At 58.1% G+C, this 114122-nt stretch carries 110 protein-coding genes and 2 tRNA genes (1 of these 112 running past the window's edge); 60 read left to right on the top strand and 52 right to left on the bottom strand.

The genetic code is table 11. The features are described from left to right. Positions 1-449, top strand: partial view of a phosphogluconate dehydratase gene (edd, locus tag K0B93_RS04430; protein WP_219866063.1) — the 3' portion only. Its footprint begins 1372 nt before the window's first position; only the last 449 of its 1821 coding nucleotides appear in the window; its start codon lies beyond the left edge, outside the window; the stop codon is at positions 447-449. After that, a complete protein-coding gene (locus tag K0B93_RS04425; protein ID WP_219866062.1) occupies positions 446-1420 on the top strand; it encodes a glucokinase in 975 nt (324 codons plus the stop codon). Before edd ends, K0B93_RS04425 begins: the two co-directional genes overlap by 4 nt. A 17-nt stretch (positions 1421-1437) precedes the next feature. Here the strand turns inward: K0B93_RS04425 and K0B93_RS04420 are convergent, their stop codons facing one another. Further along, positions 1438-2172 (bottom strand): nitroreductase family protein, encoded by a 735-nt coding sequence (locus tag K0B93_RS04420; protein ID WP_219866061.1) that lies wholly within the window; start codon positions 2170-2172, stop codon positions 1438-1440. A gap of 80 nt (positions 2173-2252) precedes the next feature. Here K0B93_RS04420 and K0B93_RS04415 point away from each other — a divergent pair, with 80 nt between their 5' ends. Next, complete coding sequence (locus K0B93_RS04415) at positions 2253-2855, top strand: uracil-DNA glycosylase family protein (protein ID WP_219866060.1); 603 nt, start codon at positions 2253-2255, stop codon at positions 2853-2855. A gap of 3 nt (positions 2856-2858) precedes the next feature. On the opposite strand, the gene glpD is transcribed toward K0B93_RS04415, so the two are convergent. Further along, positions 2859-4388 (bottom strand): glycerol-3-phosphate dehydrogenase, encoded by a 1530-nt coding sequence (gene glpD, locus K0B93_RS04410; protein ID WP_219866059.1) that lies wholly within the window; start codon positions 4386-4388, stop codon positions 2859-2861. A 153-nt stretch (positions 4389-4541) separates the two neighbouring features. After that, on the bottom strand, positions 4542-5300 hold the full coding sequence (locus K0B93_RS04405) for a DeoR/GlpR family transcriptional regulator (protein ID WP_219866058.1): 759 nt from the start codon (positions 5298-5300) through the stop codon (positions 4542-4544). A gap of 206 nt (positions 5301-5506) precedes the next feature. On the opposite strand from K0B93_RS04405, the gene glpK reads away from it, so the two are divergent. Further along, positions 5507-6979 carry a glycerol kinase GlpK gene (glpK, locus tag K0B93_RS04400; RefSeq protein WP_219866057.1) on the top strand — a complete coding sequence of 491 codons (1473 nt, stop codon included), beginning with the start codon at positions 5507-5509 and terminating at the stop codon, positions 6977-6979. 267 nt (positions 6980-7246) lie between these two features. On the opposite strand, the gene K0B93_RS04395 is transcribed toward glpK, so the two are convergent. Continuing rightward, complete coding sequence (locus K0B93_RS04395) at positions 7247-8497, bottom strand: ABC transporter substrate-binding protein (RefSeq protein WP_219866056.1); 1251 nt, start codon at positions 8495-8497, stop codon at positions 7247-7249. 173 nt (positions 8498-8670) lie between these two features. After that, a complete protein-coding gene (locus K0B93_RS04390; protein ID WP_219866055.1) occupies positions 8671-9702 on the bottom strand; it encodes a hypothetical protein in 1032 nt (343 codons plus the stop codon). Positions 9703-10044: 342 nt separating this feature from the next. On the opposite strand from K0B93_RS04390, the gene K0B93_RS04385 reads away from it, so the two are divergent. After that, positions 10045-11169: an esterase/lipase family protein gene (locus tag K0B93_RS04385; RefSeq protein WP_219866054.1), complete on the top strand. Its 1125-nt coding sequence runs from the start codon at positions 10045-10047 to the stop codon at positions 11167-11169. Between the two features lie 98 nt (positions 11170-11267). Here K0B93_RS04385 and K0B93_RS04380 read toward each other — a convergent pair whose 3' ends face one another. The 3 genes from K0B93_RS04380 to K0B93_RS04370 all read right to left on the bottom strand — a co-directional run bounded on the left by K0B93_RS04380 (position 11268) and on the right by K0B93_RS04370 (position 14967). Next, positions 11268-12641 carry a sodium:solute symporter family transporter gene (locus K0B93_RS04380; RefSeq protein WP_219866053.1) on the bottom strand — a complete coding sequence of 458 codons (1374 nt, stop codon included), beginning with the start codon at positions 12639-12641 and terminating at the stop codon, positions 11268-11270. 88 nt (positions 12642-12729) lie between these two features. Beyond that, the gene (locus K0B93_RS04375; RefSeq protein ID WP_219866052.1) at positions 12730-14532 is read right to left on the bottom strand and encodes a PHA/PHB synthase family protein; all 1803 of its coding nucleotides are present in this window, start codon (positions 14530-14532) and stop codon (positions 12730-12732) included. Between the two features lie 75 nt (positions 14533-14607). Beyond that, positions 14608-14967 (bottom strand): phasin family protein, encoded by a 360-nt coding sequence (locus tag K0B93_RS04370; RefSeq protein ID WP_219866051.1) that lies wholly within the window; start codon positions 14965-14967, stop codon positions 14608-14610. 157 nt (positions 14968-15124) lie between these two features. Here K0B93_RS04370 and K0B93_RS04365 point away from each other — a divergent pair, with 157 nt between their 5' ends. The 11 genes from K0B93_RS04365 to K0B93_RS04315 all read left to right on the top strand — a co-directional run bounded on the left by K0B93_RS04365 (position 15125) and on the right by K0B93_RS04315 (position 28667). Further along, positions 15125-15445, top strand: a complete 321-nt coding sequence (locus K0B93_RS04365; protein WP_219866050.1) for a TraR/DksA family transcriptional regulator — start codon at positions 15125-15127, stop codon at positions 15443-15445. A gap of 27 nt (positions 15446-15472) precedes the next feature. Next, positions 15473-16183, top strand: coding sequence for an ABC transporter ATP-binding protein (locus K0B93_RS04360; RefSeq protein ID WP_219866049.1), 711 nt, complete (start codon positions 15473-15475; stop codon positions 16181-16183). 4 nt (positions 16184-16187) lie between these two features. After that, the gene (locus K0B93_RS04355; RefSeq protein WP_219866048.1) at positions 16188-18554 is read left to right on the top strand and encodes an ABC transporter permease; all 2367 of its coding nucleotides are present in this window, start codon (positions 16188-16190) and stop codon (positions 18552-18554) included. Between the two features lie 51 nt (positions 18555-18605). Continuing rightward, positions 18606-19811 (top strand): efflux RND transporter periplasmic adaptor subunit, encoded by a 1206-nt coding sequence (locus K0B93_RS04350; protein ID WP_219866047.1) that lies wholly within the window; start codon positions 18606-18608, stop codon positions 19809-19811. 87 nt (positions 19812-19898) lie between these two features. Continuing rightward, a complete protein-coding gene (locus K0B93_RS04345; protein ID WP_219866046.1) occupies positions 19899-21644 on the top strand; it encodes an N-acyl-D-amino-acid deacylase family protein in 1746 nt (581 codons plus the stop codon). A 64-nt stretch (positions 21645-21708) separates the two neighbouring features. Continuing rightward, positions 21709-22326, top strand: a complete 618-nt coding sequence (locus K0B93_RS04340; RefSeq protein WP_219866045.1) for a DUF2238 domain-containing protein — start codon at positions 21709-21711, stop codon at positions 22324-22326. A 32-nt stretch (positions 22327-22358) separates the two neighbouring features. Continuing rightward, the gene (locus K0B93_RS04335) at positions 22359-23822 is read left to right on the top strand and encodes an SLC13 family permease (RefSeq protein WP_219866044.1); all 1464 of its coding nucleotides are present in this window, start codon (positions 22359-22361) and stop codon (positions 23820-23822) included. A gap of 218 nt (positions 23823-24040) precedes the next feature. Then, on the top strand, positions 24041-24841 hold the full coding sequence (locus tag K0B93_RS04330) for a C39 family peptidase (RefSeq protein WP_219866043.1): 801 nt from the start codon (positions 24041-24043) through the stop codon (positions 24839-24841). A gap of 53 nt (positions 24842-24894) precedes the next feature. Continuing rightward, on the top strand, positions 24895-25905 hold the full coding sequence (locus K0B93_RS04325; protein WP_219866042.1) for a transporter: 1011 nt from the start codon (positions 24895-24897) through the stop codon (positions 25903-25905). A 38-nt stretch (positions 25906-25943) separates the two neighbouring features. After that, positions 25944-27569 carry an OmpP1/FadL family transporter gene (locus tag K0B93_RS04320; protein ID WP_219866041.1) on the top strand — a complete coding sequence of 542 codons (1626 nt, stop codon included), beginning with the start codon at positions 25944-25946 and terminating at the stop codon, positions 27567-27569. 36 nt (positions 27570-27605) lie between these two features. Then, positions 27606-28667 carry a MalM family protein gene (locus tag K0B93_RS04315; protein WP_219866040.1) on the top strand — a complete coding sequence of 354 codons (1062 nt, stop codon included), beginning with the start codon at positions 27606-27608 and terminating at the stop codon, positions 28665-28667. A gap of 10 nt (positions 28668-28677) precedes the next feature. Here K0B93_RS04315 and K0B93_RS04310 read toward each other — a convergent pair whose 3' ends face one another. Genes K0B93_RS04310 through K0B93_RS04300 form a run of 3 tightly spaced genes read right to left on the bottom strand, consistent with a single transcriptional unit; the run spans position 28678 to position 31090 of the window. Then, on the bottom strand, positions 28678-29709 hold the full coding sequence (locus K0B93_RS04310; protein ID WP_219866039.1) for a polysaccharide deacetylase family protein: 1032 nt from the start codon (positions 29707-29709) through the stop codon (positions 28678-28680). Positions 29710-29752: 43 nt separating this feature from the next. Continuing rightward, the gene (locus K0B93_RS04305) at positions 29753-30418 is read right to left on the bottom strand and encodes a DNA-J related domain-containing protein (RefSeq protein ID WP_219866038.1); all 666 of its coding nucleotides are present in this window, start codon (positions 30416-30418) and stop codon (positions 29753-29755) included. Positions 30419-30445: 27 nt separating this feature from the next. After that, positions 30446-31090 (bottom strand): TetR/AcrR family transcriptional regulator, encoded by a 645-nt coding sequence (locus tag K0B93_RS04300; RefSeq protein ID WP_219866037.1) that lies wholly within the window; start codon positions 31088-31090, stop codon positions 30446-30448. 72 nt (positions 31091-31162) lie between these two features. On the opposite strand from K0B93_RS04300, the gene ttcA reads away from it, so the two are divergent. Further along, positions 31163-32077 (top strand): tRNA 2-thiocytidine(32) synthetase TtcA, encoded by a 915-nt coding sequence (ttcA, locus tag K0B93_RS04295; protein ID WP_228743302.1) that lies wholly within the window; start codon positions 31163-31165, stop codon positions 32075-32077. A gap of 40 nt (positions 32078-32117) precedes the next feature. Here the strand turns inward: ttcA and K0B93_RS04290 are convergent, their stop codons facing one another. The 9 genes from K0B93_RS04290 to ccoN form a co-directional block, all read right to left on the bottom strand. Next, complete coding sequence (locus tag K0B93_RS04290; protein WP_219866036.1) at positions 32118-32807, bottom strand: sulfite exporter TauE/SafE family protein; 690 nt, start codon at positions 32805-32807, stop codon at positions 32118-32120. Then, positions 32807-33055 (bottom strand): cbb3-type cytochrome oxidase assembly protein CcoS, encoded by a 249-nt coding sequence (ccoS, locus tag K0B93_RS04285; protein WP_416383192.1) that lies wholly within the window; start codon positions 33053-33055, stop codon positions 32807-32809. The genes K0B93_RS04290 and ccoS overlap by 1 nt, the downstream gene beginning before the upstream one ends. Before the next feature lie 36 nt (positions 33056-33091). Then, the gene (locus K0B93_RS04280) at positions 33092-35542 is read right to left on the bottom strand and encodes a heavy metal translocating P-type ATPase (RefSeq protein WP_219866035.1); all 2451 of its coding nucleotides are present in this window, start codon (positions 35540-35542) and stop codon (positions 33092-33094) included. Then, entirely contained in the window at positions 35539-36054 is a 516-nt protein-coding gene (locus tag K0B93_RS04275) for a FixH family protein (protein WP_219866034.1), read from the bottom strand. The genes K0B93_RS04280 and K0B93_RS04275 overlap by 4 nt, the downstream gene beginning before the upstream one ends. 47 nt (positions 36055-36101) lie before the next feature. Further along, positions 36102-37532, bottom strand: coding sequence for a cytochrome c oxidase accessory protein CcoG (ccoG, locus tag K0B93_RS04270; RefSeq protein WP_219866033.1), 1431 nt, complete (start codon positions 37530-37532; stop codon positions 36102-36104). Positions 37533-37665: 133 nt separating this feature from the next. Continuing rightward, positions 37666-38556 (bottom strand): cytochrome-c oxidase, cbb3-type subunit III, encoded by an 891-nt coding sequence (ccoP, locus tag K0B93_RS04265; protein WP_219866032.1) that lies wholly within the window; start codon positions 38554-38556, stop codon positions 37666-37668. Beyond that, the gene (locus K0B93_RS04260) at positions 38553-38738 is read right to left on the bottom strand and encodes a cbb3-type cytochrome oxidase subunit 3 (protein WP_218634708.1); all 186 of its coding nucleotides are present in this window, start codon (positions 38736-38738) and stop codon (positions 38553-38555) included. Before K0B93_RS04260 ends, ccoP begins: the two co-directional genes overlap by 4 nt. Positions 38739-38742: 4 nt before the next feature. Next, on the bottom strand, positions 38743-39351 hold the full coding sequence (gene ccoO, locus K0B93_RS04255; RefSeq protein WP_219866031.1) for a cytochrome-c oxidase, cbb3-type subunit II: 609 nt from the start codon (positions 39349-39351) through the stop codon (positions 38743-38745). Between the two features lie 15 nt (positions 39352-39366). Next, positions 39367-40797 carry a cytochrome-c oxidase, cbb3-type subunit I gene (gene ccoN / locus K0B93_RS04250; protein ID WP_219866030.1) on the bottom strand — a complete coding sequence of 477 codons (1431 nt, stop codon included), beginning with the start codon at positions 40795-40797 and terminating at the stop codon, positions 39367-39369. A gap of 188 nt (positions 40798-40985) precedes the next feature. Between ccoN and K0B93_RS04245 the strand changes: the two genes are divergently transcribed. Next, the gene (locus K0B93_RS04245; protein WP_219866029.1) at positions 40986-41687 is read left to right on the top strand and encodes an alpha/beta family hydrolase; all 702 of its coding nucleotides are present in this window, start codon (positions 40986-40988) and stop codon (positions 41685-41687) included. On the opposite strand, the gene K0B93_RS04240 is transcribed toward K0B93_RS04245, so the two are convergent. Next, positions 41663-43510, bottom strand: coding sequence for a sensor domain-containing diguanylate cyclase (locus K0B93_RS04240; RefSeq protein WP_219866028.1), 1848 nt, complete (start codon positions 43508-43510; stop codon positions 41663-41665). The two genes, K0B93_RS04245 and K0B93_RS04240, sit on opposite strands and share 25 nt — an antisense overlap. A 114-nt stretch (positions 43511-43624) precedes the next feature. Here K0B93_RS04240 and rlmM point away from each other — a divergent pair, with 114 nt between their 5' ends. After that, the gene (gene rlmM / locus K0B93_RS04235) at positions 43625-44701 is read left to right on the top strand and encodes a 23S rRNA (cytidine(2498)-2'-O)-methyltransferase RlmM (protein WP_219866027.1); all 1077 of its coding nucleotides are present in this window, start codon (positions 43625-43627) and stop codon (positions 44699-44701) included. Here rlmM and K0B93_RS04230 read toward each other — a convergent pair. Beyond that, entirely contained in the window at positions 44698-44988 is a 291-nt protein-coding gene (locus K0B93_RS04230) for an antibiotic biosynthesis monooxygenase family protein (protein ID WP_218634703.1), read from the bottom strand. The genes rlmM and K0B93_RS04230 overlap by 4 nt on opposite strands. An 83-nt stretch (positions 44989-45071) precedes the next feature. Between K0B93_RS04230 and tusA the strand changes: the two genes are divergently transcribed. After that, positions 45072-45314, top strand: coding sequence for a sulfurtransferase TusA (gene tusA, locus K0B93_RS04225; RefSeq protein WP_219866026.1), 243 nt, complete (start codon positions 45072-45074; stop codon positions 45312-45314). 5 nt (positions 45315-45319) lie between these two features. Here tusA and dsbD read toward each other — a convergent pair whose 3' ends face one another. Then, positions 45320-47227 (bottom strand): protein-disulfide reductase DsbD, encoded by a 1908-nt coding sequence (gene dsbD, locus K0B93_RS04220; RefSeq protein WP_219866025.1) that lies wholly within the window; start codon positions 47225-47227, stop codon positions 45320-45322. A gap of 158 nt (positions 47228-47385) precedes the next feature. On the opposite strand from dsbD, the gene K0B93_RS04215 reads away from it, so the two are divergent. Genes K0B93_RS04215 through pdxB form a run of 3 tightly spaced genes read left to right on the top strand, consistent with a single transcriptional unit; the run spans position 47386 to position 50425 of the window. After that, complete coding sequence (locus K0B93_RS04215) at positions 47386-47976, top strand: elongation factor P hydroxylase (RefSeq protein ID WP_219866024.1); 591 nt, start codon at positions 47386-47388, stop codon at positions 47974-47976. Continuing rightward, positions 47973-49253, top strand: a complete 1281-nt coding sequence (locus K0B93_RS04210; protein ID WP_219866023.1) for a DEAD/DEAH box helicase — start codon at positions 47973-47975, stop codon at positions 49251-49253. Before K0B93_RS04215 ends, K0B93_RS04210 begins: the two co-directional genes overlap by 4 nt. A gap of 17 nt (positions 49254-49270) precedes the next feature. Then, on the top strand, positions 49271-50425 hold the full coding sequence (gene pdxB, locus K0B93_RS04205) for a 4-phosphoerythronate dehydrogenase PdxB (protein ID WP_219866022.1): 1155 nt from the start codon (positions 49271-49273) through the stop codon (positions 50423-50425). Between the two features lie 48 nt (positions 50426-50473). Here pdxB and htpX read toward each other — a convergent pair whose 3' ends face one another. From htpX to K0B93_RS04190, 3 genes are all read right to left on the bottom strand, one after another. After that, on the bottom strand, positions 50474-51355 hold the full coding sequence (htpX, locus tag K0B93_RS04200) for a protease HtpX (protein WP_219866021.1): 882 nt from the start codon (positions 51353-51355) through the stop codon (positions 50474-50476). A 95-nt stretch (positions 51356-51450) separates the two neighbouring features. Beyond that, complete coding sequence (locus K0B93_RS04195; protein WP_219866020.1) at positions 51451-51918, bottom strand: hypothetical protein; 468 nt, start codon at positions 51916-51918, stop codon at positions 51451-51453. Between the two features lie 10 nt (positions 51919-51928). Beyond that, positions 51929-53143 carry a pyridoxal phosphate-dependent aminotransferase gene (locus tag K0B93_RS04190; RefSeq protein WP_219866019.1) on the bottom strand — a complete coding sequence of 405 codons (1215 nt, stop codon included), beginning with the start codon at positions 53141-53143 and terminating at the stop codon, positions 51929-51931. 251 nt (positions 53144-53394) lie between these two features. On the opposite strand from K0B93_RS04190, the gene K0B93_RS04185 reads away from it, so the two are divergent. Then, positions 53395-53880 carry a glutathione peroxidase gene (locus tag K0B93_RS04185; protein ID WP_219866018.1) on the top strand — a complete coding sequence of 162 codons (486 nt, stop codon included), beginning with the start codon at positions 53395-53397 and terminating at the stop codon, positions 53878-53880. 2 nt (positions 53881-53882) lie between these two features. Beyond that, positions 53883-54350 carry a MarR family winged helix-turn-helix transcriptional regulator gene (locus tag K0B93_RS04180; protein ID WP_219866017.1) on the top strand — a complete coding sequence of 156 codons (468 nt, stop codon included), beginning with the start codon at positions 53883-53885 and terminating at the stop codon, positions 54348-54350. On the opposite strand, the gene K0B93_RS04175 is transcribed toward K0B93_RS04180, so the two are convergent. Next, positions 54313-56574 (bottom strand): ATP-binding protein, encoded by a 2262-nt coding sequence (locus K0B93_RS04175; protein ID WP_228743391.1) that lies wholly within the window; start codon positions 56572-56574, stop codon positions 54313-54315. The genes K0B93_RS04180 and K0B93_RS04175 overlap by 38 nt on opposite strands. 117 nt (positions 56575-56691) lie before the next feature. Further along, complete coding sequence (locus tag K0B93_RS04170; protein ID WP_219866015.1) at positions 56692-57465, bottom strand: hypothetical protein; 774 nt, start codon at positions 57463-57465, stop codon at positions 56692-56694. 252 nt (positions 57466-57717) lie between these two features. Between K0B93_RS04170 and K0B93_RS04165 the strand changes: the two genes are divergently transcribed. Continuing rightward, positions 57718-58728 carry a LysR family transcriptional regulator gene (locus tag K0B93_RS04165; RefSeq protein WP_219866014.1) on the top strand — a complete coding sequence of 337 codons (1011 nt, stop codon included), beginning with the start codon at positions 57718-57720 and terminating at the stop codon, positions 58726-58728. Here K0B93_RS04165 and K0B93_RS04160 read toward each other — a convergent pair. The 8 genes from K0B93_RS04160 to K0B93_RS19380 all read right to left on the bottom strand — a co-directional run bounded on the left by K0B93_RS04160 (position 58717) and on the right by K0B93_RS19380 (position 65802). Next, positions 58717-59682 (bottom strand): GNAT family N-acetyltransferase, encoded by a 966-nt coding sequence (locus K0B93_RS04160; protein ID WP_219866013.1) that lies wholly within the window; start codon positions 59680-59682, stop codon positions 58717-58719. The two genes, K0B93_RS04165 and K0B93_RS04160, sit on opposite strands and share 12 nt — an antisense overlap. Positions 59683-59692: 10 nt before the next feature. Further along, complete coding sequence (locus tag K0B93_RS04155) at positions 59693-60844, bottom strand: cupin domain-containing protein (protein ID WP_219866012.1); 1152 nt, start codon at positions 60842-60844, stop codon at positions 59693-59695. A 16-nt stretch (positions 60845-60860) separates the two neighbouring features. After that, positions 60861-62228, bottom strand: a complete 1368-nt coding sequence (gene purB / locus K0B93_RS04150; RefSeq protein WP_219866011.1) for an adenylosuccinate lyase — start codon at positions 62226-62228, stop codon at positions 60861-60863. 94 nt (positions 62229-62322) lie between these two features. After that, on the bottom strand, positions 62323-62961 hold the full coding sequence (hflD, locus tag K0B93_RS04145) for a high frequency lysogenization protein HflD (RefSeq protein WP_219866010.1): 639 nt from the start codon (positions 62959-62961) through the stop codon (positions 62323-62325). Then, positions 62958-64136 carry a tRNA 2-thiouridine(34) synthase MnmA gene (gene mnmA, locus K0B93_RS04140; protein WP_219866009.1) on the bottom strand — a complete coding sequence of 393 codons (1179 nt, stop codon included), beginning with the start codon at positions 64134-64136 and terminating at the stop codon, positions 62958-62960. The genes hflD and mnmA overlap by 4 nt, the downstream gene beginning before the upstream one ends. Positions 64137-64186: 50 nt before the next feature. After that, positions 64187-64636: an NUDIX hydrolase gene (locus tag K0B93_RS04135; RefSeq protein ID WP_219866008.1), complete on the bottom strand. Its 450-nt coding sequence runs from the start codon at positions 64634-64636 to the stop codon at positions 64187-64189. Next, entirely contained in the window at positions 64633-65274 is a 642-nt protein-coding gene (locus tag K0B93_RS04130; RefSeq protein WP_219866007.1) for a pseudouridine synthase, read from the bottom strand. The genes K0B93_RS04135 and K0B93_RS04130 overlap by 4 nt, the downstream gene beginning before the upstream one ends. Before the next feature lie 216 nt (positions 65275-65490). After that, complete coding sequence (locus K0B93_RS19380; protein ID WP_219866006.1) at positions 65491-65802, bottom strand: cold shock domain-containing protein; 312 nt, start codon at positions 65800-65802, stop codon at positions 65491-65493. A gap of 317 nt (positions 65803-66119) precedes the next feature. Between K0B93_RS19380 and clpS the strand changes: the two genes are divergently transcribed. Then, positions 66120-66479 carry an ATP-dependent Clp protease adapter ClpS gene (gene clpS / locus K0B93_RS04120; RefSeq protein ID WP_219868024.1) on the top strand — a complete coding sequence of 120 codons (360 nt, stop codon included), beginning with the start codon at positions 66120-66122 and terminating at the stop codon, positions 66477-66479. A gap of 18 nt (positions 66480-66497) precedes the next feature. After that, positions 66498-68768, top strand: coding sequence for an ATP-dependent Clp protease ATP-binding subunit ClpA (gene clpA / locus K0B93_RS04115; RefSeq protein WP_219866005.1), 2271 nt, complete (start codon positions 66498-66500; stop codon positions 68766-68768). Between the two features lie 132 nt (positions 68769-68900). Here the strand turns inward: clpA and infA are convergent, their stop codons facing one another. From infA to K0B93_RS04070, 9 genes are all read right to left on the bottom strand, one after another. After that, entirely contained in the window at positions 68901-69119 is a 219-nt protein-coding gene (infA, locus tag K0B93_RS04110; protein WP_014421226.1) for a translation initiation factor IF-1, read from the bottom strand. An 82-nt stretch (positions 69120-69201) separates the two neighbouring features. Continuing rightward, entirely contained in the window at positions 69202-69915 is a 714-nt protein-coding gene (locus tag K0B93_RS04105) for an arginyltransferase (protein ID WP_219866004.1), read from the bottom strand. Continuing rightward, positions 69916-70629: a leucyl/phenylalanyl-tRNA--protein transferase gene (gene aat / locus K0B93_RS04100; RefSeq protein ID WP_219866003.1), complete on the bottom strand. Its 714-nt coding sequence runs from the start codon at positions 70627-70629 to the stop codon at positions 69916-69918. Between the two features lie 111 nt (positions 70630-70740). Next, positions 70741-71694 carry a thioredoxin-disulfide reductase gene (gene trxB, locus K0B93_RS04095; protein WP_219866002.1) on the bottom strand — a complete coding sequence of 318 codons (954 nt, stop codon included), beginning with the start codon at positions 71692-71694 and terminating at the stop codon, positions 70741-70743. 139 nt (positions 71695-71833) lie between these two features. Continuing rightward, entirely contained in the window at positions 71834-72745 is a 912-nt protein-coding gene (locus tag K0B93_RS04090; protein ID WP_219866001.1) for an AAA family ATPase, read from the bottom strand. A gap of 7 nt (positions 72746-72752) precedes the next feature. Continuing rightward, the gene (locus K0B93_RS04085) at positions 72753-73676 is read right to left on the bottom strand and encodes a carbon-nitrogen hydrolase (protein WP_219866000.1); all 924 of its coding nucleotides are present in this window, start codon (positions 73674-73676) and stop codon (positions 72753-72755) included. Further along, positions 73673-74725, bottom strand: coding sequence for an agmatine deiminase family protein (locus K0B93_RS04080; RefSeq protein WP_324123946.1), 1053 nt, complete (start codon positions 74723-74725; stop codon positions 73673-73675). The genes K0B93_RS04085 and K0B93_RS04080 overlap by 4 nt, the downstream gene beginning before the upstream one ends. A gap of 111 nt (positions 74726-74836) precedes the next feature. After that, positions 74837-75139: an outer membrane protein assembly factor BamE gene (locus K0B93_RS04075; RefSeq protein WP_219865998.1), complete on the bottom strand. Its 303-nt coding sequence runs from the start codon at positions 75137-75139 to the stop codon at positions 74837-74839. A 108-nt stretch (positions 75140-75247) separates the two neighbouring features. After that, positions 75248-75835, bottom strand: a complete 588-nt coding sequence (locus tag K0B93_RS04070) for a PilZ domain-containing protein (protein ID WP_219865997.1) — start codon at positions 75833-75835, stop codon at positions 75248-75250. Positions 75836-75956: 121 nt separating this feature from the next. Between K0B93_RS04070 and K0B93_RS04065 the strand changes: the two genes are divergently transcribed. Further along, positions 75957-77198 carry a lipoprotein-releasing ABC transporter permease subunit gene (locus K0B93_RS04065; RefSeq protein ID WP_219865996.1) on the top strand — a complete coding sequence of 414 codons (1242 nt, stop codon included), beginning with the start codon at positions 75957-75959 and terminating at the stop codon, positions 77196-77198. Further along, a complete protein-coding gene (lolD, locus tag K0B93_RS04060; protein WP_219865995.1) occupies positions 77191-77901 on the top strand; it encodes a lipoprotein-releasing ABC transporter ATP-binding protein LolD in 711 nt (236 codons plus the stop codon). Before K0B93_RS04065 ends, lolD begins: the two co-directional genes overlap by 8 nt. Here lolD and K0B93_RS04055 read toward each other — a convergent pair. Continuing rightward, a complete protein-coding gene (locus K0B93_RS04055; RefSeq protein WP_219865994.1) occupies positions 77889-78434 on the bottom strand; it encodes a DUF2062 domain-containing protein in 546 nt (181 codons plus the stop codon). The genes lolD and K0B93_RS04055 overlap by 13 nt on opposite strands. Positions 78435-78623: 189 nt before the next feature. Between K0B93_RS04055 and K0B93_RS04050 the strand changes: the two genes are divergently transcribed. The 9 genes from K0B93_RS04050 (at position 78624) to murB (ending at position 87410) form a co-directional block, all read left to right on the top strand. Beyond that, the gene (locus K0B93_RS04050; protein WP_219865993.1) at positions 78624-80960 is read left to right on the top strand and encodes a DNA internalization-related competence protein ComEC/Rec2; all 2337 of its coding nucleotides are present in this window, start codon (positions 78624-78626) and stop codon (positions 80958-80960) included. A 72-nt stretch (positions 80961-81032) separates the two neighbouring features. Then, the gene (locus tag K0B93_RS04045; protein ID WP_219865992.1) at positions 81033-81659 is read left to right on the top strand and encodes a MotA/TolQ/ExbB proton channel family protein; all 627 of its coding nucleotides are present in this window, start codon (positions 81033-81035) and stop codon (positions 81657-81659) included. Positions 81660-81664: 5 nt separating this feature from the next. Then, positions 81665-82090, top strand: a complete 426-nt coding sequence (locus tag K0B93_RS04040) for an ExbD/TolR family protein (RefSeq protein ID WP_219865991.1) — start codon at positions 81665-81667, stop codon at positions 82088-82090. Further along, positions 82087-83865 carry a lipid A export permease/ATP-binding protein MsbA gene (gene msbA / locus K0B93_RS04035; RefSeq protein WP_285367831.1) on the top strand — a complete coding sequence of 593 codons (1779 nt, stop codon included), beginning with the start codon at positions 82087-82089 and terminating at the stop codon, positions 83863-83865. Before K0B93_RS04040 ends, msbA begins: the two co-directional genes overlap by 4 nt. Then, positions 83862-84890 carry a tetraacyldisaccharide 4'-kinase gene (gene lpxK, locus K0B93_RS04030; RefSeq protein WP_219865990.1) on the top strand — a complete coding sequence of 343 codons (1029 nt, stop codon included), beginning with the start codon at positions 83862-83864 and terminating at the stop codon, positions 84888-84890. The genes msbA and lpxK overlap by 4 nt, the downstream gene beginning before the upstream one ends. 19 nt (positions 84891-84909) lie before the next feature. Further along, the gene (locus K0B93_RS04025) at positions 84910-85098 is read left to right on the top strand and encodes a Trm112 family protein (RefSeq protein ID WP_219865989.1); all 189 of its coding nucleotides are present in this window, start codon (positions 84910-84912) and stop codon (positions 85096-85098) included. Positions 85099-85123: 25 nt separating this feature from the next. Continuing rightward, on the top strand, positions 85124-85909 hold the full coding sequence (gene kdsB, locus K0B93_RS04020) for a 3-deoxy-manno-octulosonate cytidylyltransferase (protein WP_219865988.1): 786 nt from the start codon (positions 85124-85126) through the stop codon (positions 85907-85909). Continuing rightward, on the top strand, positions 85909-86388 hold the full coding sequence (locus K0B93_RS04015; protein ID WP_219865987.1) for a low molecular weight protein-tyrosine-phosphatase: 480 nt from the start codon (positions 85909-85911) through the stop codon (positions 86386-86388). The genes kdsB and K0B93_RS04015 overlap by 1 nt, the downstream gene beginning before the upstream one ends. Next, on the top strand, positions 86385-87410 hold the full coding sequence (murB, locus tag K0B93_RS04010; protein WP_219865986.1) for a UDP-N-acetylmuramate dehydrogenase: 1026 nt from the start codon (positions 86385-86387) through the stop codon (positions 87408-87410). The genes K0B93_RS04015 and murB overlap by 4 nt, the downstream gene beginning before the upstream one ends. Before the next feature lie 56 nt (positions 87411-87466). On the opposite strand, the gene K0B93_RS04005 is transcribed toward murB, so the two are convergent. After that, positions 87467-89200 carry a proline--tRNA ligase gene (locus K0B93_RS04005; protein ID WP_219865985.1) on the bottom strand — a complete coding sequence of 578 codons (1734 nt, stop codon included), beginning with the start codon at positions 89198-89200 and terminating at the stop codon, positions 87467-87469. Between the two features lie 209 nt (positions 89201-89409). Further along, positions 89410-89907, bottom strand: a complete 498-nt coding sequence (locus K0B93_RS04000) for an Lrp/AsnC family transcriptional regulator (protein ID WP_219865984.1) — start codon at positions 89905-89907, stop codon at positions 89410-89412. Between the two features lie 148 nt (positions 89908-90055). Here K0B93_RS04000 and leuA point away from each other — a divergent pair, with 148 nt between their 5' ends. Then, positions 90056-91750 carry a 2-isopropylmalate synthase gene (leuA, locus tag K0B93_RS03995; protein WP_219865983.1) on the top strand — a complete coding sequence of 565 codons (1695 nt, stop codon included), beginning with the start codon at positions 90056-90058 and terminating at the stop codon, positions 91748-91750. Between the two features lie 93 nt (positions 91751-91843). Here leuA and K0B93_RS03990 read toward each other — a convergent pair whose 3' ends face one another. The 3 genes from K0B93_RS03990 to xseA all read right to left on the bottom strand — a co-directional run bounded on the left by K0B93_RS03990 (position 91844) and on the right by xseA (position 95735). After that, entirely contained in the window at positions 91844-92053 is a 210-nt protein-coding gene (locus tag K0B93_RS03990; RefSeq protein ID WP_008169155.1) for a cold-shock protein, read from the bottom strand. 315 nt (positions 92054-92368) lie between these two features. Beyond that, positions 92369-94243 (bottom strand): propionyl-CoA synthetase, encoded by a 1875-nt coding sequence (locus K0B93_RS03985; protein ID WP_219865982.1) that lies wholly within the window; start codon positions 94241-94243, stop codon positions 92369-92371. Between the two features lie 112 nt (positions 94244-94355). Next, entirely contained in the window at positions 94356-95735 is a 1380-nt protein-coding gene (gene xseA, locus K0B93_RS03980; protein ID WP_219865981.1) for an exodeoxyribonuclease VII large subunit, read from the bottom strand. A gap of 192 nt (positions 95736-95927) precedes the next feature. On the opposite strand from xseA, the gene guaB reads away from it, so the two are divergent. From guaB to K0B93_RS03950, 6 genes are all read left to right on the top strand, one after another. Continuing rightward, entirely contained in the window at positions 95928-97391 is a 1464-nt protein-coding gene (guaB, locus tag K0B93_RS03975) for an IMP dehydrogenase (protein WP_219865980.1), read from the top strand. 64 nt (positions 97392-97455) lie between these two features. Beyond that, positions 97456-99033, top strand: coding sequence for a glutamine-hydrolyzing GMP synthase (gene guaA / locus K0B93_RS03970; RefSeq protein WP_219865979.1), 1578 nt, complete (start codon positions 97456-97458; stop codon positions 99031-99033). 9 nt (positions 99034-99042) lie between these two features. Next, positions 99043-99555 carry a tRNA adenosine(34) deaminase TadA gene (gene tadA / locus K0B93_RS03965; protein WP_219865978.1) on the top strand — a complete coding sequence of 171 codons (513 nt, stop codon included), beginning with the start codon at positions 99043-99045 and terminating at the stop codon, positions 99553-99555. A gap of 9 nt (positions 99556-99564) precedes the next feature. Further along, positions 99565-100557, top strand: coding sequence for a UDP-glucose 4-epimerase GalE (gene galE, locus K0B93_RS03960; RefSeq protein ID WP_219865977.1), 993 nt, complete (start codon positions 99565-99567; stop codon positions 100555-100557). 40 nt (positions 100558-100597) lie between these two features. Further along, the gene (locus K0B93_RS03955) at positions 100598-101941 is read left to right on the top strand and encodes a UDP-glucose dehydrogenase family protein (protein ID WP_219865976.1); all 1344 of its coding nucleotides are present in this window, start codon (positions 100598-100600) and stop codon (positions 101939-101941) included. Between the two features lie 2 nt (positions 101942-101943). Then, positions 101944-102369 (top strand): HIT domain-containing protein, encoded by a 426-nt coding sequence (locus K0B93_RS03950; RefSeq protein ID WP_219865975.1) that lies wholly within the window; start codon positions 101944-101946, stop codon positions 102367-102369. A gap of 126 nt (positions 102370-102495) precedes the next feature. Here K0B93_RS03950 and fabR read toward each other — a convergent pair whose 3' ends face one another. Then, positions 102496-103125 carry an HTH-type transcriptional repressor FabR gene (gene fabR / locus K0B93_RS03945; protein WP_219865974.1) on the bottom strand — a complete coding sequence of 210 codons (630 nt, stop codon included), beginning with the start codon at positions 103123-103125 and terminating at the stop codon, positions 102496-102498. Positions 103126-103362: 237 nt separating this feature from the next. Here fabR and aspS point away from each other — a divergent pair, with 237 nt between their 5' ends. The 14 genes from aspS (at position 103363) to K0B93_RS03875 (ending at position 114121) form a co-directional block, all read left to right on the top strand. After that, positions 103363-105174, top strand: coding sequence for an aspartate--tRNA ligase (gene aspS, locus K0B93_RS03940; protein ID WP_219865973.1), 1812 nt, complete (start codon positions 103363-103365; stop codon positions 105172-105174). A gap of 58 nt (positions 105175-105232) precedes the next feature. Further along, a complete protein-coding gene (locus K0B93_RS03935; protein WP_219865972.1) occupies positions 105233-105976 on the top strand; it encodes a YebC/PmpR family DNA-binding transcriptional regulator in 744 nt (247 codons plus the stop codon). Positions 105977-105994: 18 nt separating this feature from the next. Continuing rightward, positions 105995-106522 (top strand): crossover junction endodeoxyribonuclease RuvC, encoded by a 528-nt coding sequence (gene ruvC, locus K0B93_RS03930; RefSeq protein WP_219865971.1) that lies wholly within the window; start codon positions 105995-105997, stop codon positions 106520-106522. Positions 106523-106552: 30 nt separating this feature from the next. Then, complete coding sequence (gene ruvA / locus K0B93_RS03925) at positions 106553-107182, top strand: Holliday junction branch migration protein RuvA (RefSeq protein WP_219865970.1); 630 nt, start codon at positions 106553-106555, stop codon at positions 107180-107182. A gap of 152 nt (positions 107183-107334) precedes the next feature. Continuing rightward, positions 107335-108366 (top strand): Holliday junction branch migration DNA helicase RuvB, encoded by a 1032-nt coding sequence (ruvB, locus tag K0B93_RS03920; RefSeq protein ID WP_219865969.1) that lies wholly within the window; start codon positions 107335-107337, stop codon positions 108364-108366. Then, entirely contained in the window at positions 108359-108796 is a 438-nt protein-coding gene (ybgC, locus tag K0B93_RS03915; RefSeq protein WP_228743298.1) for a tol-pal system-associated acyl-CoA thioesterase, read from the top strand. The genes ruvB and ybgC overlap by 8 nt, the downstream gene beginning before the upstream one ends. Positions 108797-108810: 14 nt before the next feature. Then, positions 108811-109500: a protein TolQ gene (tolQ, locus tag K0B93_RS03910; protein WP_219865967.1), complete on the top strand. Its 690-nt coding sequence runs from the start codon at positions 108811-108813 to the stop codon at positions 109498-109500. 35 nt (positions 109501-109535) lie between these two features. After that, complete coding sequence (gene tolR / locus K0B93_RS03905) at positions 109536-109982, top strand: protein TolR (protein ID WP_219865966.1); 447 nt, start codon at positions 109536-109538, stop codon at positions 109980-109982. Between the two features lie 79 nt (positions 109983-110061). Next, positions 110062-111051: a cell envelope integrity protein TolA gene (gene tolA, locus K0B93_RS03900; protein ID WP_219868022.1), complete on the top strand. Its 990-nt coding sequence runs from the start codon at positions 110062-110064 to the stop codon at positions 111049-111051. Positions 111052-111087: 36 nt separating this feature from the next. Then, positions 111088-112380 (top strand): Tol-Pal system beta propeller repeat protein TolB, encoded by a 1293-nt coding sequence (gene tolB, locus K0B93_RS03895; protein WP_228743384.1) that lies wholly within the window; start codon positions 111088-111090, stop codon positions 112378-112380. A 65-nt stretch (positions 112381-112445) separates the two neighbouring features. After that, positions 112446-113015: a peptidoglycan-associated lipoprotein Pal gene (gene pal / locus K0B93_RS03890; protein ID WP_219865964.1), complete on the top strand. Its 570-nt coding sequence runs from the start codon at positions 112446-112448 to the stop codon at positions 113013-113015. 24 nt (positions 113016-113039) lie between these two features. After that, positions 113040-113807, top strand: coding sequence for a tol-pal system protein YbgF (gene ybgF, locus K0B93_RS03885; RefSeq protein ID WP_219865963.1), 768 nt, complete (start codon positions 113040-113042; stop codon positions 113805-113807). Positions 113808-113900: 93 nt separating this feature from the next. Then, positions 113901-113976: transfer RNA gene (locus tag K0B93_RS03880), tRNA-Lys, on the top strand. Positions 113977-114045: 69 nt separating this feature from the next. Then, positions 114046-114121: transfer RNA gene (locus tag K0B93_RS03875), tRNA-Lys, on the top strand. The last annotated feature ends 1 nt before the right edge of the window (position 114122 follow it).

Below are 114122 nucleotides of genomic sequence, written 5' to 3'. Positions count from 1 at the left end.
AAGCAGCGTTCGATGCCGGCGATCTGGATAAGGACTGCATCGTGGTTGTGCGCTTCCAGGGGCCAAAGGCCAACGGCATGCCGGAGTTACATAAACTGACGCCGTATCTGGGTGTGCTTCAGGATCGGGGCTACAAGGTCGGGTTGGTGACCGACGGCAGGATGTCCGGCGCTTCAGGCAAGGTGCCCGCAGCGATTCATGTATACCCGGAGGCGCTTGACGGCGGTCCGTTGGCACGGGTCAGGGACGGGGATCTGATCTGCCTCGATGCGCTGGCTGGGCGTCTCAGCATTGAGGTCGACCATCACGAATTTTCCGAACGTGGCTCGGAACAAGTCAACTTGAAGGGCTATCATACTGGCTACGGTCGGGAGTTGTTTGGCTGGATGCGCCGATCTGCGAGCACGCCCGAGGAAGGTGCCAGCTTTTTCTGGAATCACAACGCATGACAGCAAGTCAGTACGCCCTGGTCGGCGATATTGGTGGAACCAACGCCCGATTTGCTCTGGTCGAGCCCGGTCGAGTCCGGCCCGAGGCAATTGAGATCCTGCCGTGCGGCGACTACGGCAATCTCGATGACGCCGTGGTGAGCTACCTCGAACGCACCGGTGTGGCTGCGGTTTCCGAAGCCTGCCTGGCCGTTGCTTCGCCGGTGAGTGGTACGCGGGTGCGGATGACCAATAATCACTGGTGCTTCGATACCGACGAGATCCGTTCCCGATTTGGCTGGCAGTCGTTCAAGGTCATCAATGACTATACGGCGATGGCGCTGGGGGTGCTCCACGTTGGCTCCGAGCAGTTGGTCCATGTTTGTGGCGGCCCGGGCGATAAGCGACGGCCGCGTCTGGTGATGGGGCCAGGTACCGGCCTTGGTGTGTCGGGACTTGTGCCGCTAACCCAAGGGTGGGTTCCATTGATCACCGAGGGTGGGCACGTGGATTTTGCGCCCACGGATGATATCGAAATGGATATCCTGCGCATCCTGCAAGCCCGCTTTGGTCGAGTGTCTGTGGAGCGGATTCTGTGCGGTCAGGGGTTGTTGAATCTTTACCAGGCGCACGGGCAAATTCAGGGGGTTGCCACACCGCTGGATGCGCCGGAAAAAGTTACTGCAGCGGCACTGGCGCAAGCGGACGCCCTGGCGCGCCACGCACTGCGTCACTTCTGCGAAATCCTCGGCCGCGTTGCCGGTAATGCCGTGCTGACCTTGGGCAGCACCGGCGGCGTATACCTTTGCGGGGGTATCCTGCCGCGTATTCTGGATTTCTTTCTGGAGAGCCCGTTCAGGACCGGGTTTGAGGACAAGGGGCGCATGCGCCCACTGGTCGAGCGCACCCCGGTTTATGTGGTGACCGAGCCCTACACAGGTCTTCTGGGCGCGGCCGAGGCCCTGCGTAATCCGGAGGTCCAGGCCCTTTGACCGGACCACGGTTCTGATTACAGGTAATGAATCAGTTGCTCCCGGTCGAACCGGTACTGCTGGTTGTAAACGCCATTTTCCGCCCGTTTGCCGGCGGCCAGTACCATGGTGACCAGGCCTTTTCTCGGAATCTTCAGTAGTTTTTTCACCCGGCATTCATCGAAGCCTTCCATCGGGCAGGAGTCGTAGCCGTGTGCCCGGAGGGCCAGCATCAGGTTCTCTGCGGCCAACGCCGTCGATTTGGTGGCCCAGACTTTCATTTCATTCGCTGAATAGGGGCCACGCGGAACAGGGCGGGACAGCCCAACCACGTACCCGGCCGCTTTCTTGGCAACGCCCAGTAAACCGAGTGGTCCCTGGTTGTAATGGATTGGGGCAATCCGGCGGTAGTATTTTTCGACAATTGGCGGGAGTTTTTCTTCGGGCCATTCCTCGACCGCACGGCGGGCGTGGTTTCGCCAGGTGTCGGTGCGGGCAACGATGGCGATCAGGACCGGAGCCGTTTTCGCCGCGTTCTGGCCCAGGCAGGCCTCGGCCAGACGGGTTTTCAGTTCCGGTGTGCGCACCACATAAAACTCCCAGGGCTGCAGGTTACTCGAGTTGGGAGCGAGTGTGGCGAGCTCGAGGCAGTCAGCCAGGACGTCGTCCGGCACCGGTTCGTTCTTGAACCGACGTATCGAGCGTCGGGTGCGTACCACCTTGCGAAACTCTTCCACATCGATATCCGGGAGAGCGCCTGCCTTAGCGTTCATAATGGTTCCTTTTGTGTTTATGTCGCACTATGGTTACGGGAAACCGAGAGCTATGCAATTGCCGGGATGATGTTTGACCGATGACTGACAATCTTGCCGACTTACCGTTCCAGGAGCTGGTCCGACGGGTGCGGGCCTGCACCCTCTGCAGCGACGTTCTGCCCTGCGGCCCCCGGCCGGTTGTGCAGCTCTCGGAATCGTCGCGCATTCTGGTGGTCGGGCAGGCGCCCGGTCGCCGCGTTCACGACACGGGACTGCCGTTCAATGATCCCAGTGGAGACCGGTTGCGCGACTGGATGGGGGTGACGCGGGACACCTTTTACGATGAGCAGAAACTGGCTATCTTGCCCATGGGGTTCTGTTACCCGGGAACCGGAAAGTCCGGTGATCTGCCCCCGCGCCCGGAATGCGCACCGGCCTGGCGACAGGTGCTGCTCGATCGTTTACCGGACATTGCATTGACGCTGGTGATTGGTCGTTACGCCCATGCCTGGCACCTTCCGGACGGAGAGTCCTCGGTGACCGGCAATGTGAAGAACTGGAAACGCTACTGGCCGGAGGTTGTGCCAATGCCGCACCCCAGTCCCCGCAACAATTTGTGGTTACGTCGGAATCCCTGGTTTGAAGCGGTCACTGTCCCTGCACTGAGGGAGCGGGTTGCCGCGATCCTTGTAGAAGCCTGATCGTCAGGCGCTGTGATAAACGAACGTCTCGTTCGGACTCGCTGACTGTTGCCCTTGAAGGACGCTGTTCAGGGTATCCACATCCCGCTCCGTCGCATAGAGCCCCTGCTTGGTCCGGCGCCACAGAATGTCATCGGCATCCATGGCCCATTCGGCTTCCATGAGATAGCGAACCTCGGCGGCATAGAGCGTGCCTGCGAAGTGCTGGCCGAGATCTTCCACTGAGGAGCAGTCGCGTAGGAAGGTGTAGGCGCAGGTCCCGTAGGTTCGAACATACCGGCTGATCAGGTTTTCCGGTAACCAGGGAAAGTCGTGATGTAACTGCGCCGACAGGTTTTCCTGGTTGTCGAAATCTCCTCCCGGCAAAACGGCGTTTTTGGTCCAGCGGCCGCCCGCGTTGGGAAAGAACTGGCACAGCTTGTCAGTGGCAGCTTCCGCCAGTTTCCGGTAGGTCGTAATCTTGCCTCCGAACACCGAAATCAACGGTGCCTTACCCGGTTCACTGTCGATTTCAAAGGAATAGTCCCGAGACGCTTTCTGCGCGTTCTCCTCCTCGCCGTCCGTGAGCGGGCGCACCCCGGAATAGGACCAGACAACGTCATCGGCGTTGAGTTGCCGCTTGAAATGGGCGTTTACGATGTCCAGCAGGTATTCGGTTTCCTCCGGGGAAATTCGCGCCTGCTTTGGATCGCCCTCGTAATCGACGTCCGTGGTGCCCACCAGTGAAAACTGGTCTTCGTAGGGAATCACAAACACGATGCGTTCATCTTCGTTTTGCAGGATGTAGGCTTCAGTGCCCTTGTTCAGTCGCGGTAAAACGATGTGGCTGCCCTTGACCATCCGTATCATCTTTGGCGCCGGCATGGAGAGGGTTTCTCCGAAAAGCTGGCTCACCCAGGGGCCAGTTGCGTTGACGATGGTTCGGGTAGTGACGGTGGTTTCGGAGCCGTCGCGCATGTCCTTGAGCGTTACGGTCCAGTCGTTGGCGCCCCTGTCGGCCTTTACGCATTTGGTCCGGGTCATGATCCTGGCGCCGGATTGCTGTGCTTTTTTTGCCGTCAGTACGACCAGCCGGGCGTCGTCCACCCAGCCATCGGAATATTCGAATCCCTTGGTGAGCTCCGGTTTCAACGGATCGGAGCTGTCGAATCTGATCGAGCGGGAGCCCGGCAGCAGTTCACGTTTTGCCAGATGGTCGTAGAGAAAAAGCCCGGTCCGTATCATCCAGGCCGGTCGCAGGTGAGGGCGGTGAGGCAGCCGGAAGCGCATGGGCCACATGATATGCGGGGAATTCCGGAGCAGCGATTCGCGCTCGGCAAGCGCCTCGCGAACGAGCCGGAACTCGTAATGCTCCAGGTAGCGCAACCCACCATGGATCAGTTTGCTGCTGCTGGACGACGTGGCCGAGGCCAAGTCGTTCATCTCACACAGAAGGACCCTGAGACCGCGCCCTGCCGCGTCCATGGCGATACCCGTACCGTTGACGCCGCCACCGACGACAACAACGTCAAAAGTGTCCTGTTCCTTGGTCATGGCTGGTCTGTCTCTCCCTCTGTGGAAAAAGTGCGGCCCTGAGTTGCACACTTTTCATTCGACTTCGGGCATTATGCGAAAGTCTAAAATATTCGTAAAGGAAAAATAAGAAAAAAAACGAAAATTCCAGGGCGGTGCGAAGCCGATGGCCGATCAGACGATGTGGAGTTTCACGTTGTGTTCGGTCAACAGTTGCCGGATGTCCAGTGGGGGCTGGGCGTCGGTGAAAACGTGGTTGGCCTGGGTGATGTTGCCCAGTCGGACCATGGCGTTCCGGCCAAATTTGGTGTGGTCTGCGGCGAGAAGCACCTGGTCGGAATTGGCAATAATTACCTGGGCCACGCGGACTTCACGGTAGTCAAAGTCAAGCAGGGAACCGTCGTCGTGGATGCCGCTGATGCCGATGATGCCGAAATCCATTTTGAACTGGTTGATGAAATCGCGGGTCGCCTCACCGACAATGCCGCCGTCGCGATTGCGAACCTCGCCACCGGCAATGATGACGTGGAAATCTTCCTTCGCGGAGAGGATGGAGGCGACGTGCAGATTGTTGGTCACGATCTGGAGGTTGTTCCTGACCAGCAGGGCCTTGGCGATGGTTTCGGTGGTGGTGCCGATATTGATAAACATGGAGGCGTTGTCGGGGATCATTTCCACGAGAGCCTCGGCAATCCGTTCCTTCGCTTCCAGATCCATGATCTTGCGGGCCTGGTAAGCGGTATTGACCGTGCTCGAGTCGATGCCGGCACCGCCGTGGTGGCGGCGAAGTTTCTGTTCCTTGGCCAGTTCGTTGAGGTCCCTGCGAATGGTTTGAGGCGTTACCTTGAACTGATCGACCAGCTGCTCCGTGGTTACAAAGCCCTTCTGTTGAATCAGCTCCATAATCAGGTCCTGTCGGCGACGCTGTGCCATTCACATTACCTCAGCATTGTTAATTGTTCTGATACGAAAATCGTGCCGCTTTTGAACATGCCCCGAGTTTAGTGTTTTTCAGGAGGTTATGCAGCTTTTGTGGCGGTCTGACCAGGCCCGGTTTGCGGATTCTTGCGATCCCGGTTGGCATTTATGTTCAAAAAGGTAAAAATACGAACAAATAAGAAAGCAAGGACGACCAGAACATGCGCCAGTACATACTTTCGATTGATCAGGGCACCACCAGTTCCAGGGCCATTCTGTTTGATCTGCAAGGCAACCCCCGTCATTCGCAGCAGGAAGAGTTCCCCCAGCATTTTCCAGCCAGCGGCTGGGTTGAGCACGACCCCGAGGATATCTGGAGTTCTGTTCAACGAACGATTGCCCGTGTTCTGGCAGACGGTTGTGAGCCCAGCGATCAGGTACTCGCCGCAGGCATTACCAATCAGCGGGAAACCACCCTGTTGTGGGACCGGCAGACCGGGGAGCCGGTGTATCGGGCCATAGTCTGGCAGGATCGGCGAACAGCCGCGTACTGTGAAATCCTCAAGAAACAGGGTGCAGAGCCTTGGGTGAATGACAAAACCGGTCTGCTGATCGACCCCTATTTCTCGGCCACGAAGATTCGCTGGATTCTGGACAATGTGCCGGGGACCCGCGAACGGGCGGAGCGCGGGGAGCTTGCGTTCGGCACCATCGACAGCTTTCTGCTCTGGCGCCTGACCGGCGGCCGGGAACACCGAACCGATGCCACTAATGCCAGCCGCACCCTGTTGTTCAATATCCATTCCCAGACCTGGGATCCCGAGTTACTGGAACTGTTCGGAATACCGGCGTCTCTGTTGCCAGAGGTTATGGACTCGGCCGATGAGTTTGGACAGGTGACCGAGGGGGGAGCTCTGAACGGTGTTTCGGTGCTGGGGATCGCCGGGGACCAGCAGGCGGCGCTGTTCGGACAGACCTGTTTTAACAAGGGGATGGCCAAGAGCACCTATGGCACCGGGTGCTTCCTCATGCTGAATACCGGCGACAAAGCATTGAGGTCGGAACACCGGTTGCTGACGACGGTGGCGTATCGGGTAAAGGGTAAACCGACCTATGCGCTCGAAGGCAGCATCTTTGTTGCGGGGGCCGCTATCCAGTGGTTGCGCGACGGGCTCCGGCTAATTGGCGATGCCTGTGAGACCGAGCCGCTGGCGGAGGGCACTCCGGTGGACCACGGCGTGTACCTTGTACCGGCGTTCACCGGGCTCGGGGCGCCGTATTGGGATCCCAACGCACGCGGTGCGATTTTTGGACTGACCCGAGATACTGGCATCCGGGAGATCGTAACGGCCGGGCTGCAATCGGTCTGCTATCAGACCAAGGATCTCCAGAAGGCAATGGAACGGGACGGTATACGTCCGGTGACGCTCCGAGTGGATGGCGGCATGGTGGCCAATAGCTGGGTGCTGCAGTTTCTCGCGGACGTTCTGGGTGCGCGGGTAGATCGGCCATCGTTGGTCGAGACCACGGCCTTGGGCGCCGCTTACCTTGCCGGTCTGCAGGCGGGGGTATACGGCTCGCTGGAGGAGCTGGCCGGGCTCTGGCGCTGTGATCGGAGCTTCGAGCCGGAGATGAGCAAAGGTGATCGCGACCGGCTCTACGAGGGGTGGACCCGGGCCGTGGAAAAGCTCTGAACGGTCCAGCCTGGCCCGGGTCCCGTGGTCGCCAACCGGCACCAATGTTCCCGACTATCCAAAGCTGGCCCAGCTGTGGTGGCAGTATATCGCCCAGGCTGCCGAACGAGAAACATCAAGGCAAATCGGTTCCCCGCCGGGAGCTCCTGAAAACCTGGGAAGCCGCTCGCCAGAGCTGATGCCCTGACTGATAGCCCGCCGCCTGTGGGACTTCCCGGGCGGCGGGTTGCCTGCCTTCTCTCTTTGGCACCAGAACCGGTGCCGTCCTCAGAGTGTCAATGGCTTGCCGGCCTGGGCACGCCGCTCTTCCCATTCGGCACGGGTCTGAGCTGCCTCGTTACCCGGCATGGAATCAATGATACTGAAGTAATCGGAACTGTACTGGTCCGCGACAACGGTGTTGCGAGGCTTGACCCTGACCACATACACGGTCTGCTCGTTCTGGTGGTCGAAATCGCGCCAGTGCTGTTCATCCTTCAGGAAAGTGTAACGGTGTCCCTCCAATGCGGCGCGGACCCGGGCCGTGTTGGTGGTACCGGCACGTTCCACTGCGTCCTTGTACTGGTAGACGATGCTGTAGGCCGATGCTGCGGCAGACGATGGCCGCATCTCGTAGCGACTCGAAAAGGCCTCGACGAATTCCTTGCCCCGAGGGTAGTTTTTCTCATACGGCGCATTCCACACCCAAGGGGCACCACCCACGATGCCTTCCATGATGGTCGGACCGACCTGGCGGGCCATCCCGAGGGTCAGGTTTGGCACCACAATCTGGACTTTGTCTTTCAGGCCCATTTCGTAGGCGACATTGAGAGCACGAACCATGTCATCGCCGAACAGCACCAGCATCAATACCTTGGCGTCGCTCGCGGCGGCTTGTTCCAGCGCCTGGCGGAAATCAGTGATCAAGGCTCGTGGGAACGGCGTCTTTACACCCGGGTGATCGCTGGTGTCCTCGGTCTCGGAGAACTTGCGCACCGATTCCTCAACGGACCAGCCCCAGGTGTAGTCGGCAGTGATGTAGAAGTACTTTTCGCCGGCGTGGTTGCGTTTGAGGTACTGACTCAGTGCCTTGGCGGTCATCCAGGCGTTGTAGGGCTCCCGGAACATGTGGCTGTGGCCCTCGCTGCCGGTGGTGGCGTTGGAGTAGGTGAGGGTGCCGAAGTAGAGCCGGTCGCGTTCCCGCGCCGCCTTACCGGATGCAATGGCCACGGCGCTGGAGACTCCACCGAAGACCATCTCCGCACCTTCCCGGTCGATCAGTTCGGCGGTATTCTTTGCGCCCTGTGCCGGCTCGCCGCGGGTGTTGCGGATCACCAGTTCCAGTTGCCGTCCCAGCACACCCCCGGCCTTGTTGATCTCATCCACCGCAAGGAAAGTGCCGAGCCGTTGTTGCAGGCCCTGGTCCTTGTAACGGCCGGTCTGGGGGTAGTTCAATCCAATCTTGAGGGTTTCTGCTGTTACCGTGGTACCTGCAAGCAACAGCAGGCAGACAGAAAAGAGTGCTTTTCTGAAGGTCATCGATGTTAGCCTCCGGCTTACCGTTCCTGTAGTCGGCGGAACGGCGGGTTATTTTTGTTCGATTGTTAACCGGAAGCTAGTGTCGGCGTTGATCCACAAGCCAACAATGGGACCAAGGTGGAAGTTTTGGTAACAAATTGTAGATCCGCAAAAAGGCCCTGAATGCCTCGCTGTCAGTTTTGGCCAAAAACCCGTTCCTCCTTGAACCGGTAGTAACCGGCGGCTTCCTCGGACCGGATAACCTCTGCCATGTCCTTGCCGAAAACGTCCTCTGTGAGTTGATCCAGCGCTTCCTGGCGTTCGGGCCCCTGATCGTACTTGTCCAGAATGGCTTCCCGTTTGGCCTGGTAACGGTCGCCCTTGCTCCAGCGTTCGTCCCGGGTGCGGTCGAGGTTGCCCCAGCGGTCGAGGGCCTCCTCGTCCATGCCCAGCTCCGACCGAATGCCGCGAAGGGTCGCGTAGCGTTCTGAGACTGGCTGCTGGTGCAGGGAAGACTGCACCGAAGGCAAGCTGAGGAACCGGTCGGTCAGTTCCTGCCGCCGGTTTTCAAGTACGCGGTTGGCTTGCTCCCCATAGGTCTGTTCGATGGCGTCGGTGTACGCCCGGGCCTTGTTGAGGGGGGTGCCTTCGACCGACTCAATACTCTGGAGCGACTGCGACAATGCCTGATTCTGCAGTTCTGCCTGCCAGATCAGCTCCGCGTCCTCTCCGAACAGTTCCCGGCGTTTGGCCCAGATGAAGTCTCGCCGCTCTCCGGGAGCCATTGCCCTCAAGGCATATCGCTCCTGTTCCATGAAGGACTGGTAGGCAAGCAGGGCGGTCAACCGTTCCCTAAGTGCCCCATGGTGGTCCGGAAACCACGTTTGCAGAAGCGCCAACAGGTTCTCATGCCAGTGTTCCGGATCAATGGTGGAGAGGTAACGGATCATCTCCTCCAGCATGCGGATCTGGGATTTCGGCTGATCCAGGTGACTGCCATAGGTCGCGAGCAACTGGTCGTGGACCTGTTCAAGTTCGGTGTTGTCGGCGTCGACCGGCATCTCCGGTGCGGGTTCGGGTGCATCCGCAATAACTGGCTGGGATTCTGGCTTGGCCGGGGAAGCGTCGGGTGTCGGTGTGCCAGCACTGGTCGCATACCAGGCGAACGCGGCAATGCCCAACACCAGACTTGTCAGGGCCAGACCCTGGACTTTGGTCGGTTTCACGTTGACCACCTTTCGTTGTTGTTCTGTGGATCGGTTGTGTCCTTTCCAGACTGCCGTGAGTTTTCGCGCGTGCCAACCTCAACCCGGAGCCTGATCCGATCAATTCTGCAGGTCGTGACTGCAGTCACACAAAGACAGCGGCAGATCAGATAGAAATGGAGTGTCTGTGGTCGCAGACGCCTCGGTATTCTGGACGGTGACGTTTTGCCGTTCGTGCCGCGAGGATTCAGGGAGAGATTCAAGGGAGATGGAAACCTACCCGTGGGGATGTCGGTGACAAGGCAACCCCCAGGCAGCAAGTACCGTGGTTAGGCTCACAACAAAAACAAGAGACTAACAACAATGAAGAACCCAAGTGCCCTGAAAAAAATCGGTGCCGTCGCGGTGTGTGCAGCCGGCATCATCTTCTCATCCCCGGTTCTGGCCCGTGACGCCAACAAGACCCAGTTTCCCGTCGTGTTTGCCCACGGTATGTCGGGCTTCGATGACATCCTCGGTTACGACTACTGGGGTGATGACTACGGCACCTTCGTGCTCGATCCCTGTGACAAGTTGTTCGAAACCAATTGCAACGGCGACATCAACGACAACCAGCGCAGTTTCGTGTCGTCGGTGACCCCGTTCCAGAGCTCGGAAGTCCGTGGCTATCAGCTGGCAAACAACATCGAAAGTTACATGGCGACGTCGGGCGCCAGTCAGGTCAACATCGTGTCGCACTCACAGGGTGGTATCGATGCCCGCAAGGCGGCCCGACTGCTGCGTGAGCGCAAGGGTTACCGGGTCGTGCAAACTCACGTCAGTATCTCCTCTCCGCATCGCGGCTCGTCTGCAGCAAAATTCATTCTGGATTATTACGCCAACTCGGTGACCGAGACACTCGCGAACTACTTCGGTGATGTGATCTACGGCAGCGGCAACGACGCAATCGCGGGCGCAAAGCAACTGGTCTATAACGATTACGACCCCAATGACGGTGTCATCACCGGCATGAAGGCGTTCAATCAGAAATATCCGTCCAGCACCAGCTACGTGGCCAACTCGGTGTCGCTGATGACCGCCCAGGATGGCAGTAGCGTAAACCCGGCGCTATGGCTCTTGTCGGAGCTGATCTATGACATTGATGGCGACGGCTATTGCTACGACGATTGCAATAACGACGGTGCCGCGGGCCAGGGCGATGGCAATCCCAATGAACGGGATGATGACGGGCTGGTAGGAATCAACAGCCAGCAGCAGGGCTATCGCATGGAGTACGCCGAATGTTGGGGCTGCCTGGATTACGTCTGGGAGCGGACCAGCCTGGGCTATGTGTCTGACATCAACCATCCCAACAGCACCCAGATGACCTCATCGGCCTATGTGATTAACCAGGATCACCTGGACGTCGTGGGTGTGGGTCCGGACACCTTCGATGAAATGGAGTTCTACGCCGCCATCACGGATTACATCGCCGATCGTGGAAACTGACATCGGTCCCAATGCCAGTTGGGGCCGGTACCATGCCGGCCTCAGCCTGGTGTGTCTTCAGCTCAAAAAGTAGACGCGACACCTTTGTGTGGGCCGGTTCAGGTCCGGCTGGAAGCCGGTCGAGCCAGTGCGAGACCGATACTGGCCAGGCCGGAGCCCGCGAGCGCACCGACAAACGGCATCAGGGTGGGAATGCTGCCCGGAAAACTGGCCGCCTCGAGTCCTGCCATGACCGAACCGCCGGTAATCCAGCCGGGGAGTATGGCCCCGAGCAGGCCCGCCAGGCCGCCAAAGATGGCCGCTGTCGTGGTCATCCGGGACCACAGGCCCAACAGCACCGGCAATACGGCGGTTGCACACAGCAAATCGGCAATCAGGAACAGCCTGAGCACTGAGATACCCTGCAACGCCACCAGCACCACCGGGATCATCAGTGCGACGGTGATCCAGCGAGCGGAGGTTATGGAGAGCCCGCGTTTTTCGGTTACCGCCAGAGAGGCCAGCGCGTTCTGCAGTGTGTCCACCGAGGAAGCCACCAGGGTTATGGCGAGAATCAGGGCCGGGAGGGTCAGCCAGGCTGGCGCCTCGCCCAGCAGGGCAAAGAATGGGATCGGCGGGCTGCCAAGGTCGGCACCGCTGAGAGAGGCCAGGATGCCCAGCCCACCGACGACCGCCACCACGATAACGGTGATCAGTCCGCCCAGGGCCGCACCGCGACTCAGGCTGCCGGTATCGCGGGCCGACCAGAGTCTCTGCCAGTACCCTTGGTGAAACAGGTTGGCGGCTGTCACCGCAATGATGAGGGTGAGCGCGACGCTGAGCGCGCTGGTTGCAGGCACCTCGGGCAGTCGGGAGGTGGATAGCTCGGGGAGCTGTCCGAGGCCGATAAAGCCGACAATGGCCAGCAGGCCAATCAGCAGGAAGGCCTGCCACTGGTCGGTTACGATGCTGGCGCGCAACCCGCCCCAAGCGGTATAGATCAGGGTGGTCAGCGCGACGCCGAGCACCACAAGATTGCCGTTGATGCCGGAAAGCAGGGAGGTTATCGCCCCGATCGCCGTCAGTTCCGCGGTCAGGAAACACAGCATGTACAACACGGAGATCAAAGAAACATAGTGGCGCACGCCGCGGCCGTAGCAGGCCTGGGCAAATTCCCCGATGCTGCGGCCTTCCGGCAGCCGCCGTCGGATTGCGGGCCCGCAATAGGCGAACACGATGAAGGGCAGGGCCGCACCGATGGCGTAGCCTGCGAGCGCCAGGGGACCGACCAGGGCACCGACTTCGGGCGGCGCAAACAGAATCCAGCCACCCATGCCGGACGCCAGGAAAGACAGGCCCAGTGCTCTTGCACCCTGGGTATTGCGTGCGGTTACGTAGTCGTCCAGGCCGCCATCGGCGAGTCGGGCTCTCAGGCCCAGCCAGGTAAAAACGAGCAGCGCAGCGGTCAGCGCTGCCACGGTGGTATAGAGCATCCCAAATCTCCGCCGGTCACAGGGCAGGCAATAGTGCCATATCCCGCTGTCAGCGGCGAGCCTGGGGTGCTCTGAGTGATGCCCCCTGTCAGGTTTTGGCGGCTTCCGCGGCCTTTATCCGAACGTAACTGCCGGGCGCCTCCTCAAGAACCTCCAGATTTCCATCCCCCGGAAACCGTGCGGTGACCGTCTCCCCGGCATACTGACCGAGCCACTCGAACCAGTGCGGCCACCAGGAACCAGGGTGGTGGTCTGCCCCGGCAAACCAGGTGTCTGCATCGGCCGGCAGGGAGTCGTTGGTCCAATAACCGTATTTCTCGCGGTACGGCGGATTCACCACCCCGGCGATATGCCCGGAGCCGGAGAGTACGAAGCGAACCTGTCCGCCATGCACCAGGGCGCCCTGGTAGGTGGCCTTCCATTTGGCGATATGATCCTGTCGGGCGGAAAGGAAGAAGGAAGGCACGTCAATCTCCCGCAGGTTGATCGATTCGCCATTCAGGGTCAGGGAGTCCGGCTCGATCAGGCGATTGTTCAGGTACATCTCCCGCAGATAGAAGCTGTGCATTCGGGCCGGAAGGTTGGTGCCGTCGGTGTTCCAGTACAGGATGTCGAACGCCGCCGGCTTTTCACCTTTCAGGTAATGGTTGGTCCAGAATGACCAGAATAGTTCGTTTTCCCGCAACAGATTGAAGGTGAAGGCCATGGCCCGGCCATCCAGGTAGCCTTTGCGCTCCAGCATCCGCTCGATTCCACGGATCGAATGGTCGTTAATAAAAACGCCGATCCCGCCCGGATCCGAGAAATCCAGAAGTGTGGTGAAGTAGGTGGCGCTGATGATGGGTTTCCGACGCTTCTTTTTCAGCCAGGCCAGTGTCGAGCCGAGCAGAGTTCCGCCGACGCAGTAACCAATGGCATTCATACGGTCCTCGCCCGTGGCCTCGGTTACCGCAGCCATGGCCTCCAGTGGGCCCTGTCGCATGTAGTCATCCCAGCCCTTGTCCCGAAGTGACGGGCCGGGGTTGCGCCATGAAATCACAAACACCGTCTGGCCCTGGTTGACCAGCCACTGAATGAACGAGTTCCGGGCGGTCAGGTCGAGGATGTAATACTTGTTGATCCACGGGGGCACGATCAGCAGAGGCTGTTTGCTCACCGTCTCTGTTGCGGGCATGTACTGGATCAGCTGCATCAGCTCATTCTGGTAGACAACCTTGCCCGGTGTCGTTGCCAGATTCCGACCCACCTCAAAGGCCGAGCGGTCGGTCATTCCGACGTTGAACAGTGACGGATTCTGGCGCAGGTCCTCGAACAGCTGGCGCCCACCGTCAACGAGGTTCAGGCCCTTGCGCTCCCACGTGATTCTGAGCACTTCGGGATTGGTGACGGGGTAGTTCGAGGGCGACAGCGCGCTGGTGAGTTGGCGGGCGTAGAAGAGCATCTGATCCCGTCCACTGGGGGGGAGTCCTTCCATCTGTTCCACCCACTTGAGAAAGGCACGGCTATTGATCAGGTAGGCCTGATGCAGGACATCAAAAGGCAAATGCCTGTGCCAGTCGTCGGCCTGGAATCGGCGGTCGTCCTTCTCCGCCTCTATCACCGGCTGCTTTTCCCTGCCGGTCAGTCGGGCCAGGGTGTAGTAGCCCAAAGCGAGATGCTTGCGGCCAAGGTCGAGTTCGGCGCTGGCGAACCGCAGCGGGTGCAGCAGGAGGTCCTCGGCCATGGTGCGGTAGGCGTCCGACATTTCCGTCAGCGTGGAAAGTGAGGCGTCGTCCATCACGCCACTGTCGCCAAGCCATTTCTCCAGCTGTTGCTGGCCTTGTCGAAAATTGGTTTCAAAACCGTTGATCAGATGGCTGGTGGTTTTGCTGAGCAGATCCAGACCGAACATAGCAGCACTCTCATTACCAAAGGCAGAACAGCCGGAGCGGGCAAACCCCGGACCGGCTGCGTTTTTAACACTGGGTCAGGCCGCGGTCTTGCCGCTGGAACCAGACTTGGATGCCGCCGGTTTGGCTTTAGCCGTTTCGGCCTTTGGGGTGTCGAAGGCTTGCTGGATCTGTTCCCGGGCCTCGGTGAAATAGTCCTGCCATGCTTTCCAGTCGGCCGTGAACTGCTCGCTCAGGGATTTCAGGGTTTCCGCCTGATCTCCGGTCAGGGTTTTCAGTCCGTCGAGATCTCGTACTTCCGAGACTTTCTTCGCCTGTTCCGTGGCGACATCCGCGTAGCGTCGGAATGCGTCCATCTGCATTTCCGCGGCCTTGCTGAACTGCTCGATCAGGGTTTCGTTGAAGCGGCTGGCTTTTTCAAACATCTCATTATTCATGCTGACAACTCCTTTGTTGGCATAACGGTTGAGTGGCTATTCTGCCCGAGCTCGCCGCGAACAAATTTGACAGGCGTCAAGCCCGTGTTCGGCTTATGCTTTAGGGTGTGGCATTAACGGTTGAATGCCTGATTTTCCCGCTGGCAGGAGGCGCCTGATGAGTAATCGGAAAGCAGAACTTGAAACACTGCGGGCTGACCTGAAGGTCCGGTTGTCCCGTTTTGAAGCTCACCAACACCGGGAAGACGGAGCTCTGGACAAGGATTTCGAGGAGCAGGCGAGTCAGACCCAGAACGATGAGGTGGTGGATTCGCTTGAGGTGGAAACCCGCGAGGAGCTTGCCCAGATTGAACGCGCGCTCGAGCGCATCGAGAACGGGATTGGTGATGAGTGTGAGTCCTGCGGTGAGCCGATTGATCCTCGTCGTCTGCAGGTGCTGCCGTATACCACCCTTTGCGTTGATTGTGCTGAAGACTGACCGACATCGGGACCAGGGACGGTACTGATGGATCCGCAACCTGTATTTCACACCCGGGGCCTGACCAAATCCTATGATCTGGGCGAGGTTCAGGTCCATGCCTTGCGCGGGGTTGATCTGGATCTCTACGCCGGGGAACTGGTCGTTATGCTGGGGGCATCGGGTTCGGGTAAATCCACGCTGGTCAACATTCTCGGTGGCCTGGATGTGCCGACCTCTGGGGAGGTCCGGTACCGGGACGTTGATCTGAACAACGCCGGGGATCGTGAACTCACACATTACCGGCGTGACCACGTTGGTTTCGTATTCCAGTTCTATAATCTCATTCCCAGTCTCACAGCGTGGGAGAATGTCGCCGTCGTCACTGAGATTGCGACACGGCCCATGACCCCCGAGGCTGCATTGGATCTCGTGGGCCTGCGGGACCGAATGCATCATTTTCCCGCCCAGCTGTCCGGCGGGGAACAACAACGGGTCGCCATTGCCCGGGCCGTTGCCAAGCGCCCGGACGTACTTCTGTGTGATGAGCCAACCGGAGCCCTGGACTCGCAGACCGGCATTCTCGTGCTGGAGGCGCTGGAAAGTGCCAACCGGGAAACCGGGACCACGACCGTCATTATCACCCACAATGCGTCGATTGCCGGTATGGCGGACCGGGTGATTACCCTGTCCGATGGCAACATCAGTGGTGAACGGCGGAACAGTGAACGCCAGCCACCACACACCCTGAGCTGGTAGGGCGATGACTTCCGCGTTGGCGACCAAGGTACGCCGGGAACTCTGGCAGATGAGGGGGCAGGTATTTGCCATCGCTCTGGTGATTGCCGGTGGCGTCGCCGTGTGCGTGATGTCGCTGGTGGCCTATTCCTCACTGTCTGCCACTCGCGGCCAGTACTACGAGCAGTTCCAGTTTGCCGAGGTGTTCGCCTCGGTGAAGCGCGCCCCGGAGCATGTGCTGACGCAGGTGGCGGCGATTCCCGGAGTCAGCCGGCTCACGGGTCGGGTTGAGGGGGCGGCGAAGCTGGAAATGCCCGGGTTCACTGACCCGGTTTCTGCCCGGGTGTTGTCCCTGCCCGTCGAAGGGCAACCCGAGGTCAATCGTCTGTTTGTCCGGGAAGGCCGTTTACCGGCCCCCGGCAGGACCGGAGAGGTCGCTACCGTGGGTGCATTTGCCGAGGCCCACGGTCTGTTACCCGGTGATCGGTTCTCGGCCATCATCAATGGGCGCCAGCAGACGCTGACACTCACCGGTATCGTGGAGTCGCCGGAATTCATTTATGTGATTCCACCGGGCGCTATGCTTCCGGATTTTGAACGCTATGGCGTACTCTGGTTGAGTTCGGAATCACTGGCGGCGGCAATGGACATGCGGGGCGCTCTCAACAGCGTGGTGGTCAGGGTCGAACCCGGCTACCCGGTGGCGTCGGTGATCGACGCACTTGACCGGTTGCTGGACCGGTACGGGGCCACCGGGGCTTACGCCCGGGAAGATCAGTTCTCACACCGATTTCTCAGTGATGAACTGGACCAGCTCAAGATCATGGCGACAGTCTTCCCCCTGATCTTCATGAGCGTTGCCATGTTTCTTCTCAACGTAGTCATAAGTCGCCTGGTGAGCACCCAGAGAGACATCATTGCGGTGCTGAAAGCCTTCGGTTACGACAACCGCCAAATAGCCTGGCATTACAGCCAGCTCGTGTTGACCATAGCCGCCATGGGCCTTGTACTCGGTATTGGCTTTGGAGTCTGGCTGGGGAGGGGCCTGGGTGAGCTGTACATGGAATTCTACCGGTTTCCGGGGCTATTGTTCCGGCTCGATCCGGCCTGGCTTGTGATGCTGGCCATGATCACCGTCGTGGTCGCCTGGCTGGGAGGCTGGCGTGCCATCCGTTCGGCGGCCTCGATGGCGCCAGCGGAAGCCATGCGACCGGAAGGGCCCGCGAAATTCCGGATCACTCGGGCGGAAAAGTGGCTGTCCGCAATACGGTTTAGCCAACCCTCCCGAATGATTGTCCGGCAGACGACCCGGCGACCTCTCCGCGCCTTCCTGTCGATGATCGGGGTGGCGATGTCCACGGCGATCATCATGGTTGGAAACTTTCAGTTCGATTCGGTCCAGCTCATGGTGCAGACCGAGTTTGCGAGGGTGCAGCAACAGGACCTGACGGCTACCCTGATCGAGCCGGTCAACGCCGCGGCTCTGTTCGGGTTGCAGCGCCAGCCAGGGGTCCGTTTTGTCGAAGGGCGTCGCTCGGTCGCCGCAAGGTTGGTCAACGGGCACCGGGAGTGGCGCAGTGCTTTGATCGGAATCCCCGGGGACGCCGCGCTTCAGTTTGTTGTCGACAAGGATCTGGAGACTGTGAGCCTGCCCGCCGACGGCCTTCTTCTGACGGACTTTCTTGCCAGCGAGCTTGGGGTGTCTGCAGGCGAGAACCTCACGGTTGAGATTCTCGAAGGCGACCGCCGAACCCTGTCTGTGCCGGTGGCCGGAACCACCAGCGAGTTCCTCGGCGTGGGCGCCTACATGAGGCTCGATGCCCTGAATCGGGTCTTGGGAGATGGGCCACTGATCAACCAGGCCCTATTGAATGTGGATCCTGCTCTTGAAGATACCGTGTATCGGCAACTCCGGGAAACGCCGGGCGTGCTCGGTATAGGCATCCGGCAGGCCATGCTCGACAGTTTCTACGAGACGATGGCGCAAACCTTTCTCACCTTTACGTTTTTCAACAGCCTGTTGGGTGCAATCATCGCATTCGGCGTGATCTACAACACGATCCGCATATCGCTGGCGGAAAAAGGCCGGGAATTGGCTAGTCTTCGGGTATTGGGGTACACCCATAACGAGATTGCCCACATCCTCTTTGGCGAAATGGCGCTGCTGTTGGTAACCGGCATCGTGTTCGGCTGGCTGATCGGGCATGTACTGGCGTTTCTGCTTATTACCGCGCTGCAGACTGAGCTGTACCGGGTGCCTCTGACCATCACGACCCAGACTCTGGCGATGTCAGCGTCGGTCGTGCTGTTGTCGGCCCTGGCATCGGGCATGGTTGCCTGGTGGCGTCTCAAGAAACTGGATCTGGTGGCGGTGTTGAAAACCAGGGAGTGATGAAGCTCGCCGGTCCGGATTCTCGGATCGGAGCGAATCGGGAAACGGGTTATGACAGAAAAGCGTTCTGCAGGTAAGTGGATTTTCTGGGGGCTGTTCTCCGTCCTGGTCGTTGGGGCGGTGTACTTCACCCTGCGGCCGGATCCGGTCTGGGTTGATCTGGCGCCGACAGAACGGGGTGAAATGGAAGTCTCGATCACCGAGGAAGGTAAGACCCGGGTGAAGGACCGCTACCTGGTTTCCTCTCCGGTTGCTGGTTATCTGCATCGGGTGTCGCTCGACGTGGGCGATCCCGTGACGCCCGGCCAACTGTTGACCGAGGTGGATCCGATGCCGGCCAGTGTCCTGGATGCGCGCAGCAGGGCGGAGGCCGAGGCCCGGGTCGGAGCCGCGCGATCTGCCCTCAATTCAGCCCGCCAGAAAGTGGCGGCCGCTGAGGCCGAGGCGGTCTTTGCCGCCAGGGAATTGACAAGATTGCAGGCGCTCAGCAGCAATCATTTTGTCTCGGAGGATCGCCTTCAACAGGCCGAAGCGGCTGACGAGCGCGCCCAGGCGATTCTAAGGTCCGCCCGGTTTGACGAGGAGGTCATGGCCCACGAGCTGAGCGCGGCACGCACACGGCTTGAGGTGTCCGCTGCCCGAAAAACCGGGAATGGCGTCATTGAGCGTGTTGAGGTCAGATCACCGGTCAACGGTGCCATTCTGGATATTGTCCGCAAGAGTGAAGGCGTGATACAGGCGGGCGAGGCAATCCTGGAAGTGGGAGATCCGGGCGCACTGGAAGTGGTGGTGGACGTTCTGAGTTTCGATGCGGTCAAATTGACACCCGGGGTCAGGACCAGGCTGACCGGTTGGGGTGGAACGACACTTGACGCCACGGTGAGAAGGGTTGAACCGGTTGGGTTTGAGGATATTTCGGCCCTGGGTGTCGAAGAGCAGAGGGTTCAGGTGGTGGCGGATATTGTAAGCCCGGTGGACGAGTGGAAGATGCTCGGTGACGGGTATCGGGTGGACGCCACGTTTATTCTCTGGGAGGCCGATGACGTGTTGCGGATTCCTGCTTCGGCCATCTTCGACCATGAGGGGGGGCGTCACGTTTTCCAGGCGGTCGAGGACAGGGCCAGGCTGACACCGATCGTTACCGGCCGTAGCAACGGCCTTTACACCGTTGTGAAGGAGGGTCTGGCTGAGGGTGACGAGGTGGTTCGTCATCCGGACCGGCAACTGGAGGATGGCGGGCGGATTCGGATTCGGTAGCTGTTGGCGATGGTAAAACGAAGCAATGTCGGGCGGGTCTGGCTAGACTGTTTCCGCAGAAGAACAACATGACAGGAGTCAGTCTCCATGAACCGGTATGACACGCTTATCATCGGTGGCCGCTATTTTGATGGGACCGGCGGGCCATCCCGCATCGCCCATGTGGCCGTTCGCGACGGGCAAATCGAGCGGGTCTTCAATTCCGAACCCGACACCAGCCTGGCGGATCGGGTGATCAACGCCGAGGGGTGTTGGGTTACACCGGGATTCCTTGATACCCACACCCACTATGATGCGGAACTGATTGTCGCCCCCTCGCTGTCCGAATCCGTGCGTCACGGGGTCACCACGGTATTGATCGGCAGCTGTTCCCTGAGCATGGTGTGCTCGGATGCCGAAGATGCCTCGGACATTTTCACCCGCGTGGAGACGGTGCCGCGGGAGAAAGTCCTCCCGATTCTGCAACAGCATAAGAGCTGGCGTACGCCCTCCGGTTGGCTGAGCTTTCTTCGCGACCATCCGCTGGGGCCCAATGTCATCAGTTTTCTCGGACACAGCGATCTGCGTGTCGGTGTCATGGGGCTTCACCGCGCGACGGATCGACGCATCAAGCCAACCCCGGAGGAACTGGGGCGTATGGAGCAGCTGCTGGAGGAGGCGTTACAGGTGGGGTTCCTGGGTCTGTCGACCATGTGCCTGAAATGGGACAAGGTGGATGGCGACCGGGAATGGTCCAAGAGCCTGCCCAGCACCTATGCGCGCTGGCGTGAGGTCAGCCGCCTGAACCGGCTGCTGCGCCGCTACGGACGCGTGCACCAGGGAGCGCCCAACGCTGCGAATCCGCTTCAGGTAACCCAGTATCTCAAGGAAACCCTGGGCTGGTTCCGGAAACCCTTGAAAACCACCCTGATCGCGATGATCGATCTCAAGGGAAATCCCACGGTTCGGCCCATGGCCAATCTTGTGGGCTGGCTCGCCAATGCCTTCCGAGGCAATTTCCGCTGGCAGCTTCTGCCAACGCCCTTTGCAATCTATGCTGACGGCATGGACATCGTGTTGTTCGAAGAATTCGGGGCCGGAGAAATGGCACTGGATGTCCGTGACCAGCTTGAACGCAATGAGTTGCTGAAAGACGAGGAGTACCGGCGCACCTTTCGCAAGTTTTACAAGGAGAAGCTGTCGCCCCGGGTCTGGCAGAGAGACTTCGGAGACGCCATTGTCCTGGGGTGCCCGGATCCCTCCCTGATCGGTCGGAACTTCGCCGAACTGGCGGACGAACGCGGAATCCATGTGGTCGACTTTTTCCTGGATATGGTCGTCGCCCACGGTCGGGCATTGCGATGGTTTACGGTGGTGGGCAATCATCGCGAGGACCGGCTTCGGCAAATGGTGAAAAATCCCCACGCCCTGATTACGTTCTCTGACGCCGGTGCCCACATCCGCAACATGGCTTTCTACAACCTGCCTCTGCGGTTCCTGAAACTCGTTCAGAAAAGCCATCAACAGGGCCAGCCGGTAATGTCTCTGGAACGCGCCGTGCACCGGCTGACCGGGGAGCAGGCCGATTGGCTGGGCATTGAGGCCGGCCATATCCGGGAGGGGGACCGCGCCGACATTACCATCCTTGACCCCGAGGGCCTGAGTCAGGATCTGGAGCAGGTCAGTTGGGCGGAGATGGAGAGTTTCGGGCTGGAACGGATGGTCAACCGGGTGCCGGGGTGCGTGAAGCATGTGCTGATCAATGGTCGCCCCGCGGTCACGGATGAACAGATCGAGCCGGCCCTGGGCAGGGAAACCGGTTTTGGCAGGTTCCTGCCCACCACGACGGACTGATTGTGATAATGGCGCCTTTGCTATGAACCAAGAAACCGAATGGACAGACAACAGGAAGGATGGAATGGCACGAATACCGGTAGCAGCTCTGGTCTGGACCCTGGTGTTTCTGGCAGTCCTGATCTGGTCCGGGATCGGGCCCAGGGACCGCGCCACGTGGGTTCTTGAGGTGCTCCCGGCGGTCATTGGTTTGTTACTGGTGGCCTGGTGCGTTGTCCGTTTTCCGCTTACGCCAATGCTGTACTGGTTGATTCTGGTTCACGCGGTCATTCTCATGGTGGGAGGGCACTACACCTATGCCGAGGTGCCCCTGTTCGACTGGTTTGGTGACTGGTTTGGTTGGGAGCGGAACAACTATGACAAGTTGGGGCATTTCGCTCAGGGCTTCGTCCCGGCCCTGGTTGCCCGGGAGCTGGTTATCCGGCTGGAGGTGTTCGCCAGGAGTGGCTGGCGGGCTTTCTTTGTAGTCTGTTTTTGCCTGGCGTTCAGTGCATTCTATGAACTGATCGAGTGGTGGGTTGCGCTGGCAAGTGAGGAAGCGGCCGAATCCTTTCTCGGGACTCAGGGCTACGTGTGGGACACCCAGTCCGACATGGCCTGGGCACTGGCTGGCGCCATCCTTGCCTTATTGACACTGGGAAAGCTTCAGGACCGTCAGATCGCGGCGCTTGGCCGGCGCTGATCCGGCCTGTTCGCTCGATTGGTCCGTTTGCCATGACTGACGCAACAGATTCCACGAAGGGGGCACCGGGGCTGCCCAAAATCCAGCTCATCGGGTTGGCGCTTGGCGCGCTCTTCCTGATAGCAACACAGCTTTTGCCGCCACCTCAAACCATGGGGCCCGATGCCTGGGCGGCCCTTGGTCTGATGCTATTGATGGCGACCTGGTGGTCGACCGAAGCCATCCCGATTCCTGCAACAGCATTACTCCCCATTGTTCTGGTTCCGGCACTGGGACTGGGGTCGATCAGTGAAGCGACTTCCCCATACGCCCATCCGATCATCTTCCTGTTTCTGGGAGGGTTCACCCTCGGCCTGGCGATGCAGCGCTGGAACTTGCATCGGCGCATTGCGCTGCTGACGCTCAAGGCCATGGGCGACGAGCCCAGGCGTCAGATTGGTGGCTTTATGCTCGCCACGGCTTTTCTTAGCATGTGGGTGAGCAACACCGCTACGTCAATCATGATGTTGCCGATCGGTCTGTCGGTGATTGCCATGATGGATACTGATAACCCGGACGGCGTTCGCCGGTATGCCATCGCGTTGCTGCTTGCTATCGCCTATTCGGCAAGCATCGGCGGCATTGCGACGCTCATAGGTACGCCGCCCAATGCTTTGCTGGCGGCCTATCTGAGTGAGAGCCAGGGGGTGTCCGTGGGGTTTGCACAATGGATGCTGCTTGGCGTTCCGATAACGGTCGTAATGTTGATGGTCGCCTGGTGGTGGCTGACCCGTCGGGATTTCGGGATTGGCCGAAAGGGCGACAGTGGCCGGATGATTCGGGACGAACTGGCAGCTCTGGGTCCGTTAACGAAGGGGGAAAAGCTGGTCGGGCTGGTGTTTGTGGTGACTGCGAGCGCCTGGATTTTCCGCCCGTTGCTCTCCCACGGGCTGATGCCCTGGCTCAGTGACACGGGGATTGCCATCGCCGCAGCCGTCGTGATGTTTATTCTGCCGGTCGATTCACGGCGACGGGTATTTGTGCTGGACTGGGATACCGCCCGGGGAATTCCCTGGGGCGTTCTGCTGTTATTTGGTGGCGGGCTGGCTATGGCCGGAGTCATTGGCAGTTCGGGGTTGGCGCAGTGGATCGCCGGGAGCCTGGGGGTGGCCGGTGTACTGCCACCCGTGGTCATCATTGCCCTGGTGGTGGGGGTGATTATCTTCCTCACCGAAGTGACCAGCAATACCGCTACGGCCGCGGCATTTTTGCCTCTCCTGGGAGCGCTGGCAGTGTCTCAGGGGGTGTCGCCACTGTTGTTGACCGTTCCGGCCGCGGTTGCGGCAAGCTGCGCTTTCATGATGCCTGTGGCGACACCGCCTAACGCCATTGTATTTTCTTCCGGACACTTGAAGATCGGTGACATGATCAGCGCGGGTTTTGTACTAAACCTGATCGGTGTCGGGGTGGTCACCGTGCTTTGCTACGTTCTCCTCGGTTTCGTGTTTACGAGCTGAAGCTGCTTCCCATCGACTCCCTTCCGAACAGAGCTTTGACGGCCTGCCTCTCAGGAAAAGCCTTGAACCAGTTCTCAAATCCGTTTCCGGAGGCCTCTTCTGCAGCGACAGATTTGAGGCACAGTTATCTTTAAGGGCTCAGGCTTTTCGGTATCTTACCGTAACAACATGTAACCCGATAAATGTCATGGCTAACAAGAACAGGGATCTCCTCTGACATGCTGCTGGTGCTCGCCGGATCCATTCTCACATTCACCATGGTGCAGGAAGCGACCGTGGTCGAGCCGTTCGAAAAAGGCACCGTTGTCATCGAGCAGGATGTTGATTCCGGGCCGGTGCGGCTGCGGTCCGATATCCGGGTGGAGCCGCTGGTCGAGCAGAAGTATCGGAACATCGTGCGCCAGGCCTATGACTACAGTTGCGGGAGCGCGGCACTGACAACGGTGCTGAATTTCTATCTGGGGCGGACCCTGTCGGAACGTCAAGTGATGGAAGGCCTGCTTCATTACGGTGAGAGTGAGCGGATCGTCGAGCGCCGGGCCTTCTCCATGCTGGACATGAAGCGTCTGGTGACCGCACTTGGATACCCCTCCGGCGGATTCCGGGCAACGATCGACGATCTCAAGGATCTCGACCACCCGGCCATTGTTCCGATCCACCATGCCGGCTTCAAACACTTCGTTGTTCTTCGGACCATTCGGGATGGACGTGTGTACCTGGCGGATCCGTCGGTCGGGAATATCTCCTTTCCGCTGGCGGAGTTTGAAGACAAATGGGACGACAACGTTCTGTTTATCGTGTTTCCCGGCAGTGATAAGCCCCTGGACAACCTGGAGTTAAAAGAGGAAGACCTGCGGTTTGTAGACGACCAGACCATGACTTTGCTGGCACTGGAACGGATTCCGGAATTCCACGAGGCGACCGAAAGGCGAATCGAGAACCTCCTGGAACGCCAGAAGAATAACCCCGACGGCAGCGTAGAGAACACCAGAAAGCAACTGCATTACCGTCGCAACTAATTCCCGGGTAGTTATCCGGATCAGGACATTACAAATAAAATAAGGGAGTCAGGATGAATCGTTGGTTTGTGCGAGGCTTTATCCTTGTTTCCACGGCAGGACTGCTTCCGGGCATGGCCCTGGCGCAGGAAGGCAATGTTGACCAGGCGAGGGAAGCCCTGGCCAAGCAAGAGGGAGACGAGGACTCTTCACGCCAGCTGGAAGAAGTTTTCCAGGCTGCGGAGAAGAATTACTCGCTACAGAAAAAAGGCACTCACGCCCTCAATTACTCGTTTGATTATTCCTATACGGCCGACCAACGTCTGGATCTGGCCATCACCGACGGCTCGGTCAGGAATCTGGACGTGGTCCCCTCGGCCACCCATAACTTCACCAATGCCTTTTCCTACGACTACGGCCTGTTGGACAACCTGACCGTCGGTACACGGATTCCGTTGGTTGTGAAGTACGATTCCCAGGACGAACTCACTGTCTACGATTTCGGCGACATTTCCTTCACAGGTCGGTGGCAGCCGTTTGCCTATGTACCCGGCAAGATGTCGACGACTCTGTTCGGAACCTTCACCACAAAAACTGGCGTGAGTCCGTACGAGATCGACATCAACGAGCAGCTTTCGACCGGCAGTGGCTATTACTCTCTGGCCGGTGGAACCAGCCTCTCCAAGGTTCTTGATCCCGTGGTGGTGTTCGGTTCGGTCAGCCTGACCTACAACCTGCCCGCCGAGGATCTGAATCAGGTCAGGGGGGCCCGTTTGCTGACCGAGGTTGATCCCGGATTTGGACTGTCAGGCTCTGCCGGCTTTGCCTACTCCCTGTCCTACGACATCTCCCTGAGTATTTCCGCACAGCTCAGTTACAGCGACGAAACCGTGCTTACCTTCAGCAACGGTGATCAGGCCGTTGCCCAGGACCAGATGACCGGCTTCCTGAGCATGTCACTGGGTACCCGGGTCAGCGACACCACCATCGTGAATACCAGTCTTGGTATTGGTTTGACCGAGGATGCCCCGGACTTCTCCCTGGGTGTATCCCTGCCCATTAATTTCTCCGGCCTCAAAGAGTGATTGGTGCCGCCGACGTTTTACGGGAAGGGAAGGAATTCATGGGACACTACAGCCACAAGCGGCAGATTCTCGCGGCTCTGATTGCCTCGACCATCTCGTGTGGTGCCGAGGCCCAGCTCGCGCAGAACCTCACTATCCATCCGAAAGCGCTGGCCTTGGGTAACGCAGTGACGGCAGATCCTCCGGGAATCATGGCGATCCATTACAATCCCGCCGGTCTCACCAAGCTGGACGATCGCCAGCTTGAAGTGAATCTGATGAGCGTCTATCTGGATATCGACGCCGATTTCACGGCACCCGAAGGCTATGAAATCTTCGGTATCGATGGCCTCGAGACGGACCCTCTGACGGGCAAGCAGAAAGACCCGGTGGCCAACTCCCATAGCCACACCAATAACGTAGCGCTCTACGTTCCGGGGTACGGCATACTGAGGACACCGCCAGGGCCTGCGGTGGCGCCGTCGGCCGGTATAAGCATCAACCCGCCCGGTTCAAAGCTGACGTTCGCCAATGCCTTCTATCTGCCATTGGCAGCCGGGTTCTATCGCGACAAGGACGATCCCGGTCGCTATCAACCCCAGGCAACGGCGCTTCAGCGCACAACCTACCTGTCGCCCACCGTTGGGTACGAAATCAACGACGAGTGGTCCGTGGGTGCGGGTATCCATCTCTCCCACATGGGGATTGCCGCCGATCAGTATATGAGAGCGCCCAACTTGCTGTTGGGGGTCGCCGAGATCCTGCAGGATGCTTTCAACTGTGAAAGCGGCGACGAACCGCTCCAGCCCTGGTTGGCCCTGTGTGGTGGTAACGTCGGTCCGTGGGATGACATCGGGGCTCTGAGTATCAACGTTCAGGAGACCTTGTCGCCGACCTATTCATTCGGCGTCATGTGGGAACCCACCGACTGGTTCACCTGGGGCGCGAGCTACACCTCAGAAGCCGAGATGAACCTGAAGGGCACTTACGAAATCCAGTACACGGATGACTGGTCCGGTTTCTGGCAAAGTGTGAACAGTTCGGTCCTCGGTGCCATCACTTCGGCCATTCTCAGCCTGCCATCCGGTGCGCCCCGTGAGGCCGGCAACGTGAGCATGGATCTGGTGTATCCGCAGCACTTCCAGACCGGGATCAGTGTCGACGTGCATCCGAAACTGACGTTGAATGCCGATATCGGATGGACCGATTACGCCCAGTGGGATGCCTTTGAATTCCGGTTTGACCGTAACCTGGAATTCCTGAATGCCGCCAAGATCCTTTCTCCGGACAACGCCACGTCCGATACCCTGCGTTTGCCCCTTGGGTTCAAGAGTCAGTGGAACTGGGCATTTGGCGCCGAGTTTCATGCCTCGTCGCGCCTGGACCTGAGGGCGGGTGTCGAGATCCGGGACTCGGTCATCCCGGACGACCAGCGCTCCATCATGGCCCCGTTTGGCGGCGCCAATCTCTACAGTGTTGGAATGGGGTACAAGTGGGACAAGGATACCCAGATCGACATGAACCTGAGTTACCTGCAATCGATTGAAACCATTCCGGCAGACACCAGTTGTAACGTAAACTGCGACAACATCACCAATATCATCTACAACCCCTATGCGGGGCTGGATATTAAAACCTCGCTCCGGGTGGTCATGGCCGGTCTCAGTTTCCGTACCAAATTCTGACCGGCTGGCTATCCAATGACGCTGTGGACTCCTGCCATGACGATACACGCTCTGGTAAAGGCAGCAGTTGTTGCCACAATCGCCGGTCTGGTTGTTGGATGCCAGGTTGGCGGTGCTCCGGTATCCGAACGGGAGGGGTATTTCACGTGGGTCGACGAGCAGGGCAGAGTCCGCTATTCACCCATTGTTAAGACCCCTGCCGAAGGGGCCGGGGGGGAGGTCGAATCTGCAGGCACTCCGCCGGAAACGAAATCCGGTAGCGCCGGTTCCGATGGCCGCAAAATGTCGCAGACTCTGGAAGAGGAAACCGAATACACCCTCGAGAACTACCCGGATGCGACTCAGCTCGCGAAGGACGGTTACGTCCGTCCCGGCGAACGCCAGCCCTATTTCACCTGGCGCGATGCCGAGGGGAATGTGCGGGTCAGCTATTTCCAGCCGGACACCCGTAGCGAAGCGGAGAAAGGTCGGATTCCGCCGCCCATCGAATTGACCCCCGCGAGTATTTACCATGCCGGTCCTGACATTGAACCGGAGGTCCCCGTTGCCGGAAGTGATCCTGACGCCTTTGCGGTCCTGGGAATCGAATCCCGCAATGACGACTATTTTGCCCGTTTCAGGGAGTTCTGTTGCCGTGGTCTGGACACCAGCAATCACGAGGAATGGCAGCGGGGGCGGGAATTCGGTGTCGATATCACCAGCCAATCCCCGGTCCATAACTTTCTCACCGGGACCAGCCCATTCCAGCTGATTGCCCTTGCCGGCGTCGCCGACCGGTCGGATTTCATCGTACGTATTCGGTCCTACGACCAGGACGGCGTTTTTGTGCCATCCCTGGTCTTCCTGGACGGGGAGTTTGAGCCGGTGCGCCTGGTAACTGACCTCGTCAGCTCCTACGAACCGGAGACCTGGAGTCGACGGGGGTTTCTGGAAGCGTGGGTCCCGGTGTTTCCGGCCGAGGGGGAGCGCTGGCTGGTCCTTTTTACCCGAAATGAGGATCTGCAGGGGCAGACCGTCATTGAGACTGGTAAGGGACCAAAGGCCATTCCCCATGTCGCACATGGGGAAATCGGGCTGATGATGGCCGAGCAGGAGTGAGGCTGGCGAGTCAGTCTTCGGGCTGGGTCAAATCCAGCCACTGTTTCGAGAGCCAGAAATAGCTTCCGTCTCCGGCCGGATAGGTGCAGTTGTATCGGAAGCGCCGGCTATCGAACGCCCCCGGTGCCTGAACCGTGACGTCCCGCCCATCCAGGTCGAAATCGATACGTCCCATCCCTGAAGCGAAGCAGGTCAGACCGGAGGCGTCCATTGATGCGGGCAGACGGAAGGTCAGTCTGGGCGGATTGGTGGAGATCACACCGTCGGGCAGGCTGGCGGCGTCGATCGGAAATGTCTTGCTCCGCAGTTTGTTCTCGAGGCCGTTAATCTGGCCATAGGCGTTTGCCATCGGAAATCGGGGCAGTCGGGTTTCGCCTGAGGTCTGGGCAATGGCACCGGAGTGCTGGCCATATCCGTACCATCCCCGCTCGGCCAATTTTGCCTCCACTGCGGAATCGAACTCGCCATAAGGATAGGCAAACAGGGGTGACAGGCTTCCGAGTTTCTCCCGTAGAGTCGTTTGGGCGGAATCCAGACTGTACTCGACTCGCCGTGCCCACTGGGTCTCGCTCTCGCCCGGTTTGCGGACCAGGTGCTTATGGTCGGCGCTATGGTTGGCAAGGGTGACGTCCCCCCTCTGGGCAAGTTCCCGCAGCTGTTCCCACGTCATGTATCCCTCGCGCCCGACAGCTTCCGTGTTTACAAAAATGGTGTACGGAAAGTTCTTGGCTGAAAGTATCGGCGCGGCCGTGGAATAGACCGAATCGTACGCATCGTCGAAGGTGATGGCCAAACGGTTTTCCGTTCCGGGCTCACTGGCAAGGGCTTCTTCGGTTCCGCTTTTCAATGGTACGACCGGTAGCTTCAGGTCCGAGATCAGGTCCATCTGAGCCTCGAACAGAGAGACTGACGTGCTGGTGGACGGTGGTGTGGAATCACTGACGTGATGGTATTGAAGCACGACAAGGTCTGCCCGGACCTGGAGAGACAGAGTGAACAGAGCCAGCAACAGAAGTGGTTTCATACGAGTTCGTTGTGCCATGTAATATCCTTTCAAATGCTCGGGAATGCCGGGTTGCTGAACTTCAGTTGGCCAGTTGAAAGTGGGCCTTGAGCACGGCGAACGCCTGATTGAGTGCCTGAATGCTCCTGGTGTCGCCTCCCCGGTCGGGATGGGCCAGCATGACGGCTCGCCGGAAACGCTGCTTCACTTCCGGAAAACTGTCGGGGACCCCGTCGAATCCAAGGCTCTCGGCAGCCGCGAGCGTCTCGGAAGCCTCCGGTCGGGCGCCTGGCCTGCCGGCCCAGAAATCGTCCATCATCCGATGGATAGCGTCCTCAGGGAGACTGTACTGAGACAGATCCAGATAGAATTCCCGGAGTTTGTCCTGCTCGTCCGGCAGCCCGGAACCACCAACTACGTCCTGCGGGCGAAGTCGGATGTTCAGTGGCGATATGTGCAGGATTTCACCGGATTCTGCGAGCAGGTCTCTCAGCCTGTAAAGCGCATGAAACAGCAGAAAATGCACCGGGTACAACTTCTCCGGGTCGTGGAAGCGGACGTCGCCTATCAGTTCCCAGGGTGCATGTTGCAGTGCCTTGATCAGTGACAGTTCACTGACACCATCGGGTGCCCGGCGAAGCTCGTGCTCCACCGCCACCAGCAGATGTTGAATCTGCGGTTCCAGTGTGCCGTCGTTGTTACCGGCCGCGACATCCGATGGTTGGCGGATTGAAGTGGAATTGGTCATGGGCCAATGGTAGGGCAGAGTAGGGCGTCAGGAAAGGCCGGAAAGCTTCGGTATGCCGCCAAGGAACAGGGCCGTGGAAAACCGGGTCGCCCGCAGCGCCTCCTGGTCCGCCGTTTCGGGCTCACGATGGGCCCGTTGGGCCACTCTCAGGCTCATTTCATAGGCCACCCCGAAGAAGGCCGCGCAGAGGTAATCGTGATCAAGTTTTGGCAACAGGCCGCGAGTCATTGCTTCCCGGACGTCTTCCTCGAGAGACAGCATCGTGAGCCCCAGAATGTCGGAGCCGAACAGTTTCCGCAGAGCCCGGTCGTTTCGGTGAGCCAGTTCATAGACCAGCGGGTCACGGGCGGTCGCGGTGTAGAGGGCGAGATAAGCCGAGTGAATGAAATCCTGCGTGGTGTCTGCTGAGCGGCGATTTCGGGTAAGGTTGTTGTTCAGTCGGGTCAGGAAATCGGTCAGCAGTGCCGCGAAGATATCCTGTTTGCTGGAGAAATAGTTGTAGAAGGTGCCGGCAGCCAGTTCCGTGCGCCTGACGATGTCGCGGATGGTCGAGTTGTCGTAGCCGTGCTCCCGAAAGCATTCCCGGGCTGCATCGAGGATCGCCTTGCGATTGCGGATTCGGTTGAGCTCTCGTTTTCCTGTGATCTGGCGGTGTGTTTGCAACATATCCATGTCGGTATCCTGTCCCTGAATCCATGTGACGCGTATAATCCGACGCTCATTAACCTTATGAACGTAGTTGGTATGTCCGAAGCAATGATCGTGAGTCCCGAACCGTCTCAGCGCGCCGAGCTTGAGCGCCGCCAGAAACTGGAGCTGAACAAACTGCAGAAGCGTCTGCGCCGTGATGTCGGGCAGGCGATTGCCGATTTCTCGATGATTGAAGCCGGGGACAAGGTAATGTGCTGTCTTTCCGGCGGCAAAGACTCCTACGCCATGCTCGACATTCTGCTCAACCTGCAGAAGAGTGCACCGGTTTCCTTTGAGCTGATTGCGGTCAACCTTGACCAGAAACAACCCGGGTTTCCGGAAGAGGTGCTGCCAGAATACCTGAAAACCATGGGTATCGAGTATCACATCATCGAGAAGGACACCTACAGTATTGTTAAGGAAAAAGTTCCGGAAGGGAAGACCACCTGCGGTCTGTGTTCCCGGCTACGGCGCGGAATTCTCTATAATTTCGCAGAAGAACACGGCGTGACCAAGATCGCCCTCGGCCATCACCGCGATGACCTTCTGGAAACCCTTTTCCTGAATATGTTCTACGGCGGCAAACTGAAGTCCATGCCACCGGTACTGCACAGTGACGATGGCCGCAACACCGTCATCCGGCCGCTGGCATACAGTCGCGAGAAAGATATTGCCCGATATGCGGCGCTCAGGGAATTTCCAATCATTCCCTGCAACCTCTGTGGTTCCCAGGAAAATCTCCAGCGTCAGGTCATCAAGGACATGTTCCAGTCCTGGGACAAACAGCACCCCGGTCGTCTGGAAACCATGTTCCGCGCCCTGTGCAACGTGGAACCGTCCCACCTTGCCGACACCAACCTCTATAATTTCCGGGACGGGGAGCGCCTGGGCGGGAAGCGTCAGGCTGTAGACACAGCCGAACCCGAGGAGGCCAGCAGTTTCGGTCGCCTGGACGTCCTGAATATCTAGCACTGGTGGGCCGGAGCCGGATGACCGGGGATCCGTCCGGTCAATGGGCGAGGCCGCCGGTCAGGGGCAGGGTCCAGACGCCGAACACGATCAGCAGGCCACCGGTCACTTTCCGGAACAGGCGTTGACCCTGCAACCTTCGGATCCAGCCTGCCGCGTAGCCCGTTGCCAACATGGAGGGGAGTGTGCCAAGGCCGAAGAACAACATGGTCAGTGCCGCGGAGCCGACGGTCGGTTGCAGTGCCGCCCAGCCCAACGTGGTGTAGATCAGGCCACACGGCAACCACCCCCAGAGTGCTCCCAGGGCCAAGGCCTGCCCGACATGATTGACCGGTAGAAAGCGCCGTGTCAGCGGAGACAGGCGCTGCCAGACCGGCGCACCTATCTTCTCGATGTAGCGTATTCCCTGCCACCATTGCCCCATCGACAGACCCATGGCAATCAGGAGCAGACCGGCGACGGTGCGAAGCACTCCGCCCAGTTCTGACCACTGGCTTGCCGCCGAGGTGCTCAGCAGTGCTACCAGCGCAGCAATCAGTGTGTAGCTGGAAATCCTGCCCGCGTTGAACGCCAGCAACATCATGGTCTGGCGTAATCGGAAGCCCTTCCCGACTGGCAGCGCCATGGACAGCGAGGCGCTGATTCCACCGCACATGCCGAGGCAGTGAGAACTCCCGAGGAGGCCGATCAGAAAGGCGCTGGGATAACTGAGATAGAGTTCAGGGGCCATCAGGGTTTAGGGGCATCCTCGTCGGAGTCAGGCTCGGGGGACTCCCCGGCCTCCTCCTCAGGGCGAGAGGTTGGCTTGTCCGTCCGTGCGTCGTCCGGGATCATATCCTTGTCATCGTCGTACAGAATCCGGTGGGCCGGCCCCTCCAGATCATCATACTGGCCACTTTTGACCGCCCACGAGAACAGGAAAATACCCAGGGCCACCACAATCAATACCAGCGGGACCAGGATCATAACGATTTGCACGGCAGAACCTCGCGGAAAAAGTATCGGGATACGGTATCAGGACACAGCTTGGGCGCCAACCGTAGTCCCGGCCCGGTTCGTCGGTCGGGCGGCTGTCCTGCCCAGGCGAAGGGCATTCAGGACGACGACCAGTGAGCTCAAGGACATGCCTATGGCCGCAAGCCAGGGCGGAACCATGCCGGCCGCAGCCAGGGGCAGGGCGCAGACGTTGTACACGAGCGCCCACATCAGGTTCTGGCGGATCACCCGGCGGGTCAGGCGACTGGTTTTAAGGGCTTCAACCAACTGAATAAGCTGGCCGTTGAGCAGCACAGCATCGGCGTGGAGCTGGGTCAGGTCTGCCGCGGATCCCATGGCGACGGATATGCCGGCCCCCGCCATGGAGGGCAGGTCGTTGAGCCCGTCTCCCACCATCATGACCTTGTGTCCCTCACCCGTGAGTTGTTTCAGAACTTCGAGTTTTTGCTCCGGTGATGCCTGGCCAATGGCTTCTTCAATGCCCACTGCCCGAGCGACCTGTGAGACGTGATCCGAGCGATCGCCGCTGAGCAGGAGGGTACGGATGCCCAGGCCCTCAAGGGAATGAATGGCGCTGGCAGCATCGTGCCTCGGTTGATCGTCGAGAGAGAAGCAGGCGAGCCATTCGCGTTCCGATGCGAGCCAGATCTCCATGCCCTGATAGCCCGGCGAGGCCGGCGCAGGCAGGTTAACGCAGGACTCGACAAAGTCCTTGTGACCGATGTAGAGCTGCTGGTCTCCGAGTTTTCCGGAAAGCCCGCCGCCGAGGTGATTGGTTACCTGCCCGACAGCCGACGAGGCCCGGTTGTGGAACACCCGGGCGATCGGGTGTTCCGAGTGTTGCTCCAGGCCTGCTGCCAGCTTCAGGCAGGCGCTTTCGTCCATGTGACCCACGACTTTTACGCCCACCAGGCTCAGTTCGCCCCGGGTCAGGGTACCGGTCTTGTCGAAAACCACGGTATCAATGGTATTCATGGATTCCAGGGTATGGCCTCGCGTTGGCAGGAAACCCAGTCGCCGAAGTTTGACTGTGGCTGCGGTAATGGCGGTGGGCGTGGCCAGGGATAGTGCACACGGACAGGTGACCACAAGCACCGACAGGGTAATATCGAAAGCGTTGTCAGCCCCTGCGAGCCACCAGCCAAGCCAGACCACAGGTGCCAGGATCAGCACCCGCGCCACGAACTTTCCGGCTATCCGGTCGGCCATCAGTGCCACCGGGGGTTTCTCGGCCTGAACCCGGTCCAGTACCCGCATGATGCCGGAAAGTCTGGTTTGTGAGCCCGCCCTGACGACCCGGACATCGAGCGGATTCTCGCCGTTGATGCTGCCAGCGTGCACGGTATCCCCGGGCATTCGGGTTTCAGGCAGGTATTCACCCGTCAGGGCCGCCTCATTGAGGGTGGACTGGCCGTGGACGATCTCACCATCGATGGGCAGGGTCTCGCCTGGGCGGATCCGAATCACGTCACCGGGTTTGATTGCGTGCGCCGGAACCACCTCCACCTGTTCACCCTGAACCCGGGTGGCAACCGTTGGCTGGAAGCCTGCAAGGGCGTTCCCGGTCAGACCGGCCCGGAACCGGGCCTGAACTTCGATGTAGCGGCCCAGGAGCAGGAAAAAGGTGAACATGCACACCGACTCAAAGTACACTTCCTCGCCGCCAAATGCGGTAACCCAGGCACTGGCAGCGTAAGCAAGGCCAATGGCAATGGCGACCGGGACGTCCATGGTCAGGTGTCGGGACTTCAGGTCACGCCAGGCATTACTGAAAAAGGGGCGCGCGCTGTAAAACACCACCGGCGTTGCGATCAGCAGGCTGAACCAGCGGAAGAAGCTGACGAACTCCGGTGACAGGTCGTTCACCATTTCAAAATACAGCGGAAATGCGAGCATCATGCTCTGAAACGAGCCAATACCGGCGAGTACGAGCCGGATCAGCATGGATCGGTGCTCCGATCTCAGGGCCTGTTCTGCTTCGTCTGGCTGGTAGGGGCGCGCGGTATACCCGAGCTCGTGGATGGCAATCAGCAGGTCACTGAGCCGGCTCTGGTCCTGAGCCCAGACCAGTCGGGCTCGCTGGGTGGTGTGGTTGACCGTGAAGGACAGCACCCCGGGCTGCTTTTTCATGTGGTTTTCCAGCAGCCAGATACAGGCAGCGCAAGTAATGCCACCTATCAGGAGCTGAGCCTCCTCGCCCCCTTTGACCGGAGACACGAAAGCCTGCTGGACCAGGGGGTGGTCCAGTTCGCGGATGCGATCAAGTTCCGAGCCAGACAATTGGCGGGGGGTAACGGCGGATTCGGTGCGAATGTCGTAGAACCCGCTTAGTCCCTCGCCACGGATGGTTTCACAGACGGCCTGGCAGCCACGGCAACAGAAATGCTGGGTCCGTCCGTCCAGCTCCAGGGTAATCTGCGGCTCACCATCCGCTGGCTCACCGCAATGAAAGCACTTCAGGGCAGTCACCCTTTAGCAGCGCCTTCTGAGCTGACGGTGATTCCGTTTTCCGCCGGCAGCCAGGCTTCGCCTTTCAATCGCCACCGGTTCTCTGGTCCCCGCAGGTCGTAATACCAGCGACCATCAATGTCTTCAAGCATTTGGCCACGGTATTCGCCGGTGTCTGTTTTCTGGAACTGAATGGTCCGGTCGCGATCTGCCAGGGTCGGATGGAACAGGTTCAGAATCAGGTAAGGGAAGTCAGTTGGGCCCTGGTCTGTGCTGAGAGTCAGGGCGATAGTGCGGTCGTTGAAGCGCATTTCAGCGACCATGCCAAGGTCTTTGGCCTTTTTATCGCGCGCTATTTCCATGTTGATACCGCGGCCTTCCTTGGAGTAATCATCGGTGACCATCGTGTCTTCCAGATTGGTGGCAATGATGATCATGAAAATACACCAGATGATGGCAGCCAGCGGAAAAATGGTCAGAAACCAGAACCAGGGCTGGCGATACCAGGGTGCTATTGGAGCTTGTTCGGTCATATCACTCGTTCTCGTTTAAACGGGGTGGTCGGCGCGCGTTCCGGGGATCAGCGCGTTGGACCAACAAATCGGCTTTCAGTTTCCAGCTTCAATGAAGTGTCTGTTTGAGACTGTGCCTGAAAGAAAATCTCGTTGTTGGACTGTGTGATGGATTCAGGCGGCACATCAACCACTGTCGGCAGCGAACGGTTTTCACCGCTCTCAACGGTCACCGATGTCTCGGTCAGAATCTGGATATCCTCCAGGCCTCGCACTGAAACCGCGAACGTTTGGGGCACTTCCGTCATGTTGGCAATTTTCAGGGTGTAGGAGTTCTCAATCCTGCCCTGGCCGTTGAAGCTGTACAGCGCGCCGCGATCCCGGAGCGCATCCATCTGCGCCGGCACCCGCGTTGCAATGGTTACGACGATGGCCGCGATCATCATGGCCAGCACTGCGCCATAGCCGAAGGTCCTTGGGCGCAGCAGCTTGGAGCTCTTGCCCTCGAGTTCGTTCTCCGTGGTGTAGCGAATCAGGCCCCTGGGGTATTCCATCTTGTCCATGATTTCATCGCAGGCATCAATGCAAAGCGCACACCCGATGCACTCGTATTGCAGACCGTCCCGGATATCGATGCCGGTCGGGCACACCTGAACGCACTGGCCGCAGTCGATGCAATCGCCAAGGCCCGCCTCGGCCGGATCCACACCCTTCTTGCGGCCGCCACGAGGTTCCCCCCGGTTGGGGTCATAAGACACAACGCGGGTATTGGGGTCGAACATGACCGACTGGAAGCGGGCATACGGGCACATGTACAGGCACACCTGCTCGCGCATCCAGCCGGCATTGAGGTAGGTGGCAACGGTAAAGAAGGCTACCCAGAAGTAGGCCCAGCCGTTCGCCTGAAAGGTAAAGAGGTCGGCGATGAGCTCCCGGATAGGGTAGAAATAGCCAACGAAGGTCAGCCCGGTGGCCAGGGCGATCAGCAGCCATGCCGCGTGTTTGGCCGACTTTTTCGCGATCTTCTCTGCGGAACTGGGGGCCTTGTCGAGTTTCATCCGTTTGTTGCGGCTACCTTCAATACGTTCCTCCACCCACATGAAGATAAACGTCCACACCGTCTGGGGGCACGTATAGCCGCACCACACCCGTCCAAAGAGGGTGGTGATGAAGAACAGGCCGAAGGCACAGATGATGAGCATCCCGGACAGCAGGATGAAATCCTTCGGATAGAAGGTCAGGCCGTAGAGATGGAACTCCCGGGCCGGGAGGTCGAAATGAATCAGCGGCTGGCCGTCCAGCGTGATCCAGACGAACAGGAAATACATGCCCATCAACAGCATCAGGCTGACATTCCGGATGCGCTGGAAGAAGCCTTTGACTTCCTTTACATAGATTTTCTTGCGGCTGGCGTAGAGTTCGACACTTCCGGATTTTTTGTTGTTATCGGAGGGGTCAGAGGACGGGTCAACCTGTTTGACCGGAATCTCACTGCTCATCGAAACCTCCCGATTAAAGGGTAAAGCGCTAAGCGGGCCCGGAGGGTCTGCTGATCTGTTCCAGACTGTGTCCGGAGGGGCAGGGCACAGTCTGGAAAAGACCAGGCCGGGGCGCGAGCCCCGGCCGGCTGACTCAGTTCGACAGGCTGTAAACGTAGGCTGCGAGAATCTGAATCTGGTCCTCAGACAGGCGACCACTCTGGGCAGGCATCTGGTTCTGACGACCGTTGACGACCGTTTCCTTGATCCACTCGTAGGTGGAACCGTACAGCCAGGTGTTGTCAGTCAGGTTGGGCGCGCCCACCGACTGCATACCCTTGCCGTCCGCGCCATGACATGCGGCGCAGCCCTGGGCAAACACGGCTTTGCCGGCTTCGGCCGCTTCAGCATCTTTTTCACGACCACTGAAACTCAGTACGTAGTTGACCACCTGATCAACCTGCTCATTGGTCATGTTTGGCATGACACCCTTGGCTGGCATGTTACCCATGCGACCGTTGTGCAGGGTTTCCAGGATGGCGTCCGGGGTGCCACCGTAGAGCCAGTCGTCGTCGGTCAGGTTCGGGAAACCAACCTGGCCCCGAGCCGCAGAGCCGTGACAGACGGCGCAATTGTTGGCAAACAGACGCTGACCGATCTTCAGGGCGTCTTCGTTGTTCGCCAGTTCGGCGACCGGCGTGCTGCCATACTGCGCGTAGATCTCGCCGTACTTCTCTTCCGCTTCGGCAACTTCAGCCTCCCACTGGTTGGCCGAGGTCCAGCCCAGCACTCCCTGGAAGCTGCCCAGGCCGGGGTAGAGGACCAGGTAGCCGAGCGAGAAAATGCACGTGGCGATAAACAGGTAGAACCACCACTTCGGAAGCGGATTGTCGTATTCCTCAATGCCGTCGAAGGAATGGCCGGTGGTGCGATCGGTCTCAGTATCGGATGTCTGGTTCTTACGGGTCGCCCACAGAAGCCACATACAGCCGAAAATAGTACCGAGCACGATCACACTGATCCAGAGGCTCCAAAAGGTACTCATTGTTTCTTCTCCGTTTTTTCCTGTTCGAGAGTACGCTTTTCCACTTCGTCATCATCGAAGGGCAGATGCGCTGCCTCGTCGTTGGCCTTTTTGCGGTGGGCGCTGTACGCCCACCAGACGATTCCGAAAAAAACCGCCATGACCAGAAGGGTTTGAATGCCGCGTAACTCGTTCAAATCCATGGGATCACCGTTTCTCTGAAATCACGGTACCGAGTTGTTGCAGGTACGCGACCAGAGCTTCGATTTCGAATTTGCCCTCGACCTGCGCAGATGCTTCGGCAATCTGTTCGTCGCTGTAAGGCACGCCAAGTGACTGCAGAGTCTCCAGCTTCGCTGCCGTCGCGGTGTGGTCTACCCGGTTTTCAAACAGCCAGGGGAAAGCGGGCATGTTGGATTCCGGAACCACGCTGCGCGGGTCGTAAAGATGCTGACGCTGCCAGGCATCCGAGTAACGACCGCCGACGCGGGCCAGATCGGGACCGGTACGCTTGGAGCCCCACAGGAACGGCCGATCGTAGACGAACTCGCCGGCTACGGAGTAGTGGCCGTAGCGCTCGGTTTCTGCCCGGAACGGACGGATCTGCTGGGTGTGGCACACGTGACAGCCTTCGCGGATGTAGATATCCCGGCCTTCCAGTTCGAGAGCGGTGTAGGGCTCAAGACCCTCCACCGGCTCGTTCGTCTCTTTCAGGAAGAACAGGGGCACGATTTCAACCAGAAAGCCGCCGCTGATAGTCAGGATGATCAGAACGATCATCAGACCAATATTTTTTTCAACAATATCGTGGTTCATCTGACCTCTCTCCGTTTACGCCGTTTGGGCCGCTGCGCTTTCTTCCGCAACCGCATCTTTCTGGCGAATGGTCATGTACACGTTGTAAGCCATGATGAGCATGCCGCTCAGGAAAATGACGCCACCAAGGAAGCGGACGAAATATCCCGGGTAAGAGGCTTCCAGAGACTCAACGAAGCTGTAGGTCAGGGTGCCGTCGGCGTTAACCGCGCGCCACATGAGGCCCTGCATGATGCCGTTGACCCACATGGCAACGATGTAAAGTACGGTGCCAACGGTAGCCAGCCAGAAGTGGACATTGATGAGGCTGGTGCTGTACATCGCCTGCAGTCCCCACAGTTTGGGGATCAGGTGGTAGATGGCGCCGATGCTGATCATGGCTACCCAGCCCAGTGCACCGGAGTGTACGTGGCCGATGGTCCAGTCGGTGTTGTGAGACAGTGCGTTGACCGTCTTGATGGCCATCATCGGACCTTCGAACGTGGACATGCCGTAGAAGGACAGGGATACCACCAGGAAGCGCAGGATCGGATCGGTCCGCAGTTTGTGCCAGGCGCCGGACAGGGTCATCATCCCGTTGATCATGCCGCCCCAGGACGGAGCCAGGAGAATCAGGGACATTATCATGCCTGCGGTCTGTGCCCAGTCTGGCAGGGCGGAGTAGTGCAGGTGGTGGCCGCCAGCCCATACGTAGGTCGCAATCAGTGCCCAGAAGTGAACGATAGACAGACGGTAGGAGTAAACCGGGCGATCAGCCTGCTTTGGCACGAAATAGTACATCATGCCGAGGAAGCCCGCGGTCAGGAAGAAACCTACCGCATTGTGGCCCCACCACCACTGCATCATGGCGTCGGTCACACCGGCATACGCAGAGTAGGATTTGAACGCGCTGGCCGGAAGGGCCAGGTTGTTACCAATGTGCAGGAACGCCACGGTGATGATGAAGGCACCGTAGAACCAGTTGGCAACATAGATGTGCGGAGTGCTGCGCTTCATGATGGTGCCGAAGAACACCAGGGCGAACGCTACCCAGACCACGGCGATGGCGATATCAATTGGCCATTCGAGCTCAGCGTATTCTTTTGACGAGGTAAGGCCCATGGGCAAGGTAATGGCGGCGGCCACGATAATCGCTTGCCAGCCCCAGAAAGTAAACGCAGCGAGGCCGTCCGAAATCAGGCGAGCCTGACACGTCCGTTGAACTACGTAATAACAGGTGGCGAACAGGGCGCTTCCACCGAAGCCGAAGATGACGGCGTTGGTATGCAGCGGCCGTAAACGACCGAAGTGCGTCCAGGGCATATCCAGATTCATCGCTGGCCACACAAGCTGGGACGCGATCAACACGCCCATACCCATGCCAACAATGCCCCAGACCAACGTCATGATGGCAAATTGTCTTACCACCTTATAGTTGTAAGTCAGGTTTGCATTTACTGTGCTCATAGCCTTACCAATGGGTTTAGAGTGAGAAATTATGCGGGCGCAAGTATGGAGAAAGCATTAGTGCTTTGCAATGACTCAGGTCAACTCCAGAACCCTGTCAAATGCGCCGAAATCAGCAACATGGCATCCTTGCACCGGTCACTATAAGAGACGTTTTGGGTGTGGTCATATGCGATGCCTGACCTCTAATGATAGTCCCTAAAAAAACTCAGGTGAATGAAGTGGAATTGATTAAGACTAAAAGCTATGAGAAGCGGCCTGAAGTCGTAATGATTCTTGCGCACGGAGCCGGCGCCCCAGCAGATTCGCCCTTCATGAACATTCTGGCGGATGAACTTGAAGCGAATGGTATCCCAAACGTTCGTTTCGAATTTCCCTACATGCAAAAGCGACGTCAGGACGGCAGGAAGCGGCCCCCCGACCGTCAGCCCCGGTTGCTCGAGTGTTTTGCCGAGGTGGTTGATCAGGTTCGTCAGGATGTGGGCGATGAATGCGCGCTGATCGTGGGCGGGAAATCCATGGGTGGGCGAATGGCCAGCCTGTTTGCCAGCGAATGCGCGGGCATCGACGGCGTGGTTGGTTTCGGTTACCCCTTCCACGCCCCGGGCAAGCCTGATAATTGGCGAACCGGACATTTTGCCTCTCTGCGCTGCCCGATGCTCATCGTGCAGGGAACCCGGGATCCGTTCGGCAAGCCCGATGAGATGGTGGGGCGCGAATCAGAGCTCGAAGGGGTGAGTCTGCACTGGTTGGAGGGGGGCAATCACGATTTTCAGCCGCTGGCACGCCAGAACACCAGTCAGGAGGCGCTCATTGCCGAGGCGGCCCGGCAAACCCGGGTGTTCGTCGAGACGTGTCCGAAGCCTCAGGCTTTGTCAACGAACGAGTGATCGGACACAACGACCCGGTTTCGCCCTCTGCTCTTGGCCCGGTACAGGGCTTCGTCAGCGCGGTCGAACAGGCTCGTTCGGTCTTCGCCGTGAGCCAGGGAGGCAACACCGGCGCTCAGGGTAATTTTGGCGGCGTGCCCGTCCGGACTGGTCAGCGACGTGGTTGCTATATCGTGGAGTATGGCTTCGCAAACTTTGCGCGCGCCGGGAATATCGGTGCCAGGAAGCAGCAAGGCGAATTCCTCTCCACCAAAGCGGACTGCGACATCGCGGGGACGCTTGACGTGCCGGGTCAGGATGTCAGCGATCAATTGCAGGAAGGTGTCACCAAAGGCGTGCCCCCAGGTATCATTGACCGTCTTGAAGTGGTCGGCGTCGACCAGCGCGAGGGTCAGGGGTTGCCTGGTGCGCCGGGCCTCGGCACAGAGTTCAGGCAGGATGTTGTCCATGTGCCGCCGGTTGTGAAGCCCGGTCAGTGAATCGTTCAGGCTCAGCGTCGCCAATTGCCGGTTGGCCTTCTCCAGCTCCCTCATGGTATTGCGCAGCTGGGCCGTGCGCTCGTGAACCTTGAATTCAAGTTCGGTTCGGGCGTTGTGTTCCACTTCCAGAAGTTTTTCGTTGAGTAGTCGCCAGCGCTGGACCATGGCGTAGTTAAGCAGGACCACCTGGCCTCCCACTGCAACCTGCATCAGCGCCTCGCGGGCGAGGAAATCCGCCAGGTAACCAAAGGCTGCCAGAGCATAGATCAATCCGCCCAGCAGCATGACCAGCCACGCCAGCACATACCACATCGCTGGCTGGTAGCCGTGGCGCCATCGGACCACCGCAATGACAAACAGGCTGCCAATGACGGAGAGTGCGAGGACTGTGTTGAGCAGAATGGTCTTGCTGTAGGGCAGCAACAGAGTGAGGGCAAGGAAACCGATACAGAACCAAGCCAGTGCCGTCATGGCGGTTCCGGCCATTGTCTTCCGTTCTACCTCCAGGAAGGAACGGCCGAACAGTGTCATCGACAGTGCGCAGAGTGCCAGGCTGAGTGGAATGGACGTATTGGCAAATCCGGTGCTGTCGGGCCAGAAATACTGGTTGGCAAACCCTCCCATCGCAAACATGAAGAGCCCCATGGCTGCCATGTAAAAGGCGTTGTAGAAGTAATAAGCGGTACCCGAGCTGAAGAACAACAGCAGGTTGAACACCGCGAAAACAAGAAGGGCGCCGTAGAATAGTCCGTGAGTCAGGGTAAGGTGATTGCTTTTTGCGATGACTTCTTCCGGGGTTTCGAAGGTCAGGGGAACATTCAGGGCGCCGCTGCTCCGAACCCGCAGGGTGATCGAGCGGGTTTCGCCCTCGGCCAGCGTGACTGGGAGGAGGAAATACCGGTAGTCTATGCCCCGTGCATCGAATGGTCGCTGATCTCCCGTGACCAGATGGGTATTTGGGCCGTCGCCTGTCTGCCAGAACGTCACCTCGTCAAGCAGCGGATAGTTGAGCTTCAGGTACCAGAGTGCCTGGCGGCTCCCGGTGTTTTCGACATTGAGGCGAACCCAATAGACGGATTTGGTGTGGCTGAACACCAGGTCGTGCCCGCTTGCGAGCCTCCAGTTGAGGTTTTCCGGGAGGTCGTCGGGGGAGTGCGCATCGTGCGCCGGGTCACCGGGTGCTGCGCTGTAAAAGCAGACGAAGTGCATCAGGGACTGCCGGGATTCAGGATCTGTGGCCTCAAGAATCGGGCATCCGGCCTCGGGCACCGGGCCATAGGGCAGGGCTATGGCCGGTAGAAGGCTGAGGCTCAGGATGGCGAACAGGCGCAGAACAGGCGACATCTGGGGATTCCCGAAAGCAGTAGAGCGAAGAGTGTAGTCAAAGCACACAATATTTGATGTTAAACAGTTTCAAATTTACAGGGTTGCGTTGACGCCCCTTATAACAGGTATCGAATGGAACAGGTTCTTGCATTTTGTCGACCGGGCTTTGAAGCCGAAGCCGGTCGGGAATTGACCGATCAGGCCGCCGAACGTGGTTTTTTCGGCTTTTTTGAGCCCGAGAAGGGGGCTGGCCTGGTCTGGTATTCACTGGGCGGGCCGGAGACGGCAGAGGAGCTCCTGTCTCGGCTGGATCTGGCAGATCTGGTGTTTGTCCGGGACTGGTTCGTGGTGCTTGGTCGTATGCCGCTCCCCGAGCATGATCGGGTGGGTGCCGTCATCGAGGGACTGCGAAATCTGGAGCGTAGCTACCCGGGTTGTGCCCGGCTCGAGGTCAGACTGCCCGAAAACAATGCCGACGGCGATCTTGGTAATTTTTCCCGTAAATGGGTTTCTCCACTGTCTCGTGGATTGCGGGGAGCAGGCCTGCTCAAGGCCGATCAGAACGCCTCTGCGCCGGCCCGGCTCGAGGTTCTGTTACTGGCCTTCTCCGAGGCGGTGATTGGCTTCAGTCTTCAGGAAAACAGGGCCCGTTATGTGGGGGGGATTCCCCGGCTTCGCCTGCCCGCATCGGCGCCAAGCCGGTCTGCGCTCAAGCTGGAGGAAGCCTGGAAGATTTTTCTGCCGCCGGAACAGGAACTGGATTATCTGGGCGGCGGTAAAAAGGCCGCTGACCTGGGCGCGGCGCCTGGTGGATGGACCTGGCAACTGGTGCGCCAGGGCATGCTGGTTACGGCGGTTGATAACGGTCCAATGAATCCCGATTTAATGGCTACCGGTCAGGTGGAGCACGTTGAGGCCGATGGCTACAGTTGGCGGCCCAAGCGGCGAATCGACTGGATGGTCTGTGACATTGTGGACCAGCCTCGTAAAACTGCCCGACTGGCGGTCGATTGGATTGCCGGCGGATTTTGCCGTTACACGGTCTTTAATCTCAAACTGCCGATGAAGAAACGCTACGATGAATGGCTGATTTGCCGTGATATCATTGAAAAAGGTCTGGCAGAAGCGGGCGTTGGCTTCAACCTGAAAGCCCGCCACCTCTACCATGATCGGGAAGAAATTACTTGTTTTATCGAGCGAACCGGCTAGAAAACGCTCTGTTCGAGGACGGTGATGGTTTCGTCCTGGTCCATCATGGGAACCAGTTCCGACATGAGTTCCCTGCGCTCCGGGGACCGATACCACCGGTCCCAGTCGGCTTCGGAGCGCCAGTTGGCGAGCGTGATACGGTGGTTGGGGTCATGGCTGTCGGCCAGGGTTTCGCCGGAAATGAAGCCCGGCGCACTGACGGCTTGTTGCAGGACTTTTCGGGCGCGTTGCTCGTAGGCATCTTCCAGGGTTTCAGCGATATGGCGTTCAATCAGCACCCGGATCATGGTTTACCTCCATTATTTAGCTGTTATAAACAATAAATTAGCAGGTTTTTCAGAAATATCAGGTTATTGATCAGGAGAAGGTTTTGGCAGCTTCAGAGTACGATGCAGAGCTGGATGCCCGAGGGCTTTTCTGCCCGGAGCCGGTCATGATGTTGCATAATCGCATCAATGATGTAGCGCCCGGACGTGTGCTCCGGGTGCGCGCCACGGATCCCTCGACCACCCGGGACATTCCACGGTTCTGTCAGTTCCTCGGCCACGAGCTGGTCTGTGATGAAGAGCAGGGCGACGAATTCGTGTTCCTGATTCGACGAGGCGAAGCCTGACCGTATCAGGCTCCGGACCTGAGTCCGTTCAGGTGGCGAATGAAATCATCGCGATCCATTTCTCCCAGTACCCGCTGCGCCGGCATCTCCTCGCCGTCTCGGCTGTAGAACAGGATTGCTGGCGGGCCAAACAGGCCGAGCTCATCGAGCAGGGCCTGTTGCGCCGGCGTGTTGTCAGTCACGTCAATTTGCAACAACGTATAGGGAGAGAGCGCCTGGACAACCTGCGGGTCCCTGAATACATTGCGCTCCATCACCTTGCATGAGATGCACCAGTCGGCATAGAAATCCAGAACGACGGGGCGGTTCTGCGCCGCCGCTTCGTCCAGCCTGGCGCGAATCTGTCTGGGTGCGGCGACCCGCTCGAAGCCTGCATGATCGGGCGGTGTCAGGGCCGGGTTCGGGCTCGACGCCACGGTAAAGGGTGTAAGTGGCCGAAGGGGGTCACTGGCACCGCCAACAGCCCCGGCAAGTAATGCCAGACCGTAGGCGAAAAGCACCAGGCCCAGGCCCTTGCGGGTTCGTGCCCAACCCGCCTTTGCCGCATCGAACGCACCAAGCTGAACCCCGGTGATCGCGATGAGGAGACCCCAGAGGGTCAGCGCCAGCCAGGCCGGGACCAGTCGCTCCACCAGCCAGATTGCCACGGCCAGCAACATCACGCCGTAGAAGTGCTTCACTGTAGTCATCCAGTGCCCACTGCTTGGCAGAAGCCTGCGTCCGCCCACCGCCACCAATATCAGTGGAAGTCCCATTCCAAGACCAAGCGCAAAAAGGGCAATACCGCCGACCAGGGCATCCTGGGTGGTTGAGATATAAAGCAGGCTGCCAGCCAGTGGCGCGGAGACGCAGGGTGACACAATCAATGCCGACAAAGCCCCAATCCCGAATATGCTCAGCACCCGGCTGCCGGTCATTCGGTGGCTGGCATCATTCAATGGTTCCCGGATAAATCGCGGCAGCTGGATCTCAAACAAATCGAACATGGACAGGGCGAATACCACAAAGAGTGTGGCAAACACGCCCAGCACCCACGGCGACTGCAATTGTGCCTGAAGGTTGAAGCTGGCACCCAATAACCCTGTCAGCACACCAGCGGAGGCATAGGTCAGCGCCATGCCGAGGACATAGCTGACAGACAGCATCAGTGCGTGGCCGGAGGTGCGGGTGTTGTGGCTGGAAACCAGTGTCGAGATGATCGGCACCATGGGAAGTACACAGGGGGTGAATGTCAGCCCGAGCCCTAGGAGGAAGAACACCCCGACAATCACCAGTGAGGACTGGCGGGAGAGAAAGCCCGCAAGGCCAGTGGCTGATGACGTGTCCATGGAGGTTTCAGGCGAGCCATTGCCCAGGCGGGCAGTTTCGGTCCCGGTCCCTTCGGAGCCCGCCGGGGCCTGGCTTGTGGAGCTGCCGGGGAAGTAAAGCACATCGCGGGTCTGGGGGGGATAGCACAGTCCTGCCTCGGCGCATCCCTGGTAGGTGACCTGCAGTTGGGCTTCCTGCACCCCTTCGGGCAGGGAAACCGGAACCCGCACGTCGACCGGATCATAAAAAACGGTGACTTCGCCGAAGAACTCATCCTGCACAACCTCACCGCTCCGGGCGAACTTCGGCTCACCGATCTGGACGCCCTCGGTTACCGAAACGACACTGACCCGTTCCCGGTACAGGTAGTGTCCCGGGGTAATGTTCCAGGACAGGATCACGAAACCGCTGTCAGAGCTGTAATTGAAGGGGAGTGCCTCATCAACCGGCAGGAAGCCGTTGTTCTCACCCCCAAAGAGGGATTTCCCGCCGGTGCCCAGGGCGGAAGCGGTTCCGGTCACCAGCATGAGGCAGATCAGCGTCAGCAGGTGGGTAAATGCACGGGCGCGTCGACAGTTCTGAAAGACCGCAGCGGATACTGTCATGGATTGGTCTGGTTCCTGTTTGCTATTGGTTTTACTTGAGTCCTGTACGGCCGCGGACGATTCCGTTCTTTCAGCGGCGTTCGAAGCCAGTGGACATAGTCGGGGCGTCAAAGTTCCCTCTGGTATTGATCGCTGTAAAGTCGCACAATAGCGAGCCAATGAATCACAGTCCAAATGATCTTATCATGCTGTTTAATGACCTGTTCCGGGAAAAATACCGGACCATTCTGGTCAAAGGCAGTGATGAACCCGAGTACCTTCCTGCCAACGAGCCGGATGGGGTTGCGCAAGTTGTCTTTGCGCACGGCTATTACGCCAGTGCCTTGCATGAAATCAGCCACTGGTGTATCGCCGGTGAGCGTCGGCGCGCACTCCACGATTACGGTTACTGGTACTGTCCGGATGGTCGGTCGCCAGAACAGCAGCGGGCGTTCGAACAGGTAGAGGTTAAACCCCAGGCGCTGGAGTGGCTATTCTCCATGGCGGCCGGGTTCCGTTTTCACATCAGTTTGGACAACCTCTCCGGAGATGGCGCGGCAGATGAGTCGGGCTTCAGGAGTAAGGTCCGTGAACAGGCCGGGCTTTACCTGTCTACTGGTTTGCCGCGACGAGCCGGACAATTTTTTGATGCACTGACAACCTTTTATGGGACCACTGATACGGTGCTCGAATCCTGGCAACAGGATGCCCGACGCATTGCTCCGGTGAGTTCCGCACTGAACACCCTGAGGAAAATTGAGACTGTATGACATCTGACCCAAAGCACACTGGCGACCTTCGATTCCAGGATCTGAATCTGGACAAACGTCTGCAGGATGCCATTACGGCGATTGGATTTGAATACTGCACGCCGATTCAGGCGGAAACCCTGCCCTGGACATTGGCGTGTGAGGACCTGATTGGCCAGGCACAGACGGGCACCGGTAAAACCGCAGCGTTCCTGATTACCGCCATTCAGTCCCTGCTGGAAACCCCGATCCCGGAAAAGGACCGGTTTGCCTCTGAACCCAGGGTTCTGGCCCTCGCACCCACGCGGGAGCTTGCGATGCAGATTGCCAAGGATGCCGAGCAGCTTTGCCAGCACACGGGTCACAACGTCGTGACCGTCGTCGGTGGCATGAACTACGACAAACAGCGGGACCAGTTGCAGAACGAAATCGTGGATATTCTGGTGGCAACGCCGGGACGGCTCATTGATTTTCTGGGTTCCCAGGACGTCTTCCTCGATCAGCTGGATATTCTGATTCTGGATGAGGCGGATCGCATGCTGGACATGGGGTTCATTCCCGATGTGAAACGGATCATCCGCAAATGTACAGCCAAGGAAGATCGTCAGACCCTCCTGTTCAGTGCCACATTCAACCAGGATGTGCTTAACCTGGCGTCCATGTGGACCAAGAATGCCGAGTTCGTGGAAATCGAGCCGGAGCAAAAGACAGCGGAGCGGGTCGAACAGACGGTATATCTGGTCGGTGATGATGAGAAACTGCCGGTTCTGGTGAACTACCTCAAACGTCCGGAAGTGGAGAAGGCCCTCGTCTTCGCCAATCGCCGCGATCAGTGTCGGGATCTTGAGGAGGACTTGCGTAACCAGGGGGTCAAGGTTTCCCTGATGTCCGGAGAGATTGCCCAGAACAAACGTCTGAAGACGCTGGAACAGTTCAAGAAAGGTTCCATCCAGGTGCTGGTCGCCACTGACGTCGCGGGCCGTGGTATTCACGTCAACGGCGTAACCCACGTTTTCAACTACAATCTTCCCGATAATGCAGAAGATTACGTGCATCGCATCGGCCGTACCGGTCGGGCGGGCAAGCATGGGGTGTCGGTCAGCTTTGCGGGTGAGGATGATTCCTTCGCGCTGCCGGCCATCGAGGCGTACATCAGCCAGAAACTGAAAACGGCGGTGCCGGATGAGGCGTTGATGGTGGCAATGGAAAATCCACCGATCACCCGCAAGCGCGGTCGCCGCCCCCAGGGTGGTCGCGGTGGCTCCGGCGGCCGTAATCAGCGCCAGCGCAGGAACTGAAAGGGCCGTACAGCATCATGTTGATCGTAGCAGACGAAAACATCCCGCTACTGGACTCTTTCTTCGGAGATTTCGGGGAAATACGTCAGGTATCGGGTCGGACGATGACCGCCAGTGACGTCAGGGACGCCGATGTGGTTCTGGTTCGGTCCGTCACCCGGGTCGGTCCGGAACTTTTGGAGGGCAGCCGGGTACGGTTCGTGGGGACGGCCACAATTGGCACGGACCACGTCGATCGGGATTGGCTCGAACAGAAGGGAATCCGTTTCTCCGCAGCGCCGGGCTGTAACGCCAACAGCGTAGCCGAGTATGTGCTTGGAGTGCTTTCCCTCCACGCAGAGCGGCGCGCCCTGGAAGACTGGACGCGGTTGAGCGTGGGCATCGTCGGCGTTGGGAATGTGGGCGGCGAGCTTGCCCATAAGCTTGAACGCCTCGGTTTTGAGGTCCGGTTGTGCGATCCGCCGAGAGCCGAACGCGAGGAAGACGGCGATCAGGAGTTCGTCTCCCTGGATGAGGCCCTGCAATGCGATGTGATCACGCTGCATACGCCGCTTACCCGGGACCAGGCGCACGCCACCTACCATTTGGTGGGTGAACGTCAGCTGGCTTCATTGACCGAGGATCAGCTGCTGATCAACGCTGGCCGTGGTGAAGTGATCGACACCGGCGCATTGCGTGCGCGGCTGGCACAGGCGAATGCACCGGTTGTGGCCCTGGATGTCTGGGAGCGAGAGCCCCGCATTGATCCGGAGCTGGTTGATCAGGTCTGGTTGGCCACCCCCCACATTGCCGGCTACAGCCTTGAGGGTAAGGTTCAGGGCACGGAAATGATCTATCAGGCGCTCAGTGGCTATTTGGGGTTGCCTGTGCGCAAGAAAACGGGGCAGTTCCTGCCGGAACCCGCGCTGAGCAAAGTATCGTTCACCAGCGCCGCCGACGAGGACGATGCCATCAGAATTTCACTGCGAGCCTGTTATGACCCCAGGCAGGATGATGCCCGCCTGCGCGTTGCCATGCGGGGCTCGGCTGAGGAGAGAGCGGCGGCTTTTGACCGGTTGCGGCGAGACTATCCGGTGCGCCGGGAATGTTCCAGCCTGAAGGTCCAGTTGAAGGGGACTAGTAAATCCCTGCAGGACAGCTTCCGGGCGATCGGGTTCAAGCTGAAAATCTGACCATCCGTCCGAACTGAAAAACCGGGGCTTGTGCCCCGGTTTTTTTGTTTAGAAAGAGGCCTGTTCCAGGGCCCGAATCCGGTCTTCGAGCGGCGGGTGTGTCATAAACAGAGCGCTGAGGCCGCCGCGAGCCCCTCGATTGATGCCAAACGCCTGAAGTGTATCGGGCATCTGGTCAGGGATCTCACTTTCCTGTTTAAGGCGTGCCAGCGCGCCGATCATGGCGGACCGGCCTGCCAACTGGGCGCCGGCGATATCAGCCCGGAATTCCCGACGACGGGAGAACCAGAACACAATGGTGCTCGCAAGAATGCCCAGCACCAGTTCCGCGGCAATACTGACTACAAAGAAGCCGATTCCGTGACCACTTTCGTTCTTGAAAATAACGCGGTCAACAAAGGAGCCTATGACCCGGGAGGCAAAAATAACGAAGGTGTTGACGACGCCCTGGATCAAGGCAAGTGTGATCATGTCCCCATTGGCCACGTGGCCAATCTCATGGCCCAAAACCGCCCGGATCTCGTCCTTGTTGAAGCGATGCAGAAGGCCCTCGCTAACTGCAACCAGGGCATCGTTCTTATTCCAGCCTGTGGCAAAAGCGTTGGACTGGGAAGCTGGGAAGATGGCAACCTCGGGCATTCCTATGCCGGCGTTTTTGGCGAGAACCGCTACCGTGTCCACTAGCCAGCGTTCAGCCGGAGTGCGCGGGGATTCGATGACCTTTGCCCGGGTGCTCCACTTCGCCATTGGCTTGGATATCAGCAGTGAAATGATGGCTCCGGCGAACCCAAAGACCGCGGCAAACGCCAGCAGCGGACCATACTGAATGCCGTATTGGGAGAGGTAGCTGTCGACGCCCAGAAGTCTCAGCGTAAAGCTTGCTACCAGGATGACCGCAAGGTTGGTGGCCAGAAACAACAGAATCCGCATGTTAATTCCCTGAATGATGAGTCAAACACGTAAAAGCTGTGCCTAAGACCGAATTATGTGGCCGGGGTTCGACGGTTCAATGTCTTTGCATGGATTTAATGTTTGTCATCGGCAAAGAACGTCGCCTGCACAACCTGGCTGATACGTCCGGAATGACCGGTTTTTAGGGCCTTGCGAATCAGGTGAATGTGGGTCGAAAGATCTTCCCGCACCGACGGAGGAAGATGGTCACCGGCGTGCGCCTGGTCCTGGTTAAGGCGCCGGTTGAGCTCAACCGGCGCCGGAGCGCTCAGGCGAACGAACGCCGCATGGCTCAGAACTGCCTGGTCCAGCGCTTCCTGACGAATGGTATCGACATAGCGAAGCAGGCCTTCCTCTTCCAGCCAGAGGAGGGCGCCAAAGCAGGCCATATGACGCTTGCTGTGAAGCCCGAATTCATCGGGCTCGTCCGGGCCGGCGATATCCTCCACGAACAGATTGACGCGGCGAGGGAAGGCGCCATAGAGCTGGACAAGGGCGATCGCAACGTCCTTGTAGAATTCCTCTACATGAATGTCAGCCATGGATGCTCCGTTACTGCTGATAGTTACCAAGGAAGCGGCCGAGCCGCGACATGGCGTCTTCAAGGGCGTCTTCCCTGGGCAGGAAAACCACGCGCAAGTGCTGTTTGTCGTCAATGTTGAAGGCTGAGCCCTGCACCAGAAGAATTCTTTCCTGGAGCAGCAGGTCGAGCACCAGCTTTTCATCATTGACGATGGGAAAATGCTTCGGGTCCAGCTTCGGAAACAGGTAGAGAGCCCCCTGTGGTTTGACGCAGCTGACGCCGGGAATATCGTTCAGCATTCGCCAGGCGGTTTCCCTTTGCTCATACAAACGTCCGTCCGGAACGACCAGGTCATTGATGGACTGGTAGCCGCCCAGGGCAGTCTGGATAGCCAACTGCGCGGGCACGTTAGCGCACAGGCGCATATTTGAGAGCATCTCAATGCCTTCAATAAGATCCATTGCCCGGTGTTTGGCTCCGCTGATGATCATCCAGCCGGAGCGGTAGCCCGCGGCCCGGTAATTCTTGGAAAGCCCGTTGTAGGTGAAGAAGAGCACATCGTCAGCAAGCGCGGCGGTCGAGACGTGCTCTGTGCCGTCGTAGAGAATTTTGTCGTAGATTTCATCCGAGAGCACGATCAGGTTGTGCTTGCGAGCCAGTTCGATGACCTGTTCCAGGAGTTCTCTGGAGTAGACGGCGCCGGTCGGGTTGTTGGGGTTGATCAGAACGATCGCCCGGGTACGACGGGTGATTTTCTTCCGGATGTCGTCGATGTCGGGGAACCAGTTCTGCTGTTCATCACAACGGTAATGCACGGGTTTGCCACTCGAAAGGGTGACAGCCGCGGTCCAGAGCGGGTAATCCGGCGCGGGGATCAGTACCTCGTCACCGGTGTTCAACATGGCCTGCATCGACATGACGATCAGTTCACTGACGCCGTTGCCGAGAAAAATGTCGTCGATATCGACCTTGTCGATGCCCCGTTGCTGACAGTAATGCATGACCGCCTTGCGGGCCGAAAAGAGTCCCTTGGACTCGACGTACCCCTGGGCCAGATGCATGTTGTAGATGACGTCCTGCTGGATCTCCTCGGGTACGTCCAGTTCAAAGGCGGCCGGATTCCCGATGTTGAGTTTAAGTACCCGGTGACCTTCCTCTTCCAGTCGACGCGCTTCCCGCAGAACTACGCCACGTATTTCATAGCACACGTTATCCAGCTTGGCGGATTTGTAGTAGTTCTGCATAAGGCCGAGGCTTCCTTGGTCTGAATTCGGAAAATAAAACTGATGTGAGACAGCCCTTTATTCTAGCGGAGCGAGGGGCGGCGGCAACAGGGGAATTATGATGAATTGTGGCGTGGTGAGACAGATTTAGCGCCCAAAGCTGAAGCCTTTTTTAAGATGAGGTTTATGCCGACCCTGAAAGCCTTGGTTTTCCATTAAACATTGTGCACAATTCAATTTCGAAAAATATAAGCAAGTCCAAGGAGAGTAGTGTGTCCGAATCCAGCGTTTATGACTTTACTGTCAACGATATCAAGGGCAATGAGAAAAGCCTGGCCGACTATCGGGGCAAAGTTCTGCTGATCGTAAATACGGCCAGCAAGTGCGGCTTCACCCCGCAATTCGATGGCCTTCAGACCCTGTACAAGGATCTGGGCGAGCGCGGCCTGGAGGTACTGGGATTCCCCTGCAATCAGTTCATGAACCAGGATCCGGGCAATGACGACGCCATCAGTGAGTTCTGCAGTCTCAATTACGGGGTGGATTTCCCCATGTTTTCAAAGATTGAGGTGAACGGCTCGGGCGCCCATCCGCTTTATCAGTTCCTGAAGCGTGAAGCCAAGGGTCTGATGGGGTCGGAAAAGGTCAAATGGAACTTCACCAAGTTCCTGGTGGGAAGGGACGGGCAGGTGGTCCGGCGCTATCCGCCGACCGCTAAGCCTCAGGATATTCGAAAAGATATCGAGAAACTGCTGTAGCCATGGCAACACCTGAAGAGGCCTTGTCTCTGGATAATCAGGTCTGTTTTGCCCTCTATGCGGCCAATCGGGCGGTCACGGCCCGCTACCGGCCGCTGCTGGCAGACCTGGAGCTGACCTACCCGCAATACCTCACCATGCTGGTGCTGTGGGAGCAGGAACAGGCGGGGGGTGTCACCCGGGTGTCTGATCTGGGCCGTCGGTTGCGACTGGATTCCGGTACCCTGACGCCCTTGCTTAAACGGCTGGCCGACCGGGGGCTGCTGGAACGTCGCCGAAGTGCTCTGGATGAGCGGGTGGTCACACTGACTCTGACCGAAGCCGGTTGGGCGTTGCGGGAGAAAGCGGGCTCGATACCGGAACGCCTGCTTTGCGGCATTGGTGTTGAACCAGAGCGTTTGAAGGCGTTGCGCCGTGAGCTAAAAGCAGTGCTCACGGCTCTTGAGGGGGAGGCGGTGCCCAGCGACTGATCGCGGCCCGCAATTCGTCCCGGTTGTAGGGTTTGGTGACGTAGTCGTTCATTCCCGCCGCGATACAGTCCTCTCGGTCGCCCTGCATGACATTGGCCGTCACCGCGATAATTGACAGGTCTTTCCATTCCGGGTTCTTCCGGATGCGCCGGGTCGCCTCATAGCCGTCCATGACCGGCATCTGGCAATCCATCAACACCAGGTCGTAATTCCGCGCGTACAGGGAATCGAGGGCCTGTTGCCCGTTCTCGGCATGATCCACATGGTGCCCGAGCTTCTTGAGCAAACTGCTGGCCACCATCTGGTTGACCTGATTGTCCTCGACCAGAAGAATTTTCAGTGGCGGCGTGTCGGCTTCCTTTCCGGCTGGCTGAGCCGGTTTGAGCGTAACCTCGTTACGGAGGATCCCGGCGGCGCGGCACAGGCAGCGGTATAATTCATCGCGGCGTACCGGCAGGGACAGAATCTGATGCTCTGGTTTGTCTCGTACTGCAGAACCGGATCTGTCGGCCAGAATGACTCCTTCACCCTGCCAGTTCGGGGCAACGCTGCCGGAATCTTCGGCCAGAGCGATCAGGATTCCCTGTTGGGAATGACCGATTTCCCGGGTCGGAATCTGCCAGGCACTGAGCTGGCGCTCGATTGGCCGGCGATGCGGGTTTTCGGCGGGTATGGCCAGCGTGATGCCAATGTCCTGGAGTTTGGCGGCAACCTGCGGCAGCCCGTTGGGGCTGCTGTCTTCATGCATTGGCAACGGCAGGGTCACCGTGAAATGGGTTCCTCGGCCCTCCCTCGAATCCACCAGAATCTGTCCGTGCATTCGCTCGACCAGCTGTCGGCAGAGGGTCAGTCCCAAACCTGTGCCGCCATACAGCCGGGTGGTGTCCGCATCGGCCTGGGAAAACGGTGAGAATATCCGATGCAATCCCTCCGTAGACATACCAATGCCGGTGTCGATGACATCCAGTCTCAGGCTTCCGGACGAGTAAGCTGCCTTCACATAAACCGAGCCCTCGTCGGTGAACTTGATGGCGTTGCTGAGCAGGTTGTTCAGTATCTGGCGAGCCCGGGTCGGATCGCCGAGGAAGCTTTCCGGGAGGGCGGGGTCAACCTCGCTCACCAGATCAATGCGTTTGCGCCGCGCTTGTTGTGCATGCAGGGTGGCTGATTCCTCGATCAGATTGCGCATGCTAAAAGGAATGTTCTCCAGGCTGAGCTTGCCGGCTTCGACCTTCGAAATATCGAGAATATCGTTAAGCAGGCCAAGCAGGCTTTCCCCCGCATTAAAGGCTATTTCCAGACGATTACGCTGGGTCGAATCCAGCTCACCCTCGAGAGCCAGGCCGAGCATGCCCAGAACCCCGTTGAGTGGCGTGCGGATCTCATGGCTCATGCTGGCGAGAAAGTTGGCGCGGGCCCTGGCCCGGCGGACCGCGTCTTCCTTCGCCTTGATCAGCGCACGGTTTCCTCGCTGGAGGGCGTCGTTTTTCTCCGAAATTTCGCGGGTCCGGTCTTCAACTTCGCGCTCGAGTTGGAACGAATAGTTCTTCATCGCGCTTTCGGCGATCCGGAGCTGGGCAAGACTGGAATCAATCGTCTCAAGGTGCTGATTGATGATGCCGACCATGGTGCCAATTTCGTCATCCTGATGATTGGTCGGCACCGGGAGTCGGACCTTTTCGGGCGAGCTCGCCTTGACCTGCGAAAGGGCACTGATCACGTTGAGCATTGGCCGGGTCAGCACCAGATAGAAGATCCCGAGCAGGGCTGCGGTCAGGGTCAGGCTTTTCAGAAGACCGCTAATCAACGTATACGTGGCACGCTCAAGAAACTGGAGTCCGTAGTGATAGGTGTCGATGGTGACGATCAATTGGCCCAGCGGCAGCTCCTCAAGCTGTGGTACGCGCAATTCCTGACTGAAAACCCGGCTGGAATCGAACAGCAGGTCACTTGCCCAGCGGTAAGGGGACACCGGGCTGCTCTGGCTCGCGGCAGCCATGGTTTGGCCATCGTTGTCGATGATCCTGGCATCGATGGTGGCCGGGTGGCGAAGCAGCCCGTCCAGCAGTTCTTCGGCAAGTCGGACATCGATGTTATAGGCAATCTGGGAGGCCGGGCTCACGCTGATGTCGATCAGGGCGTGAATTTCCTCCTCCATCGATTCCCGGGCATTAAAATAGTCCAGGGTGATCTGAATGAGGTTGAGAGCGAGCCCCAGCGCCATGGCGACCAGAACCGTGTCGCGGGTCAACCGAAAGGAGAGTCGCTTTCTGAAACCATTGATCACGAGAATTTACTGTCCCTGTTAACGGGGCCGTGTCAGCCGCCCGGTTTAACGCCGTCAATCGTCGTAGTCGGCCTTCTTCTTCCACTCGTCATCGTGCAGGAACGTATCCCATTCACGATCCAGTTTGGATTGCGACTCGGCGCTTGCGGTGTCCTGGCCTTCGTTACTCAATGCCTCCAGCTCCTTGATCCGGGTCCGGAAGCTCTTTACGGCCTTCATCGCCAGCGGATTATCGCGGGATTTCCCCATTTCGGTACTGGCCAGATGGTAGGCATGAATGGCCTTGCGTATCTGGTTCTGGCGAACGTAGTCTCGGGCCTGAAACACGTGCAGGTCGGCATGAGTCTTGTGAACAAGAAAGAGGACGTACTTCAGGTTTTTCTTGGCGGTGCCCGCATCAATCCGACCGCTCTTGTGCATGCCCTCAATTATCTTGAATAAATTCTGAAGCAACTCTTTGACGTAAGACGACTTTTCCGGAGAGTCAATCTTGACGGGGGGCCGGGAATCCTGCTTTTCAAGAATCTGGTTCTTGATCTGCAGCGTGGACTCCTGCCACTTCTTGACCGGAAGGTTCGCTTTCAGTGCGGCCAGTTCAGAGCATGCCTCTTCCATTCGTTTGATGAGAAGCAGCTTGAGGTCGGCAGTCAGGTACTGGCCGGGGATCTCGGAGAGCAGTCGTTGGGCCCGGTTGTAGGCGTCTTCCTGCGCCGTAACTTTGCGGGCGCGCTCTATCCGGGCTTTTTCGCGCATCTGGCTCAGAACAATAACCACGATTGAGATCGTTACAATGGCAGCCAGTACAATTACGATTGTTGTTGTATCCATTTTGTCAGTAATGACTCCGGCTTCGGGATCAATTGTTGGCAGGTGCGAATGCCGACCTCAAGGTGCCGATATTATTCACTAAGCCTGGCAAAGACTAGCAGAAATACCGGGTTGAAACCGTTGCAAAATGTGAAAGTCTCCGGCGTCTATTGATTTCGTGAATTTTTAATCTGATGTATATTGCTTTGATGAATGAGGGCAGGGAGGTCTCCTTTTCTGTCCACACATCTGCTTTGCCTTCCGGAGTTGTTCATGGATATTTCCCGCGTTGATCTGAATTTGCTCGTTTACCTTGATGTCCTGTTGCGGGAGCGAAATGTCACCAAGGCGGCCAACCACCTGGGGATTACCCAGCCGGCCATGAGCAACGGCCTCAGGCGGCTGCGGGACTTGTTTTGCGATCCGTTGCTGGTCCGGACCAGTGAGGGTATGACGGCCACCGAGCGGGGCCGGGAACTGCAGCCGCTAGTGCGCAGCATCCTGTCCAATATCGAGCAGGCAGTTCAGGAGAAAACCCCGTTTTCCGCGCTCGAAAGTCAGCGAGTGTTCCGGATCATGGCCAGTGACTACGCTGAATCCTGTCTTATGCCTCGGGTTCTGCGGAGGATTCGCCAGGAAGCGCCGCACGTTACACTGGATGTGCTCACACCCAGTGACGTGAGTTTTCTGGATGTTGAGCAGGGCCGGCTGGACATGGCCATCAACCGGTTCGATAAAATCCCCCAGTCCTTTCATCAGAAAACGCTCTGGACCGAGTATTTCTCCTGCCTGATGAATGCTCGCAATCCCATTCTGAAGGAGCCGTTTACCCTAGACACCTACCTCGATGCCAGTCATATCTGGGTCAGCAAAACCGGCTTTGGGGTTGGAGTGGGTGTGAATCCGAAGGATGTCCAGCGCCTCGGCTGGGTGGACGAAGCTTTGTCACGAATGGGGCGAAAACGACAAATATCGGTTTTTACCCGGCACTACCAGGTGGCAATGCTGCTGGCTGAACAGCACGACCTGATCGCAACCCTGCCGTCCCGGGCGGCATGGTTGCAGAAGGACAATCCGAACCTGGTGGTCAAGGTGCCGCCGTTTGAAATTCCTCCCTTCGAGCTGAAAATGGCCTGGAGCCCTCTGCTGCAGCACAACAGCGATCATCAGTGGCTGCGCAAACTGATTGCGGAAGTGGCTGAGGAAGTGGATACCGAGTTCGCGCCATTCGGGGCCCAGTTCGAATCAGCCGATGCGCCCCAGCTGCAGCATTCAGAGCGGTAATTCCCTCAGTTCCAGAGAACTTCGGCCGGCATCCCACATGCGCCGGAAGCTTTCCGCAAGCAGTTTTACCCGGCCGCCGTCGGAGAACTTGGCAAACCCTTCGGGTGTGTAAAAGTCGTGGCGATACAGGACGCCGGAGCGATCTGCCAGAAGGAACGGTTGATCCTCAACCGGATAATCGTCATTAACCAGTCGCAGTTCGATCCTGCTCGGCAATCGACGCATCAGCTCAACCAGTTGGTGACGGCGTTTGACCAGCGGTTTGTCATCGTGAATGAGCAGGCGGATTTCGCTGAGTCTGTGCCGTCTGGCGAGGGCAGAAATCAGTTCCCGTAAACGATGGCGGTCGTAGAGATCGTGATCCAGGATACGGTCATAGAGCCAGAGCCGTTGCCCTGCCTGACCCACGACTGAATCCATCAGGCTGACCAGGTCGTGTTCGCTTGAGAAAAGCCAGGTTCCTGCATCCCGGCCAAGAAGCATCGGCGCGGTGCGTTGTTCTATCACACTAGCCACCAGTGCCGGCGACAGGCAACGCATGTCCACGTGGGGAATTCCGGCATCGTCATAGGCGGCAGAGCAGACGTGGAAGCCAGAGCGCTGGTAGAAAGGAATGGCGTGTTCCTGGGCCGAGAGCCGGAGTTCGTCATAGTTGCCGGCGGCTTCGGAAATCAGGTGGTGCAGGAGTGCCTCGCCAATGCCTCGTCCCCGGAAGCCGGGCAAAATCGCCATCCGACCGATATGTCCGGTTTCGCCAAGTGTTGAGAACAGTCTTGCCACGCCGACGGGCGTGTTGTCCGGCAACACGGCCAGAAAATGATCGGCAATCTCGTCGGTGTCATCCCACTCCAGTTCGGGCGGAACTTTCTGTTCGTCAATGAAGACCCGTTGACGGATGTCACGGATATGACCCGGAGCCAGTTGCCAGCTGTACTTCCTGAATTTCACTCTCATGGCGACCAACTTATTCGAAGTAGACCGAGCCCTGATTATACAACGTGCAGAGCAGTCCCAGCAGGGCCCCGTCGTCGGCGAAGCGGGCGAGCTGCGCGGAATCGATGCGCGCGCCGGCGCACAGAAGTGCCGCCATCGGCCGGGCATCACCTTTCAGCAGGTATTGTTCACCATCCACGAACAGCGCGGTTTCGTCATCGAAGTCGTAGTAGGCGAAACGGGAACCTTCGTTCCAACGAAGTTGCTCTCCGGCACGGATTGCCCCGGCAAACTCCTCGGTGGACGCTGGCTCCTCGGCAGGAACAACGATGTCCATGTTCTTGGGGGCGGTGGCGTACTGGCCGAACCAGAGGGAGAGCTGTCGTCGATCACCGAGCTTCTCGCGCAGAATTGCATCCAGTTTGTCAATTACCGCCGGTTGAATGGTGCCGGGATTGTCCTGAACCTGCAGTTCCGGGTCGTTCAGGTGATCGCTGGCGTCAGACTGACCGCACAGAAAATCGGTGAATCCGGTCAGGATGTCGTCAATGGTGGGAGCTCGGAAGCCAACCGACAGAGTGATGCAGTCGTTTTCGGCAACGCCATGGTGGCCAATTCCCGGGGGCAGGTACAGCATGTCGCCGGGCGCCAGGGTGACCGTCTCCTCTCCGTCCCAACTGCTCAGAATGCGCAGTGGGGTTCCCTCCACGCGGGGCGAGGTGTGGTCGCAGTGTCCACCAAAGGTCCAACGGCGGTGTCCCTGGGCCTGCAACAGGAAAACATCGTACTGGTCATAGTGCGGCCCGACGCTGCCGCCTTTCGGGGCAAAGCTGGCCATGATGTCGTCCAGTCGCCAGTTGGGTACGAACCGGAAGTGTTCCAGCAGGTCGGCTATCTCCGGAACCCAGTGGTCCAGGCCCTGCACCAGCAATGTCCAGTTTTGCTCCGGCAGTTGGCTGAACCGCTCCGGGGTGAACGGACCGTTGTGCAGTTGCCAGGGCTTGCCGTCATCGTTTTCGATGACGATCCGGGACTCAACCGTTTCCTCGCAGGCGAGGCCAGCGAGTTCGTCCGGGCTGACTGGCGATTCCAGATCCGGAAAGGCCTGGCGGATAACCAGCGGTTTTTTCTGCCAGTAGTCCCGCAGAAACTCAGAGGCTGTTAGTCCGCCAAGCATGTCCATATATCCGCTCCCTGTATCAGATGTTGCGTGCCTGATCGATGGCGTTGCCGATGTAACTGCCCGGGGTTAAGGCCATCAACTCAGCCTTGGCCGCCTCGGGAATGTCCAATGTCTCGACGAAATTCTTGATCACTTCCGGCGTCATTGCCTTGCCACGGGTCAAGGCCTTGAGCTTTTCGTAGGGTTTTTCGATGTTGTATCGACGCATGACCGTCTGAATGGGCTCGGCGAGCACTTCCCAGGCATGATCGAGATCCTCATCGAGGCGCGCCGGGTTGATCTCCAGCTTGCCAAGGCCTTTCAGGGTGGCTTCGTAGGCGATCAGGCTGTGGGCAAAACCGACCCCAAGGTTACGCAGTACGGTGGAATCGGTCAGGTCTCGCTGCCAGCGGGAAATCGGAAGTTTGGCCGACAGGTGGCCAAGGAGCGCATTGGCGATTCCCAGGTTGCCTTCGGAGTTCTCGAAATCGATCGGGTTAACCTTGTGGGGCATGGTGGACGAGCCCACTTCGCCTTCCACAGTCTTCTGCTTGAAGTAGCCCAGCGAGATATAGCCCCAGATGTCGCGGTCCAGGTCGATCAGGATGGTGTTGAACCGGGCAACGGCATCGTAGAGTTCGGCGATGTAGTCGTGCGGTTCGATCTGGGTGGTGTAAGGGTTCCAGTCCAGCCCCAGATTCTCGATAAATTCACGGGCATTGGCAGCCCAGTCGATCTGGGGGTAAGCCGAGAGGTGGGCGTTGTAGTTGCCAACCGCGCCATTAATCTTGCCGAGCAACTCAGTGGCGCGAATCTGCTTCAGCTGGCGGCGCAGACGATGGACCACGTTCGCCAGTTCCTTGCCGACAGTGGTCGGGGAAGCCGTCTGGCCGTGGGTGCGCGACAGCATGGGCTGTTCCGCATGCTCCTGCGCCAGTTCGCCAAGCTTCGCGACCACTTTGTCCATTGCCGGCAACAGTCCATGGTCCAGACCCTCTCGCAACATCAGGGCGTGAGAGAGGTTGTTGATGTCCTCGGAGGTGCAGGCGAAATGCACAAATTCAGTGACCGCATGTAGCTCCGGGAATTCTGCGATCTTTTCCTTGATAAAGTACTCGACCGCTTTAACGTCGTGATTGGTCGTGCGTTCAATGTCTTTGATGCGCTCCGCATCCGGCAGTCCGAAGTTACCGACCAGATTATCGAGGAAAGCGTTCGCTTCGGTTGAAAAGGCCGGAACCTCAGCAATGTCGGGGTGGGCTGCCAGCTTCTGGAGCCAGCGGATCTCGACGGTCACGCGGTTCCTGATCAGGCCATATTCACTGAATATGTCTCGGAAGACGCTGACTTTGTTGCCGTAACGTCCATCGACCGGGGAAATGGCGGTCAGGGCGGTGAGTTCCATCGAAAACCTCTCAAATCATCAAAGAAACGGGACAAAAGGAAATACGGGGCGCATATGATACACCAGCACTGCGCCCGAATCAGTCGTATCGGGTTTACAGGGGCCGATTGGCTTGGTCTGCCAGCTCCCGGGCATGCCGGATGACCTTTTTGCGGGCAAAGATCAGTTGCCACCGTCGGCCGCCAGTCTGGCGCCAGAGTACCGCTGAACGGATGCCCGCCAGGAGCAGGGCGCGAACCCTCGCGGCATTCTCCTCCTGCTGAAGGACGGTGGGGTTGCCACTGACCTGGATTCTCAGGCGGAAGGTGCTGATGGTGTCTGCATAGATCGAAGCAAGGTTGCTGATCAGGTTGCTGTGTGTGTAGCCAAAATGGCTGGCCGTGTGCCGGGCCTGGTCGATCCGGCTGCCGATGACGTCCAGCATGTCCGGCCGGCGGTTGAGCTTTGATTCAAGGTGGATCAGGTTCAGCACGTAACGCAGGACTTCAATATCCTGTTGCTTGCTCTGCTCGCTCAGGACTGACGAGAGCGTGACCAGACCTTCGCGGATATCCGCCAGATCACCGCCGTATACGTCCAGTGTTGATGCCGGGTCCGTGGCAAACAGCGAGCGGATGCAGGTTTCCAGGCTGGCCTCCGTGCATTGGCCATTGTGTGCGATCTGCTGGACCAGGTTGGCGGCCTGAAATACGCCGGCCAGTGCGAGGGTTTGGTCGTTTAGGGTACGGCTCATGCACCGGCTTCCTGTTGTGGCAATGCGGCAATACGCGTGGGCAGTGCTTCGCCATCGCGCCAGGTTTCTTCAATCACGCCGCCGCCCAGGCAAACCTCGCCGTCGTAGAATACGACCGACTGGCCGGGCGTGACGGCTCTCTGGGCATCGTCAAAGATCACCTTGACACCGTTTTCCAGAACCTGGACTTCGCAGTCCTGATCCGGCTGACGGTAGCGGGTCTTGGCTTTGCAGCGGAACTGCATGGCTGGCGCCTCACCCGCCACCCAGTCGACCGGTCCGGAGACCAGTCCGCGGGAGAACAGCAGGGGATGGTGTTTGCCTTGTACCGCAATCAGAACGTTACGGTCGAGGTCCTTTTCGGCCACATACCAGGGCTGGTCACCGAATTCGCTGAGGCCGCCAATGCCCAGCCCCTGGCGTTGACCGATGGTGTGGTACATCAGACCCTGATGTCGGCCTATAACTTTGCCCTCCGGCGTTTCGATGTCACCGGGCTGGGCGGGAAGATACTGCTTGAGGAAGTCCGTGAACTTGCGCTCGCCGATGAAACAGATACCGGTAGAATCCTTTTTGTCGTGGGTGACAAAACCCTGGGCTTCGGCAATCCGCCGGACCTCCGGCTTTTCCAGTTCCCCGACCGGAAACAGGGTTCGGGCGATGCGTTCGCCGGATACCGCGTGCAGGAAGTAGCTCTGGTCCTTGTTGGGGTCGAGCCCCTTGAGCAGTTGGGCTTTGCCGGAACCATCATTGAGCGGACGCTGGCGCGTGTAGTGCCCGGTGGCAATATAGTCCGCCCCCAAGGTAACGGCGTAGTCCAGAAACGCCCGGAACTTTACTTCCTTATTGCAGAGGATGTCCGGGTTGGGCGTGCGTCCAGCAGTGTACTCGGACAAAAAATGCTCAAATACCCGGTCCCAGTACTCCGCTGCGAAGCTGGCGGTGTGAAGTTTGATGCCGATGGCATCGGCAACCGCTTGAGCGTCCGCCAGGTCCGTCATGGCAGTGCAGTACTCGGTACCGTCGTCTTCGTCCCAGTTTTTCATGAACAGCCCTTCAACCTGGTAACCCTGATCTTTCAGCAGCCAGGCTGCGACAGAGGAGTCCACCCCGCCGGACATGCCGACGATCACTCGGGTGCTTGCTGCGGGACGTGTTTCGGTTGCGTGTGTCATGAGTGCTTCAATCTGGCTGAAAAGCCGCCAAGTCTATCATTTGTCCGTCGTTACGTCTGCGTGTCGACAACGACATCCAGTGGATAGCGGCGGCCGTTTCGGTAATCTTCTATGCACGTCAGGACAAGGGGGCTTCGCAACTGGCTTCCCAGTTGGCGGATGTCCTCGAGGTCCATCCAGTGTGCGGCAATGATGCCGGTGTCCAGTTCGTCCGTAACGTGTTCCAGGGGCCTCGCGGAATAGCAGAACCGGTAGTAGGTGACACCGTTGGCAGGCGCCTTGTAGGTGTACACGCCGAGGAAGTGCTCGGGTTCGACGCGCCAGCCGGTCTCCTCAAGGGTCTCGCGCCTGACAGCGTCCAGGATGGCTTCGTTCTCCTCGACATGACCGGCAGGCTGATTGAAAACAACGTGACCGCCACTGAGCTCTTCTACAACCAGATAGCGACCCTGAGGGTCCTGTACGATAACGGCGACAGTCGCGTGAGGGGTCCAGGTCATTGTTTCTTGGCGCTCCTTGGTGTCTTGCCTGACTTTCGGGCGGCTGCTGTAGGTTTCCGCCGCGGCCTCGGCGCGGGAACGTGAACCGCAACGGTTCGGAAATCGCCGGGGTTCAATCCGTCCAGCGTCCAGTCCCCTATACGGTAGCGGATGAGTCTGAGCGTTGGAAAGCCAACGGCGGCCGTCATTCGACGGACCTGCCGGTTGCGGCCTTCTGTTATTGAGAGTTCCAGCCAGCTTGTCGGTACCGATTCCCGGTGACGCACTGGCGGCGTTCTGCTCCAGACGTTGGGCTCATTCATTCTGGTCGCTTTAGCGGGCCCCGTGACACCGTCCTTGAGTCGGACACCCTGTTCCAGTTGCGCCAGCGCCTCATCGGTAATCTGGCCTTCCACCTGCACCCAGTAGGTTTTTGCCATCTTCTGGGACGGCGAAGCGATTCGATGCTGGAGTATGCCGTCGCCGGTCAGAAGTAATAATCCTTCAGAATCGTAATCAAGCCGGCCTGCCGGATAAATGTTGGGTATCTGAATCCAGTTTGCCAGGGTCGCGCGCATCGGCTTGGAGGAATCCCTGCGGTCATCTGTGAACTGGCTCAGAACTCGGAAAGGTTTATTGAAAAGAATCAGGTCGGCCATTCCAGTCAGCGCATCCGGGGTGTTAGGTTGGTGGAGTGGAAGGGTACTGTAACCGTGGCGAATGGCAAAATCCGGGGGAGGCACCTTTAAACAGGTGCTTGCGAATGCACGAACAGGCCCGGCCCCGAGTTTGCTCCGAGCTAGTTGGATCAAAACCAGCTACGCCGCGCCTGCTTGAAGGGTCGCAGGCGCGTCGGGGCAGTCAGCGAAACTCAGTCAGGCGTTTGCTGCTCGGGGAGGGTAGTTACCCCGGCCAGATTCATCGGAATCAGATTTTTTTTCGGCCGTCGCCCCGGAACCATCCTGAGACTGTTTCTGGGGTTGTTCGTCCGGAACAATGTTGATTGCGTGAACGCCCTTGTCGCTGGGTTTTTTGTCAAAGGTGACGGTCTGGCCGGCCTTCAGAGTCTTGTAGCCGTCCATTTGTACCGATGAAAAGTGGGCAAACAGGTCATCGCTGCAGCCATCCTCAATAATGAAACCGTACCCTTTGGCATTGTTGAACCACTTGACCTTGCCTCTTGGCATGATGAACTCCCCTGTCCATGTGCTGTCACACTATATTATTGGTGCTGTGCGCATTCCGGTCGGTAAAGACTCGACGCGGGTCCTGTTACATAAAGCTCGCATGAATTTACATTGTTTAACAATGCCAGTTAACTTTCGACCAATCGAGGCGTTGAGTCAATAGTTTCTATTACCGGAATGTGTGGTTGAACCCGGTCCGGAACCGGTATCATGCTCGTATTGATAAATACCTCACGCCCGGTTTTTCGGCTGCGCTTGAAAACACGGGGACAGACAACCACATTTAGGCAAGGGCACCGATAAACCGGTAAAGAATGATGCGGACTATCGAAGATTCTCTACTAGTATTTAATCAAGGGGAGGACGAACAACCGGGACGACATGACGATCTCAGCGTTGCGCCCGAAAAAACCGCCCTGAAGCATCCGGCGAGGTATCGCGTGGTGCTACTGAACGATGATTACACGCCCATGGATTTTGTAGTGGACGTTTTGATGAAGTTCTTCGCTATGAACGAAGAGAAGGCGACGCAGGTGATGCTGCTCGTCCATACGCAGGGAAAAGCCGTATGTGGGGTGTATACCCGAGACATCGCAGAAACAAAGGCGGCACAGGTGAACCAGTATTCTTCGGAATGCGAACATCCGCTCCTTTGCGAGATTGAACGTGCGGACTGACAGACGTTGGGGTGGCCCATGCTGAGCAAAGATCTTGAAATTACGCTGAATACGGCCTTCAAAAGTGCCCGGGACAAACGTCATGAATTCATGACCGTCGAGCATCTGCTGTTGGCCCTGCTAGACAATGAATCGGCTGTGGGCGTTCTGAAAGCCTGTGGGGCGGATCTCCAGAGGCTTCAGGAGGAACTGGTGGAGTTTGTCGATTCCACTACGCCGTTGATCCCCAGTAACGACAGTGAGCGTGAAACCCAGCCGACTCTGGGCTTCCAGCGAGTGCTCCAGAGGGCTGTATTTCACGTCCAGTCCTCCGGCAAGAAAGAAGTGACCGGGGCGAATGTCCTGGTGGCGATCTTCAGTGAGCAAGAGAGCCAGGCGGTCTACGTCCTGAAAAAGCAGAGCATTGCCCGCATTGACGTGGTCAATTTTGTCTCTCACGGTATTTCCCGGGTTCAGGGCGCAGAAGATCAGGAGGGCCACGATCAGGCGGCCCCGGATGAGGCTGGCGAAGAGGGCGGTCACTCCAAGCCGCTGGAAAGCTACGCAACCAACCTGAATGAGCAGGCCCGTCAGGGACGGATCGATCCGCTGATCGGTCGGGAGCATGAGGTTGAGCGTGTTGTTCAGATTTTGGTCCGTCGGCGGAAGAACAATCCGCTGCTGGTTGGTGAGGCGGGCGTCGGCAAGACGGCTATCGCCGAAGGGCTTGCAAAACGGATCGTGGACGGCCAGGTTCCTGAAATCATCTCGGATGCGGTGGTGTACTCACTGGATCTGGGTGCCTTGTTGGCGGGAACCAAGTACCGTGGTGACTTCGAGAAGCGGCTTAAGGGCCTGTTGGCGGAGCTGAAGAAAGAAAAGCACGCCATTCTGTTCATTGATGAGATTCACACCATCATTGGGGCGGGCTCGGCATCCGGCGGAGTTATGGATGCGTCCAACCTGCTGAAACCCATGCTGAGCTCAGGCGAGATCCGTTGTATCGGCTCTACGACCTTCCAGGAATTCCGTGGAATTTTCGAGAAGGACAGTGCGTTGGCCCGACGGTTCCAGAAAATCGATGTCAACGAGCCGAGTGTCGAGGATACCTACCAGATTCTGAAGGGCCTCAAGCCGAACTTCGAGAAGCATCACGACCTGAAGTATACCGACAAGGCCCTGCGTGTGGCCGCCGAACTGGCGGACCGATACATTACGGATCGCCATCTGCCGGACAAGGCCATCGATGTGATTGATGAGGCAGGAGCGCGGCAGCGTCTGCAGCCGGAGAACAAGCGGAAGAAAGCGATTGACGTGTCAGACATCGAGGATGTGGTTGCAAATATTGCCCGCATTCCGCCCAAGAACGTCTCCACCAGTGACAAGGATCTGCTGCGTAATCTTGAGCGTGATCTCAAGATGGTGGTCTTTGGACAGGATCCGGCCATTGAATCGTTGTCCACGGCAATCAAGCTGGCCAGAGCTGGGTTGAAGGCCCCGGAAAAACCGGAAGGTGCGTTCCTGTTCGCAGGTCCCACCGGCGTGGGCAAGACCGAGGTCACCAAACAGTTGGCCAAGGTGCTGGGCATCGAGCTGGTTCGTTTCGACATGTCCGAGTACATGGAGCGGCACACCGTGTCCCGACTCATTGGCGCACCTCCGGGCTACGTGGGGTATGACCAGGGCGGACTGTTGACCGAAGCAGTGAACAAGCATCCGCATTGTGTGCTGCTTCTGGACGAGATCGAGAAGGCTCATCCGGAAGTGTTCAATCTGCTGCTGCAGGTCATGGACCACGGTACGCTGACCGACAACAATGGCCGGAAGGCGGATTTCCGCCACGTGATCCTTGTGATGACCACCAATGCCGGTGCTGAAAGCATGGCCCGCCGCTCAATTGGTTTCAACGAGCAGGACCACAGCACGGATGGCATGGAAATCATCACCAAGACCTTCACGCCGGAATTCCGCAACCGGCTCGATGGCATCATCCAGTTTGCCGATCTGCAGAAGGCAACCATCACCCATGTGGTCGACAAGTTCCTCACCGAGTTGCAGGCGCAACTTGACGAGAAACACGTTGTCTTGCACGTGGATGAGGATGCCAAGGTCTGGTTGGCTGACAAGGGTTACGATGTAACCATGGGTGCCCGCCCGATGTCGCGACTGATTCAGGACAAGATCAAGCGTCCGCTGGCAGAACAGATATTGTTCGGCCGGCTGTCCGAGAAGGGTGGGGATGTCTACATCCATCTGCGTGATGACGAGCTGGTGTTTGATTACGAGGACGAGCCCGCAGAAGCCGTCTAGTCTCCGGTATTTTCATAACCAACAGAAAAACCGCTGCGAATCCGGCAGCGGTTTTTTTTGGCCCGTTCTGATTCTGACCGGTAAAAACAAAAAAAGCCCCGATTTTCGGGGCTTTTCAGATGTCAGGCAGCCTTAACGGGCGCGGTACACAATGCGGCCCTTGCTCAGGTCGTAGGGAGTCAGCTCAACCTTGACCTTGTCGCCGGTCAGAATACGGATGTAGTTTTTACGCATCTTTCCGGAAATATGAGCAGTCACCACGTGGCCGTTGCTGAGTTCAACACGGAACATGGTATTTGGAAGGGTGTCGATAATAACGCCTTCCATTTCAATGACATCTGATTTCGCCATTCAGTAGAAACCTCTCTTGGAATGTACTTCTCGTGATTTTAAATTGCGCAATTCTGCCTGAATTATCGGCATTTGGCAAAAGTCAGTTCAAATCAATGATCCGCCAGTGCCCATCGCGCAGCGCCTCGATAGGTTTGAAGCGGGTCTTGTAGTTCATTTTCCGGCACTCGCGGATCCAGTACCCCAGGTACAGGTGGGGCAACCCCCTACGTTTTGCCTCGTCTATTTGCCAGAGGATAGCGTAAGTGCCGAGGCTCCGGTGCTGGAGTGCCGGCTTGAAAACGGTATAGATGGCGGAAAGGCCATCGTCGAGCATGTCGATGGCGGCGAGGCCGACCAGCTCGTTCTCCAGCCGAATTTCCAGAAACCACGAATCCGTGGCGCCATCCACAAGAAACGAGATGAACTGTTCCCTCGACGGCGGGTACATATCACCGTCCTTATGGCGTTGCTCAATGTATTCGCTATAAAGCCGGTAATGCTGTTCGCTAAAGCTGGCCGGCACCAGATTTAGTTCGAGGTCCTGATTCTTCCGTACCACACGTTTCTGGTTTCTGTCGGGTTCGAAGTCGTCCACCCTCAGGCGAACCGGAATACAGGCATTGCAGCTTTCGCAGTGGGGCCGATAGTAATGGGAACCACTGCGGCGGAAGCCGAGGGCAGTCAGCTGGCTATAAAGCTTCTTGTCTATATGGGCCCTCGGATCGACAAACATCGTGGTCGCTTCCCGGTCCGGGAGGTAGCTGCAGTCATGAGGTGGCGTTGCGAAGAACACCAATGTTCTCAGATTGCTCATTCAAACCTCCGGACCAGACCATCGCCAGTTAAATGTCCAGTTGTGTCGGGCCGGCTCACTACCCACACATGCCCTGAGTATAGATAAAAACTCGCTTCTGGGAATACTACGGGCGCCCATCGTGAGCAGATGACGGCTCTCCACCTGGCAGTCCATCATTTTGTAGTCCCATTCCCTGAGCTGATTGGCAAGGTGAACCATCAGGACCTTTGACGCGTTGGTTTCGAGCGAAAACATGGATTCGCCGAAAAAACACTGGCCAATGGCCAGTCCGTACATGCCTCCGGCCAGCTCCCCGGCGCGGTTCCATACCTCGATCGAGTGGGCGTACCCCTGCCTGTGAAGCTCGGAGTAGCTGGCGATCATGTCCTCCGTGATCCATGTGCCTTCAGCCCGTGTTGTTGCGCACAATCGGATGATGCGACCAAACGCCTGGTCTGCCGTGACGCTGAACCGCCCTTGATTCAGCGTGCGCCGCAAACTGCGGGAGACATGGATGTCGTGAGGAACGAGGACGCAGCGGGGGTCCGGGGACCACCAGAGAATCGGTTGGTCATCGCTGTACCAGGGAAAGATGCCGTTTCTGTAGGCAAGAAGGAGTCGTTCAGTAGACAGGTCGCCGCCCAGCGCCAGCAAGCCGTCAGGATCGTCCAGTGCTTCATCCGCGGGCGGGAACCAGAGTTGTTCCGGGTCAAGCCAGGGTAGTGAGGTCATCCGGCTCCAATGTCGCAGTTTGCCTGCAGTGCTTCGCTTGGTGATATTGGCCGTCAGGTAGTGACTCCCGACGGCCGCCGCAAACTATTGAGTTGTCTGCGCCAGTTTAGTTCAGTCCTGTTGGTCCAGGAACTTTTCGGCGTCCAGGGCCGCCATGCAGCCAAAGCCCGCCGAGGTGACGGCTTGGCGATACACATGGTCCGCCACGTCGCCGGCCGCGAACACGCCCGGAATGCTGCTTTGGGTCGCCATGCCTTCAAGACCGGAGCGGATGCGGATGTAGCCGTTCTCCATGTCGAGCTGGCCCTGGAACAGGTCGGTGTTCGGCTTGTGGCCGATGGCAATGAAGACGCCTGCAAGGTCGAATTCCTGGGTCGAATCGTCTTTGGTGCTCTTGATGCGCATGCCGGTCACGCCGGTGCCGTCGCCCAGAACTTCGTCCAGGGTATGATCCCAGACGATTTTAACGTTACCGTTCTTGGCTTTTTCGAATAACTTGTCCTGCAGGATCTTCTCTGCCCGGAGGCTGTCGCGGCGGTGTACCAGTGTGACTTCATCGGCAATGTTGGAGAGGTACAGCGCCTCTTCCACGGCGGTGTTGCCGCCGCCAATCACAGCCACTTTCTGTTTCTTGTAGAAGAAACCGTCGCAGGTCGCGCAGGCCGACACGCCCTGGCCTTTGAACTTTTCCTCGGAGTCAAGACCCAGGTACATGGCAGATGCGCCGGTTGCGATAATCAGTGCATCGCAGGTGTACTCGCCACCGTCGCCCTTAAGCCGGAACGGGCGTTCGCGCAGGTCGGCCTCATTGATGGTGTCGTAAACGATACTGGTCTCGAAGCGTTCTGCGTGCTTGAGCATCCGCTGCATCAGTTCGGGGCCCTGGACGCCGTCGTTGTCGCCCGGCCAGTTGTCTACATCGGTGGTGGTCGTGAGCTGGCCACCGACCTCGATACCGGTGATCAGGGTCGGATTGAGGTTGGCCCGGGCTGCATAAACCGCGGCGGTGTAGCCGGCGGGGCCGGAGCCAAGAATGATCAGTCGGGAGTGTTTGGTTTCGCTCATTTGTGTGTGTCTCTCGCTAAAACGGTACGACGATGATGCCCGTGGCGGGCTCAAATCTGTTGAGGAAGGGCAGAAGGCTAACACGAATGAGATCGCCTGCCATTCGATTTGCCCAATTCCGCTTATAAAACTTCGCTATTTATTCAAGGACGGAAACCGTCGCGAGGAGCTGCCGGACCCGCTCCGTGCTCTTGCCGGACTCTCCCTGCTCAAGGCGATGCTCAGCCACCGCAGGAAACACGGTCTGGATGTCATCGGGCAGCACATGATGACGCCCTTCCATGAGAGCCCAGGCCTTCGCGGCCCTCAGCAGGCCCAGCCCGGCCCGGGGTGACAGGCCATAGAGCAGTCCTGGCATGCGGCGGCTCTGTTCCAGCAGACGCTGAACATAGTCGAGCAGGGCAGGGCTGGCCTTCACGCGGTTGACAGCCTCCTGGAGTGTGGTCAATTCCTCGTGGGGCAGGAGTGCCTGCAGTCGTTCCGTCATGGCTCGTCGGTCTTCGCCCTCGAGCAGCTCCCGTTCCGCTCTTGGATCCGGATATCCGAGGCGCAGTCGCATCAGGAAACGGTCAAGCTGGGATTCCGGTAAGGGAAAGGTGCCGCCCTGTTCTATGGGGTTTTGCGTCGCGATGACGAAAAACGGATGTGGCAGAGGTCGGGTCTGTCCCTCGATGGACACCTGTCTTTCTTCCATGGCCTCAAGCAGCGCGCTCTGGGTCCGGGGCGAGGCCCGGTTTATCTCGTCAGCAAGGACAATCTGCGCGAAAATCGGGCCCGGATGAAAAACCAGGCTGCCCGCTTCCTTGTCGTACATGGAGTAACCGAGTACATCGGCCGGCAACAGGTCGTTCGTAAATTGGATGCGCTGATAGGACAATCCCATGATTTTGGCAAGCGCGTGGGAGAGGGTGGTCTTGCCCATGCCGGGAATGTCTTCGATCAGTAGGTGACCTCTTGCCAACAGGCCGCAGAGAGCCAGGCGCACCTGTTGTTCCTTGCCTAACAGTATCTGGTTCAGTTCACTGACAACGGAGTCGACCAGTTTTTTCATTATGGGGTCAGTCCCTCACGCGTTTGAGAATGTCGCCGTAGGCGTCGATACGACGGTCTCTCAGATACGGCCAGATACGGCGAATCGATTCACTGCGGGTTCGGTCGAGCGTGGTGGCCAGAATGCACTCGCTTTCTTCGTCGGCGCGGGCAAGGAATTCGCCCTGTGGGCCACAGATGAAGCTGTTGCCCCAGAAACGGATGCCGTCTGATTGTTTGGAGGGGTCCGGTTCTGTTCCGACGCGGTTCGGGGCAACCACCGGGAGGTTGTTAGCGACGGCATGTCCCCGCTGAACGGTTACCCAGGCCTCTAACTGTCGCGCCTGTTCTTCCGGGTCGTCTGTCACATCCCAGCCAATGGCCGTTGGATAAATGAGGATCTCGGCACCGGCCAGCGCCATCAGTCGAGCGGCTTCGGGATACCACTGATCCCAGCACACCAGTACCCCCAACTTGCCAACGGACGTGTTGATTGGTGTAAAACCACTGCGCCCGTCGTTGAACTGGGCATCGCCCGGCGTGAAGTAAAACTTTTCGTAGAACCCCGGGTCGTCCGGGATGTGCATTTTACGGTAAAGGCCGGCGAGGGATCCGTCCTTCTCAAAGACGACCGCGGTGTTGTGATAAACACCGTTCATCCGACGCTCGAAAATGGAACCAACTAGGACGATGCCCAGTTCCCGCGCGAGATCGGAAAGCCTCTGGCTGGTTGGCCCGGGAATGGGTTCGGCCAGTTCGAAAACTTCGGTGTCTTCGGTCTGGCAGAAATACAGGGTGGCGTGAAGTTCCTGCAGGACAACCAGTTCCGCACCGTTGGTAGCTGCCTCCCTCACAAGCTTTTCGGTTGTGGCGAGGCTGGCGGTCTTATCGTCAGTGCAGGCCTGCTGGACCGCAGCCAGGTTAAGGAATCGGGGGGTGGCGATGCTGCTCATGGAGAGACTACTCCTGCCGGAATCTGCATGGTGACGCAATGGAGGCTCCCGTGCTGGAGAATCAGTGGCCGGCAGTCGATGGGGACGATTTCACGATCCGGAAACACCTGTTTGAGGACGTTGATGGCCTCGGCATCCTGACCGACCCCGTAGGTGGGCACCAGTACCGCGCCGTTAATAATCAGGAAATTGGCGTAGGTCGCGGGGAGGCGATTGCCATCCTCGTCGTAGATCGGATCAGGCCACGGCAGGGCCGTCAGTCTGTAGGCGCTGCCATCACGCTGGTGGAATTCCTGCAACTCCTCTTCCATGGCGGCCAGGGCGCTGTAGTGTTCATCCGCAGCATCGGAACAGGCGACGTAACAGATATGGTCCGGCGCACAGAAGCGGGCCAGCGTGTCTATATGACTGTCGGTGTCGTCTCCGGCAAGATAGCCATGATTCAGCCAGAGAACGCGATCTGCCCCAAGCATCTCGGCCAAGAGGCGTTCGATGGCTGTCCGGTCCTGGGAGGGGTTACGGGTTGGAGTCAGCAGGCATTCGCTCGTGGTGAGAATGGTGCCTTGGCCATCGGATTCAATCGAACCGCCTTCCAGTACGAAGTCGACCGGCTGGAGAGGCGTTGCTCCAAAGGCGCCGGCGTTGGCCAGGTGCCGGTTGAGGGCATCGTCCTTTTCCCACTGGAACTTGCCGCCCCAGGCATTGAAGCGAAAGTCGAGGAGCGCGAGGCCGTCTTCGGTCTGCACCGTCAGGGGGCCATGATCCCTTGCCCAGGTGTCATTTGCCGGCGCTGGAACGGCGATAACCCGGCCGGGGAATCCGTGTTCCTCAGCATAGCTGTTAAGAAACCGCTCCAGTTCCTGGACCCGGACAACGTGTTCGCAGCTGATGAGCAAGTGCTCGAAGCGCAGGACGGCCTTGGCAATGTCTGTAAAAACCGGCTCCACCTGGTCCAGGACGTCGGCCCAGTCGGTTCCCGGGTGGGGCCAGGTCAGCATTACTGCACTTTGCGGAGCCCATTCAGCGGGCAACACACGTCTGGATGTCACTTTACAGTCACCTTGAGTCGTAAAAGCCGCCATTCTAACTAACGGTGGGGCGCAGCGTCAGGGTCTGTGCCGGGAATTTGCTAGTTGCCAGGTGTTGTTTTTTGTTACCGCTCAGCGATTGGGCTTGAGCACGGCATGGAGCACCCGGTCGTGCTCAAAGTAAACGATGAAGTTCCGGTAATGCCATTGAGTGATGGGTGGCTCGCCCACGGGGCCCATCACCTCAAGCGGTTCACCCCAGGTCGCCCGGACGGCATCCTGGCTCATACCGGTTTCCGGGGTGCTGACGAATTCGCGATCGGCCTGCGAACCCACCGGAATACTGAGCTGTTCGGCTAACAGGCCGCTCGCCGGCGCGAGGGTAAGTGCTGCTGCCAGAGCCAGGGTGCCGAGTATTATTCTGTTTTTTCTCATTGCGTGATCTCCATTAATGCCTGGTACCTCCCGGGGTTCGTTCGGAAGGACATGGATAAAGCGTAATATCTTAAAAGAACAGGCAAAAGTCACCTGTTTTTCCAAAGCTTACTCTTTTTGCCGCTGCCGAATCTGCCAGCGCATCACATGCCGCACAATCTGCTGGCGGTCACTGTCCTGAATGCGTTCGAACTCGGTATGGACCCTTGTGCCGCCAGTGTTGTCGGGCTGCACGTCAATCACCTGGGCGATCGCCTGTGGCTGGAATAGCTCCGGGGGCAAAGTCATGCGAATGGCAAGGCGATCACCGATCGCCCAAAGCGGAGGGGCGCAGGAAAAGGCCAGCCCGCCCTCACTCAGGGTTACCTCCCGCCAGTCTTCCGGTTGCAACGGATTTTGCTCAAAGGCCATAATGCGCGCAAGCGTATCCAGCTTGCCATTCAGGGACTTGATCAATCCTGTCAAAAGGCGGTCTCGTTCAGCGAGGCTGGCAAGCTGGGTCCTTATGTCCTGATCCAGTCGACGGAACTCGGCTTTCAGACTTTCAAGGTGGTCGCCGTCAAAGGCGCCTTCCTCGGGCGATGCTTGCGATGGAAGCCTTCGGATTTCCAGGCCGATTCGATCTTCGATACGGAAGAAATCCCGGCGTTCGGAGGTATACTCCACCGGTTCGCTGGGCGTATTGTGTGACGGCATCCTGGCTCCGGAAACAGAAATTTCATTGATATAGAACAGTTTAGCAGTTTCCCCCGTCGCTGGAAGACGGTTGGGAAAACCAGACCACGACAGACCTGAAGGTAGCGACAGGCGCCTCCCCATGTTCAGACCCTTATCGTTTTACATCGGCTTGCGGTACACCGCGGCCAAACGTCGTAATCACTTTATCTCCTTTATATCACTAACTTCCATGATTGGCCTGATGCTGGGTGTCGCGGTGTTGATCATCGTGCTTTCGGTCATGAACGGATTCGATCGGGAACTCAAACAGCGGATCCTCGGCATGGTTCCCCACGCAGTCATTGAGGGCTCCGGACCGCTCCAGGACTGGGAATCAGTCGATCAGCAGGTTCAGGAGCATCCGCGTGTGCTGGCTGCTGCCCCGTTTATTCAGGGGCAGGGCATGGTCACCGGCGGTGGCAATGTTCGTGGTGTCATGCTCAATGGCGTGTTGCCTGAGGAGGAGAAGACGGTTTCGATCATTGAGAAACACATGATCGAGGGCAGTCTGGACAATCTCCGGTCGGGTGAGTTCGGCATCATCATCGGCCGCCTGATGGCAGCCAGTCTTCGGCTCAAGATGGGCGACAAAGTAACCGTGGTCCTGCCGGAAGCCTCGGTAACGCCGGCAGGCGTGTTGCCCAGGCTCAAGCGATTCACCGTCAAAGGCATTTTCAGTGTGGGCGCCGAACTGGATGGCAACTACACGCTCGTGCACATGGATGATGCCTCCAAGCTGATGCGTACAGGGGGCAAGGCCCTCGGAGTGAGGCTGCTGGTGGACGACCTGTTTGCCGCTCCCAAGGTAGCAGAGCAGGCGGCGCGAATGCTGGAGGGACGTTATTACATCTCCGACTGGACGCGGACCCATGGCAATCTATTCCAGGCCATCCGGATGGAAAAGACCATGATCGGCTTGCTGTTGATGTTTATCGTCGCAGTGGCTGCGTTCAACATTGTCTCGACGTTGGTGATGGTAGTGACTGACAAAACCGCAGATATCGCGATTCTGCGAACCATGGGCGCCACGCCCGGGCGAATCATGCGAATCTTCATTGTTCAGGGCGCGGTTATCGGAGTGTTCGGAACATTGATCGGCACAACGCTCGGGGTGGTTGGCGCCTTGAACATCAGCGGCTTCATCTCCTGGCTGGAAGACGCTTTGGGACACCAGTTCCTGAGCGCCGATGTGTATTTCATCAGTTATCTGCCCTCCCAGTTGCAGTGGCAGGATGTCTATATCATCAGTGGAGCCGGTCTTGCCATGAGCCTGCTGGCCACTGTCTATCCTGCGTGGCGAGCATCGAGAGTCGATCCGGCGGAGGCACTGCGATATGAATAAGGAAAGCGTGATGTCAGAGGAGTCGGGGCCGGTGATCGATTGTCGTCAGGTCACACGGACCTACACCGAGGGGCCGGAGAAACTGACCATCTTCTCCGATATCTCCCTGGAGGTTGCGGCGGGAGAGACAGTTGCCATCGTCGGTAGCAGTGGTGCCGGCAAAACGACCCTGCTGAATTTGCTCGGGGGGCTGGATCGCCCTTCATCCGGACAGATCACCATCTGCGGAGAAGACATTCACCGGCTTTCCGAGGCAGGTAGGGCGCGTTTCCGCAATCGCCATCTGGGTTTTGTTTACCAGTTTCATCATCTGTTGCCGGAATTCTCCGCGTTGGAGAACGTCATGATGCCCTGTGCACTTGGTGGCATGGCAGTCAGTAATGCCAGGGAAAAGGCGAAAGAACTGCTGTCCCGGGTCGGGCTGGCGGAGCGCCTGGCCCACAAGCCGGGTGAGCTCTCCGGGGGGGAGCGTCAGCGTGTTGCCATTGCCCGGGCGCTGGTCAACGAGCCGCAATGCGTCCTGATGGATGAGCCGACTGGTAACCTGGACGAGCACACCGGTGAAGGCGTGCGTGAACTGATCGAATCTCTTCGCGATCAATTGGGTATCTCATTCGTTATGGTGACCCACGATATGAGGATGGCCCGAAGCCTCGGCCGGGTTTTGCGACTGGAGCAGGGGCGGCTGATTCAGGAAGGTTGATCCGCGGTCCCGCGGCGCCTGATCCGCTCCAGGCGCCGTACCTGCCAATCCGAGCGAATCTTCCGACGCCAGAGAAACTGGATCACGAGGTAAGCCACGCAGGCTGATACGGTGGCGATGATCAGTGATCCGAGGTAGAGCGGAATACCAATGTCCAGTAGCCGTTCGCTGATCCAGGCCCAGGAAAGCTCGAATTCGAAGTTCAGTACGGGGCGGTTAAGGATCCAGGCGCCGATTTTGTAGTTGAAGTAGAAAATCGGCGGCATGGTAACCGGGTTGCTGATCCACACCAGCACTACGGAAAGCGGCAGATTGGCATTGAACCAGATGGCGAAGAGGGTAGCGCCGAGCATCTGGAAGGGCATCGGAATGAAACAGAACCAGATGCCGACCAGGAAGGCGCGGGCGACGCTGTGTCGGTTTATGTGCCACAAGTTTGGTTCATGAAGGATATCGCCAAGGAAGCGCAGCGATTTCATCGCTTGCACCTTCTCTGGTGTTGGCAGATAGCGTTTCATGAACTTCTTTGGCATTGGAAGCTCTGCCTGTCGAAAGAGTGTAAAACCCGGTAGCAAGGATGCTGCCGGTGATATCTCAAACCGGGAGGACAAGGATTGTCCGGAAGTTCAAACATTCAAGGCCGGCCCCTTGGTGGGCACGGTATAGCAGTTGCGGGCGTTTTCGCCTTCTCTTGCGGCGTTATCTTACTGTATCGGTTGTCGATGTTGCCACCACCAGAATGGTTCCTGGTGGGCTTTATCACTTCTTTTTGCATTGCACTGCTATCCCGCTCCGGCATCGTCCGGCGCGGCGCCTTTGTGATTCTTGCACTGAGTGCTGGCACAGGCTGGGCAGGTTGGCACGCGAGCCAACGCTTAAGCGAGCATTTGCCGTCGGAGTTCGAGGGCCGAAAGGTCTCGGTGTCCGGTTACGTGTGTGACGTGCCCTCGCCCGGGAACTTTCACAGCCTGCGCTTCAGTCTTTGTGTCACGGGTTGGCATGGCCTGCCAAAGCAAAAGGCTGCGGCGCGTCCAATGCCCCGAATGGTTCGGCTCGCCTGGTACGGGGCGAAGGTGTCAAAGCTGCCCGCTCATCGGCTCAGGCTCGACGTTGTCCTGAAACGGCCCCACGGAACCCTCAATGACCAGGGGTTTCGTTACGAGGACTGGCTGTTCCGCAAAGGCTACCGTGCCACAGGTACGGTGCGCGCTGCCGAACCGGACGACTCAGTCCTTTGTGGTCTCCATTGTCACTACAGTCGGGCCCACACTGAACTGGCCCGCTGGGTTGAGAGACGGTTTGCCGATGCCGAACACCTGCCGCTGATTGCCTCGCTGCTGGTGGGCTATCGGGGCAATATGACGGATGCCCACTGGCAGATTCTTCAGGCAACCGGAACGGTGCACCTCGTTGCCATCTCAGGCCTTCATCTGGGGCTGATTGCGCTCGGCGCGGGATTGGTTTTCCAGCGGTTATTGCTGGTCCTGCCAGTGTCGCACCTGGGGGAAGCGGCTCGGCGTCGACTTTTATTCGGGGCAGTGATGCTGTGTTGTCTGGTGTACGCGCTGGCTGCAGGCTTCACGGTCCCGACCCGCCGAGCCTTGCTGATGGTGATGGTTGGTGGCTGGTCATTGCTGTTCGCCCGGCAGAGACCGGCATGGCATTCGCTGGTCCTTGCACTGGCCACGATTCTGTTTCTGGACCCATTTGCCCCCCTGGATCAAGGCTTTTGGCTCTCGTTCGGTGCTGTGTCGGTGTTGATCTGCGCCTTTGCCGGTTCCCTTGGCGTATCCGGGTGGTTCCGGGCACTGCTGGTTGCTCAGTGTGCAGTGTTCGCGGGGCTCTGGCCGGTGCTTCAGGTGTTTGGGCAGGGGCAGCCCCTGATTGGCGGGCTGGCAAACCTGATTGCCATTCCGCTGGTTTCCACAGTGGTAATGCCTGTCCTGGTTATAGGCGGACTGCTGACGGCAGCTGTGCCCATTGTTTCCGGCGTCGTGACTGTTGCATTCGATGCGGTACTGGACGTGCTCTGGTACTTGCTCTCTGCATTGGCGCAGTTGCCGTCACCGGATCTCCGCGCAGGGTCGCTGGAGGTCGTTGTGTTGGCGTTCCTTGTTCTCGCAATGATCTGTATGCCATTGCGTGGTTATCGTGTGGCCGGGATCATCGCCATCCTCTCATGGCTGGGATTATCCTGGTTGCCGGCGCCGTCGACCAACATCCCCGTGTCCAAGCCCGAAGTACGGATCTGGGATGTGGGGCAGGGATTGGCGGTACTGGTGCGCTCGGGGGATAAGGTGCTCCTCTACGATACGGGGCCTGCGGTTCCCGGCGTGTTTTCATCGGTAGAATCCACGCTTTTGCCTGAGCTGAGAGCCTTGGGGGTACATCGTATCGACACGCTTGTGGTCAGCCACGCGGACAGCGATCATGCCGGCGGTCTGGCATTGCTGGCAGATTCGCTGGTGATCGGGCAGGTGGTGACGGGTGAAGTGGCGGAGGTCTGGGCGAAGCTCGGAGCCTCGTCCGGTTTTCCGGTGGTTCCATGTTTGAGCCGCAGTGAGTTTCTCGGAGAGCTTGAGGTCAGCTATTGGCAGGCACCGGTCGCAAATCAGGGCAATGATGCGTCCTGTGTGATGAGGCTTCAGCACCGGGCCTCAGGCATCGAGTGGGTTTTTCCGGGAGATATCAGTGCGGCTGTAGAGTCCCGCTACCTGACTCACCTGAACAAGGCTGCCCGGGCGCAGCCCAGAACGACCCGGGTATTGCTCGCTCCCCACCACGGCAGCAAAACATCTTCGTCGTTGGCCTGGGTGGATACGCTGAGCCCGGATGTGGTCATTTACTCGGCGGGGTACCGCCATCGATTCGGGCATCCCCATCCAACGGTGACAGCCCGCTACCGGGCCCTGGGTAGTCGATCCTTCAGTACTGCCTGTTCCGGCATGCTGGTTCTGGCCATTGCCCATAACAGCCTGACCATCAAAGAAAAGCGACACGATGCGCCATTCTGGATCAGCGGTGCCGACCAGGCGCGGGCCGCATGCAAAATACCGTGACATAACGGGTGTGGCCTCCAACGGCAGCTATGCTAAAGTAGCGCGGCTTGTAAATTATCAGGGAGACCGAGCGTGTTCGAGCTGTTGAAAGCCGGTGGCATTTTGATGGTGCCAATTGTTGCGTGTTCCATTCTGGCGCTAGCCATCATCATGGAGCGTTTCTGGACCCTTCGCGCATCCAGGGTCGCTCCACCCCAGACCGTCAACGAGTTGTGGCGCTGGATCAAGAAGAAAGAGCTCAACGGTCGCAAGCTGAAGGCGCTCCAGGGGTCCTCACCCATGGGCCGGATCCTGGCGGGTGGTCTGCTAAATGCCAAGCACGGCCGTGAGATCATGAAAGAGAGCATTGAGCATGAGGCGAGTCAGGTTATTCACGACCTGGAACGGTTCCTGAATCCGCTGGGTACTGTGGCGACAATCACACCGCTTCTGGGTCTCTTGGGCACCGTTATAGGCATGATCAAGGTCTTCGCCGAGATTCAGCTGGCCGGCGTAGGCAACGCCGGTAATCTGGCCGGTGGTATTTCCGAGGCGCTTATCACAACCGCCGCCGGGCTCAGCGTTGCGATTCCGGCCCTCATTGCTCACCGGTACTTTATCCGCCGGGTAGACGAACTGGTGGTCAGTATGGAGCAGGAAGCCATCAAGCTGGTTGAGGTAGTGCACGGAGACCGCGAAATCGACGTGGAAGGAGCCTGAACACCGTGAAGTTCAAGCGCCAGAGAAGTCAGGAGGTTGCGGTAGATCTGACACCACTGATCGATGTGGTTTTCCTGCTGCTGATTTTCTTTATGGTTTCGACCACCTTTACCCGTGAAAGCCACCTACAGGTCGAGCTTCCGGAAGCCAGCGGTGAGCCCGCGTCGCCCGCAGAGGTGAAACAGATTGACGTGGTGATCAACGCGGAAGGCCAATACATCCTGAACGACCGGACGCTGGTGAACAATCGCCGTGAGACTCTGGAACGGGGCATTCGGGAGCTGGCCGAAGGCGATAATTCGCTGCCATTCATCATCACTGCGGATGCCCGCACGCCCCACGAATTTGTGGTACGTGCCATGGACGTTGCCGGCAGGCTCGGATTTGCCAAACTGAGCATTACCACCGAGCGGGAGGCTGAGAGCCCGTGAGTAGTACTGAACCGCTTCCCGCGCCGGTCCTGGAAACACCGTCCGGCAGTTGGGAAACGTATAAGCGCTTGTTGGCGTATGTGAAACCTTTCTGGCTGGCGTTCTCGCTGGCCGTGGTTGGTAATGTTATCTATGCGGCTGCATCCACCGGCATGGCTGCGGCTATGGAGTACGTGATCGCCGCCATTGAGAATCCGACCGAGGGGAACCGGCTGCTGCTGACATTGGTGATTGTCGGGGTATTTGCCTTCCGGGGGCTGGGCACGTTCATGAGCCAGTACTTCATCAACTACGTTGGTCGGCAAGTAATCAATGCCCTGCGCAATGATGTCTTCGATCGTCTGCTGACCCTTCCATCTCGCTATTTTGACGACAACGCAGCCGGTAGGCTGGTTTCCAAGCTCACGTTCAACGTGGAGCAGGTCGCCGAAGCGACCACCAATGCGGTGACCATCACTCTTCGGGAAGGCCTGACGATTGTGGGGCTGATGGGTTTTATGTTGTACACCAACTGGAAGCTCACACTGATTTTCCTGGCTGTCGGTCCCATTATCGGCGCCGTCGTCAGTTATGCCAGCAAGCGTTTCCGCAAGATCAGCAAACGTATCCAGGGCTCCATGGGGGACATAACTCATGTGGCGTCAGAATCCATTGCCGGCTACCGGGTGGTTAGGACATTTGGTGGCGAGGACTACGAGCAGCAACGTTTCCGCGAAGTCAATGATCGCAACCTCAAGCAAAGTCTGAAGATGGCATCGACCCAGGCGATCAGCGTTCCTATTATCCAGGTACTGGTGGCGATCGCCATCGCCGCGCTGGTCTGGACCATGCTTGCACCGGAGATTCGCGGTGAAATGACCACGGGTCAACTGGTCGCCTTTATTACTGCAGCGACTACCATGGCCAAGCCCATCCGGCAGGTTACGTCGGTTCATGCCAAGATCCAGAAGGGCGTTGCCGCGGCATACGACGTGTTCGAAACCATCGATGAGCGCCCGGAACAGGATCCAGGCACCTTTGCGCCGACCAGAGTCGAGGGCACTATCCGGTTTGAGGATGTCTCTTTCCGGTACCGCGATCAGCTCGACAACGTGCTGGAGGGCATTTCACTAACCATCCCCGCAGGGCAGAGCGTGGCGCTTGTTGGCCGGTCCGGGAGTGGAAAATCGACTCTGGTCAGTCTGTTGCCGCGCTTCTACGAGTACACCGGCGGCGACATCCTGATTGATGACCATTCTCTTCGAGACTATTCTCTGAAGGCGTTGCGGGCCCAGATTGCCCTGGTGACGCAGAATGTTGTGCTGTTCAATGACACCATCGCCGCCAACATCGCCTACGGTGCGCTTCGGAATTGTACCCGCGAGGACATTCGCGAGGCGGCCGCCAAGGCCCACGCTCTGGAATTCATTGACCGCATGCCCGACGGACTGGACACGATGATTGGTGATAATGGCGTCATGCTATCCGGTGGTCAGCGCCAGCGTCTTGCGATTGCCCGCGCACTGCTGAAAGATGCGCCGCTGTTGATTCTTGACGAGGCAACGTCGGCTCTGGATACAGAATCCGAGCGTCACATTCAGGACGCTCTCGAGACGGTGATGAAAGGCCGGACCACGCTCGTGATTGCACATCGACTGTCCACGATCGAGAAAGCGGACCGGATTCTGGTCATGGACAATGGACGAATTATTGAGTCAGGCCGCCACGAAGAGTTGCTTGCAGCGGGCGGTGCCTACGCCCAGTTGCATCAGATGCAGTTCAGCGAATCGGCATGAGTTCCCTGATCGACCGGCTGTGGTATGGCACGGGGCGTCCCCTGGGGTTTCTCGCCCCGTTGAGCTGGATCTTTCAGGCGATCACTGCCTCTCGCCGCCGCAAGGCCTGGGATGCCAGGGACGAGGTGTTGCCGGTACCGGTAGTGGTTGTTGGCAACATCACTGCCGGCGGCACCGGGAAGTCTCCACTGACGGCACGGCTGGTGGCCGAGTTCCGGGCGGCCGGATGGCGTCCTGTGGTGCTCAGCCGCGGGTATGGAGGTAAAGCCGCCCAATATCCGTTGCTTGTGCAGGGTGACAGCGAACCGTCGCAGGCGGGGGATGAACCGGTAATGCTGGCCCGCGCTACCAACACACCGGTGGTGGTGGACCCCCAGCGTCGGCGGGGTGCCGCCTGGGCCCTCGAGCAGGGCCTCGGAGACATTCTGATCAGTGACGACGGCCTGCAGCACTACGCGCTCCCAAGGGACATAGAAATCGCCGTGTTTGATGGCGTCCGTGGGACGGGCAACGGAGCCCTCATTCCAGTCGGACCACTTCGCGAGCCCGTCTCCCGTCTTGCCTCCGTGGACTTTGTCGTCGTTAATGGCGGTGATTTCGAGGAAGGAGGGCACATTGAGTCATTCCAGGGTATTGAGCACCCGCAAATTTTTACCATGGCACTCGAACCGTCTTCGCTGACCAATCTGAAAACCGGAGAATCCCGTCCGTTAAGCGACCTCACAGGGCGGCACGTGCGGGCTGTGGCTGGAATCGGAAATCCTGAACGGTTTTTCGATACACTGCGAAGCCTCGGCGCGGTTGTCGAAGGAACGGCTTTCCCGGATCATCATGATTTCAGGGCGAGTGACCTGGACGCCGAGAGCGGTCGGTGGGTTGTCATCACGGCCAAGGATGCGGTGAAATGCCAAGGCTTCGCTAAAGACAATGTCTGGGTGTTTTCAGTCCAGGCGCGTTTGGATCCGGAGTTCATTGGGGCCGTGCTCTCCAGAATCCGGCAAGATTCCGAGCAGATACTCTCTTAATCGTTGGTGAGAAAACATCATGGATAAAAAACTGTTGGCAATGCTGGCTTGCCCGGTCTGCAAGGGCGATCTGAAGCTGAATGATGCTCGCACCGAGCTTGTCTGCTATCAGGACGCCATGGCCTTTCCGATTCGGGAGGGAATTCCGGTAATGCTGGCGGGCGAAGCCCGGACACTCACGACGGACGAGCGTCTCGATAAGCGCTAAGTCACCAGCTCAGGATTCTACGCCCATGTCTTTTACCGTCGTCATCCCGGCCCGATACGCGTCCAGTCGATTGCCCGGGAAACCCCTGGCAGAAATTGCCGGCAAACCCATGGTGCAGCATGTTTACGAACGGGCGCTGGAAAGCCGTGCCTCCCGGGTGGTCGTAGCGACAGATGATGAACGCATTCGGTCGGCCTGCGAACGTTTCGGTGCCAACGTGGTCCTGACGTCACCGGATCATGCCAGTGGTACCGATCGACTGGAAGAGGTTGCGCGAAAGTTGGGGTTTGAGGCAGATCACCGTGTGGTCAATGTTCAGGGGGATGAACCACTTATTCCACCGGCCCTGATCAATCAGGTCGCAGACAATCTCGAGCGTTATCCCGATGCCGCAATAGCCACCCTCTGTGAGCGTATTCATGACGTTGATCACGTCTTCAATCCCAACGTGGTCAAGGTCGTCTTTGATCACCAGGGTATGGCCCACTATTTCAGCCGCGCCCCGATTCCCTGGGCCCGGGATCGTTGGCAGGACAGCAACCCGCTGGCCGGAGCAGACATCTCGCTGCCGGATGGTGTCGGTTACTTCCGCCACATCGGGATCTATGGTTACCGCGCCAGTGTGCTGGGGCAATTTGTAAACTGGGCTCCGGCCCCCACCGAAAAGGTCGAGTCTCTGGAGCAGCTTCGGGCGCTGTACAACGGAGCGCTTATTCACGTGGATGTGGCCACCGAGAAGCCCCCAGCCGGCGTTGATACCGAGGCAGACCTGGAGCGGATCAGGGCGTGGCTGGATTCGGGGAGAGGATAATGACAGAGCGGGTGAGGGTTCTTTTTGTCTGTCTGGGAAATATCTGTCGATCTCCCAGCGCTGAAGGCGTGTTCCGTGCCCTGGTCGAAGAATCGGGGCTGGAAGACCGGATCGAAATCGACTCGTGCGGAACGGGGCATTGGCATATCGGCAAGGCTCCGGATGCCCGGGCGACGCAGGCCGCCCGCAAGCGAGGTATCGACATCAGCACGCTGAGGGCCCGTCAGTTTGTTGCTGACGATCTGGAAGTCTTTGATTATGTTCTGGTGATGGACCAACAGAACCTGTCGGACGTGACCGACGTCTGGCATCGCATTGGTGGTACCCGTCCCGCCCTGTTTCTGAGCTACGGTCAGTCCTCTCATCAGGAGGTGCCCGATCCCTACTATGGTGGTGCAGAGGGGTTCGAGTTCGTTCTGGATCTGATTCATGAGGCTGGAGAAGGGTTGCTGGCCGAGATCCGGGAGCGTCTGGCTTGAGTCTGACAGCGGAACCCAGGGAGCATGTGCAGCTTGGCGATCTCAACACCCTGCATGTACCTGCGGTTGCCCGCTTTTACTGGGAAGTGGAGGACGCCGACGGGTTGAAAGAGGCGTTGGCCTGGGCCGCGAACCACAGTGCCAGCGTTCTGATTCTCGGCGGCGGCAGCAACCTTGTCTTTAACGGCGACTTCAACGGGCTGGTCATCCGGATCTGTGTTCGTGGCCGCTATTGGGAGCACGCCAGGAACCACGAGGCGACGCTGGTTCTGGGCGGCGGTGAAAACTGGCATGAAGCGGTACTCTATGCTGCCGGAGCCGGGTATCGGGGGATCGAGAACCTGGCCCTGATTCCGGGAACCGCAGGTGCGGCTCCGGTTCAGAATATTGGTGCGTACGGTGTGGAGTTGTGCGATACCCTGGAGTCAGTCACGGCGCTGGACCGCAGGACCGGTGAAGTGGTCAGGTTATCCAATAACGAATGCCGTTTTGCGTACCGGGACAGTCTGTTCAAACAGTCGCCCGGTCGGTATGCGATCATCGAGGTTCGCCTCAGGCTCTCCCGGGACAAGCCATTGCAATTGGGTTACCGGGATCTGGAGGAGTACCTTGGTGAGCGCCCCCGGTCGGAGCTGAGCGCCACGGATGTCGCTGAGGCTGTCATGGCCATTCGGCGTCGCAAACTGCCCGACCCGGACCTCATCCCCAATGCCGGCAGTTTTTTCAAGAATCCCGTGGTGCCGTCGGCCGAGTACAAAAGTCTTCAGTCTACCTATCCGGATATCGTTGGTTACAAGCAACCCCAAGGCGTCAAGCTTGCGGCTGCCTGGCTGATTGACCAGTGCGGCTGGAAAGGGTTCCGGAACGGTCGAGTCGGTGTTCATAATCGCCAGGCGCTGGTGCTCATTAACCATTCAGGCGGTACTGGACGCGACATTCTGGAGTTGGCAGGAAAAATACGGGAAACGGTTAGGGCCAAGTTCGGAGTGGAGCTCGAAATGGAACCCGGTGTCGTGGGATAGCGATCCTGGGTTCGTGCAGGCGGCAAGCGCCCGCACGAACCCCGTCAGCCCCGGCTTCAGAGACCCTTGCGCGGTGACGCGTTGATCAGGAAGGGCAGGGCTTCGGCAACCGGAATATCCTGTTTGTCCGCATCGCGGCGTCCTTTGTATTCCAGCGTTCCGGCCGCGAGACCGCGATCGGAAACCACAATCCGGTGGGGAATGCCAATCAATTCCATGTCGGCGAACTTCACGCCGGGGCGCTCGTTGCGGTCATCCAGCAGTACGTCATATCCCGCCTGACGGAGTTGTTCGTAGAGCTTTTCGCCAGCCTCTGCAACGGGGGCCGACTTGTGGGCGTTCAGGGTGACGATCGCCACCTGGAAAGGAGCAATCGCATCTGGCCAGATAATGCCCTTGTCATCGTGGTTCTGTTCGATGGACGCGGCGACGATGCGGGAAACCCCGATACCATAGCACCCCATCTCCATAACAACGCTTTTACCATTTTCATCGAGCACGGTGGCATTCATGGCCTGGCTGTACTTGTTGCCGAGCTTGAAGATGTGGCCGACCTCAATGCCCCGGCGGATTTCCAGGGTGCCTTTACCATCCGGACTCGGGTCACCCTCGACAACATTGCGGATGTCCTCGACCCGGGTAGCTGCAACATCGCGATCCCAATTCACTCCGGTCAGGTGGAAGTCCTCCTTGTTCGCGCCGCAGACGAAATCCGCGAGATGAGCCGCACTGCGATCCACTACAATCGGCACATTCAGATTCACCGGACCAATCGAGCCGGCCTTGCAGCCTACTACCTTCTCGATTTCCTCATCCGTGGCCATGGTCAGTGGTTCCGCAACGCCGGCAAGGTTTTCGGCCTTGATTTCATTCAGGCTGTGATCGCCGCGCAGGATCAGGGCGATGAGGCCGGCGTCTTCGCCTTCGTCCGCCTCGGCTTTAACCAACAGCGTTTTGACGGTGCGGGTAGCATCCACGCCTAGGAATTCGGAAATGGCTTCAATCGTCCGCTGCCCCGGCGTGGAGACTTCCTTCAGTTCTTCGGACGGAGCTGCCCGTTCGCCAGTCGGTGTCACCGCCTCGGCTTTCTCAATATTGGCGGCATAGCTACTGTCGGTGCTGAACACGATGTCGTCCTCGCCGGAGGAAGCCAGTACGTGGAATTCGTGGGACGCGCTGCCGCCAATGGCTCCGGAATCGGCCTGGACCGGACGGTAATCCAGCCCCAAGCGGTCAAAAATGGCGCAGTAGGTGCGGTGCATGACCTGGTAGGTTTCATCCAGCGATTCGCCGTTTAGGTGAAACGAATAGGCATCCTTCATGATGAATTCCCGGGCCCGCATGACACCGAAACGGGGCCTGCGCTCATCCCGGAACTTGGTCTGGATCTGGTAGAAGTTGGCCGGCAGCTCCTTGTAGCTGTTCAGCTCGTTACGGATCAGGTCGGTAATCACTTCTTCGTGGGTCGGGCCAAAACAGAAATCCCGCCCGTGGCGGTCCTGCATGCGCAGCAGTTCGCCACCGTATTGGGTCCAGCGCCCGGACTCTTCCCACAGTTCCGCGGGCTGGACCGCCGGCATCAGCACTTCCTGGCCTCCGCTCTTGTCCATCTCTTCACGAACAATTCGCTCAACCTTGCGTAGCGTCCGCAAGCCCATTGGCAGCCAGGTGTAGAGTCCGGCCGCAAGTTTGCGGATCATGCCGGCACGCAGCATGAGCTGGTGGCTGATAATCTCGGCGTCTGCCGGTGTCTCTTTCTGGGTTGCAATCAGGTAGCGGCTTGCTCGCATCGTGTCTTCCGTTTGGTTCAAATCAGGGGGTTGTCAGCCTAATCGACAGGCGGTGAATGGTCCGCCGAAGCCTGCGCAGGCTCTGTTTATCATAAAGAGGTCGTTATTGTACGGAGCCAGCCTGCCAAGGTACAGACGGGGAGCGACGAAACGGCGATGTTGGCTGCGCGCCCTGCGATGCCGGCAGCCAGAGTGACTTGTTCGTGCTCTCAGGTCAGGTAGCCCAGAGGAAGCGAGGTGCTGTCTATGACCCTTCTCAGAACGAAGCTGGAATGTACGCCACTGACACCCTGAATCCGCGTAATCCGGTTCAACAGGAAGTGGTGGTAGTGATCCATGTCAGGCACCACAACCTTCAGCATGTAATCGGCGTCCTGACCGGTGATGAGGTAACACTCCTGCACCTCCGGGTATTGGGCGACCTGCTCTTCGAAAGCGGAGAACCGCTCCGGTGTATGCCGGTCCATACCGATCAGGATAATGGCGGTAAGGGACAGGCCAAGCTTCTTGTGGTCCAGAATGGTGACCGTACGGACGATGATGCCCGCGTCCTCCAGAGCCCTGACGCGACGCAGGCAGGGGGAGGGCGAAAGTCCCACCTTGTCAGCGAGCTCCTGGTTGGTCAGCGAGCCGTTCTGCTGTACCTGCTCAAGGATTCGGCGGTCGGTTTTATCGATTTTAATAAGTCTTTCTTGTTTTCCGGCCATATAATGTCAATTTCCGTGAGGTAATAAGCATGATATAGCTAAAAGTAGTCCTGAGGGGCTGAAATAGCAATCATATGCTCGCGTTTTAACGTTAACCTATTAAAACTATTGCAAGACTCTCCATTGGTAACCGCAAGGACTGACTCAAATGGCTTTTGATTACCGTAAATACGTTGCTTTCAAGCCCGTAGGAAAAACCGATCGCCGCTGGCCTGACAAAGTCATCGAAACCGCTCCGACCTGGTGCGCGGTTGATCTTCGGGATGGTAATCAGGCGCTGGTCAAGCCGATGACGGTGGCCCAAAAACAACGGCTGTTTGACCTGCTGGTCAAGCTTGGTTTCAAGGAAATCGAGATTGGGTTTCCGGCCGCCAGTCAGCCCGACTTTGATTTCTGTCGCAAACTCATCGAGGAAAACCGAATCCCCGAGGATGTGAAAATCCAGGTTCTGACCCAGGCCCGGCCAGAGTTGATCGAACGCACCTACGAGGCGCTGCAAGGCGCCAAGCGGGCCATCGTCCATGTCTATAACTCAACCTCCACGGTTCAGCGTGAGCAGGTGTTTGGCCTTGATCGGGCGGGTATCCGGGACATTGCCGTGAAGGGTGCCAGATTGGTGCGCGACATTGCGGCCCGACACCCGGAGACCGAATGGACATTCCAGTATTCTCCGGAGAGTTTCACCGGAACGGAACTGGACTTTGCGGCCGAAGTGGTGGATGCGGTAACCGAGGTCTGGCGTCCGGATCAGGGGCAGCCGGTCATTATCAACCTGCCTGCGACCGTGGAAATGGCAACGCCGAATGTGTTTGCCGACCAGATTGAATGGATTTGCGACAATATCCAGCGCCGCGAACACCTGAGCATCAGTGTGCACACCCACAATGACCGTGGGTGTGCGGTGGCTGCCGCCGAACTGGCGGTCATGGCGGGTGCTGACCGAGTGGAAGGTACCCTGATGGGCAACGGTGAGCGCACCGGAAACATGGACCTGGTTACCATGGCCATGAATCTGTATTCCCAGGGTATCGATCCGACTCTTGATCTGTCGGGAATGGCCGAGATCACCGAAGTGGTTGAAGCCTGTACCGAGATTTCAACCCATCCCCGTCACCCCTATGCAGGAGAGCTGGTCTTCACAGCATTTTCCGGTAGCCATCAGGATGCTATTCGCAAGTGCCTGGCCCGACGCGAACCAGGTGAACTCTGGAACGTTGCCTACCTGCCGATTGACCCGTTCGATGTGGGGCGTCGCTACGAGGAAGTAGTGCGAATCAACAGCCAGTCCGGCAAGGGTGGAGTCGCCTACGTGTTGGAGAGGGATTACAACATCAGCCTGCCGCGCTGGTTGCAGATCGAGTTCAGCAAGATGGTGCAACGGGAAGCCGAAACCAATGGTGGCGAGATCGATTCCCTTACGATTCACCGGTTGTTCGAGGATCGCTACCTGAAGGTTCATGATGATTGGGCGTTGCGTGCCTATGACCTGCATCGTGATTCGGAAGGCGTTCAAGCCGATGTCACCGTCGGTTCCGGTTCGACACCCTTGTCATTGAAGGGGCGTGGCTTGGGTGCTGTTGAAGCGGTATCCGACGCACTGGAGCGCGAGTTCGGGGTTTCAATTGCTGTAGAGGCTTATGACGAGTTCGCACTCGGTGAGGGCACCAATGCGAATGCCTTGGCGTGTATTCGCCTGATGGCGGGCGGACGGCATTGCAGTGCGGCGGCTCTGGCGGAAGACACCACCTCAGCGACGTTGCAGGCTCTTTTCTCGGCGGTTGCGCAAGTGGTCGGTGCCGAGATGCCGGCTCCGCGGACCACTACGGACACCGTCGGTGCGTGATCAATCACAGGTTCCAGACGTAATCAGCCGGCACGAGTGCCGGCTGATTGATTTTCCCATGCCCGTGAGGGGCAAAGGACGGAAGCAGTAACCTCAAACCGGGGTTACGTTTTCCGCCTGCGGGCCTTTCGGTCCCTGCGTCACGGTGAACTGCACCTGCTGACCTTCGGTCAGGGTACGGAAACCGCTTGCATTGATTGCACTGTAGTGAACAAAGACGTCACTTCCACCGTCTTGAGCGATGAAGCCAAAGCCTTTGGACTCGTTAAACCACTTCACGTGGCCGGTTTTTGTATCGGACATTGATCTTTCCTGTCTTTCTGAAATTTGCCCTCACGGGACCTTCATATTCCTTATGGAATCCATGCTGAGAAATCCAGAGAGTACTGAGGAAGGAGCAACGAAGAGCACTTCGGCAGGACGTTATAGCGCTTTCACCAAATACCGCTGTATTTTCACAGCAATTTCAGTATAGACCGAGATTGGGGGTCGTCAACGCTTTTTTTGCTTGTTTCAAGAGGGTTTTTAGTGTTTTAAAAACAATCATTTGAACAAATGGGCATGCAAAACCTCCCGAGCCTCCTGAAGGAGGTCGGGAGGTTTTCTGTTGGACGGGATTCAGCCTCGGAAGTGCTCGCTGATCTCGTCCAGAATCGCGGGATCGTCAATAGTGCTGGGGACCGTGTACCGCTCTCCGTCGGCAATCTGGCGAATGACCCGTCGGAGAATCTTGCCCGACCGGGTCTTGGGTAACCGATCAACCACTATAGCCCTGCGAAAACAGGCAATGGCACCGATCTTTTCCCGAACCATTTCGACCAGTTCATCCTCGAGCTCGTCGTGGTCGATGGTCGCTCCGTCTTTGATAAGCACCAATCCAACCGGCACCTGGCCCTTGAGGTCGTCGTGGGCACCCACAACACAGCATTCGGCAATGGCTGGATGCGAGGCAACCACTTCCTCCATTTCACCAGTCGAAAGCCGGTGTCCGGCCACGTTAATGACATCGTCTGTCCGACCCATGATGAAGACGTAGCCATCGTCGTCGATGAAGCCGCCATCACCCGAGCTGTAATAACCCGGAATGGGTTCGAGATAGCTTTTCTGGAAACGGGCATCGTCGCCCCATACGGTTAGCAGGCACCCTGGCGGTAGCGGCAGTTTGACCGCGATCTGTCCCTGCTCGCCGGCTGGCATCTGGCGCCCGTTCATACCCACGACCTGCACGTTAAAGCCGGGCGAGGGCACGGTCGCCGAACCCGGTTTGGTTTTCATCATCTCGATGCCAACGGGGTTGCAGCAGATTGCCCAACCGGTTTCGGTCTGCCACCAGTGGTCGAGAATCGGCAGATTGGTGTGCTCGTTCAGCCAGTCGTAGGTCGGTGGATCGAGGCGTTCGCCGGCAAGAAAGATTCGTTTCAGTGAACTTACGTCATAACGGGACAGGTGGTCGGCCTCCGGATCTTCCTTGCGAACGGCACGAAAAGCGGTAGGAGCCGTAAACAGAAGATTCACACCATGGTCCTGAACCACGCGCCAGAACGCTCCGGCGTCGGGGGTTTTCACCGGCTTGCCTTCGTACAGGATGGTTGTGCAGCCAGCGAACAGCGGCCCATATACGATGTAGCTGTGGCCAACCACCCAGCCTACGTCGGAGGCGGCCCAGTATACGTCGCCCGGATTGGCGTCATAAACCAGTTTCATGCTGTAGGTCAGTGCGACCGCATGCCCGCCATTGTCTCGAACCACTCCTTTGGGTTTTCCGGTTGTGCCGGAGGTGTACAGGATGTACAGCGGGTCTGTGGACTTGACGGGCACAGGGTCTGCGGGCGTCGCAGCGGCGACGGACTCATTCCAGTCAAAATCCCGGCCGGGGTGCAATTCGGCGTTGGCTTGAGGGCGCTGATACACAATGCAGCTATCCGGCTTGTGGTCGGCCTGTTCAATTGCCTTGTCCACCAAAGGCTTGTATTCGATCACCCGGTTTATCTCGATGCCGCAGGAGGCGGTAATCAGGGCCTTGGGCTTGGCATCGTCAATCCGTACCGCCAGTTCGTGAGAGGCGAAGCCGCCGAAAACCACGGAATGGATTGCGCCGATGCGCGCGCAGCCGAGCATTGCGATGACTGCTTCCGGAATCATCGGCATGTAGATGATGACCCGGTCACCCTTGGAAATGCCCCTGGCGGTCAGTGCGCCAGCGAACAGGGCTACCGCATCGGTCAGTTCCTGATAGGTGTAGGCGCGCTTGGTGCTGGTGACCGGAGAATCGTAGATGAGTGCCGTCTGGTCGCCACGTCCGGCAAGAATGTTCGCGTCCAGGGCGACATAGGAGCTGTTCAGAACGCCGTCTGGAAACCATTGTCCGTGACCATTGTCAGTCGGTGTCCAGATGGTTTTAGGCGGTTCGATCCATTCGATTTGCTCTGCCTGTTCACGCCAGAAGTCGGTCGGTTGAGCAATCGAACGCCGAAACTCGGAGTGGTAGTCCATACATTCCACCTCATTCTGCCTAATTGTTGTTTTGTTGTCTTTCTGAACAACTCTAGGCCGTTTGAAATCATGGACTAGTAGACCATTGGCTTAGTTGCGCCATTTTTGTGCATTAATCCCCGGAGGAATTGACGGAGGTCACTCTGGCGGATATTTCGCCCTGGGCGATTCGGGCTGTAATTCCGTCGCCGGGACGGACTTCAGCAGCGTCGCGGATTATGCGGCCCTCGTCGTCACGAACAATGGCATAGCCACGCCCTAGCGTGGCCAGGGGGCTAACGACATGGAGGGTCTGGGCCATGTGCTCCAGTCGTTCCCGCCTTTGTCTGAGCCGAAGTCGCATGGCTGAGCCCAGGCGCTCACTGGTGCGGGCAACTGACTCCTGGCCGTTGACCAGTTGACGGCGGGGGGATTGCAGGGCGAGCCGTTGGCCAAGATGCTCGCTCCGTACCCTGAGTCGCTCGGTGCGCTGGACCATCGCTTTGTTCAGGCGAAGCTCCAGATCATCCATCCTTTGTGCCTTTTCCAGCAAATCCCGTCTCGGATCCCGGAGGCGGGCTCCCAGGTGTTCCAGCTGGGTTCCGAATCGCTTGAAGGCGCGCCGCGCTGCATTGGCGAGCCGGTGCTCCCATTCCTGAATCTGTCTCAGCCAATCCTGTTGATCGGGCGAAATTTTTTCAGCGGCTGCCGAGGGTGTGGGTGCGCGGAGATCGGCAACAAAATCCGCAATGGTTACGTCCACTTCGTGTCCGACGGCACTTACCGTAGGTATTCGGCAATTGGCCATGGCGCGGGCCACTGCTTCCTCATTGAAGCACCAGAGGTCCTCCAGCGAGCCGCCTCCGCGACCGATGATCAGAACATCGGCAACGCCGTGGGTTTGTGCCCGTTCAATGGCCTGGACGATGTCCTTTGTAGCCGCCTTGCCCTGCACCGCGGTGGGGTAGAGGGTGACCGGGATGGCCGGACATCTTCGGGCAAGCACCGTAAGGATGTCATGGATAGCGGCACCGGTTGGCGAGGTGATTACGCCGATGTGGCCTGGCGTTTTAGGCAAGGATTTCTTTCTTGCGGCATCGAACAGCCCCTCGGTTTGTAGCTTGCGCTTGAGTTCCTCGAAGGCCTGCTGCAGCTCCCCCAGTCCGGCGGGCTCAATGTGTTCGACTATGATCTGGAAATCGCCGCGATTCTCGTACAGCGTTACTTTGCCGCGAATCCGGACCTGGTCGCCTTCTTTGGGTAGATTGCGAATGCGCTGATTGAAACCCCGGAACATGGCACATCGTACCTGGCATTTCCGGTCTTTCAGCGAGAAGTACCAGTGGCCGGAGGATGGCCTTGAAAATCCTGATAATTCGCCCTCGACCCAGACCTGCATAAAACTCGATTCCAGCAGGTGGCGTGCCTGGTGGTTGAGTTCACTTACGCTCAGAGCTCTTGGCCTTGTGTCCTGAAGCAGAGGGTTCGTCCGCGGTGTACCGTAGTCATCCATACGCAATAGCCGAAAAGTGGGAGGGTAAAAATAGCCAAATTTCAAAAAGATGCAATCGAACCCTCAAAAAGGCGCGGTTTACTGAAAACCAGCACCCCTTTATAATAGATCGATTAAGGATTTTGCTTTGCTGTGCCGCCGCGGGTGCAGCAGGGAAACTCCCAACTTAGCACGTTCAAAAGGCGGATCCCAATGCTGCGAATTGCCGAAGAAGCCCTCACATTTGATGATGTTCTGCTGGTCCCCGGATATTCCGAAGTTCTCCCTCATGAGGTCAGTCTGCAGACCCAGTTGACCAAGGAGATTACCCTCAATATCCCTCTGCTGTCCTCTGCGATGGATACGGTTACTGATGCCGAGCTGGCGATCGCCATGGCTCAGGAAGGCGGTATCGGTATCATGCATAAGAACATGACGGTCGAGCAACAGGCAGCAGCGGTTCGCAAGGTCAAGAAATTCGAAAGTGGCGTAGTCAAGGACCCCATCACCGTTTCCCCGGACACCACCGTGCGGGAACTGGTTGATATCACCATGGCAAACAGTATTTCCGGTCTGCCGGTGGTTGATGGCAATGACCTGATTGGTATTGTTACCGGTCGCGATATTCGTTTTGAGAGCCGCATGGATACACCGGTGCGGGATATCATGACGCCGAAGCACAAACTGGTAACCGTGCAAGAGGGTGCCAGCCTCGATGACGTGAAGGAACTGCTGCACCGTCATCGCATCGAGAAAGTGTTAGTCGTCAACGACAACTTCCAGTTGCGCGGCCTGATTACCGTCAAGGATATTCAGAAGGCCAAGGACTACCCGCTCGCCTGCAAGGATGACCAGGGTCGACTGCGTGTTGGGGCTGCAGTGAGCACTGGCGGTGACACCGAGGCGCGCATTTCGGCGCTTGCGGAGGCCGGCGTGGATGTGATCGTGATCGATACCGCCCACGGTCATTCCAGAGGCGTTATTGATCGGGTTCGCTGGGCGAAGCAGAACTTCCCGGAAGTTCAGGTAATCGGCGGTAACATTGCCACTTCTGACGCCGCGATTGCCTTGGCTGAGGCTGGTGCGGATGCGGTTAAGGTCGGCATCGGGCCCGGTTCCATTTGCACCACTCGTATCGTGGCGGGCATCGGTGTCCCGCAAATTTCAGCCGTTTCCAATGTTGCAGCGGCACTGAAAGACCGGGGGGTTCCGCTGATTGCTGACGGTGGTATTCGATTCTCCGGCGATATTGCCAAGGCCATCGCTGCTGGCGCCCACAGTGTCATGATTGGCAGCCTGCTGGCCGGCACCGACGAAGCTCCGGGCGAGGTTGAGCTGTTCCAGGGGCGCAGCTACAAGGCATACCGCGGCATGGGTTCCATCGGCGCGATGGGGCAGGGCTCCAGCGACCGCTACTTCCAGGACGCGAGTAAGGGAATCGAGAAGCTGGTTCCCGAGGGTATTGAAGGACGTGTCGCCTGCAAGGGCCCCATGCGGAACATCGTTCACCAGCTTATTGGTGGTTTGCGCGCTTCCATGGGCTACACCGGTAGCGCCACCATGGAAGAAATGCGCACCAAGCCGGAATTTGTGCGCATTACCAATGCTGGCATGCGTGAGAGTCACGTGCACGATGTGACCATCACCAAGGAAGCCCCGAACTACCGTATCGGCTAACACTGGCTCTACCCCAACGCGGCTCCCATGGAGCCGCGTTATTTATTTCTGACCCGAGGACTCCATGGCCCAGAACATTCATGACCACCGCATCCTGATTCTCGATTTCGGTTCCCAGTACACCCAGTTGATCGCGCGCCGGGTACGGGAAATCGGCGTTTATTGTGAAATCAAGGCGTTCGATATCACCGATGAAGAGCTTGATGAGTTCAACCCAAAGGGCATTATCCTTGCCGGCGGTCCCGAATCAGTTACCCAACTGGGTGGGCCGCGAGCACCGGAAGGCCTCTTTGAGCGTGGAATTCCCATTCTGGGTATCTGTTATGGCATGCAGACCATGGCGGAGCAGCTCGGGGGGCGTGTAGCCAGTTCCGAGAAGCGCGAGTTCGGCTATGCACAGGTGAAAGTCCGCGCGGCCGGTCCGCTGCTGCAGGATATTACCGATCATCTGACCGGCACCGGGGATACTCTGCTGGATGTCTGGATGAGCCATGGTGACAAGGTCGTGGTCATGCCCGAAGGGTTTGAGCTGCTGGCTTCCACGGAAAGCGCTCCGATTGCTGCGATGCAGGATCTCAGCCGAAATCTCTTCGGCGTGCAGTTCCATCCGGAGGTTACCCATACCTTGCAGGGCAAACGCATTCTCGAACATTTCATCCTCAATATCTGCCAGTGTGAGGCGCTCTGGACGCCGGCCAAGATCGTGGATGATGCAGTACGTCAGATTCGTGAGCAGGTCGGCTCCGACAAGGTTCTTCTGGGGCTGTCAGGCGGTGTGGATTCCTCCGTGACTGCAGCACTGCTCCACAAGGCTATCGGCGAACAACTGACCTGTGTCTTTGTGGATAACGGACTGTTGCGCCTGCATGAAGGTGATCAGGTCATGGACATGTTTGCCAGCAACATGGGCGTCAAGGTTATCCGGGTGGATGCTGAGGATCTGTTCCTGTCCAAGCTCAAGGGCGTGAGCGATCCCGAGCAGAAGCGCAAGATCATAGGTAACACCTTTATCGACGTGTTCGATGAAGAGGCCACGACCATCAAGGATGTGAACTGGCTGGCGCAGGGCACCATCTACCCGGACGTCATCGAGTCCGCCGCGTCGAAAACCGGCAAGGCGCACGTGATCAAGTCGCACCACAACGTTGGTGGTCTGCCTGAAACCATGAAGCTCAAGCTCGTCGAGCCACTGCGTGAGTTGTTCAAGGATGAAGTTCGCCGAATCGGCCTTGAGTTGGGCTTGCCCTATGACATGGTCTACCGCCACCCGTTCCCGGGACCGGGGCTGGGCGTGCGTATTCTGGGCGAGGTCAAGAAGGAGTACGCGGATATCCTGCGCCGGGCCGATGCAATTTTCCTCGAGGAGTTGCACAGGGCCGACCTTTATCACAAGACGAGTCAGGCTTTTGCCGTCTTCCTGCCGGTGAAATCCGTTGGTGTGGTTGGCGATGCCCGTCGGTACGAGTACGTCGTTGCCCTGCGTGCTGTCGAAACCATCGACTTCATGACCGCGCGGTGGGCCCACTTGCCCTATGATCTGCTGGAAACCGTCTCCAATCGCATCATCAACGAAATTACCGGTGTTTCCCGGGTGACCTACGACGTCTCGTCCAAGCCGCCTGCAACCATTGAGTGGGAGTGATCGCCGGGCATGCATCCGCTAGCAGAGCCTGATGCGACAGACGAACACTGGATGGGACGAGCGCTTGAATTGGCGGCTCAGGCTGCCAGCGTTGGCGAGGTTCCGGTTGGCGCCGTGGTGGTGCTGGACGGTCAAGAGGTGGGAGCAGGCTTCAATGCCCCGATTTCCCAGTGCGATCCCACTGCTCATGCTGAAATACGGGCCCTGCGTGATGCTGCCGCCCGACTGGGAAATTACCGTTTGTCGGGCGCGGTGCTTTATGTAACGCTGGAACCTTGCACAATGTGTGTCGGTGCGATTGTGCACAGCCGCATCAGTCGGCTGGTCTATGGAGCTCCGGAGCCCAAGGCCGGGGCTGTAGAGTCGGCGCGTCGGACGCTGGAAGAACCCCATTTCAACTGGGAAGTGGCGGTAGTGTCCGGAGTGCTTGAGCGTCGCTGCAGCAAGATTATCAGCGGCTTTTTTAGCGCGCGGCGGAAAGAGATCCGGCAAAAGCGTAATCAGTCTTCAGGGAAGGAGTAAATCTACGTCATGAAAGTGCTAGTTACCGGTGGAGCAGGTTATATCGGCAGCCATGTTGTACGTCAGCTGGGGCAGGCTGGGCACGACATCGTCGTCCTCGACAATCTCTCGACCGGGTATCGCTGGGCGGTGACAGCCGGGGAGCTCATCGTTGGCGACTTGGCCGACGAGGCCGTGATCGAAGAAGTCTTTGCAAACCACAGGTTCGACGCGATACTGCACTTCGCCGCCAATATCGTGGTGCCCGAGTCGGTCGCCAATCCCCTCAAGTACTACAGCAATAACACCCGTAACACCCTGAACCTTCTGCAGGCCGTGGAAAGGCATCAGGTCCCCTACATGGTGTTTTCATCCACCGCAGCAGTTTATGGCATGCCGGACGAGACCGTCCTGACGGAAGATATGCCACTGGCGCCAATCAACCCCTACGGCGCTTCCAAGATGATGAGCGAGCGGATGATCATGGATCTGGCTGCCGCTTCCGACCTCAACTACGTGATTCTTCGCTACTTCAATGTGGCGGGTGCAAACCCCGATGGATTGCTGGGTCAGGCAACGCCTGAGGCAACCCATTTGATCAAGGTTGCCTGTGAGTGCGTGACCGGCCAGAGAGAGGGGATGAGTGTGTTCGGCACGGACTATGATACCCGTGACGGCACCTGTGTACGGGATTACATCCATGTGGAAGATCTGGCCAAGGCCCATGTCATGGCGCTCGACTATATGGCCCGGGGTGGAGAGTCCAGGGTGCTGAACTGTGGGTATGGTCGGGGATTCACGGTTAATGAGGTAATCGACGTCGTCAAGAGGCAGTCCGGCGTCGATTTCCCGGTTGCCGAGACCGGTCGTCGTACCGGCGATCCGGAGGCCTTGATGGCCGATAATGCGCGGATCAGGCAAACGCTTGGCTGGACTCCGAACTACGACAACCTCGAAACCATTGTCGGGACTGCGCTGGCCTGGGAAGCCATCTGGCAGAAGCGTAAAGATTCTCCAAGCTGAGAGCTGAAATTCTTGTCTTAACAGTATCAGGATTGAATGGATGAAAATTACGATTTTTGGTACCGGGTACGTTGGTTTGGTGACTGGCGCGTGCCTGGCGGATGTGGGGCATCATGTCCTGTGCATGGATGTCGATAAGGCCAAGATCGATAAACTTGAGAATGGTCAGATCCCGATCTACGAACCCGGCCTCAAGGCGATCGTCAATCATACGGTTGAAGCCGGGCGGCTGGCATTTACCACGGATACTGAAAAAGCGGTCAGGCACGGTACCCTGCAGTTTATCGCGGTGGGCACGCCTCCCGATGAAGACGGCTCGGCAGACCTGCAGTATGTTACCGCGGTTGCCCGTGCCATCGGGCAGTACATGGATGATTACAAGGTGGTGGTCGACAAATCCACCGTGCCCGTGGGAACCGCGGATAAAGTGCGGGCTGCCTTGCGTGCCGAACTGGATAGCCGAAATCTTGAGCTCGAATTTGATGTGGTTTCTAACCCCGAGTTCCTCAAGGAAGGGGCTGCCATCAATGATTTTATGAAGCCGGACCGGATTGTAGTGGGTACCGACAGTGACAGGGCTGCGGAGCTTCTGCGGGAAGTCTATTATCCGTTCAACCGGTCACGGGACCGGATGATCTTCATGGATGTCCGGTCGGCAGAGCTAACCAAGTACGCTGCGAACGCCATGCTTGCGACCAAGATCAGCTTCATGAACGAGGTTGCCAATCTGGCTGAACGTCTCGGTGCGGACATCGAGGCGGTGCGTCAGGGCATCGGATCGGACCCTCGCATCGGTTACCACTTCATCTATCCGGGTTGTGGCTACGGCGGCTCCTGTTTCCCCAAGGACGTACAGGCACTCTCCCGCACCGCCCGCGACTGCGATTACGACGCTCGTCTGCTGAATGCCGTCGAGTCGGTGAATTACGCGCAGAAACATGTTCTGTTCGACAAGGTTTCCCATTATTTCCGGGGAAACCTGAGCGGAAAGGTCGTAGCGTTGTGGGGCCTGGCATTCAAGCCCAACACCGATGACATGCGGGAAGCCTCTTCGCGGACCCTGATGGAAGATCTTTGGAAAGCGGGGGCCACAGTGCAGGCGTTCGATCCGGAGGCAATGGAAGAGACCCAGCGTATCTATGGTGATCGAGATGGGCTGACGCTGTGCGGAACCAAAGAGCAGGCCCTTAAAGGGGCGGATGTTCTTGCGATCTGTACTGAATGGAAGGAATTCCGCTCCCCGGACTTTGATGTGGTCGCGTCGGCTCTGCGAGAGCCTGCGGTGTTTGATGGACGGAATCTCTACGAACCCGAAATGCTGGAGCGCTATGGCCTGATCTACTACGCCATAGGGCGGGGCAGAAATCAGTTCCATACGGTGTGATTATGAGTCAGGTGCCGGAGTTTCAGCTTCACCAGCGTTTGGCGGCGGACACCATCGGACTGGGGTTCAGTCAACTGTGCGTGATTCGACTGATGAACGATCGCACCTGGCCCTGGTTGCTGTTGGTGCCGGCTGTTGGCGGTATCCGGGAGATCTTCGAGTTGAGTGATTCGCAGCAGCAACGCCTGATGCACGAGTCGTCAACCCTGAGTCGCGGCATGATGGAGCTGTTCTCGGGTGACAAGATGAACGTTGCCGCTCTTGGCAATATGGTGCCCCAGCTTCATCTGCATCACATTGTGCGTTTTGAGGGGGATCCGGCCTGGCCTGGTCCGGTTTGGGGTGTGCGGCCGCCAGTGCCCTATAATGACGAGGAGTCGGAAGTCGTCCGGGAGCAACTTGCCCCGGTTCTGGCGCGTTTGAGGTAGGCGGTTAAAAAAGCCCGCCATGATGGCGGGCGAAAAGCTACCTGGAAAGGTAACGACTCAACAATGGAAGGTGTATCGTCTTCCAGACCAGATCACGTAAGGATTCCCGAAAAGGTTCCAAAACCCTCAAGTTTTTTGTGGCGGCTTTCTGCGCGCCAGTGTCTGTGATCCGACCAGGATCATTCTCAGTTCTGTTTTGAGCTTAACCTTCAATTCGTCCCGTTCCCTGTTCGTCGCGTCCAGTGCTTCCGCGCCCTGATTGAAGACCAGGGTAACCATGGCTTCCGCCACCAGGCGCGAATCCGACAGGGGTTTGCCCTGTTCCTCGGCAACGCGATGAAGATCGTCCGCCAGTTCCGTCACGAAGTGGTCAATCTCCGCCTTGATCGCGGTCCGGAAGGGCTTGGATACTCCGGTGCGCTCCCGGAGCATCAGCCGGAAGAGGTTGGCGTTATTGCCGAGGTACTCCATAAAGGTTTCCACCGATGTGGATATGGCACTCCCGTCCCGGGCAATTCGCTTGCGGGCCTGGCGCATCAATTGGCGCAGGGCCACCCCGCCCTCGTCGACCAACGCAAGGCCCAGTTCGTCCAGCTCTGAAAAATGGCGGTAGAACGAGGTGGGCGCAATTCCCGCTTCCCGGGCAACTTCACGCAGGCTCAGGCTGCCAAAGCCTCGATCGGCGCTCAATTGGGCGAGGGCAGCATCCATCAGTGCGCGACGGGTACGAAGTTTCTGCTCGGCTCTGGACGACAAGTTAGGCTCCAATTACTGCGTGAACGGTGCATTCTAGCGATCTGTCGACGGTGAGTCATCCGGACGCGGAGTACGCCGAGAATGACGCCTGATTTTCAGCGTCATTGTGTTTATAATGGGCGGCTTTTCCAGTATGGTCGCCACGTCTTTTTTGCGGCCCAATTTTTTGCAGCAAAGTGAGCCAAGCCTGCTTGCTTGCCAGACATTAAGCACACATCAGATACAACGGGAACCGGTATGCGCAGTCATTATTGCGGTGGGATCAACGAATCCCACATCGATCAGGAAGTCACACTCTGCGGATGGGTACATCGCCGCCGTGATCACGGTGGTGTTATTTTCCTTGATCTGCGGGATCGGGATGGTATCTCCCAGGTGGTTGTAGACCCCGACACTCCAGAAAGCTTTGCCCTGGCGGAAAAAGTTCGCAGCGAGTTCGTTATCAAAGTGACTGGCCGGGTTCGCCGTCGCCCTGCGGGTACCGAAAACAGCAACATGCCTACGGGCCAGGTTGAGCTTCTTGGCAAGAAGTTGGACATCCTCAATGCGGCTGCCACACCGCCGTTCCCGCTGGACGAGCACGTGGATGTGGGCGAGGACGTGCGCCTGCGTTACCGTTTCGTAGACCTGCGACGCCCGGAAATGATCAACCGCATGCGGTTCCGGTCACGCGTGACCAGTTACATTCGAAACTATCTGGACGGCAACGGTTTCATGGACGTGGAAACTCCGATACTGACCCGCGCCACTCCCGAAGGTGCCCGTGACTACCTGGTTCCGAGCCGTACCCACGAAGGCTCCTTCTTCGCCTTGCCCCAGTCTCCTCAGCTGTTCAAGCAGTTGCTGATGGTGTCGGGCGTTGACCGGTACTACCAGATCGCCAAGTGCTTCCGTGACGAAGACCTCCGGGCAGATCGTCAGCCGGAATTCACCCAGGTGGATATTGAGGCCTCGTTCATCGACGAGGAAACCCTGATGGGGCTCAATGAGGACATGATCCGGTCCCTGTTCAAGGATGTGCTCGACGTCGAACTGCCAAGCTTCCCTCGCATGCCGCATTCCGAGGCTATGCAGCGGTATGGAAGTGACAAGCCGGACCTCCGTATCCCGCTGGAACTGATTGATGTGGCGGATCTGGTTGAAAACGTGGACTTCAAGGTTTTTGCCGGCCCTGCCAGGGACCCCAAAGGCCGTGTGGCCGCGCTGCGGGTGCCGAAAGGCGGCGATCTGACCCGTAAACAGATCGATGACTATACCAAGTTTGTTGGTATCTACGGGGCGAAGGGGCTGGCCTACATCAAGGTGAATGATCTGTCCAAGGGTGTTGAAGGCCTGCAGTCACCGATCATCAAGTTCCTGGGTGACGACGTCGCTCAGGCCGTAATGGAGCGCGTGGGTGCCGAGGACGGAGATATTGTCTTCTTCGGTGCAGACAAGACCACGGTTGTTAATGAGGCGCTGGGTGCACTGCGTATCAAGGTCGGCCATGACCTGGATATGCTCACGAGCGAGTGGGCGCCGCTCTGGGTTGTTGATTTCCCGATGTTCGAGGAAACTCCGGATGGCGGTCTGACCGCGATTCACCATCCCTTCACGGCACCATCCTGCAGTGCGGATGAACTTGCCGCCAACCCGGCAACTGCGCTTTCTCGGGCCTATGACATGGTGCTGAACGGTACCGAGCTGGGTGGCGGTTCCATCCGTATCCACGATGAAAAGATGCAGGAGACCGTCTTCCGCATCCTGGGTATCGAAGAGGAAGAGGCGCGCGCCAAGTTCGGGTTCCTTCTGGACGCTCTGAAGTTCGGTTGTCCGCCTCACGGTGGCCTGGCCTTTGGCCTGGACCGTCTGGTCATGCTGATGACCGGGGCTTCATCCATTCGTGATGTCATTGCGTTCCCGAAAACCCAGAGTGCCACCTGTCTGATGACTCAGGCTCCGGGCGAAGTGGATGACCAGCAGTTGCGCGAGCTGCACATTCGCCGGAGAAAGTCTGCCAAAGCGGTGGAAGGCAACAAGGCCGGAAGTGAGAACGCGGCAGGCGAGTAAATTCTGAGCGCCGGGGCGCGCCTGGCTTCGCGCCCCCGGTCAGAGCTGGAGTTGTTTTATGGCTGGTCACAGTAAATGGGCCAACATCAAACACCGCAAGGCAGCTCAAGATGCCAAGCGGGGTAAAATCTTCACCAAAATTATCCGTGAGCTGACCGTCGCCGCCCGCCAGGGCGGAGGCAATCCCGAAGACAATCCGCGGTTAAGGGCGGTGATCGACAAGGCGCTCACGGCCAACATGAAGAAGGACACCATCGAGCGTGCCGTCGAGCGGGGTGCTGGAGGTGGTGATGACAGCAACTACGAAGAGCTCACCTACGAGGGCTATGGTCCGGGCGGTGTGGCCATTTTCGTGGAAGCAATGACCGACAACAAGAACCGCACCGTGGCGGAAATCCGGCACGCCTTCAGCAAGATGGGAGGCAATCTCGGTACCGACGGTTCGGTGGCCTATCTTTTCAGCAAGCAGGGTATCATCAGCTACGGGCCGGACGTGTCCGAGGAGACGCTGATGGAGGCCGCCTTGAAGGCCGGGGCTGAGGATCTGGCGGAGCAGGATGACGGCTCCTTCGAGATTGTCACCACCCCCGAACAGTTTCTGGACATCAAGGAAGCGCTGGTGACCGCCGGGCTCAAACCTGACAGCGCGGCAGTGACTATGGTGCCGGCGACCTGGGTCGAACTGGACCGCGACGGCGCGGAAACCATTCTCAAGCTGATCGATATGCTGGAAGACCTTGATGACGTCCAGAACGTTTATCACAACGCCGATATTTCCGGTGACATCATGGATTCGCTCTGAAGCGACAGGGGTATCGATTTGCCGATCATTCTGGGTGTAGACCCCGGATCGAGGATCACCGGTTTCGGAATTATCCGCGCCGATGGCCGTAATATTGAGTATATTGATAGCGGCTGTATTCGTGTCGGCGAAAAGCCAATGGCGGAGCGCCTCCAGACGATTTTTCACAGTCTCGCGACCCTCATCGGTGAATATCGTCCTGAAGAGTTCGCCATCGAGCAGGTGTTCATGGCACGAAACCCGGATTCTGCACTGAAGCTGGGGCAGGCTCGAGGTGCGGCCATTGTCAGTGCCGCCAACAGTGGGCTGGCCGTTCACGAATACTCCGCCCGTCAGGTCAAGCAGGCAGTCGTCGGAAAGGGTGGCGCGGATAAGTCGCAGGTTCAGCATATGGTTCAGGCCTTGTTGGCCCTTTCCCGGAAACCCCAGGCGGATGCGGCCGATGCTCTTGCCATTGCGCTGTGTCACGCGCACATGAGCCAGAGCGTGCTCAGGGTCGCCGGCGCAGGAGGCAAGGTCCGAGGCGGTCGAATGCGACAAAAATAACCCGCTCTCAGGAGCGACAGGAGAGTCCCTTTGCTAGGTCGTATCCGAGGAATACTGGTTGAAAAAGCACCCGGTCAGGCATTGGTGGAGTGCGCCGGACTGGGCTATGAAGTTGATATCCCTTTCACCACTTTCTTTCATCTCCCCGAAACCGGTCAGGAAGTGACCCTCCATACCCATTTTGCGGTCCGCGAGGACGCCCATAGCTTATATGGCTTTGCATCACGCCTTGATCGCGATCTTTTCCGTTTGCTTATCAAGGTTAATGGCGTGGGGCCCAAGCTGGCGGTTGGTATTCTCTCCGGCCTGGATGCCGAGCAGTTTATCCGGTGTGTAGAGGCGCGTGATGCCAATGCGCTGGTCAAGTTGCCGGGCGTCGGGAAGAAAACAGCAGAGCGCCTGCTTATTGAAATGACCGATCGGATAGGGCAACTTGAAGGACAATTCGTGCCCACGTCGCAAGATGCGACAGGATCGGGTATGGCAGGTCAGAAGTTGCCGATGCGGGGTCAGGATCCCAGAGACGAGGCGGAGGCGGCTCTCATTGCGCTGGGGTACAAGCCTCAGGAGGCAGCCAAAGCGATCAGCAAGGTCGCCGAGGATGGCATGTCGAGCGAAGCGCTGATCAGGCTCGCCTTGCGCAATATGATTCCGGCTTGATCAACCCGAGCCTGATATGTCGCCGGTATGGCACCAAACCTGTAGAGAGCGTAACGTGACACCCCTTGGACTGTTTGTACAATTGGGGCAACGATTTAACTCTGACGCAAGCGCTAAGGCACGATGTTGATTCCTAACAAACGGATGATGCCATGATCGAATCCGACCGACTGATCTCAGCCCGGGCCGGTGAATACGAAGAGGTGCAGGATCGGGCGATTCGTCCCACCTTGCTGACCGAGTATGTCGGACAGCCAGCGGTTCGTGAGCAGATGGATATTTTTATCTCTGCCGCCCGTGGCCGTCAGGAAGCGCTTGATCACGTTCTGATTTTCGGCCCGCCGGGCCTTGGCAAGACCACGTTGGCCAACATAATCGCCAACGAAATGGGCGTTTCGATCAAAACGACGTCCGGGCCAGTGCTGGAGAAAGCCGGCGATCTTGCTGCCATGCTTACCAATCTGGAAGAGGGCGACGTCCTCTTTATCGACGAAATTCATCGCCTCAGCGCCGCCGTGGAAGAAGTTCTGTATCCCGCAATGGAAGACTACCAGCTGGATATCATGATTGGTGAAGGGCCGGCGGCGCGCTCAATAAAACTGGATTTGCCGCCGTTTACCCTTGTGGGCGCAACGACGCGAGCGGGCCTGTTGACCTCACCGTTGCGGGATCGTTTTGGCATTGTCCAGCGTCTGGAGTTTTACAACACCGAGGACCTGACCAGCATCATTATACGGTCGGCCCGTCTGTCCTCGGTGCATATCGACGAAGCGGGTGCATTTGAGATCGCAAGACGCTCCCGGGGGACGCCGCGAATCGCGAATCGCTTGCTGCGCCGTGTTCGCGATTTCGCCGAGGTGCGTTCTGATGGTCACATCAACTCGGATATCGCAGATCAGGCACTGAATATGCTCAAAGTGGACGGCCAGGGCTTCGATCACATGGATCGTCGCCTGCTGCTCGCCATGATTGAAAAATTCGAGGGTGGTCCGGTGGGAGTCGAGAGTCTCGCCGCGGCAATCAGTGAGGAGCGAGGCACCATTGAGGATGTACTCGAACCCTTCCTGATACAGCAGGGGTACATGGTTCGAACGCCCCGAGGACGCATGGTTACCTCCAATGCCTATCAGCATTTTGGGGTGGTACCGAAAAAGTCCGGGCGGGAGGACGACCTTTTTGGCTGATCCTCAGGAACGTCGTGTTTTTGAGCTGCCGGTCCGCGTCTATATCGAAGACACGGATGCGGGGGGCATCGTGTTCCATGCCAAATACCTGCACTACATGGAGAGAGCCCGCACAGAATGGGTTCGTAGCTGCGGCGTCGGACTGCGTGCCGGTCTGACTGAAAACATCAGCTATGTTGTCCAGCGGATGGCGATCCATTATTCGGTACCGGCCCGGCTGGACGACCAGTTGCTGGTTACCGCAGAGCCAGATGCCTTTGGGCGAGTGTGGATGGACTTTAAACAACGGGTCTTGCGCGCCGAAGATCGCACACTTCTGTGTGAGGCCGACGTTCGAGTCGCGTGTGTGGCGCTGGACAGTGGTCGCCCGCGACGATTACCCGAAAATATGCAGGCGTTGTTGAGAAGCAACGTTCAGACAACGGAATAAGCCAGGAGCAAAAGGTGGAATCAGAAGTTTCAGTCTGGTATCTCGTGTCCAACGCCGGTGTACTGGTGCAACTTGTCATGTTGCTCCTTGCCCTGGCATCCGTCATGTCCTGGGCGCTGATCTTTCAGCGCCTTCAGGTGTTTCGCAAGGCCAAGCAGTCCCAGTTGGCTTTTGAGGAGCGGTTCTGGTCCGGTATGGACCTTGGCCAGCTCTATCGCGAGGTGAACGCCGAACCGACGCCATTTTCGGGCATGGAATCGGTGTTTAGGGCCGGGTTCAAAGAATTTTCCCGTCTACGTCAGCAGAGCCGCGATGCAGATGCGGTCATGGAAGGCACGCAGCGTGCCATGCGTGTGGCCTTTTCAAGGGAACAGGAACGTCTGGAAGCCCACCTGCCGTTTCTGGCAACCGTCGGCTCGACCAGTCCCTACATCGGCCTGTTCGGTACGGTCTGGGGCATTATGAACTCGTTCCGTGGTCTGGCCCAGGTGCAGCAGGCGACACTCGCGACCGTGGCGCCGGGCATCTCGGAGGCTCTGATTGCCACGGCCATGGGCCTCTTCGCGGCCATTCCGGCGGTCATCGCCTACAACCGGTTTGCAGCGATGGCTGACGCTCTGCTCAAAAACTATGAAACCTTTGCCGAGGAATTCTCCAGTATCCTGCATCGTCGTGTTCATAACAGCGAAAAGAGTGCGGCGTAAATGCTTGTTTCTTCTAAAGGTCGGGGGGTAGCGCCATGAAGGGCATGGGAATGATGCCGCAACACCGGCGAAAGCCAATGTCGGAGATCAACGTCGTTCCCTATATCGACGTGATGCTGGTGTTGTTGGTGATATTCATGGTCACCGCGCCAATGCTGACCCAGGGGGTGAAGGTGGACTTGCCGGAAACTACTTCCGACCCCATCCAGGCCGCCAAGAATGTTGAGTCGATCGTGGTGTCCGTCGATACCAATGGCGCCTATTACGTCGAAGTGGGTGACCAGGGTAGTGATCCCATGTCTCTGGGCGAGGTCCGTGAGCAGGTTGGTAAGATTCTGTCCCAGCGTGCCAACAGTGAGATATTGGTGCGTGGTGACGAACACGTCGAATACGGGATGGTGGTTCGTCTTATGTCCGAATTGCAGGGTGCCGGGGCAAGCAGCATCGGCTTGATCACCGAAGCGCCCCTGGACGACAAGTGATACCAGTGCAGGTAGGTTTTTTGTGATAGGTCACGAGCGCGAAGTAACCAGCACTGGCGTATCGCCCTGGAAATCTCCGGTGGCAATGTCGGTAACGCTGCACCTTTTGATTATTGGTGTAGCTCTGGCGGGCTGGACGTGGACCAGTCCGGACCATGAACCGCCGCCACGCAGCATTTCGGCCAGGTTGATTACACAGCAGCAGCCGGAGCCCAGTCCCGTTGTGGAACCGGTCGATCAACCTGATCGTGAGGAAGAGAGACGTCAGGAAGAGCAAAAACGCAAGGCTGAAGAAAAGCGGAAGGCCGAGGAGCAGAGAAAGGAGCAGGCCCAACGCGAGGCAGAAAAGAAAGCCAGGGAAGAAGCAGAGCGCGAGGCACGGGAGCAGGAACGTAAACGCCAGCTGGCAGAGCAGCGGAAAAAAGAGGAAGCTGCTCAAGCAAAGGAAGCCGCGCGGCAGAAAGCCGAGGCGGAAGCGAAGGAGCGTGAGCGCAGGAAGGCCGAGGAAGAGCAGCGTCGGAAGAAGGAAGAGGCTCAGCGCAAGGCAGAAGAAGAGAAGCGTCGCCTGGAAGAGCAGCGAAAGCGGGAAGAAGCCGAACGCAAAAAGCGTGAGGAAGAAGCACGAAAGGAAGCTGAGCGAAAGCGGCTTGAGGCCGAGCGCCGTCTTAAAGAGCAACAGTTGGAGGCGCTGGCTCAGGAAGCCAGTGAGGCGCAGGAGGCTGAGGCCCGTAAGCAGGCCCAGGCGGCCGCAGCAAAGGCCCGAGAGGCGCAGATGCTAACAGAAAGCGAAAAGTATCAGGCGTTGATTCGCGAACGCCTCAGTCAGGCCTGGTATCCGCCTTCTTCGGCGACTGAAGAGATGACGGCCCGCCTGCAGATCACCCTGCTGCCAACAGGTGAATTGGCGGGTGTCAAACTGGTGGGTAGCAGTGGCAATACCGCGTTCGATAATTCCGCGCTCAGTGCGGTTCGCTCGCTGAATCGGTACCCGATCCCGGATGAGCGTGACACGTTTGAGCGGTATTTCCGTCAGTTTACAATTGAGTTCAACCCTCGCCGGTTGAGATAAGGAACGGATGACACAATGACAAAGCGGGTTTGGACTATGCCGTTACGAAAACTCTTTGCAGTGACCGCCCTGTTCATTCTGTCGGTGAACACGGTGCACGCCGAGTTATTGATCCGGATTACCGAAGGGGCTGACTCTGCGGTTCCGATCGCCGTAGTGCCGTTCTCGGAGAGTGGCGCGGTGCCTCCGGGTGATAAGGTTGGAGACATCGTTCACAGCGACCTTGCCATGAGCGGGGAATTTCGCCCGTTGCCGGCCGAAAAAATGCTGAGCCTTCCTTCCAGGCGGGAAGAGGTCTTTTTCCGGGACTGGCGTCTGCTTGGCCAGCGCTATGTGCTCGTTGGCAGCCTGACCCGAAATGGGGACAGGGTTTCGGCCCGTTACGAGTTGTTTGATGTCAATACGGAAGAGCGGTTGCTGGGTGAAACCGCAGCTGCACCTGCATCCAACATCAGGTCGCTCGCTCACCACGTGAGCGACAAGGTATACGAGGCCATCACCGGCGTGCCCGGGGCCTTCTCTACAAAGCTGGCCTACATCACGCTGGATAGATTCAATGGCAAGCCCCGTTACCGGTTGCAGGTAAGCGATGTCGATGGCAAGCGCGCCAGAATCCGGCTGGAGAGTCAGGAGCCGATCCTGTCGCCAGCTTGGTCGCCCGATGGTAAGAAGCTTGCGTATGTGTCGTTCGAAACCGGCAAGCCGGTCATCTTTGTTCACGAGCTGGCGAGCGGGAACCGGTCCGCAGTGGCCGATTTCCCGGGCCTGAATTCGGCGCCGGCCTGGTCTAATGACGGCCGGTCGTTGCTAATGACGCTGTCCAAGGACGGCAATGCAGAAATCTACCGGATGAATCTCGCCAGCCGCGAATTGACCAAAGTGACCAATCACTGGGCTATCGATACCGAAGCAAGCTGGGATCACACCGGCGACGGCCTGTTCTTCACGTCTGACCGGTCGGGCGGCCCCCAGATCTACCACAAGGAAAGCGAAAGGGCGGCTCCCCGTCGTATTACCTTTGGTAGTCGTTATAACGCCCGCCCCCGGCCTGATAATACCGGCGATTTCGTTTACTACGTGCATCAGCGGAACAGCGCGTTTCATATTGCCCGAACCAATCTTGACACCGGTGAGGAAACCATCCTTACCCGTACAGAATCCGATGAATCCCCAAGTGTCTCCCCGAACGGTCGAATGCTGATCTATGCAACCAAGCAGGGTTCAGACAGCGTGCTCACAGTGATTTCCGTCGACGGTGGTGCTGCCTACAGCCTGCCTGCGGCAGAAGGTGATGTGCGCGAACCGGCGTGGGGGCCGCTGGTGCGGTAACGGGTGCCCACAGCTGCCCGTAAAATGATTCGTTAAACAAGTCAATCAACTGAAAGGAAAGTTTTATGAAGTTGTCAGTTCAATCCAAGTTTTTTGCCGTTTTGTTGTCTGCTGGCCTCTTTGCCGGCTGTAGCTCTACCGGCGAAACCGTAGATGAGGGTGCCTACGGCTCTGATGTGGATGCTATTGATCAGGAAGGCGGTTCCACTGTCTACGGCGGCGGTGATCAGGACGGTATCTCGTCCTCCGCAATGACCGAAGAAGAGCGTATGGCAGCTCAGCAGCAGGCTGAACAGGAAGCTCTGCGCGATATCACAACGTTCTACTTCGATTTCGATACTGCAGAGATCAAGGCTGAAGCCCGTGATGTCCTGGTTGCCCATGCCCAGTTCCTGGCGAATAATCCTGGTCAGCAGGTTCGTCTTGAAGGTCATGCCGACGAGCGAGGAACCAAGGAGTACAACTTGGCGCTTGGCGAGCGCCGTGCCAACGCGATCCAGCGCTTCCTGGTAGTTAATGGCGCTTCACGCGGCCAGATGGAAACCGTAAGCTACGGTGAAGAGAAACCGGCGGTTATGGGCTCAACCGAAAGTGCCTGGGCTCAAAACCGTCGTGTGGAGCTCGTGTTCGAGTAAACATACCAGATGTCAGGAATGCCCATGAGAAAATTACTCATGGCGGCAGTGATTCTCCCGTTTGCCTTTGGGCAGACGGGAGTGGCGCTGGCGCAGTCATCTACGCAGGCTTTTCAGAACAGCAGTTCGGAAGCCCAGCGCAAGGCGAATAGCAGTCAGGCCACCGCTGAGCTGTTCTACATGATCCAGCAGTTGCAGGGCGAAGTGCGGCGCTTGCAGGGCCAGGTGGAGGAGCAGAAGTATCAGATCGATCGCCTGAAGGAGCAGGGGCGGGACCGTTACATCGATCTTGATCAGCGCATACTCGATCTTTCCGAGAAGGTCTCCGAACAACCCGCGGGTGCTGCACCGGCCGGTGGGGCGGCAGCGAGTGCGGCCGGAAATGCCGGTACCGTTACGAAGGAATACCGACAGCCCGGTGCGGAGGAGCGTAAGGAGTACGAGGCGATTCAGGATCTGATCCGGAATCAGAAAAACTATGACGAGGCTATCGGCCGGCTTTACGAGTTTATCGATAAATACCCGGAAGGCGATCTGACGGTTAATGCCTATTACTGGCTGGGTGAGGTATACCTGGTCAAGCCCCAGTTGGAGCAGGCAAAGCAGGCTTTCACCATTGTCGCCACGCGTTATCCTGATCACCGCAAGGCCCCGGATGCCGTTTACAAGTTGGGAGTTACCCTGGATCGGCTTGGTGAGAAACAGGAGGCCAAGCGACGCATGGAGACAGTGATAAGGGACTACCCGACCAGCAGTGCCGCCAATCTGGCGCAGAAGTTCCTGGACTCTTGAAACAACTGATAAGCCGCTGTGGGAGAAATGTTGAGAAACCTGAGAAAAAGGGTTGATCAACGCCAAAAAATCATTACTATATGCGCCTCGTTTGGGTCGTTAGCTCAGTTGGTAGAGCAGTTGGCTTTTAACCAATTGGTCGAAGGTTCGAATCCTTCACGACCCACCAAATTAGAGTTCCGGTGTGTGCTGAGTCACTCCGGAATCGGTCAGGGTCAAGGCGCTGATCGCCAGTTACGGGTCGTTAGCTCAGTTGGTAGAGCAGTTGGCTTTTAACCAATTGGTCGAAGGTTCGAATCCTTCACGACCCACCAA

It is taken from the genome of Marinobacter sp. F4218 (genome assembly GCF_019443085.1).
Taxonomy (GTDB): Bacteria; Pseudomonadota; Gammaproteobacteria; order Pseudomonadales; family Oleiphilaceae; genus Marinobacter; species Marinobacter albus.
Note: the sequence above shows the minus strand (reverse complement) of the source record. Positions and strands in the feature narration are given on the sequence as shown.

Coding starts and splice junctions, on each gene's coding strand:
- K0B93_RS04425 (WP_219866062.1), top strand. CDS start 446: ATGACAGCAAGTCAGTACGCCCTGGTCGGCGATATTGGTGGAACCAAC.
- K0B93_RS04420 (WP_219866061.1), bottom strand. CDS start 2,172: ATGAACGCTAAGGCAGGCGCTCTCCCGGATATCGATGTGGAAGAGTTT.
- K0B93_RS04415 (WP_219866060.1), top strand. CDS start 2,253: ATGACTGACAATCTTGCCGACTTACCGTTCCAGGAGCTGGTCCGACGG.
- glpD (WP_219866059.1), bottom strand. CDS start 4,388: ATGACCAAGGAACAGGACACTTTTGACGTTGTTGTCGTCGGTGGCGGC.
- K0B93_RS04405 (WP_219866058.1), bottom strand. CDS start 5,300: ATGGCACAGCGTCGCCGACAGGACCTGATTATGGAGCTGATTCAACAG.
- glpK (WP_219866057.1), top strand. CDS start 5,507: ATGCGCCAGTACATACTTTCGATTGATCAGGGCACCACCAGTTCCAGG.
- K0B93_RS04395 (WP_219866056.1), bottom strand. CDS start 8,497: ATGACCTTCAGAAAAGCACTCTTTTCTGTCTGCCTGCTGTTGCTTGCA.
- K0B93_RS04385 (WP_219866054.1), top strand. CDS start 10,045: ATGAAGAACCCAAGTGCCCTGAAAAAAATCGGTGCCGTCGCGGTGTGT.
- K0B93_RS04380 (WP_219866053.1), bottom strand. CDS start 12,641: ATGCTCTATACCACCGTGGCAGCGCTGACCGCTGCGCTGCTCGTTTTT.
- K0B93_RS04375 (WP_219866052.1), bottom strand. CDS start 14,532: ATGTTCGGTCTGGATCTGCTCAGCAAAACCACCAGCCATCTGATCAAC.
- K0B93_RS04370 (WP_219866051.1), bottom strand. CDS start 14,967: ATGAATAATGAGATGTTTGAAAAAGCCAGCCGCTTCAACGAAACCCTG.
- K0B93_RS04365 (WP_219866050.1), top strand. CDS start 15,125: ATGAGTAATCGGAAAGCAGAACTTGAAACACTGCGGGCTGACCTGAAG.
- K0B93_RS04360 (WP_219866049.1), top strand. CDS start 15,473: ATGGATCCGCAACCTGTATTTCACACCCGGGGCCTGACCAAATCCTAT.
- K0B93_RS04355 (WP_219866048.1), top strand. CDS start 16,188: ATGACTTCCGCGTTGGCGACCAAGGTACGCCGGGAACTCTGGCAGATG.
- K0B93_RS04350 (WP_219866047.1), top strand. CDS start 18,606: ATGACAGAAAAGCGTTCTGCAGGTAAGTGGATTTTCTGGGGGCTGTTC.
- K0B93_RS04345 (WP_219866046.1), top strand. CDS start 19,899: ATGAACCGGTATGACACGCTTATCATCGGTGGCCGCTATTTTGATGGG.
- K0B93_RS04340 (WP_219866045.1), top strand. CDS start 21,709: ATGGCACGAATACCGGTAGCAGCTCTGGTCTGGACCCTGGTGTTTCTG.
- K0B93_RS04335 (WP_219866044.1), top strand. CDS start 22,359: ATGACTGACGCAACAGATTCCACGAAGGGGGCACCGGGGCTGCCCAAA.
- K0B93_RS04330 (WP_219866043.1), top strand. CDS start 24,041: ATGCTGCTGGTGCTCGCCGGATCCATTCTCACATTCACCATGGTGCAG.
- K0B93_RS04325 (WP_219866042.1), top strand. CDS start 24,895: ATGAATCGTTGGTTTGTGCGAGGCTTTATCCTTGTTTCCACGGCAGGA.
- K0B93_RS04320 (WP_219866041.1), top strand. CDS start 25,944: ATGGGACACTACAGCCACAAGCGGCAGATTCTCGCGGCTCTGATTGCC.
- K0B93_RS04315 (WP_219866040.1), top strand. CDS start 27,606: ATGACGATACACGCTCTGGTAAAGGCAGCAGTTGTTGCCACAATCGCC.
- K0B93_RS04310 (WP_219866039.1), bottom strand. CDS start 29,709: ATGGCACAACGAACTCGTATGAAACCACTTCTGTTGCTGGCTCTGTTC.
- K0B93_RS04305 (WP_219866038.1), bottom strand. CDS start 30,418: ATGACCAATTCCACTTCAATCCGCCAACCATCGGATGTCGCGGCCGGT.
- K0B93_RS04300 (WP_219866037.1), bottom strand. CDS start 31,090: ATGGATATGTTGCAAACACACCGCCAGATCACAGGAAAACGAGAGCTC.
- ttcA (WP_228743302.1), top strand. CDS start 31,163: ATGTCCGAAGCAATGATCGTGAGTCCCGAACCGTCTCAGCGCGCCGAG.
- K0B93_RS04290 (WP_219866036.1), bottom strand. CDS start 32,807: ATGGCCCCTGAACTCTATCTCAGTTATCCCAGCGCCTTTCTGATCGGC.
- K0B93_RS04275 (WP_219866034.1), bottom strand. CDS start 36,054: ATGACCGAACAAGCTCCAATAGCACCCTGGTATCGCCAGCCCTGGTTC.
- ccoG (WP_219866033.1), bottom strand. CDS start 37,532: ATGAGCAGTGAGATTCCGGTCAAACAGGTTGACCCGTCCTCTGACCCC.
- ccoP (WP_219866032.1), bottom strand. CDS start 38,556: ATGAGTACCTTTTGGAGCCTCTGGATCAGTGTGATCGTGCTCGGTACT.
- K0B93_RS04260 (WP_218634708.1), bottom strand. CDS start 38,738: ATGGATTTGAACGAGTTACGCGGCATTCAAACCCTTCTGGTCATGGCG.
- ccoO (WP_219866031.1), bottom strand. CDS start 39,351: ATGAACCACGATATTGTTGAAAAAAATATTGGTCTGATGATCGTTCTG.
- ccoN (WP_219866030.1), bottom strand. CDS start 40,797: ATGAGCACAGTAAATGCAAACCTGACTTACAACTATAAGGTGGTAAGA.
- K0B93_RS04245 (WP_219866029.1), top strand. CDS start 40,986: ATGATAGTCCCTAAAAAAACTCAGGTGAATGAAGTGGAATTGATTAAG.
- K0B93_RS04240 (WP_219866028.1), bottom strand. CDS start 43,510: ATGTCGCCTGTTCTGCGCCTGTTCGCCATCCTGAGCCTCAGCCTTCTA.
- rlmM (WP_219866027.1), top strand. CDS start 43,625: ATGGAACAGGTTCTTGCATTTTGTCGACCGGGCTTTGAAGCCGAAGCC.
- K0B93_RS04230 (WP_218634703.1), bottom strand. CDS start 44,988: ATGATCCGGGTGCTGATTGAACGCCATATCGCTGAAACCCTGGAAGAT.
- dsbD (WP_219866025.1), bottom strand. CDS start 47,227: ATGACAGTATCCGCTGCGGTCTTTCAGAACTGTCGACGCGCCCGTGCA.
- K0B93_RS04215 (WP_219866024.1), top strand. CDS start 47,386: ATGAATCACAGTCCAAATGATCTTATCATGCTGTTTAATGACCTGTTC.
- K0B93_RS04210 (WP_219866023.1), top strand. CDS start 47,973: ATGACATCTGACCCAAAGCACACTGGCGACCTTCGATTCCAGGATCTG.
- pdxB (WP_219866022.1), top strand. CDS start 49,271: ATGTTGATCGTAGCAGACGAAAACATCCCGCTACTGGACTCTTTCTTC.
- htpX (WP_219866021.1), bottom strand. CDS start 51,355: ATGCGGATTCTGTTGTTTCTGGCCACCAACCTTGCGGTCATCCTGGTA.
- K0B93_RS04195 (WP_219866020.1), bottom strand. CDS start 51,918: ATGGCTGACATTCATGTAGAGGAATTCTACAAGGACGTTGCGATCGCC.
- K0B93_RS04190 (WP_219866019.1), bottom strand. CDS start 53,143: ATGCAGAACTACTACAAATCCGCCAAGCTGGATAACGTGTGCTATGAA.
- K0B93_RS04180 (WP_219866017.1), top strand. CDS start 53,883: ATGGCAACACCTGAAGAGGCCTTGTCTCTGGATAATCAGGTCTGTTTT.
- K0B93_RS04175 (WP_228743391.1), bottom strand. CDS start 56,574: ATGGCGCTGGGGCTCGCTCTCAACCTCATTCAGATCACCCTGGACTAT.
- K0B93_RS04170 (WP_219866015.1), bottom strand. CDS start 57,465: ATGGATACAACAACAATCGTAATTGTACTGGCTGCCATTGTAACGATC.
- K0B93_RS04165 (WP_219866014.1), top strand. CDS start 57,718: ATGGATATTTCCCGCGTTGATCTGAATTTGCTCGTTTACCTTGATGTC.
- K0B93_RS04160 (WP_219866013.1), bottom strand. CDS start 59,682: ATGAGAGTGAAATTCAGGAAGTACAGCTGGCAACTGGCTCCGGGTCAT.
- K0B93_RS04155 (WP_219866012.1), bottom strand. CDS start 60,844: ATGGACATGCTTGGCGGACTAACAGCCTCTGAGTTTCTGCGGGACTAC.
- purB (WP_219866011.1), bottom strand. CDS start 62,228: ATGGAACTCACCGCCCTGACCGCCATTTCCCCGGTCGATGGACGTTAC.
- hflD (WP_219866010.1), bottom strand. CDS start 62,961: ATGAGCCGTACCCTAAACGACCAAACCCTCGCACTGGCCGGCGTATTT.
- mnmA (WP_219866009.1), bottom strand. CDS start 64,136: ATGACACACGCAACCGAAACACGTCCCGCAGCAAGCACCCGAGTGATC.
- K0B93_RS04135 (WP_219866008.1), bottom strand. CDS start 64,636: ATGACCTGGACCCCTCACGCGACTGTCGCCGTTATCGTACAGGACCCT.
- K0B93_RS04130 (WP_219866007.1), bottom strand. CDS start 65,274: ATGGCCGACCTGATTCTTTTCAATAAACCTTTCCGAGTTCTGAGCCAG.
- K0B93_RS19380 (WP_219866006.1), bottom strand. CDS start 65,802: ATGCCAAGAGGCAAGGTCAAGTGGTTCAACAATGCCAAAGGGTACGGT.
- clpS (WP_219868024.1), top strand. CDS start 66,120: ATGCGGACTATCGAAGATTCTCTACTAGTATTTAATCAAGGGGAGGAC.
- clpA (WP_219866005.1), top strand. CDS start 66,498: ATGCTGAGCAAAGATCTTGAAATTACGCTGAATACGGCCTTCAAAAGT.
- infA (WP_014421226.1), bottom strand. CDS start 69,119: ATGGCGAAATCAGATGTCATTGAAATGGAAGGCGTTATTATCGACACC.
- K0B93_RS04105 (WP_219866004.1), bottom strand. CDS start 69,915: ATGAGCAATCTGAGAACATTGGTGTTCTTCGCAACGCCACCTCATGAC.
- aat (WP_219866003.1), bottom strand. CDS start 70,629: ATGACCTCACTACCCTGGCTTGACCCGGAACAACTCTGGTTCCCGCCC.
- trxB (WP_219866002.1), bottom strand. CDS start 71,694: ATGAGCGAAACCAAACACTCCCGACTGATCATTCTTGGCTCCGGCCCC.
- K0B93_RS04090 (WP_219866001.1), bottom strand. CDS start 72,745: ATGAAAAAACTGGTCGACTCCGTTGTCAGTGAACTGAACCAGATACTG.
- K0B93_RS04085 (WP_219866000.1), bottom strand. CDS start 73,676: ATGAGCAGCATCGCCACCCCCCGATTCCTTAACCTGGCTGCGGTCCAG.
- K0B93_RS04075 (WP_219865998.1), bottom strand. CDS start 75,139: ATGAGAAAAAACAGAATAATACTCGGCACCCTGGCTCTGGCAGCAGCA.
- K0B93_RS04070 (WP_219865997.1), bottom strand. CDS start 75,835: ATGCCGTCACACAATACGCCCAGCGAACCGGTGGAGTATACCTCCGAA.
- K0B93_RS04065 (WP_219865996.1), top strand. CDS start 75,957: ATGTTCAGACCCTTATCGTTTTACATCGGCTTGCGGTACACCGCGGCC.
- lolD (WP_219865995.1), top strand. CDS start 77,191: ATGAATAAGGAAAGCGTGATGTCAGAGGAGTCGGGGCCGGTGATCGAT.
- K0B93_RS04055 (WP_219865994.1), bottom strand. CDS start 78,434: ATGCCAAAGAAGTTCATGAAACGCTATCTGCCAACACCAGAGAAGGTG.
- K0B93_RS04050 (WP_219865993.1), top strand. CDS start 78,624: ATGTTGCCACCACCAGAATGGTTCCTGGTGGGCTTTATCACTTCTTTT.
- lpxK (WP_219865990.1), top strand. CDS start 83,862: ATGAGTTCCCTGATCGACCGGCTGTGGTATGGCACGGGGCGTCCCCTG.
- K0B93_RS04025 (WP_219865989.1), top strand. CDS start 84,910: ATGGATAAAAAACTGTTGGCAATGCTGGCTTGCCCGGTCTGCAAGGGC.
- kdsB (WP_219865988.1), top strand. CDS start 85,124: ATGTCTTTTACCGTCGTCATCCCGGCCCGATACGCGTCCAGTCGATTG.
- K0B93_RS04015 (WP_219865987.1), top strand. CDS start 85,909: ATGACAGAGCGGGTGAGGGTTCTTTTTGTCTGTCTGGGAAATATCTGT.
- K0B93_RS04005 (WP_219865985.1), bottom strand. CDS start 89,200: ATGCGAGCAAGCCGCTACCTGATTGCAACCCAGAAAGAGACACCGGCA.
- K0B93_RS04000 (WP_219865984.1), bottom strand. CDS start 89,907: ATGGCCGGAAAACAAGAAAGACTTATTAAAATCGATAAAACCGACCGC.
- leuA (WP_219865983.1), top strand. CDS start 90,056: ATGGCTTTTGATTACCGTAAATACGTTGCTTTCAAGCCCGTAGGAAAA.
- K0B93_RS03990 (WP_008169155.1), bottom strand. CDS start 92,053: ATGTCCGATACAAAAACCGGCCACGTGAAGTGGTTTAACGAGTCCAAA.
- K0B93_RS03985 (WP_219865982.1), bottom strand. CDS start 94,243: ATGGACTACCACTCCGAGTTTCGGCGTTCGATTGCTCAACCGACCGAC.
- xseA (WP_219865981.1), bottom strand. CDS start 95,735: ATGGATGACTACGGTACACCGCGGACGAACCCTCTGCTTCAGGACACA.
- guaB (WP_219865980.1), top strand. CDS start 95,928: ATGCTGCGAATTGCCGAAGAAGCCCTCACATTTGATGATGTTCTGCTG.
- guaA (WP_219865979.1), top strand. CDS start 97,456: ATGGCCCAGAACATTCATGACCACCGCATCCTGATTCTCGATTTCGGT.
- tadA (WP_219865978.1), top strand. CDS start 99,043: ATGCATCCGCTAGCAGAGCCTGATGCGACAGACGAACACTGGATGGGA.
- galE (WP_219865977.1), top strand. CDS start 99,565: ATGAAAGTGCTAGTTACCGGTGGAGCAGGTTATATCGGCAGCCATGTT.
- K0B93_RS03955 (WP_219865976.1), top strand. CDS start 100,598: ATGAAAATTACGATTTTTGGTACCGGGTACGTTGGTTTGGTGACTGGC.
- K0B93_RS03950 (WP_219865975.1), top strand. CDS start 101,944: ATGAGTCAGGTGCCGGAGTTTCAGCTTCACCAGCGTTTGGCGGCGGAC.
- aspS (WP_219865973.1), top strand. CDS start 103,363: ATGCGCAGTCATTATTGCGGTGGGATCAACGAATCCCACATCGATCAG.
- K0B93_RS03935 (WP_219865972.1), top strand. CDS start 105,233: ATGGCTGGTCACAGTAAATGGGCCAACATCAAACACCGCAAGGCAGCT.
- ruvB (WP_219865969.1), top strand. CDS start 107,335: ATGATCGAATCCGACCGACTGATCTCAGCCCGGGCCGGTGAATACGAA.
- tolR (WP_219865966.1), top strand. CDS start 109,536: ATGAAGGGCATGGGAATGATGCCGCAACACCGGCGAAAGCCAATGTCG.
- tolB (WP_228743384.1), top strand. CDS start 111,088: ATGCCGTTACGAAAACTCTTTGCAGTGACCGCCCTGTTCATTCTGTCG.
- pal (WP_219865964.1), top strand. CDS start 112,446: ATGAAGTTGTCAGTTCAATCCAAGTTTTTTGCCGTTTTGTTGTCTGCT.
- ybgF (WP_219865963.1), top strand. CDS start 113,040: ATGAGAAAATTACTCATGGCGGCAGTGATTCTCCCGTTTGCCTTTGGG.